This window comes from Nocardia sp. NPDC055050 (assembly GCF_053608345.1).
This window is the reverse complement of the sequence record NZ_JBSGVG010000018.1, coordinates 55,265-141,532: the sequence shown is the minus strand read 5'-3', so window position 1 is coordinate 141,532 and position 86,268 is coordinate 55,265. Positions and strand designations below refer to the sequence as shown.

82 protein-coding genes and 1 riboswitch (1 of these 83 running past the window's edge) are annotated in these 86,268 nt (G+C 68.1%); of the genes, 33 read left to right on the top strand and 49 right to left on the bottom strand.

Annotated features, from left to right (window positions below; genetic code table 11):
- Positions 1-433 precede the first annotated feature (433 nt).
- The 7 genes from tyrS to ACWGCN_RS20330 all read right to left on the bottom strand — a co-directional run bounded on the left by tyrS (position 434) and on the right by ACWGCN_RS20330 (position 7,432).
- The gene (tyrS, locus tag ACWGCN_RS20360; RefSeq protein WP_378994288.1) at positions 434-1,720 is read right to left on the bottom strand and encodes a tyrosine--tRNA ligase; all 1,287 of its coding nucleotides are present in this window, start codon (positions 1,718-1,720) and stop codon (positions 434-436) included.
- 28 nt (positions 1,721-1,748) lie between these two features.
- Positions 1,749-2,597, bottom strand: coding sequence for an alpha/beta hydrolase (locus tag ACWGCN_RS20355; RefSeq protein ID WP_379316250.1), 849 nt, complete (start codon positions 2,595-2,597; stop codon positions 1,749-1,751).
- A gap of 185 nt (positions 2,598-2,782) precedes the next feature.
- On the bottom strand, positions 2,783-3,208 hold the full coding sequence (locus tag ACWGCN_RS20350; protein WP_378994284.1) for a DoxX family protein: 426 nt from the start codon (positions 3,206-3,208) through the stop codon (positions 2,783-2,785).
- A gap of 108 nt (positions 3,209-3,316) precedes the next feature.
- Entirely contained in the window at positions 3,317-3,925 is a 609-nt protein-coding gene (locus ACWGCN_RS20345) for a DNA-3-methyladenine glycosylase (protein ID WP_378994282.1), read from the bottom strand.
- 84 nt (positions 3,926-4,009) lie between these two features.
- Positions 4,010-5,155, bottom strand: coding sequence for a low temperature requirement protein A (locus tag ACWGCN_RS20340; protein WP_452458692.1), 1,146 nt, complete (start codon positions 5,153-5,155; stop codon positions 4,010-4,012).
- A 130-nt stretch (positions 5,156-5,285) separates the two neighbouring features.
- Positions 5,286-6,176 (bottom strand): RNA polymerase sigma-70 factor, encoded by an 891-nt coding sequence (locus ACWGCN_RS20335; protein WP_452458691.1) that lies wholly within the window; start codon positions 6,174-6,176, stop codon positions 5,286-5,288.
- A 77-nt stretch (positions 6,177-6,253) separates the two neighbouring features.
- Complete coding sequence (locus ACWGCN_RS20330; RefSeq protein WP_452458690.1) at positions 6,254-7,432, bottom strand: NAD(P)/FAD-dependent oxidoreductase; 1,179 nt, start codon at positions 7,430-7,432, stop codon at positions 6,254-6,256.
- Between the two features lie 187 nt (positions 7,433-7,619).
- Here ACWGCN_RS20330 and ACWGCN_RS20325 point away from each other — a divergent pair, with 187 nt between their 5' ends.
- The 4 genes from ACWGCN_RS20325 (at position 7,620) to ACWGCN_RS20310 (ending at position 11,363) form a co-directional block, all read left to right on the top strand.
- Positions 7,620-9,134: a multicopper oxidase family protein gene (locus ACWGCN_RS20325; RefSeq protein ID WP_452458689.1), complete on the top strand. Its 1,515-nt coding sequence runs from the start codon at positions 7,620-7,622 to the stop codon at positions 9,132-9,134.
- A gap of 72 nt (positions 9,135-9,206) precedes the next feature.
- Positions 9,207-9,941 (top strand): ABC transporter ATP-binding protein, encoded by a 735-nt coding sequence (locus tag ACWGCN_RS20320; RefSeq protein ID WP_378994271.1) that lies wholly within the window; start codon positions 9,207-9,209, stop codon positions 9,939-9,941.
- On the top strand, positions 9,938-10,699 hold the full coding sequence (locus tag ACWGCN_RS20315) for an ABC transporter permease (protein WP_378994269.1): 762 nt from the start codon (positions 9,938-9,940) through the stop codon (positions 10,697-10,699). The genes ACWGCN_RS20320 and ACWGCN_RS20315 overlap by 4 nt, the downstream gene beginning before the upstream one ends.
- Positions 10,700-10,727: 28 nt before the next feature.
- Positions 10,728-11,363, top strand: coding sequence for a TetR/AcrR family transcriptional regulator (locus ACWGCN_RS20310; protein WP_378994267.1), 636 nt, complete (start codon positions 10,728-10,730; stop codon positions 11,361-11,363).
- A gap of 1 nt (position 11,364) precedes the next feature.
- Here the strand turns inward: ACWGCN_RS20310 and ACWGCN_RS20305 are convergent, their stop codons facing one another.
- The 4 genes from ACWGCN_RS20305 to ACWGCN_RS20290 form a co-directional block, all read right to left on the bottom strand.
- Positions 11,365-12,171 carry a class I SAM-dependent methyltransferase gene (locus tag ACWGCN_RS20305; RefSeq protein ID WP_452458688.1) on the bottom strand — a complete coding sequence of 269 codons (807 nt, stop codon included), beginning with the start codon at positions 12,169-12,171 and terminating at the stop codon, positions 11,365-11,367.
- A 98-nt stretch (positions 12,172-12,269) separates the two neighbouring features.
- Positions 12,270-12,494, bottom strand: coding sequence for a Trm112 family protein (locus ACWGCN_RS20300; RefSeq protein WP_378636876.1), 225 nt, complete (start codon positions 12,492-12,494; stop codon positions 12,270-12,272).
- Positions 12,495-12,503: 9 nt separating this feature from the next.
- A complete protein-coding gene (locus ACWGCN_RS20295; protein WP_378994263.1) occupies positions 12,504-12,941 on the bottom strand; it encodes a GtrA family protein in 438 nt (145 codons plus the stop codon).
- Entirely contained in the window at positions 12,938-15,178 is a 2,241-nt protein-coding gene (locus tag ACWGCN_RS20290) for a hypothetical protein (protein ID WP_452458694.1), read from the bottom strand. Before ACWGCN_RS20290 ends, ACWGCN_RS20295 begins: the two co-directional genes overlap by 4 nt.
- Positions 15,179-15,399: 221 nt before the next feature.
- Between ACWGCN_RS20290 and ACWGCN_RS20285 the strand changes: the two genes are divergently transcribed.
- Together ACWGCN_RS20285 and rffA are read left to right on the top strand one after the other, a co-directional pair.
- Positions 15,400-16,440 (top strand): glycosyltransferase, encoded by a 1,041-nt coding sequence (locus tag ACWGCN_RS20285; RefSeq protein ID WP_378994259.1) that lies wholly within the window; start codon positions 15,400-15,402, stop codon positions 16,438-16,440.
- Positions 16,437-17,573 (top strand): dTDP-4-amino-4,6-dideoxygalactose transaminase, encoded by a 1,137-nt coding sequence (rffA, locus tag ACWGCN_RS20280; protein WP_378994257.1) that lies wholly within the window; start codon positions 16,437-16,439, stop codon positions 17,571-17,573. Before ACWGCN_RS20285 ends, rffA begins: the two co-directional genes overlap by 4 nt.
- A 56-nt stretch (positions 17,574-17,629) precedes the next feature.
- Here the strand turns inward: rffA and ACWGCN_RS20275 are convergent, their stop codons facing one another.
- Positions 17,630-20,587 carry an AMP-binding protein gene (locus ACWGCN_RS20275; protein ID WP_452458687.1) on the bottom strand — a complete coding sequence of 986 codons (2,958 nt, stop codon included), beginning with the start codon at positions 20,585-20,587 and terminating at the stop codon, positions 17,630-17,632.
- A 569-nt stretch (positions 20,588-21,156) separates the two neighbouring features.
- On the opposite strand from ACWGCN_RS20275, the gene ACWGCN_RS20270 reads away from it, so the two are divergent.
- From ACWGCN_RS20270 to ACWGCN_RS20250, 5 genes are all read left to right on the top strand, one after another.
- A complete protein-coding gene (locus ACWGCN_RS20270; RefSeq protein WP_452458686.1) occupies positions 21,157-22,563 on the top strand; it encodes a family 2B encapsulin nanocompartment shell protein in 1,407 nt (468 codons plus the stop codon).
- A gap of 12 nt (positions 22,564-22,575) precedes the next feature.
- Complete coding sequence (locus ACWGCN_RS20265) at positions 22,576-23,853, top strand: family 2 encapsulin nanocompartment cargo protein terpene cyclase (protein WP_452458685.1); 1,278 nt, start codon at positions 22,576-22,578, stop codon at positions 23,851-23,853.
- Complete coding sequence (locus tag ACWGCN_RS20260; RefSeq protein ID WP_387448183.1) at positions 23,850-24,722, top strand: geranyl diphosphate 2-C-methyltransferase; 873 nt, start codon at positions 23,850-23,852, stop codon at positions 24,720-24,722. The genes ACWGCN_RS20265 and ACWGCN_RS20260 overlap by 4 nt, the downstream gene beginning before the upstream one ends.
- Positions 24,719-25,279: an isopentenyl-diphosphate Delta-isomerase gene (gene idi / locus ACWGCN_RS20255; RefSeq protein ID WP_452458684.1), complete on the top strand. Its 561-nt coding sequence runs from the start codon at positions 24,719-24,721 to the stop codon at positions 25,277-25,279. The genes ACWGCN_RS20260 and idi overlap by 4 nt, the downstream gene beginning before the upstream one ends.
- A 170-nt stretch (positions 25,280-25,449) precedes the next feature.
- A complete protein-coding gene (locus tag ACWGCN_RS20250) occupies positions 25,450-25,821 on the top strand; it encodes a hypothetical protein (protein ID WP_452458683.1) in 372 nt (123 codons plus the stop codon).
- Positions 25,822-25,828: 7 nt separating this feature from the next.
- Here ACWGCN_RS20250 and ACWGCN_RS20245 read toward each other — a convergent pair whose 3' ends face one another.
- From ACWGCN_RS20245 to ACWGCN_RS20235, 3 genes are all read right to left on the bottom strand, one after another.
- Positions 25,829-26,557 carry an aspartate/glutamate racemase family protein gene (locus ACWGCN_RS20245; RefSeq protein ID WP_378994243.1) on the bottom strand — a complete coding sequence of 243 codons (729 nt, stop codon included), beginning with the start codon at positions 26,555-26,557 and terminating at the stop codon, positions 25,829-25,831.
- A complete protein-coding gene (locus ACWGCN_RS20240; protein WP_378994241.1) occupies positions 26,557-28,044 on the bottom strand; it encodes an NCS1 family nucleobase:cation symporter-1 in 1,488 nt (495 codons plus the stop codon). Before ACWGCN_RS20240 ends, ACWGCN_RS20245 begins: the two co-directional genes overlap by 1 nt.
- Before the next feature lie 84 nt (positions 28,045-28,128).
- Positions 28,129-28,851 (bottom strand): GntR family transcriptional regulator, encoded by a 723-nt coding sequence (locus tag ACWGCN_RS20235; RefSeq protein WP_378636910.1) that lies wholly within the window; start codon positions 28,849-28,851, stop codon positions 28,129-28,131.
- Positions 28,852-28,957: 106 nt separating this feature from the next.
- Here ACWGCN_RS20235 and ACWGCN_RS20230 point away from each other — a divergent pair, with 106 nt between their 5' ends.
- Entirely contained in the window at positions 28,958-30,136 is a 1,179-nt protein-coding gene (locus ACWGCN_RS20230) for a serine hydrolase domain-containing protein (protein WP_378994238.1), read from the top strand.
- A gap of 80 nt (positions 30,137-30,216) precedes the next feature.
- On the top strand, positions 30,217-31,440 hold the full coding sequence (ilvA, locus tag ACWGCN_RS20225) for a threonine ammonia-lyase (protein WP_452458693.1): 1,224 nt from the start codon (positions 30,217-30,219) through the stop codon (positions 31,438-31,440).
- Positions 31,441-31,491: 51 nt separating this feature from the next.
- Here the strand turns inward: ilvA and ACWGCN_RS20220 are convergent, their stop codons facing one another.
- From ACWGCN_RS20220 to ACWGCN_RS20210, 3 genes are all read right to left on the bottom strand, one after another.
- Positions 31,492-31,806, bottom strand: coding sequence for a DMT family transporter (locus tag ACWGCN_RS20220; protein ID WP_358114922.1), 315 nt, complete (start codon positions 31,804-31,806; stop codon positions 31,492-31,494).
- A gap of 10 nt (positions 31,807-31,816) precedes the next feature.
- Positions 31,817-31,881: riboswitch (guanidine-III (ykkC-III) riboswitch) on the bottom strand.
- Between the two features lie 65 nt (positions 31,882-31,946).
- Entirely contained in the window at positions 31,947-33,365 is a 1,419-nt protein-coding gene (argH, locus tag ACWGCN_RS20215) for an argininosuccinate lyase (RefSeq protein ID WP_378636916.1), read from the bottom strand.
- Positions 33,366-33,597: 232 nt separating this feature from the next.
- Positions 33,598-34,800 (bottom strand): argininosuccinate synthase, encoded by a 1,203-nt coding sequence (locus ACWGCN_RS20210; RefSeq protein WP_378994234.1) that lies wholly within the window; start codon positions 34,798-34,800, stop codon positions 33,598-33,600.
- A 270-nt stretch (positions 34,801-35,070) separates the two neighbouring features.
- Here ACWGCN_RS20210 and ACWGCN_RS20205 point away from each other — a divergent pair, with 270 nt between their 5' ends.
- From ACWGCN_RS20205 to ACWGCN_RS20185, 5 genes are all read left to right on the top strand, one after another.
- Entirely contained in the window at positions 35,071-35,211 is a 141-nt protein-coding gene (locus ACWGCN_RS20205) for a hypothetical protein (RefSeq protein WP_266287497.1), read from the top strand.
- Positions 35,212-35,241: 30 nt separating this feature from the next.
- A complete protein-coding gene (locus tag ACWGCN_RS20200) occupies positions 35,242-35,373 on the top strand; it encodes a hypothetical protein (RefSeq protein ID WP_255284563.1) in 132 nt (43 codons plus the stop codon).
- A gap of 62 nt (positions 35,374-35,435) precedes the next feature.
- Entirely contained in the window at positions 35,436-35,591 is a 156-nt protein-coding gene (locus tag ACWGCN_RS20195) for a hypothetical protein (protein ID WP_378994231.1), read from the top strand.
- Positions 35,592-35,658: 67 nt separating this feature from the next.
- A complete protein-coding gene (locus ACWGCN_RS20190; RefSeq protein WP_378994229.1) occupies positions 35,659-36,480 on the top strand; it encodes an aldose epimerase family protein in 822 nt (273 codons plus the stop codon).
- 30 nt (positions 36,481-36,510) lie between these two features.
- On the top strand, positions 36,511-37,332 hold the full coding sequence (locus ACWGCN_RS20185; protein ID WP_452458682.1) for a DUF4184 family protein: 822 nt from the start codon (positions 36,511-36,513) through the stop codon (positions 37,330-37,332).
- On the opposite strand, the gene ACWGCN_RS20180 is transcribed toward ACWGCN_RS20185, so the two are convergent.
- Positions 37,216-38,631 (bottom strand): MFS transporter, encoded by a 1,416-nt coding sequence (locus ACWGCN_RS20180; RefSeq protein WP_452458681.1) that lies wholly within the window; start codon positions 38,629-38,631, stop codon positions 37,216-37,218. The two genes, ACWGCN_RS20185 and ACWGCN_RS20180, sit on opposite strands and share 117 nt — an antisense overlap.
- A 126-nt stretch (positions 38,632-38,757) precedes the next feature.
- On the opposite strand from ACWGCN_RS20180, the gene ACWGCN_RS20175 reads away from it, so the two are divergent.
- Positions 38,758-39,321 (top strand): TetR/AcrR family transcriptional regulator, encoded by a 564-nt coding sequence (locus ACWGCN_RS20175; protein ID WP_379314395.1) that lies wholly within the window; start codon positions 38,758-38,760, stop codon positions 39,319-39,321.
- A 6-nt stretch (positions 39,322-39,327) separates the two neighbouring features.
- Here the strand turns inward: ACWGCN_RS20175 and ACWGCN_RS20170 are convergent, their stop codons facing one another.
- The 8 genes from ACWGCN_RS20170 to ACWGCN_RS20135 form a co-directional block, all read right to left on the bottom strand.
- A complete protein-coding gene (locus tag ACWGCN_RS20170; protein ID WP_056824335.1) occupies positions 39,328-39,831 on the bottom strand; it encodes an arginine repressor in 504 nt (167 codons plus the stop codon).
- Positions 39,832-39,865: 34 nt separating this feature from the next.
- A complete protein-coding gene (gene argF, locus ACWGCN_RS20165; protein WP_452458680.1) occupies positions 39,866-40,798 on the bottom strand; it encodes an ornithine carbamoyltransferase in 933 nt (310 codons plus the stop codon).
- Positions 40,795-41,997 (bottom strand): acetylornithine transaminase, encoded by a 1,203-nt coding sequence (locus tag ACWGCN_RS20160; RefSeq protein WP_378994219.1) that lies wholly within the window; start codon positions 41,995-41,997, stop codon positions 40,795-40,797. The genes argF and ACWGCN_RS20160 overlap by 4 nt, the downstream gene beginning before the upstream one ends.
- Entirely contained in the window at positions 41,994-42,908 is a 915-nt protein-coding gene (argB, locus tag ACWGCN_RS20155) for an acetylglutamate kinase (protein ID WP_378994217.1), read from the bottom strand. Before argB ends, ACWGCN_RS20160 begins: the two co-directional genes overlap by 4 nt.
- The gene (argJ, locus tag ACWGCN_RS20150; RefSeq protein WP_449971011.1) at positions 42,905-44,131 is read right to left on the bottom strand and encodes a bifunctional glutamate N-acetyltransferase/amino-acid acetyltransferase ArgJ; all 1,227 of its coding nucleotides are present in this window, start codon (positions 44,129-44,131) and stop codon (positions 42,905-42,907) included. Before argJ ends, argB begins: the two co-directional genes overlap by 4 nt.
- Positions 44,128-45,186: an N-acetyl-gamma-glutamyl-phosphate reductase gene (gene argC, locus ACWGCN_RS20145; protein WP_452458679.1), complete on the bottom strand. Its 1,059-nt coding sequence runs from the start codon at positions 45,184-45,186 to the stop codon at positions 44,128-44,130. The genes argJ and argC overlap by 4 nt, the downstream gene beginning before the upstream one ends.
- Positions 45,187-45,213: 27 nt before the next feature.
- Positions 45,214-46,437: a cation:proton antiporter gene (locus ACWGCN_RS20140; RefSeq protein ID WP_452458678.1), complete on the bottom strand. Its 1,224-nt coding sequence runs from the start codon at positions 46,435-46,437 to the stop codon at positions 45,214-45,216.
- A gap of 85 nt (positions 46,438-46,522) precedes the next feature.
- Positions 46,523-47,014 carry a pyridoxamine 5'-phosphate oxidase family protein gene (locus ACWGCN_RS20135; protein WP_378994209.1) on the bottom strand — a complete coding sequence of 164 codons (492 nt, stop codon included), beginning with the start codon at positions 47,012-47,014 and terminating at the stop codon, positions 46,523-46,525.
- Between the two features lie 62 nt (positions 47,015-47,076).
- Here ACWGCN_RS20135 and ACWGCN_RS20130 point away from each other — a divergent pair, with 62 nt between their 5' ends.
- A complete protein-coding gene (locus tag ACWGCN_RS20130; protein WP_452458677.1) occupies positions 47,077-48,057 on the top strand; it encodes a helix-turn-helix transcriptional regulator in 981 nt (326 codons plus the stop codon).
- Between the two features lie 20 nt (positions 48,058-48,077).
- On the opposite strand, the gene ACWGCN_RS20125 is transcribed toward ACWGCN_RS20130, so the two are convergent.
- Positions 48,078-48,485, bottom strand: a complete 408-nt coding sequence (locus ACWGCN_RS20125) for a MerR family transcriptional regulator (protein WP_387448159.1) — start codon at positions 48,483-48,485, stop codon at positions 48,078-48,080.
- A 134-nt stretch (positions 48,486-48,619) separates the two neighbouring features.
- Here ACWGCN_RS20125 and ACWGCN_RS20120 point away from each other — a divergent pair, with 134 nt between their 5' ends.
- Positions 48,620-49,519, top strand: a complete 900-nt coding sequence (locus tag ACWGCN_RS20120; RefSeq protein WP_452458676.1) for an MBL fold metallo-hydrolase — start codon at positions 48,620-48,622, stop codon at positions 49,517-49,519.
- Between the two features lie 2 nt (positions 49,520-49,521).
- On the opposite strand, the gene ACWGCN_RS20115 is transcribed toward ACWGCN_RS20120, so the two are convergent.
- From ACWGCN_RS20115 to ACWGCN_RS20095, 5 genes are all read right to left on the bottom strand, one after another.
- Positions 49,522-50,619 (bottom strand): FAD-dependent monooxygenase, encoded by a 1,098-nt coding sequence (locus ACWGCN_RS20115; RefSeq protein ID WP_452458675.1) that lies wholly within the window; start codon positions 50,617-50,619, stop codon positions 49,522-49,524.
- A gap of 231 nt (positions 50,620-50,850) precedes the next feature.
- Positions 50,851-52,290, bottom strand: coding sequence for a GntP family permease (locus tag ACWGCN_RS20110; RefSeq protein WP_378994199.1), 1,440 nt, complete (start codon positions 52,288-52,290; stop codon positions 50,851-50,853).
- A 10-nt stretch (positions 52,291-52,300) separates the two neighbouring features.
- Positions 52,301-52,942 (bottom strand): bifunctional 4-hydroxy-2-oxoglutarate aldolase/2-dehydro-3-deoxy-phosphogluconate aldolase, encoded by a 642-nt coding sequence (locus tag ACWGCN_RS20105; RefSeq protein ID WP_452459530.1) that lies wholly within the window; start codon positions 52,940-52,942, stop codon positions 52,301-52,303.
- Complete coding sequence (locus ACWGCN_RS20100) at positions 52,939-54,552, bottom strand: N-acyl-D-amino-acid deacylase family protein (protein WP_452459529.1); 1,614 nt, start codon at positions 54,550-54,552, stop codon at positions 52,939-52,941. The genes ACWGCN_RS20105 and ACWGCN_RS20100 overlap by 4 nt, the downstream gene beginning before the upstream one ends.
- Before the next feature lie 9 nt (positions 54,553-54,561).
- On the bottom strand, positions 54,562-55,854 hold the full coding sequence (locus tag ACWGCN_RS20095) for an amino acid deaminase (RefSeq protein WP_452459531.1): 1,293 nt from the start codon (positions 55,852-55,854) through the stop codon (positions 54,562-54,564).
- Positions 55,855-56,011: 157 nt separating this feature from the next.
- Between ACWGCN_RS20095 and ACWGCN_RS20090 the strand changes: the two genes are divergently transcribed.
- The 4 genes from ACWGCN_RS20090 to ACWGCN_RS20075 all read left to right on the top strand — a co-directional run bounded on the left by ACWGCN_RS20090 (position 56,012) and on the right by ACWGCN_RS20075 (position 58,498).
- The gene (locus ACWGCN_RS20090) at positions 56,012-57,046 is read left to right on the top strand and encodes a sugar kinase (protein WP_452459528.1); all 1,035 of its coding nucleotides are present in this window, start codon (positions 56,012-56,014) and stop codon (positions 57,044-57,046) included.
- Positions 57,043-57,813 carry an IclR family transcriptional regulator gene (locus tag ACWGCN_RS20085; RefSeq protein ID WP_452453663.1) on the top strand — a complete coding sequence of 257 codons (771 nt, stop codon included), beginning with the start codon at positions 57,043-57,045 and terminating at the stop codon, positions 57,811-57,813. Before ACWGCN_RS20090 ends, ACWGCN_RS20085 begins: the two co-directional genes overlap by 4 nt.
- Before the next feature lie 4 nt (positions 57,814-57,817).
- Entirely contained in the window at positions 57,818-58,225 is a 408-nt protein-coding gene (locus tag ACWGCN_RS20080) for a RidA family protein (RefSeq protein ID WP_378994188.1), read from the top strand.
- A 105-nt stretch (positions 58,226-58,330) separates the two neighbouring features.
- A complete protein-coding gene (locus tag ACWGCN_RS20075; protein WP_378994186.1) occupies positions 58,331-58,498 on the top strand; it encodes a hypothetical protein in 168 nt (55 codons plus the stop codon).
- 19 nt (positions 58,499-58,517) lie between these two features.
- Here ACWGCN_RS20075 and ppc read toward each other — a convergent pair whose 3' ends face one another.
- The 4 genes from ppc to ACWGCN_RS20055 all read right to left on the bottom strand — a co-directional run bounded on the left by ppc (position 58,518) and on the right by ACWGCN_RS20055 (position 63,509).
- Entirely contained in the window at positions 58,518-61,289 is a 2,772-nt protein-coding gene (gene ppc, locus ACWGCN_RS20070; protein ID WP_387448141.1) for a phosphoenolpyruvate carboxylase, read from the bottom strand.
- A gap of 66 nt (positions 61,290-61,355) precedes the next feature.
- The gene (locus ACWGCN_RS20065) at positions 61,356-61,778 is read right to left on the bottom strand and encodes a VOC family protein (RefSeq protein WP_378994182.1); all 423 of its coding nucleotides are present in this window, start codon (positions 61,776-61,778) and stop codon (positions 61,356-61,358) included.
- A gap of 64 nt (positions 61,779-61,842) precedes the next feature.
- A complete protein-coding gene (locus tag ACWGCN_RS20060; RefSeq protein WP_452459527.1) occupies positions 61,843-62,400 on the bottom strand; it encodes a sugar O-acetyltransferase in 558 nt (185 codons plus the stop codon).
- Positions 62,401-62,441: 41 nt separating this feature from the next.
- A complete protein-coding gene (locus ACWGCN_RS20055) occupies positions 62,442-63,509 on the bottom strand; it encodes an ABC transporter substrate-binding protein (protein ID WP_378994178.1) in 1,068 nt (355 codons plus the stop codon).
- 107 nt (positions 63,510-63,616) lie between these two features.
- On the opposite strand from ACWGCN_RS20055, the gene ACWGCN_RS20050 reads away from it, so the two are divergent.
- From ACWGCN_RS20050 to ACWGCN_RS20020, 7 genes are all read left to right on the top strand, one after another.
- Positions 63,617-64,624, top strand: coding sequence for a FecCD family ABC transporter permease (locus ACWGCN_RS20050; RefSeq protein WP_452529071.1), 1,008 nt, complete (start codon positions 63,617-63,619; stop codon positions 64,622-64,624).
- Positions 64,621-65,703, top strand: coding sequence for a FecCD family ABC transporter permease (locus ACWGCN_RS20045; protein WP_379314137.1), 1,083 nt, complete (start codon positions 64,621-64,623; stop codon positions 65,701-65,703). The genes ACWGCN_RS20050 and ACWGCN_RS20045 overlap by 4 nt, the downstream gene beginning before the upstream one ends.
- Complete coding sequence (locus tag ACWGCN_RS20040; RefSeq protein ID WP_452459525.1) at positions 65,703-66,512, top strand: ABC transporter ATP-binding protein; 810 nt, start codon at positions 65,703-65,705, stop codon at positions 66,510-66,512. The genes ACWGCN_RS20045 and ACWGCN_RS20040 overlap by 1 nt, the downstream gene beginning before the upstream one ends.
- Positions 66,513-66,528: 16 nt before the next feature.
- Positions 66,529-67,170: a TetR/AcrR family transcriptional regulator gene (locus ACWGCN_RS20035; protein WP_387448133.1), complete on the top strand. Its 642-nt coding sequence runs from the start codon at positions 66,529-66,531 to the stop codon at positions 67,168-67,170.
- Between the two features lie 79 nt (positions 67,171-67,249).
- The gene (locus ACWGCN_RS20030; RefSeq protein WP_378994167.1) at positions 67,250-68,632 is read left to right on the top strand and encodes a lipase family protein; all 1,383 of its coding nucleotides are present in this window, start codon (positions 67,250-67,252) and stop codon (positions 68,630-68,632) included.
- A 97-nt stretch (positions 68,633-68,729) separates the two neighbouring features.
- Positions 68,730-69,356, top strand: a complete 627-nt coding sequence (locus ACWGCN_RS20025; protein ID WP_452459524.1) for a hypothetical protein — start codon at positions 68,730-68,732, stop codon at positions 69,354-69,356.
- A gap of 62 nt (positions 69,357-69,418) precedes the next feature.
- The gene (locus ACWGCN_RS20020) at positions 69,419-70,888 is read left to right on the top strand and encodes a hypothetical protein (protein WP_452459523.1); all 1,470 of its coding nucleotides are present in this window, start codon (positions 69,419-69,421) and stop codon (positions 70,886-70,888) included.
- A 21-nt stretch (positions 70,889-70,909) separates the two neighbouring features.
- On the opposite strand, the gene ACWGCN_RS20015 is transcribed toward ACWGCN_RS20020, so the two are convergent.
- The 11 genes from ACWGCN_RS20015 to ACWGCN_RS19965 all read right to left on the bottom strand — a co-directional run bounded on the left by ACWGCN_RS20015 (position 70,910) and on the right by ACWGCN_RS19965 (position 84,141).
- Positions 70,910-71,476, bottom strand: coding sequence for a GTP-binding protein (locus ACWGCN_RS20015; RefSeq protein ID WP_378994296.1), 567 nt, complete (start codon positions 71,474-71,476; stop codon positions 70,910-70,912).
- 10 nt (positions 71,477-71,486) lie between these two features.
- On the bottom strand, positions 71,487-71,927 hold the full coding sequence (locus ACWGCN_RS20010; protein WP_378994161.1) for a DUF742 domain-containing protein: 441 nt from the start codon (positions 71,925-71,927) through the stop codon (positions 71,487-71,489).
- Entirely contained in the window at positions 71,924-72,352 is a 429-nt protein-coding gene (locus tag ACWGCN_RS20005; RefSeq protein WP_378637023.1) for a roadblock/LC7 domain-containing protein, read from the bottom strand. The genes ACWGCN_RS20010 and ACWGCN_RS20005 overlap by 4 nt, the downstream gene beginning before the upstream one ends.
- A 28-nt stretch (positions 72,353-72,380) precedes the next feature.
- The gene (locus ACWGCN_RS20000; protein ID WP_452459522.1) at positions 72,381-75,125 is read right to left on the bottom strand and encodes a nitrate- and nitrite sensing domain-containing protein; all 2,745 of its coding nucleotides are present in this window, start codon (positions 75,123-75,125) and stop codon (positions 72,381-72,383) included.
- Between the two features lie 380 nt (positions 75,126-75,505).
- The gene (locus ACWGCN_RS19995) at positions 75,506-76,531 is read right to left on the bottom strand and encodes a hypothetical protein (RefSeq protein WP_378994155.1); all 1,026 of its coding nucleotides are present in this window, start codon (positions 76,529-76,531) and stop codon (positions 75,506-75,508) included.
- Between the two features lie 46 nt (positions 76,532-76,577).
- Positions 76,578-77,078, bottom strand: coding sequence for a PspA/IM30 family protein (locus tag ACWGCN_RS19990; RefSeq protein WP_378994153.1), 501 nt, complete (start codon positions 77,076-77,078; stop codon positions 76,578-76,580).
- A 52-nt stretch (positions 77,079-77,130) separates the two neighbouring features.
- Complete coding sequence (locus tag ACWGCN_RS19985; RefSeq protein ID WP_452459521.1) at positions 77,131-77,889, bottom strand: alpha/beta hydrolase; 759 nt, start codon at positions 77,887-77,889, stop codon at positions 77,131-77,133.
- The gene (locus ACWGCN_RS19980; protein WP_452459520.1) at positions 77,886-79,328 is read right to left on the bottom strand and encodes a TerD family protein; all 1,443 of its coding nucleotides are present in this window, start codon (positions 79,326-79,328) and stop codon (positions 77,886-77,888) included. Before ACWGCN_RS19980 ends, ACWGCN_RS19985 begins: the two co-directional genes overlap by 4 nt.
- Before the next feature lie 290 nt (positions 79,329-79,618).
- Positions 79,619-82,120: a phenylalanine--tRNA ligase subunit beta gene (pheT, locus tag ACWGCN_RS19975; RefSeq protein WP_452460145.1), complete on the bottom strand. Its 2,502-nt coding sequence runs from the start codon at positions 82,118-82,120 to the stop codon at positions 79,619-79,621.
- A 19-nt stretch (positions 82,121-82,139) separates the two neighbouring features.
- A complete protein-coding gene (pheS, locus tag ACWGCN_RS19970; RefSeq protein ID WP_067457595.1) occupies positions 82,140-83,201 on the bottom strand; it encodes a phenylalanine--tRNA ligase subunit alpha in 1,062 nt (353 codons plus the stop codon).
- A 367-nt stretch (positions 83,202-83,568) separates the two neighbouring features.
- Positions 83,569-84,141, bottom strand: coding sequence for a Uma2 family endonuclease (locus ACWGCN_RS19965; RefSeq protein WP_452460144.1), 573 nt, complete (start codon positions 84,139-84,141; stop codon positions 83,569-83,571).
- 491 nt (positions 84,142-84,632) lie between these two features.
- Here ACWGCN_RS19965 and ACWGCN_RS19960 point away from each other — a divergent pair, with 491 nt between their 5' ends.
- On the top strand, positions 84,633-85,097 hold the full coding sequence (locus ACWGCN_RS19960) for a hypothetical protein (RefSeq protein WP_452460143.1): 465 nt from the start codon (positions 84,633-84,635) through the stop codon (positions 85,095-85,097).
- Here the strand turns inward: ACWGCN_RS19960 and ACWGCN_RS19955 are convergent.
- Positions 85,082-86,268: the 3' portion of a DHA2 family efflux MFS transporter permease subunit gene (locus ACWGCN_RS19955; RefSeq protein ID WP_452460142.1), read on the bottom strand. 247 nt of this gene lie beyond the right edge of the window; only the last 1,187 of its 1,434 coding nucleotides appear in the window; its start codon lies beyond the right edge, outside the window — the gene reads right to left on this strand; its stop codon occupies positions 85,082-85,084. The genes ACWGCN_RS19960 and ACWGCN_RS19955 overlap by 16 nt on opposite strands.

Genomic DNA, 86,268 nt, shown 5'->3' with positions numbered 1-86,268 from the left:
ACGACCGGGGGGTACATGAAAGATTGGAACCAATAATAATTATTGGCACTGACATTCATCGACACACTATTGAGTTCTCAAAGAACACACGCACAAACGGAATGGCCGGATCGTTCCGGATCTTCCGAAGGGCAACTGTTCCAGCCTAACCTCACGTCCAGACGAAGTCAATCGTAAGCCTGGTCACAAGATCTTCAGCTCTGTCAGGCGTTTCCCCGTACTACCGCGTTTTCCCTTGGCCCGCCAGCCTCTCGGGCTAGCGTCTCGGCTCCGGGTTGGTGTCCGTGTCGCTCTGACTTCCAATAAGTTACGCGCCGGATAACGCCGCGTCAAATCGCCTGGACAGCACCGGATCTCCGCAGGTCACGGCGGTGCGCTCAGCCCTTGCGCCGGCCTGAATCACACGCATGTGACTCAGGCCTCCGCAACGACGTCAGGCTATCCGATGCACGCCCGCCATGTTCTTCTTTCCGCGCCGCAGCACCAGCCACTCGCCGTGCAGGTAGTCGGCATCGGAGGGAGTCCATTCGAGGTCGCTCACCCGCTGGTTGTTCACCGACGCACCGCCTTCGTTGACCACCCGGCGGGCCGCGCCCTTGCTTTCGCACAGGCCGGACGCGACGAGCAGGTCGACGATCGTGTTCGGTTCACCCGGCACCACCTCGGCGACCTTGCCGTCGACCGCGGCTTCGCGCAACGCGGCGCCGAGCGTGGACAGCGGAAGTTCGCCGAGCTCACCGCGGCCGAACAGGGCATGGCTGGCCAATTCCGCCGCGCGGGTCTCGGCCTCGCCGTGCACCAGCGTGGTCATCTCCGCTGCCAGGCGCTTCTGCGCCTCGCGGGCGAACGGACGTTCCGCCGTCGCCTGCTCGAGTTCGTCGAGTTCTTCGCGGCTCAGGAAGGTGAACCAGCGCAGGTAGCGCACAACATCGGCGTCGGCGGTGTTCACGAAGTACTGGTACCAGGCGTAGGGGCTGGTCAGTTCGGGGTCCAGCCACAGGCTGCCGCCACCGGTGGACTTGCCGAACTTCTTGCCGTCGGCCGAGGTCACCAGCGGCACGGTGAGCGCGTGCACATGCGCGCCGTCGACGCGCCGGTTCAGTTCGACGCCGGCGATGATGTTGCCCCACTGGTCGGAGCCACCGACCTGCAGCGTGCAACCGTGCTCGCGCCGCAGCTGCAGGTAGTCGTTGGCCTGCAGCAGCATGTAGCTGAACTCGGTGTAGGAGATGCCGTCGCCTTCGAGCCGCCGTTTGACGGTGTCGCGAGCGAGCATCACGTTCACCGAGAAGTGCTTGCCGACATCGCGCAGGAAGTCGATGGTCGACAGCGGGCCGGTCCAGTCCATGTTGTTCACGATGACAGCACCGGTCGGCGACTCGTCGAGGTCGACGAACCGCTCGAGCTGGCCCCGGATGCGCTGTGCCCACTCGGCGACGGTGTCGGTCGAGTTCATGATGCGTTCGCCCACGTCACGTGGGTCGCCGATCATGCCGGTCGCGCCGCCGGCGAGCACGATCGGCCGATGCCCGGCCAGCTGGAAGCGCTTGAGCGCGAGCAGCGGGACGAGGTGGCCGGCGTGCAGGCTGGCGGCGGTCGGGTCGAAGCCGGCATAGAGCGTCAGGGGCGCGGTGGCCGCGGCAGCGCGCAGCTCGTCCAGGTCGGTGGACTGCGCGATCAGGCCGCGCCAGGTCAGTTCGTCGAAGATGTCGCCGGTCACGCTGACCCATCTTTCCGCATGCGGTTCGTCAGTCGCGTGCGCGGGTGAGCCAGGCGAGCAGATCGGCTTCGACCTCGTCGCGGTTGGTTTCGTTGAGGACTTCGTGGCGGGCGTCCGCGTAGACCCGGTAGGTGAGGTCGGCAAGGCCCGCGTCGCGGTAGCGCTGGACGAGCAGGTCGGACAGGCGGAGCTTGTTGTTGAGCGGGTCCTTGTCGCCGACCATCACGTAGATGGGCAGGTCGGCGCGCACGGTACTCGGATCGGACAGCCGCGTCTGGGCGTTGCCCGCGAGCAGGCCCATGTTGGCGTCGTCGATGGCGAAACCGCACCAGGGGTCGGCGTTGTAGGCGTCGACCTGGGCTTCGTCGCGACTGATCCAGTCGGCGTCGGTGCGGGTGGGCTGGAACTCCGCGTTGAAGAAGCCGATCAGGTCACCACCGGCGGCCGCGATCTCGCCGAACAGGCCGTCGACCGCGGTCGTGCCGCTCAGCACCACCTCGTCGACGAGGCCGGAATGGTCGAGCAGGTACTGCTGCACGGCGAAGGAGCCGAGGCTGTGGCCGATCAGGGTGACGGGCAGCCCGGGGTGACGTTCGCGCAGGATCTCGGTGAGCGCGACCTCGTCGGCGACGAGCAGGTTCCAGCCGTCGGGGCCCAGGTCACCCGGTACGGCACCCATGCTGAGCCCGTGCCCGCGGTGGTCGTCGGCATAGACGGCGAACCCGAGACCGGCCAGTCGTTCGGCGAGGTGGCTGTAGCGGTCGGAATGTTCGCCCATGCCGTGCGCGATCTGCACGACCCCGCGCGGCTCGGTCTCGGTGGGGAGCCAGCTCCGCACGTGGATCGTGGTGCCGTCACTACTGGGGAAAGTGAACACGGGCGCTCCTGCTCGTACGGTCTTCTCGACGTGGTTCTCGATCGTCGCACCTGCGAGGGATTCGCCCTATTGGGTTCGGCGACGAAATCGGGAGCACGAGATCAGCTCCGTTACCGAACTCTCGGCACGCCGACAATCGCCGGAACCCCACGGCTCCGGCGATTGTCAGCGTGTCGAGTGGTGGCTCATCGCACCAGCGCGGTGATGGTGGCGCGGCGTTCGTAGGCGATCCAGGCGAAGATCGCGGCCAACACCAGTGGGAAGATCCCCATCGCGGGCTTGTCGGCGATGAAGGCCTGCGTCGCCGCGGCGAGCACCGTGAGCACGGACAGACCGGCGGCGGCCAGGCCGGACAGGCGCGGCACCATCAGGCCGATTCCGCCCGCCACCTCGACGACTCCGATGAAGATCAGCAGCCCGATCGGGATGGTCAGGTTCTCGGGGGCGTTGTCCATCAACGTGTTCGGGATGACGAGCTTCGGGCCGCCGGAGGCGATGACGAAGAACAGGCCGAGCACGATCTGCAGGGTCCACAGGACGCGGTTGCGGATCTTGCCGGGGCGGTAGCCGGCGGCGTCGGAGAGGTTCGCGGAGGGGGTCGCAGTGGTCATGGTCTCGTCCTTCGAGTCGGTCGCGCCGGGTTGGTAGCGCGTTCAACAGATAGGACGGACCGTCGCCGGGAAACTCATCGCTGTCGGCGAAGTCTGTCGAAATCGTCGCTAGGGCATCGGGGCGCGAGGGCTGCGCCGATAGACCGAGACGGCGGGCGAGGCCGGTAGCCAGAACCTCCACGGGATCTCGGCGGCCACGCTGACACCCACTCGGGGACCGGTGGCGATATCGGACTGCGGCACCGGTGGTTCCAGTGCGAGGCGCAGCGCGGAGAACGGGTCGAACAGCTCGGTTCCGTAGTCGGACATGCTGATGCCGAGCGCGCTGCCGACATTGCCCGGCCCCCGCGCCAGATCGGCGTCCGTGCGGGCGGCGGGCCTGCGTTCGCGAGCGAGGTCGATGCCCTCGACTACTTCCGCCGCGCGCACGAGCACCGCACCTGCCTCACCGTCGTAACCACCGGTCACGTTGACACAGAGATGAATTCCGTACGAGCGGTAGACGTAGAGCCGCCCGGCCGGGCCGAACATCACCGCGTTGCGGGCCGTCGGCCCCGGCCAGGAGTGTGCGGCCGGATCGGGCCACGGTCCGTCGGGGTTGCTGCCGTAGGCCTCGACTTCCACGATGCGCAGCGCCACCGGTCCCGACCACAGGATCGCGCCGAGCAACCTGCGGGCGGCGGTAGGGGGATCGACGGCCAGTTCCTGGGCGGACACGACCGTCATTGTCGCTCAGTCGGGCACCCACGCGCGGCATTCCGTTGCCGCGCGTGGCCGAAGGTACGCCGATGCGATCGGTACTCAGGCGTAGGCGCTGTGCTGCCCGGCGCGCAGGATGCGCCGATCGTCGACGATCACCACCGCGTAGGCGACCGCTACCAGGGCGCCGAGTTGGCCCCAGGCGAGCCAATACACCCCGATCGGCGTGGTGGCGGCGACGGCGAGGGCGCCGAGCAGCCTGCCGCGGGCACCGGACAGACCGAGCGCGGTCCGGAACCAGGACTGTCCGGCGAAGTAGAGGGCGACGCCGCCGGACAACGCGCCCGCGGCGGCCCAGCTCACCGGTTCGCCGCCGTGCGCGATGCTGAGCGCGATCCCTGCCGACGTGAGGATGACACCGACCAGGAGCGGATAGAGCGCATAGTCGTAGGCGACGAGCGCAGGCCGCACCCGTTCGAGGTCGGGTCGCTCGCCCAGCGCGTGCTCGCCGCGTTCGTCGTCGAAACCGAAGTAGGCCCACCACAGCACATACGCCAGCGCCAGCCCCAACGCGACCATGGCCAGCAGCGCGACGGTGATCGGTTCGCCTGCCAGCCCGACGCCGAGGGCGACGATCGATTCGCCGAGCGCGACGATCACCACCAGCCCGTGCCGCTCGCAGAAGTGCGAGACGCGCACCCGGAACCCGGCGGTGTCGACGAGGTAGGGACTGAGGATCTGCACCGCGAAAGCCCCTGCCCAGAGCACGTATTGCAGTGGCGGGTGGGTGAAGCCGCCCGCCACGACCAGGGTGGCCGATACCGCGTTGAGTGGCCCGATCCGGCGGATCGCCAGAACGGCCGACGCCCCGCCCGCCGAGGCGAACATCGCGGTGTGGATCGCGGTCACCAGCAGGTAGCCGATGCCGAAGGCGACACCGGTGCCGTGGAAGGCGTCGGGCACGGCGAGCGCGAGCATGAAGAACGCCGACATCCCGACCAGCAACCAGGTCCGGCGCGAGGACGAGCTCGGCGCGACCTCGTTGGTCAGCCAGACGTACCCGCTGTACATCCACCAGATCACGCCGAACATGAGCGAGACCTGCAGAACTGCTTCCCATCCCGGATGGTGTACGAACACGTGGGTGAGCTGGGTGATCGTGAAAACGAAGACCAGGTCGAAGAACAGTTCCAGGGTCGAGGCCCTGACCTGGCCACCTTCGGCCCGGTCGTTGAGATTGCTTGACACGGCAGAATGGTAGGGCCAGTGACCGGTTCGCGCGAACCCAGCGCGGGACGCGGTTTCACCCCTGATGCAGGAGGGGTTCTCGGCCGGGACGAGCTCGTCCCGGCGCGACAAGCGGTCAGCGACGCGTTGCTCAGCCGAGCAGGTCGGTGCCGCGGTACAGCCCGGCCAGCTTGCCGGGGTTGACCTGGAAGCGCAGATTCTGGATGTGTCCGTCGACGAGGTCGAAAGTGAAGGCGGCGCCGGGGTTTCCGGCGAAGGAGGCCAGGGTGCCGAGCTCACCGTTGATGCCGGTCGCGGTGAGTTCGAAACCCGCGGACGACGGTTTGGCGAGGACGCCCAGGATCCAGCGGGCGACGTGGTCGGGTCCGTGCAGGGGGCGACGGGCGGCGGTGACCACGCCGCCGCCGTCGGACCAGCACGTGACATCGGGGGCGAGCAGGTCCATCAGGGCATTGAGGTCGCCGCCTGCGCAGGCGGCCATGAACTGTGCGGTGACCTGGGCGCGGGCGTCCTTGTCGGTATCGAATCGTGGACGTCGCGAGTGGACGTGGTTCTTCGCGCGGTGCGCGATCTGGCGCACGCTCGCCTCGGACCGTTCGAGGGCTTCGGCGATCTCGGCGTGCGAGTAGCCGAATACTTCGCGCAGCAGGAACACCGCGCGTTCGACGGGGGTGAGGGTTTCCAGCACGACGAGCATGGCGGTGGAGACGGTGTCTGCCAATTCGGTGTCCTCGGCGATATCGGGCGATGTCAGGACCGGCTCGGGAAGCCAGGGGCCGACATAGCTTTCGCGGGTCGCGCGGGCGGAGGTGAGACGGTTCAGCGAGAGATTGGTGACCGTGCGGACCAGGTAGGCCTTGGGATGGGTGACCGCGGCGCGGTCGGTGTCGTTCCACTTGAGCCAGGTGTCCTGCAGGACGTCCTCGGCGTCGGTGACGGTACCGAGCATGCGGTAAGCGGTCGCGAACAGCAGGCGGCGGTGTTCGAGAAACGGATCCTGATCGGCCATACGATCTACCATGTCGCACGCTCCGTCACGGTGGCCAGTCGGTGGGCGCCGAGCAGGCTCGGCGCCCGATCGGCGACGGTGCGGGCTGTTCACGCGACGGCGCGAGTCACCTTGCCGCCCTTGGACAATTGCACGTTCATGGTCATCTTCTTACTGGCCTTGAACGTCGGAACGGGGCTGCTGCTGACCAGCTCCTTGTAGATGCGCGCGGCCCAGCCGGTGAGGTAGAGGCGGCGCGGGGTGTCGTCGGCGTTGGTGAACTGGATGACCGCGTCGCGGCGGCCCAGGCTGACCGGCTGGTGGAAGTACCCGAAGCGGAACGGCCGCACTGTCTTGCCGCGCAGTTCGGCGGCGATCAGGTCGGCGGTGTAGGCAGCGGTCGGCAGGCCGCTCTGACAGGTACCGTGCACCCGCCCCCACTCCTGGCGGACGGCGGCCGCGTCACCGATAGCGTGAATCATGTTGTGCGACAACGACTTCAGTGTCGGGTCCACGACGATGAGGCCACGCGCGTCGGTCTCGATCCCCGCCTCGGCGGCCAGCGGTGAGACCCGCACGCCGGTGGTCCACAGCGTGAGGTCGGCGCCGATCACCGTGCCGTCGGCGAGCTCGACCGCGTCGGGCTGCACCTTGGCGACGCGCACGCCGATCTCGCGGACGATGCCGAGCCGGTCCATCGCCTTGTTCAGGTGGGCGCGGGCTTTGTCGCCCATCATCGCGCCCGGCTCGCCCGAGCTGATCAGGGTGACGCGCAGACCGGGGTGGCTTTCCGCGATCTCGGTCGCGGCTTCGATACCGGTGAGTCCGCCACCGCACACGGCGACGCGGGCACCCTGCGCCGCGAGGGTGGCGAGCTTGCCCGCGAATTCGTGGGCGAGGCGCGGGTCGTCGAGGGTGAAGGCGTGGTCGGCGACACCGGGCACCAGGGAGGTCTCGGCGGTGCTGCCGAGGGCGTAGATCAGCTCGTCGTAGGCGAGTTCGCCGATGCCGTCGACGTGGACGCGCCGCGCGGTGGGGTCGATCGCGGTGACCCAGCCCTGCACGAATTCGACGCCGGTGCCGTCGAGGATTTCCGGGATATCGTGGTGGGCGAGCTCCTGACCGGCGGCGATCTGGTGCATCCGCAGCCGCTCGGTGAAGCGGGCCGACGGATTGACCAGGGTGATCGCCACATCCAGTTTTCTGGTGCGCCGGGCCAGGCGGATCGCGGCCAGCATGCCGGTGTAGCCGGCCCCGAGGACAACGATGCGGTGCGTAGTGGTGGTCATTGCGGTACTCCTGTCGGTGGGATGTTCATGGGACAAGGCAGCTCGCCGGAACGTGACAACCCGGCATTGTGATCCAAGTCACATGGTTCTGACCTGCGGGAAACCCTGAAATCCGCGACCGGAAATCAGGGTCGCACCGGGGACGCACCCGGATGTGGCGCCGGGTTCGCGACCCTACCGTCGACGCATGGCTTCTCCCCCACGCCGGCTACGCCGCATCCTGCTCGGCGCGTGCGCCCTCGCCGTCACCCTGGCCACCGCGATCGGCGCCGGGGTGGCGTGGACCTGGAGCTCCGCCGACATCTCGACGGTCGGCACCACGGAATTCACTCAGCCACTGCGCATCCCGCCGCTGGCGGATTCGACTGTCGACTCCACCGGAACACGGGTGTTCGCCCTCGATATGCGCACCGGGACAACCACATTCGAGCCCGGCCGCGCCACCGAGACGTGGGGCTTCAACGGCAGCTACCTCGGCCCCACCGTGCGCGCGGCCCGCGGCGAACGCGTGCGAGTCCAGGTGCGCAACCAGCTCCCCGAGGCATCGACAGTGCACTGGCACGGCATGCACCTGCCTGCCGCCATGGACGGCGGGCCGCACCAGATGGTCGACTCCGGTGCGACATGGACACCGGAATGGACTGTGGATCAACCGGCTTCGACTCTCTGGTACCACCCGCACCCGCACGGCGCGACCGAGGACCATGTGCGCCGCGGCCTGGCGGGCCTGTTCCTGATCGATGACGCACCGAGTGCGGAACTGCCGCTGCCCAGCACCTACGGCGTGGACGACATCCCGGTGATCGTGCAGGACATGCGTCTGCGCGGTAGCCGCCTCGACAGCGCGCACGCGATCTTCCGGGACATCGGCTTCCTCGGCGACCGCACCATGGTCAACGGCACCCTGTCCCCCTATCGGGAAGTCGGGGACGAACTGGTGCGGCTGCGCCTGCTCAATGCCTCGACCGCGCGGATCTACACCTTCGCCTTCGACGACGCCCGCGCGTTCGCGATGATCGGTTCCGACGGCGGCCTGCTCGAACGCCCCACCACCCTCGATCACCTGCGACTCTCACCCGGCGAACGCGCGGAGATCGTGGTGCGGATGCGGCCCGGTGAGCGCACGGTGTTGCGCAGCGAGAAACTCGCGGCGGGTCTCGACTTCTGGTCGAACCGGTTCTCGGGCGGTGACGACACGTTCGATGTGCTCGAACTGCGCGCGGCGGCGACCTTGCGCCCCTCCGCTGGGTTACCGGAAACTCTTGTGCCGCTGTCGATTCCCGATGGGACCGACTCGGTCATGCAACGGCGCTTCGACCTGACCCTGGCCGGTATCAACGGCGAGCGCATGAACATGAGCCGCATCGACACCACGGTCACCCGGGGCACCACCGAGACCTGGGTCGTGCGCAACATCGACGGCATGCCGCACAACTTTCACGTCCACGATGTGCAGTTCCGGGTGCTCGAGTACGACGGTGGCCCGCCCCCGCCCGAGCTGACCGGCGCCAAGGACACCATCTTCCTGCCACCGAATACGGCGACGACGCTGGCCCTACGGTTCGACGGGCCCGCCGATCCGACGACGCCGTACATGTATCACTGCCATCTGCTGTGGCACGAGGATGTCGGGATGATGGGCCAGTTCACCGTTGTCGAACCAGGTCAGCAGGCCGTGACACCTCCAGGACACGCCCACTGACCTTGCCACCTCGAAACCATCGCGCTAAATTCATCACGTAGTGAATTCAACACTCGATGAATTGAGGCGACCATGTCGCGCACCGCACCGCCACCGATCGCCGTCCGGGTCGCGGACCTGACCGTCAAACGCGGAAAACGCCCCGTCCTGCACGGCCTCACCCTGGATATCCCCCGCGGCTCGATCACCGGCCTGCTCGGACCGTCCGGTTGCGGGAAGACCACCCTGCTGCGCAGCATCGTGGGAACGCAGCTGGTGGAATCGGGCACCGTCACGGTGCTCGGCGAACCGGCGGGCAGCGCCGGGCTACGGCGCCGGGTCGGTTACGTCACCCAGGCGCCGAGCATCTACGCCGACATCAGCGTCCGCGACAACGTGGCGTACTACGCCGCGCTCTACGGGCGCGACCGCGACGACACCGAATCCGCGCTCGTCGCAGTCGGTTTGGCCGATCACGCGGATCAGCTCGGCGACCAGCTCTCCGGTGGCCAGAAGACCAGGGCATCCCTGGCATGCGCGCTCGTGGGCAAGCCGGAACTCCTGGTACTCGACGAACCGACAGTCGGCCTCGATCCGGTGTTGCGCGTGGAACTGTGGAAGCAGTTCCGTGAATTGGCCGCGGCGGGAACGACTCTGCTCGTGTCGAGTCACGTGATGGACGAAGCCGAGCACTGCGACAAGCTGCTGCTGATGCGCGAGGGCAACCTGCTCGCCCAGCTCAGCCCCGACGAACTGCGCGAGCGCACCGACGAACAGAACCTCGAGGCCGCTTTCCTGACCCTGATCACGATGGGAGAGCACGCATGACCACCCTGCGCCCCTACACCGCCACGACCGCCCGGATCCTGCGACAACTGCGCAACGATCACCGCACCGTCGCCATGATCCTGGTGGTCCCCGCCCTGCTGATGACGCTGCTGTACTTCATCTACCAGGACGCACCGCGCCCGCCGCACGCCCCGCTGACGATGTTCGACCGGGTCGGCATCACGATGCTCGGGATCCTGCCGTTCATCGTGATGTTCCTGATCACCGCGATCGCGATGCAGCGCGAACGCACATCGGGAACCCTCGAACGACTGCTCACCACACCGCTGAGCAAGCTCGACCTGCTCGCCGGATACGGCAGCGCGTTCTCCCTCGCCGCCGCCGCACAGGCCGCGGTCGCCTGCGTGGTCGCGTTCTGGCTGCTCGGACTGACCGCCGCGGGCAGCCCGGGCTGGGTCATGCTGATCGCGATGGTCGACGCGGTGTGCGGCGTCGGGCTCGGCCTGCTGGCGAGTGCGTTCGCGCGCACCGAATTCCAGGCCGTGCAGTTCATGCCGGTGATCGTCGCGCCGCAGATCTTCCTGTGCGGGCTGCTGGTACCGCGCGACCGGCTGCCCGGCTGGCTCGAGGCGATCAGCAATGTGATGCCGTTGAGCTACGCAGTCGACGCGCTCCAGCAGGTGTCGGTTCACGCGGAGCCGACAGCTGCGATGTGGCGCGATATCGCCGTCGTCGCCGGGTTCGCGCTGGTGGCGCTCGGCCTCGCCGCGGCTACTCTGCGTCGACGCACCCCGTAGCGAACACGACCCGACGAGAGGATCCACGATGAGTGACGGCGAATCCGGTGCCGGCACAGCGAAATCCGGGCGCACCGGACGCAGGCCGGGCAACGCCGACACCAAGCTGGCGATCCTCGACGCGGCGCGGGTCCGGTTCGCCGGCGCCGGGTTCGACAAGACCTCGATCCGCGCGATCGCGGCCGATGCCGATGTCGACCCGGCGCTGGTGCACCACTACTTCGGCAACAAGCAGCAGCTGTTCGCCGCCGCCGTGGACTTCCCGGTCGACCCGGACACCACGCTCAGAGCCGTCGACGCCGCGCCGATCGCCGAGCTCGGCGCGACGATCGTGCGCGCGGTCGTCACCGTGTGGGACTCCCCCGCCGGACCCGGCATTGTGGCCATGGTCCGCAGCATCTTCGCGGGCGGCGATCAGAATCTCGCGCGCACGTTCCTGCTCCAGGTGGTACTGGAACGGGTCCGGGTGCGCATCGCCACCGCCGACGACGACGGTCGCGCCAGGGTCTCGCTGGCCGCATCCCAGATGATCGGGGTCTTGACCGCCCGCAAGATCATCGCGCTGGAACCGCTGGCCTCGATGCCGATCGATGCCGTGGTCGATGCCGTCGGCCCAGTCGTACAGCGCTACCTGACCGGTGAGATCGAGACCGGCAGTTGGTGATTCAGCGCGACCTCACCCGCACGATCGCCGGTGGCACATCGCGCAGCAACGGCAACGCGCCGAAGATCGGCAGGGTCGCGGCCAGCGGACCGTGCGAGGGACCGTAGGAGCTCACCGTCACCTCGCCGACCGCCGGACTCCACGACCGCAGCAGCGCCGCGATCTTGCTGCGCTCGATCCCCCACGGCATCGGCGGCGCCGTGTAGTCCGGCGTCGTGTGGAACCCGCGCACGGTCTTGCGGGAGAACCACGGCGGGATCGTGTCGAACATCAGCTCCACGCCGGGAAATCGTTCGAGAATCGCGGTGACCAGGCGGCGCACGTCGTTGGGCGCGAAGTACATCAACAGCCCCTGCGCCGTGACGAAGACACCACGCTCGGGGTCGACGTGGTCGAGCCAGGTCAGATCCAGCGCACTGATCGGCAGATACGCACACCTCGGCGTCGGCGGCAGGAATCGAGTGCGGATCTCGATCGCCTCGGGCACATCGACGCACAACCATCGCACCGCGCCGTCATCGCACCGCTGGAACTGGGTCTCGAGCCCGGCGGCCAGTTCCACCACGGTCCCGCCGGGATGCGCGGCCAGCCACGGCCGCAGTGCCTCATCGAAGCGGGCCGAACGTACAGCGTGGGTGCCGTCGGGCTCGCCGAAGGTCCGCGTGTAGTCGAAATCGATGGTGTCGTAGAGGCGTTCACAGTCCGGATCGGTCAGGACCGCGTCGGCGCGCTTCACCTCCGCACCACGGTTGTGCAGGGTCCACAGCATGGTCAGCGGAATGCCGCTCAATGCGACGTCATCAGCCATCGGACGCACTCTTTCCTGATCGGGTCAGCACCTCAGCACGAACTAAGGTAAGCCTAACTCCGATTCGGGAGCAGTGGGGAAGCTGCCGAATGGGCCGATCAGGATTCGGCGACGAAGAATTCGTGCTCGGCGTCGGAGACGTCGCGGGCCTCGTCGATCAGCAGCACCGGGATGCCGTTGTCGATCGGGTACGCGCGACGTAGACGCGGGTTGTAGAGCACGCTCACATCGGCTTCGGTGCGCACCAGCTGCAGGGGACCCTTGTCCTGGGGGCAGGCCAGCAGGCCGAGCAGGGTTGCGTCGATGGTGGATTCGTGCGCCATGTGCCTAACCTACCGCGCCCGGCGGAACGAGATGTAGCGGTGTCCGAAGAAGCTCACGACCGCCACCAGACCCATGACGATCACCGAGGCGGGGGCGGCGGGAAACCCGAGGCCGGTGACCGCCAGTTCCACCAGGATCACGTTGAGCACCAGACCACCGGCGTTGACCCCACAGAACGCGAGAAAGTCACGCAGGAGATGGCCGTGCACGCGGAACACCAGGGTGCGGTGCAGCACGAACGCGACGACCGTGCTCACCGCGTAGGCAGCGACAACAGCCAGACCGGGCCTGCCGTCGCCGAGCACCTGCAGCCAGAAAACGACGAGCGCCATGCCGAGCAGGGTGTTGAACCCGCCGACGATCGCGAACGCCAGCTCCTGACGTTTCACGATCCGCAGCAGCGGGCCCGGTGTCTCGAGCACGCCGCCCGCCGCCTCGGCGGTCATCGCACCGCGTTCGCGAGCGCGGTGTCGTCGTCGGCGATCGACTCCGCCGCCGGGGCGTCCAACTCCTCGTCGTCGGGCTTACGCCCACGCACGTACAGCCACTGGAACACCGCGAGTCCGAGCAGTCCGAGGCCGATCGCGGCGCCGCCGATCTTCCAGCCCGGCGGACGCCAGGTCAGCTCGAGATCACCGTTCTTCGTCCCGGCCGGAATGTCGACCGCGACGAAACTCTTCGCGACGACCTTGAACGGGATGTCCTTGCCGTCGAGGCTCACCCGGTAGCCCGGCCAGCCCAGACGCGCGAACACGACGCGGCCACCGGCCGCCGAGCTCACGGTGACCCGGCTCGTCGTATCGCTTTCCGAGGTCGAGACCGCGGTGGCGTTCTCGACCGCCGAGATCCGGCCGTTGCGGGTGGAGATCAGGCCGTCCGCACGTTCGAGGACCGAGATGTAGTTCTCGTGGCCGGGGTAGTCGACCCACTTCCACCCCTCGGGCGCGGGCTCTGTCCGCGCGGCCGGGTAGAGCGCGCGTTGCAGCACCACCCGGTCGATGTTCATCAGATCGACGACCGTTTTGCCTGTCGACGGCTCGACCGCGAACGCGCGGCGGTAGGCGTCGGGGCACACGCTGGTGTCCCAGCGCATGCAGAGCATGTCGCCGAACCAGAAGTGACCGTTCGGGGTGTAGCCGCTGACATAGGTGCGCTCGATGTCCTTGGCGTAGTTGCCGAACACCAGCGAGCCGTAGGCACCGTCGAGGGTGCGCTCCCCCGGTTGGATCAGTGCGCGATCGCCGAGCTGCAGCGTGGTCCCCGCGAACTCCGGGAACGCCGCGCGCGCCGCGGCCCGATCGCTGGGCAGATTCCAGCTCATCGGCGTCGGCTGTGCCCGTTCCACCTGGACATACGCGATCGGGGACACCGCGATGATCGCCAGCGCCACCGCCGCCGAGATCCCCTTGTTCACCGCCAGCCACACCAGCGCGGCCCCGAGCGCGGCGATGGCCAGCGCGGCGATCACATGCGCGATCCAGTTGTGTGGGTCGGCGGAGAACGACCGCACCCACAGCAGCCCGATCAGCACGGCCGCCGCGATACCCCGCGCACGCCAGTCCTTGAAGGTCGCGAACCGCCCGAGCAGCACGCACACCAGCAGCAGCAGACCCAGCGCCACCATCGGCAGCACGCGGGCGGGCCAGCGCAGCGGGCCTATCGTGCCGGGTCCGGCCGTCCACATCAGCGCAGCGATCGCGAACAGGCCGATGCCGCTGAGTTCGCGCCAGGCCGCGCGCGCCTTGCCCCAGTCGATGAACGCCAGGGCCGGAATCAGGAACCAGGCGATGTAGACCACCGGCAGCGGCTGGACGTAACCCCACCACGAGGTGAACGCGGGCAGGGTCGAGGGCAGGCTCGCGTTCAGCGATTCCGACCACGGCACCGTGAGGAACATGTCGTTGTTGATCTGAGCGGTGCCACGCCAGGTGACCTTCGCCGACAGCATGCTCGGCAGGTAGGTCGCCGCTCCGGCCAGCGCCGCCAAGCCGGCCACCGTCAGCAGTTTCAGCGACGGGCGCCAGGTCCGCTGGTAGATCAGCTCACCGACCGCGACCGCGCCGATCATCAGGCCGGCTTCCACCGCCGGGAAGATGTACTGCACCGAGATCGCCAGGTAGAGATACACGAACACGGGGGTCGGCCCGCCACGACCGCGCGAGTAGCGCACGCCCGACGCCCACGCGTGCACCATCCACGCGGTGCCGGTGAAGGCGGTCATCCAGCTGGCCTCGTCGAAGAACAGCAACCAGCCGGTGAACGAAATCGAGACCCCGGCCAACGCCGCCCACTGCACCCGGGAGCCGTAGGCCAGGCAGATCCGGTAGACGCCGAGTCCGAGGATGATCGCGAAGATCAGCTTCACCACGGTCGCGTACAGCACCAGGTTGTCCACCGAGGGCGCGATGAGATCGATCAGCAGCTGCGGCGGATTCAGCAGCCCGGCTTCCTCGATCGAGTAGTTCCCGGCCATCCAGTGCTCGGGCACCATCACCGGCAGATCACCGTTGCGCAGCCGGTTGCCGAGCATCACCCACAGCGGGACGTACTGGGATTCGGTGTCGTCGGTATAGAAGTGCCGAACGTTGGCCAGGAGAACCGCACCATAGCCCGCGATCACTCCGAGGGAGGTGATCAAGCCCCAGATATAGACGGAACGACGGGACGGGGTTCTACTTTCCACCACGAGGACCAGACCCTACAGGCACACGGCCCGACTGGCACCGTCGCACAGCGGGATCGCTTCCACCGACGTGTCACGCGCCGGTGTTAAAGTGCGCACACTGCTGGGTCAATACCTCCGAAACACCGAAAGTGTCCGCGATGCCGATTCCGTCCGCACCTTTGTCCAGGCCCGACACTGTCGTGCGATCGGGCGCGCCCGATCGCAACGGATCGAGCCCGGTGCATTCGGTATCGGTGGTCGTCCCGGTGTATCGGGGCGAGGACACGATCGCGGCACTGGTCGCCGAGCTGGACCGGCTGACGGGCCCGAGTACGACCGCGGCGGGCGCCCGGTTCGCGGTCGAGGAGATCATCCTCGTGCACGACAACGGCCCCGACCGCTCCGATGTCGTCCTGCAGGAACTGGAAGGGTCCTTCCCGCAGGTGCGCGCGGTGTGGTTGAGCCGCAACTTCGGTCAGGACGCGGCGACGATCGCCGGTATGGCGGCGGCACAGGGCGACTGGATCGTCACGATGGACGAAGACGGTCAGCACGACCCCGCGTTCATCGCGGACTTCCTCGACGCGGCGCTGGCCTCGCGCGCGGACCTGGTCTATTCGAAACCGTCCAATACCCGCCCGCACGGCTTCCTGCGCAATCTCACCTCACGCGGCGCCAAGATCGTGCTCGCGACGGTGTTCGCGTTCCCGGATTCGACGCGCTTCGAGAGCTTCCGGCTGATCCGCGGCGACATCGGCCGCCAGCTCGCCGAGGTCGCGGCCAACGGCGTGTACCTGGACGTGGCACTCACCTGGGTCGTCGGCAATACGGTCTCGGTGCCGGTGGTGCTGCGCGCCGAAGGCCGCGAGGAGTCCGGCTACAACTATCGCCGCCTGTTCTCCCTGTTCTGGAAGATGGTGCTGTGCAGCGGCACTCGCGGCCTGCGGCTGGTGAGTATGCTCGGGGTCACCCTCGCGCTGGCCGGGGTGATCATGGCCGCGGTGGTGATCGTGCAGGCGTTGACGCAGGACAACCACGATCCCGAGGGCTGGGCGTCGATCATCGTCGTGATGCTGCTGTGCTCGGGCGCGATGCTGTTCTCGCTCGGCCTGATCGCCGAGTATCTCGGTGTCGCACTGCACATCCTGGTCGGCAAGCCGCTCTACCTCACCGTGCAGACCCCGACACCGCGCCCGGATACGATGCATGCGCCGGCCGTGAACCATCGAGTCGACGCCGCGGTACCGGCAGCCGCGACGGAGAAGGGCCATCGCGCGTGAGCGACCGCATCATCTTCAGCAGGCCGTTCCGCGCTGCCGCTGAACGCCCCAATCTGATGACCGTGCTCGATTCCGATCACAGTCACGGCGACGGTCAGTTCACCAAGTCGGCGACGGCGAAGATCAAAGCCATCACCGGCGCCGATCACGCGCTGCTCACCACCTCCTGCACGCACGCGCTCGAATTGGGCGCGCTGCTGCTGGAGCTGGGTCCCGACGACGAGGTGATCGTCCCCAGTTTCGCGTTCACCTCCGCGGCCACCTCGATGGCCCTGCGTGGTTCCACCTGCGTGTTCGTCGACATCGACGAGTCCACCGGCAATATCGACCCCGCCGCCGCGGCGGCCGCGATCACCGACCGCACCAAGGCCATCGTGGTGATGCACTACGGCGGTGTCGCCGCCGACATGGAGCCGCTGCTCGCGCTGGCCGCCCAGCACGGCGTGGCGATCATCGAGGACAACGCACACGGTCTGGGCGGCACCTGGCGGGGCAGACAGCTCGGCACGATCGGCACCCTCGGCACACAGAGTTTCCACGACACGAAGAACGTGCACTGCGGTGAGGGCGGCGCGCTGCTGCTGTCGGACGAGATCCTGATGGGTCGCGCCGAGATCATGCGGGAGAAGGGCACCGACCGCGCTCGCTTCCTGCGCGGCCAGGTCGACAAGTACTCCTGGCAGGACATCGGTTCCAGCTACCTGCCCAGCGAGCTCAACGCCGCCGTGCTCGACGCCCAGTTGGCCGAGTTCGACACCATCCAGGCCAACCGCCACCGCGTGTGGGACACCTACGCGGCCGCGCTGCCCGACTGGGCGGCACGCAACGACGTGCGCCCGATGACGGTACCCGCCGACGCGGGCCACACCGCGCACCTGTTCTACCTGCGGATGCCCAGCGAGGACAGCCGCGACGGCATCATCGCCCACCTCGCCGAACGCGGCATCGTCGCGCCGTTCCACTACATTCCGCTGGATTCGAGCCCCGCGGGCCTCAAGTACGGCCGTACCCCGGTGCCGTGCACCCGCTCGGCGAACTTCTCGGCGACGATCGTGCGCCTGCCGCTGTGGCCGTTGCTGAGCGAGGCTCAGCTCGGTCGCGTCGTCGACGCGGTCACCGAATACCAGGTCTAGCCACAAATCGAACAAAGGCCGCCCGGTTTCTGCCGGGCGGCCTTCGCGTTGTGCGGTCAGCTTCCGCCGAACAGCGTCGCCGCCGCGGCGTTGCCGAGCACTTCGTACGCTTCGGTCTCCCGGTTGTAGATCCAGGTACCCGGTCCGGCCTTGGGCAGACCCGCGGCCTGGATCGCCGATGCCGAGGGGCGGAAGCTGGAACTGCGCGGGATCTCGTCGACGACGTAGACCAGGTCAGGGCGCTGGCCGGGCTCCAGCCCGCGCATCGCCTCGGTGACATCGCCCGGTTCGATCCGGAACCCGTCACGCACGCTCAGGGCGGCCGCCGCGATCACGCCTGCCGCGGTCTTCAGCCCGAACGCGACCTCCATGTCGACCGGGGTGATGTCGTTGAGCACGTCCACGATCGGCTGGGTGAACACCGGGCCGCGCACGGCACGGATCACGGTGTCGCGACGGTCGACCAACCAGTAGTCACCGTCGCTGTCACGCCGGAACAGGTTCTCCGTCGGCCACCAGGCGTCACCGGCGCGGAACACACCGCGCAGCCCACCGTCGGAGATGTCGCCCCCGTCGACGGCCTTGCCGAGCAGCAGCCCGGGTTCGTTGTCGGCGCAGCGGCGGGCGAACCCGTCGTCGCCGACGAGGATCTGCTCGCTGACCGGGTCGTAGGCGACCAATTCGACCCGCGCGGTGCCGGGAACCGGCCTGCCCTTCGATCCGATCTTGGCGCCGGTGACATTCGCCAGCACCACGTCGCCGTCGATCGAGGCGTAGAACTCGAGCACCCTGGCCGGGGCGAACTGTTCGATGGTGCGCCGCCACAGACCCGCGGGCATACCGGATCCGATGAACAGCCGGATCGGATGGTTGTGGCCTGCGGGAAAGACCTGGGAGTCGAGCAGGTCGCGCAGCATCGTCCAGGTGTAGGTGACGACGGTGACGCCGTAGCGGTGCACCTCTTCGGCGAACCGGCCCGGATCCATGTCCATCGGCCGAGCGAGCGCGATGCGGCTGCCACCGGCGATCGCCCCGCCGAGGCTCACCAGCAGCCCCGACGAATGGTGCAGTGGCGCAAGGCAGTACACCGTGTCACGACGGTCGAGGTCGGCCGCGCTCGCGGTGCCGAACGCCGACAGGGCCCAGCGGTGGTTGGTGATGTACTTCGCCTCCAGGCGCTCGCCGGAGCCGAGGACGAGCACGAACGCGAGTTCGCGCGCCAGGCCCGGGTTCGGCCGGTACCAGGCGGGCACCCGGACCTTCGCCGGGTCGATCTGCTCGAGGTCGATCACACGATCGCTGGTCGGCACCGCGAGTGCACGGCTGTCGCCACCGCCGAGTACCAGCACCCTGGCGGCCGTCGCGGCGGCGGTGCGCAGGTTCTCCGGATCGGCGATCAGCGTCTGCACGCCGGTCAGCTCGATGGCCCGGTCGAGTTCGGCGCCCGGCGCCAGCAGCACCGCGACGGCGCCGATGCGCGAGAGCGCCGCGACCGAGGCCAGGGCGCTCGGACGCGTCTCCATCATGATGCCGACGCGCATGGCGGGGCGGATGCCGACCGAGATCAGGCCGCGCACGACATTGTCGACGCGCTCCTCGACGGCGGCATTGGTGTGCACCCGGTCGTCGAAGAGGACCAGGTCCTTCTGCGGTGCGCGGCTCGCGTGCTCACTGAGCAGTTTGCCGAGCGAGATGCGGGTGTGCGGCTGGATCATCCCGAGCCTGGTCAGCCGGGGCAGTGCCCGTGCCGCCTCCCCCGCCATTTCGAGCGATCCGCGAATCGTGTTGCCCGCGATGCCTTCCAGTGCCTTGCCGACACCCGCGCCCGCCTCGGCCAGGCCGGCGGCGGTGTGCACCATCCGGGTGGCGGCGGTGCGCGGCGCGTTGCTCGCGACGTGTTCCTGCATGGGCACGATCTGCTCGGGCAGGGTGCCGTTGCCGTCCATCCAGGCGATCCAGTCGCGCACCATCGGCCAGGTGTGGTTGGTGGCCGTCGAACCGGCGACGAGCCCGAAATGGCCTGCCACCAAACTCGCTTCGTACACCTCGGCATTGGGGCCGGCCCGCACGATGCCACGCACCGCGGCGGGCTGACCGATGTCGTCCACCTCGCCGACGAAGGCCAGGATCGGGCACTTGAGCTCAGCGAGCGACACCGGGTGGTCGCGAATCACGAATCCGCCGAGCATCATTCGATTGTGGGCGACGAACTGCTTGAGCAGATCGGCCACCGCCGGACCCGAATACCCCACCCAGCCATCGCTGTTGAGGAAGCGGCGCTGACGTTCCTTGGGCAGCAGCGCTTCCCGATCGTGCAATTGCAGCAGGAAGTCGATGCGCGACTTGGCGGTCTTCACCGGGTCGAGCATCTGGAAGCCGATGCGTACCATCGATTCGGTGATCGGCAGCCGGTGCATCACGTGGTCGGCGAGGAAATCGGCGACTTCGGAAACCAGACCGTAGGGCAGACCGAACGGCATCCCGTTGACGATGTCGACAGGACTGCCGAAGGTGACGATGGAGGCCACGCCCTTGCCGTAGCGGTAGGCAGTGGTCTGGTAGGCGAACATGCCGCCCTGGGAGTACCCCATCACATGCAGCTGCGCGCCGGTGGCCTCACAGACGGTGTCGATGGCGGAGTTCACCGCGAGCACGTGGTCGGCCAGGTCGCGTTCCCAGCCGCCTTCCTCGGTCGCGGGTGAGCCGAAATCGATGACCCAGCAGTCGATTCCGCTCTCGTGCAGAATGCCGACCGCGCCGCCTGCCGCGTTGACGTCCCAGATGTCGGCGTTCACCATCAACGGTGGCACCAGCAGCGCCACCGGACGCCCCGGCGTCGTATCGTCGGGGAAGTAATGTCGCAGCCGGTACATGCGTCGGCGCTCGACGACCTCGAAGGGCGAGGACTCGACATCGTGTGACAACCCGCCGAAGCGGATCACCTCCAGCCCGTTCTGCGCGGTAGCCAGCAACCGCTGCACCGAACCGACCACACCTTTTGGACTGATATCCACCGTTCCCACCTGGCCCTACCTGCTCAAAGTGACACACCTCACACACCCCGATGTGCTCATATGAGCTTGCCACATCGGACCTCCATTATGGGTCGGCTGTGACAGGCCGCATGTTCCGGCGATTCGAATCACATGCCCCGCTCAACGGCCGATAACACTGAGGTCACAACTCTCGTACGGTTCGTCGTCACGCCGAGATCGCCCGGGAACCGGCAGCCCAGGGCAGAGGTGGCCGCCGCGATGCGGCCGAGCATCGGCACAGAGAACACATCGCGGGCGACTCCCGGACACCCAGCTGTCCGCAATCGCCTCCCGCACAACGGTTCTCCCGGTCATCATCATGTTTTCCCGAATATCCGGCGCGCGGCCACTGCAACCGCCTACCATCGTTATCGTCCGGAACGTACTGACACGCATCAGATTTCGTGTAACACCGTTTCACACGCCCGGTTATCCGCGCAGGACCATTCGCTTCGCACCATGACCCACACCCGAGCCTGTCGCGCATTGTCGCGCCACACAGGTCGATCGGCCGTGCCGATTTCCGTCCCGAGGTGAGGACATATCCCATGACCATCGAAATGCCGTTGCCCACAGACAATTCCGCGCGCAAGAGCCTGAGTACCACGGCCGCGCACAAACTGACACATACCACCAAATCCGAACCGCAGATGCAGGGCATCAGCTCGCGCTGGCTCTCACGCGCACTGCCATGGGTGCAGGTCGCGGGCGGTATCTACCGGGTCAACCGCAGGCTCACCCACACCGTCGGCAACGGCGAGGTGGAATTCGTCGTCGACGGATCCCGGGCCAGGGTGATTCCGCAGGAACTCCGTGAGCTTCCGCCACTGCGCACTATCGACGACGACGAACTCCTGCGCCCACTCGCGGACAAATTCGTGCAATACGACCTCGACCCGGGATCGGTCGTCGCCGAATTCGGCAATCCGATGGATCAGGTGATCCTCGTCGTGCACGGAAAACTCGCCCGGCTCGGCTCCGGTCAATACGGCGAGTCGACCAAACTCGGCCTGCTGTCCGGCGGCGACTATTACGGCGAGGAAATGCTCACCGATCCTTCGGCGATCTGGCCGGACACGGTCAAGACGGTGACCAGAACCACCATTCTCTGCCTGCCGAGACAACAATTCGAGCAATTTCTCGAACTGAACCCGGAGCTGGATCAGATCCGCACCGAAGCGGCCCAGCGGTCGAGCCGGCTGCAGAACTCCAAGGGTGAAGCCGATATCGAGATCTCCTCCGGCCACTCCGGCGAACCGCTGCTCGAGGGCACCTTCGTCGACTACGACGCCAGCCCCCGCGAATACGAACTCAGCCTGGCCCAGAGCGTGCTGCGCGTGCACACCCGCGTCGCCGACCTGTTCAACGATCCGATGAACCAGGTCGACCAGCAGTTGCGGCTCACCGTCGAGGCGCTCTACGAGCGACGCGAGTACGACCTGGTGAACAATGCCGAGTTCGGCCTGCTGCACAACTGCGACCTCAAACAGCGCATCACCACCGAATCCGGCGCGCCGACCCCTGACGACATGGACGAGCTGCTCAGCATGCGGCGCGGCACCAAATTCTTTCTCGCACATCCGAAAGCGATCGCCGCGTTCGGTCGCGAGTGTTCACGTCGCGGTCTGTACCCCGACCCCGTGGAGTACCAGGGGCACCGGGTGCCCGCTTGGCGCGGCGTGCCCCTGCTGCCGTGCGGCAAGATCCCCGTCAGCGACACCCAGACCACATCGATCATGGCGATGCGCATCGGTGAGAAGGATCAGGGCGTCGTGGGACTGCATCAGACCGGCATTCCCGATGAATACGAGCCGAGCCTCAACGTCCGGTTCAAGCAGATCGACGACCAGTCGATCATGTCGTACCTGGTGAGCTGCTATTACTCCGCGGCCGTCCTCGTTCCCGATGCGCTCGGCGTGCTGGACGACGTGCTCGTCGCGCGTCGCGCCGACTGATCGGCGCGGACCGTGTCCATCCTCACCAGGGTCGGCGCTCCCATCGCGGCAGGCGATCTGGCTGTCGCGGTGGCGGCCCTGCTGCACGGCGCCGCCGCCCCGGCCGACCTGTTCTCCGGCACCGCGACGCTCCCCCGACGCACCCCCGGTGCGCCCACCGGCTCCGTCACGCCACGTCGTCTTCGCGGACCGACCGGGATAGGCACGTCCGGCCTGCGATTGTTCCCGGCACAGGATCTTCCTGCCGCTCCCGCTGCGGAGACGACGAATTCCACTGGGCAACAGCCGATTCCCGCTCTCTACTGCCCACCTCCCGAGCGTGACGACCCGGCGCTGGCCGAGGCCGTCAACGCGGGCCTGCTCGCCTGGGCCACCGAGATCGGCCTCTACGAAGGCCGTCTCGACGAGCTCGCCAAGGCCGACTTCGGCCGGTTGATCATGCTCGCCCATCCCGATTGCGACGATCCCGACCGGCTGCTGGCCGTCGCTCGCTGCGCGGTGGCGGAATGGTCGGTCGACGACTACTACTGCGAGGAGGACGCCCCTGGCGACACCGCACCCGACGGAACACCGTCCAGCGCCGCCGCGGAACTCGGGCCACGGCTCGAATTGGCCGCCGCCGCAATGGATCCGGCCCATCTCCCCGCGCGGTACGCGCCGAGGCTCGAACAGGCCATGCAGGCCGACCCGATCCTGCGCGCGTTCCGCACCTCGTTCGCGCACCTGGCGGGGTACGCGAGCCCGGCGCAGCTGGCCCGGTTACGCACCGAGATCGCGGGGTGGTTCATCGCGCTCGGCGCCGAGGCGGGCTGGCGCACCGCGGACCGGATGCCACCGGTCTGGGAGTACCTGACCAATCGGCAGCCACACAGTTTCCTGCCGTGTATGGCACCGATCGACGCGGTCGGCGGCTACGAACTCACCGCCGCCGACTACGCCGACCCGGCGGTGCGGCGGGTGACCACCACCGCCGCGCTGGCCGCCCAGATGGTGAACGACCTGTATTCGATGGCGCGCGAGGACCTTTCGGGTGGCAGGGAATTCAACCTGCCGACGGTCCTGGCCGCCGAGGAGGGCTGCACCCGGGCCGACGCCGTGCTGCGCACCGCCCAGATCCACGACGAACTGATGCATCGCTTCGAACGGGAGGCGGCCCCCCTCGCCGCCTCGGGCTCACCCCAGCTGCGCCGCTTCCTGGCCGGGCTGTGGGCCTGGATGGGCGGCAACCGCGCCTGGCACGCGGGCAGCCGCCGCTACCACGACATCGCACCAGGAGAGGACGACAGATGACCATCGTCAACAGCCCCGACCGCTCGGTCCTTCGCACCACCTATCAGCGTTCGGTCGCCGCGTACTGGAACAACAATCCCAACGACGACCGGGTCAATACCGAACTGGGCAAGGTCGACGGCCTCTACCACCACCACTACGGCATCGGCGAACCCGATTGGTCGGTACTGGACGGCCCGGAGAAGACCCGGCAGGAACGGATCGTGCGCGAGCTACACCGCCTCGAGACCGCCCAGGCCGACTGTCTGCTCGACAACCTCGGCGCCATCACCCCCGACGACCGGCTGATCGACGGTGGCTCGGGCCGCGGCGGCACCAGTTTCATGGCCGCCGATCGCTTCGGCTGCCACGTCGACGGCGTGAGCATCTCCGAATACCAGGTCGGCTTCGCCAACGATCAGGCCGAGGCCCGCGGCGTGACCGAACGGGTCGGGTTCCACTTCCGCAATATGCTCGACACCGGCTTCGTCGACGAGTCCGCCAGGGCCATCTGGACCAACGAAACCACCATGTACGTGGACCTTTTCGATCTCTTCGACGAGTTCGCCCGGGTGCTCGAACCGGGTGGGCGCTACGTGTGCATCACCGGCTGCTCCAACGATGTCACCGGCGGCCGATCCGCCTCGGTCAGCTGGATCGACGCGCACTACGGCTGCATGATCCATCCGCGCAGCGAGTACTTCCGCGCACTGTCCGACAGCGGCCTGGTCCCCACCACGGTCGTCGACCTCACACCCGACACCATCCCGTACTGGGAGTTGCGCACCCATTCCGAGCTCGCCACCGGCGTCGAACAGCCGTTCCTCACCGCCTACCGCGAGGGCAGCTTCCAGTACCTGATGATCGTCGCCGATAAGGTGGCCAGGTGACCGATAAGCTCGCCGACCCGTCGACCGACCGCGAAACCATGCTCGTCGAGCTGGTCGACGAATCAGGCGCGGCGATCGGAGCGTGCTCGGTGGCCGATGCCCATCGCCCACCGGGCACGCTCCACCGCGCCTTCTCCGTGCTGCTGTTCGACTCGCACGGACACGTCCTGCTCCAGCAGCGCGCGGCGGTGAAGACCCGGTTCCCGCTCCAGTGGGCGAACACCTGCTGTGGGCATCCGCTGCCGGGCCAAAGCGTTGTCGAGGCTGCCGAGATCCGGTTACGCGAGGAGTTCGGGATGGCGGCCGACCTCACGAAGGTCGGCGTGTTCACCTACCTCGCCGGCGACGAGAAGACCGGCCGTGTCGAGCACGAGTACGACCACGTCCTGATCGGTGTGGTCGGCGATGTGCCGCCGCGGCCGGACCCGGCCGAGATCGCCCGCTGGGCGTGGATTCCCCCGCAGGAGGTGCGTGCGGATCTGGCGGATAACCCCGGCAAGTTCACGCCGTGGCTGTCCCAGGTGCTCGAGATCGCCGACCAGGCCCACGAGCGCTGACCTGGCTGTCCCTGTTTTCTTTCTCGTCTCGGGTGCTCCCGTGGCGATCAACCGGTTAGATGCGCATATCTATATTTGTAGATGGTTCTGAGTTCCTTGGGGAACTCACAGGCTCACCACAGTCCGTGACCAGGCCGCCCGGCGAAACTGGACATCGAACGGTCCGCACGATGGCGAGTGAGGTAGCGATGGTCGAGGTCGAGATCAACGACGACACGGTGACGGTCAATGTGCTCGGTGGGCATCGCCTGCTCGCCCTGCGCCAGCAGGTCGTGATCGACCGCGCCGCGATCACCGAGATCGCCACCGCCGAAGTGGACCTGCGGCCCCCGTGGGTCCGCGCGCCCGGTACCTTCATCCCCGGCGTGATCGCCGCGGGTGTCTACCGAGGCAAGGGCCGCAAAGAGTTCTGGGACACCACTTTCGGCGGCAGCGCCGTGCGGATCGACCTGGACGGGCCCGACTTCACCCGTCTGGTCGTCGACGTCGACGATCTCACCGCGGTGCTGAACGCGCTGAGCACCGAGACCGCCGACGTCTGAGCGGCATTCACGAACCGAAGGATTCCAGCAGTCCCGCGTAGGTCTTCGGCGGCGGCGTCGCGAACTCTCCCCTACCCGACTTGCGCAGGCCCATCGTCAGCAGCGACTGCACGGTCAATGTCGCCGCCGCGACGCCGTCGATCACCGGCACCCCGATCTCGTCGCGAATGTGCGCGCACAGCTCCGCCATTCCGGCGCACCCGAGCACCACAGCATCTGACCCGTCCTGCGCGACGGCGACCCGGCACGCTTCGGTGACGATCTTGCGCGCGTCCGGGTCGGTGTCGAGGGCGAGTACCGGGATCTCGCACGCGTGGATGCCCCGGCAGAACCGTTGCATCCCATAGTGTTCCGCGAGATCGGCCGCTCGCCCGATGGTGCGGCCGAGCGTCGTGACGACACTGAATCCGCGGCCGAGATGACTCGCGGTGTGCATGGCTGCCTCGGCGATCCCGATCACCGGCCCCGCCGCCAGTTCCCGTGCGGCGTCCAGGCCCGGATCACCGAAGCAGGCGATGACATACCCGTCCACACCGTCGGCCTCGCCCTGCCGGATCGCGGCGAGCAGGCCCGGCACGCTCATCGCCTCGTCGTAGTGGCTCTCGATCGAAGCGGGCCCGATCTCGGAGGTGACCGCGTCGAGCAGCGTGCCCCGGCCCGCGACGGCCAGCGCACACTGCTCGATCGTGTCGGTCATCGCCCGCGTGGTGTTCGGGTTGACGACCCGGATGCGCATCAGACACCGACCTCCTCGGCAGCGGCCGCCCGCGCGGCGCCCGTCAGCAGGTAGTAGACGGCGAAGCCGATGCCGCACCCGATGAACCAGCTGTATTGGGCGGCGGAGTGCATGCCGGGCAGGCTGTTGGCCAGCACCGGGAACACCGCCACCGCGGCGGCCACCGCGGTCGCGATGATCGCGGCCGGGTGATAGCCCTTCGCGTAGTAATACGTCCCCTGCTCCGACATCGTGAACAGGTCGTCGACGACCACCTTCTGCTTGCGCACCAAGTAGTAATCGCAGATCAGCACCCCGAACAGCGGTCCGATGAAGGCCCCGAGAACCTCGAGGGTGTAGTGGATGACGTCAGGATTGTTGTACAGATTCCAGGGGGTGATCAGCACGGAACCGACCGCCGCGATCATGCCGCCCGCCCGCCAGCTGATCCGCTGCGGACTCACATTCGAGAAATCGAAAGCCGGCGAGATGAAGTTCGCGACGATATTGATCCCGATGGTGGCGACGGTGAAGGTGAGTGCGCCGAGCACGATCGCGAAAGTGGAATCGATCTCGGCGACGGTGGCGACCGGATCGGTGATGAGCTCGCCGTACACCGGCAAGGTCAGGGAGGCGGTGACCACCACCAGTACCGAGAAGACCAGGAAATTCACCGGAAGCCCGAGGAAGTTCCCCTTCTTCACCGCGGCGAAGCTCTTGCCGTATCGGGAGAAGTCACCGAAATTGAGCATCGGCCCCGAGAAATACGACACGACGAGTGCGATCGCGCCCAGCATCACCGGCACCGACGCCCAGCCGGTGTATTTCACATCGCCGAGTTTCAGGTCGATGGCACTCCAGCCCGCCTTCGCGATGAGGTAGCCGCAGAGCAGGAACATGACGACGTAGACGGCGGGACCGCAGAAGTCGATGAACTTGCGGATCGATTCCATGCCGCGCCAGAACACGCACGCCTGCACCACCCACAGCAGCAGGAAGCTGCCCCAGCCCAGGGCCGACAGTCCGAGGAACCCGTAGTCGGCGGTGACGGCGTATGGGGCCAATCCCGGAAACAGTTTCACCAGAACGACATCCAGCGCCGCCGACGCGAGGAAAGTCTGAATGCCGTACCAGGCCACCGCGATCAGACCGCGGATGATCGCGGGGATATTCGCGCCGAGCACGCCGAACGCACTGCGGCAGATCACCGGATAGGGCACCCCGGTCATCTGACTGGGTTTCGCCACCAGATTACAGAAGAAGTACACGATGGTGATGCCGATGAGCAGTGCGGCGAGTACTTGCCAACTGGCCAGTCCGAGTGCGAAAAGGCTTCCCGCCGTGACATATCCGCCGACGCTGTGCACGTCTGACATCCAGAACGCGAAGATATTGTAAGTGCCCCAGCTCTGCTTGCGCAGCGGCGCCAGATCCTCGTTCGTCAGCCGCGGGTCGTAAGTGGGCGGTTCACCGGCGGGAACCGCCGAGGACGTAAGGGTGTCGGTCATGATCGTTCCCGTCCGAAAGGGTACATCTGCTGAACAGACGGTAAGTATCAGCAATTGCCCAGCGGTTTCCCGGGAATTTCGCGCCTATTGCACCGAAGATATATCTTCCGGCGCGAGCAGCCCGGTATCGGTCGGCAGGGTCGCGACCACGGTTTCCAGCCTGCGGTGGTGTTCCTCGGCGGCCACGAGCAGACGGTCGACATCGCGGGCGAGGAACGCGTCGAGCATGGCGATGTGGTCGATGTGCAGGCGCTCGCGGTCGAGTCGGTCGATGTGGACCATCGACTGCACCGGCTCGGTGACATTCCACGCGGCTTCGAGCATGTACAGCAGCCGGAACATCCGTGACGGCCGCGTCAGCGCTACGTGGAAGCTGCGGGACTGACGCTGGTACGACTCGGGATCGTCGTCGAGGATGGCGCGTTCGAGCAGGTCGTTCACCGCGAGCAGGTGCGCGCGTTCGGCCTCGTCGGCGTGCAGCGCGGCCGCGGCGAGTGATGCCGTCTCCAAAGTGTCACGCACGATGTACATTTCGCGCAGTTCACGGGCGGTGAGCTGGGCCACCTGGTAGCCGCGCTGCTGACGGTGGGTGACCAGGCCCTCCCCGATCAGCGTCTTGAGCGCCTCACGGACCGGGATGTGACTCACCCCGAACAGCTCGGCGACTTCGCGCAGCGGGATCACGGTGCACGGCGGTACGGCACCGTCGAGGATCACCCGGCGCAGTTCGCCCAGAATCACTTGCGGTCGGCCTGGCTCATCGACCACAAGCCTTGCGAGCAGCGCCGATCGTCGTCTCGGGGGCATGCAAGCATGCTATGGACCGCGTATTGCGTGCGCGGTGTTCGGTGTGACAGTTAGGAAACGATCACCGTACCGACCGGTCCCTAGTGTGTGATGGCATGCTCGAAGGATGGGAGTTTCGACAGCGCAGTCGGTGGATCGCCGTTTCGTACGCTTGGTCACCGTCTTCGACCATCTGTTCCGCAAGCCCTCGCACGGCGGTGGCGCACTGTGCGTGTATCTGCACGGCGAGCCCGTCGTCGATGTGTGGGCGGGCTACGCGAGCCCTGGTGTGCCGTGGACTGCGGACTCGGTGGCGCTGGGCTTCTCCACCGGAAAAGGCGTGGCTTCCACCGTGATTCATCAGCTGGCCGATCGGGGACAGCTCGACTACGACAGCCCGGTCGCCGAGTACTGGCCGGAGTTCGCCGCGGCGGGCAAGGCCGCCATCACCGTGCGCGATGTACTCACCCACCGCGCCGGCCTGCACCGGCTGCGTGGCCTGCTGCCCGGGCCGATCGAGAGTTTCCTCGATGACGCTGCCGTCACCGCCGCGCTGGCCGCCGCCACTCCCGATCCGCGGCATCGGGTCACCAGCGGCTATCACGGAATCAGCTACGGGCACTTGGCCGCCGAGATCGTCGCGCGGGTGACCGGCCGCGCATTCGTCGATGTGGTGCGCACCGAACTGGCCGAACCTCTCGATGCCGAAGAACTCTGGTTCCGGGTGCCGCACGATCAGCGCCACCGCATCGCCACCACCTTCCCGCGCCTGCGCGCCGCGGGCATGGACTGGGACACCGGCTCCGATCTGCTCACCCGTACCCGTTTCGCCGCCGCCGCGGAGACCACCCCGCGCGGGTTCGCCGACCTGATCGTCGATGAGCGCGTCCACGATTCGGTGATGCCCGGCGTGAACGGTGTCTTCTCCGCCCGCGCGCTCGCCCGCGTGTATGCCGCCCTGGCCAACGGCGGCGAACTCGACGGCACCCGCATCCTCTCCCCCGGCTCGATCCCCCGCTTCGCCGCGCGCCAGGTCTTCACCCCCGACTACGTCCTGGCGTTCCGCATCCCCTGGGCCATGGGCTTCCACGGCGTCCCGATGAAACCCTCCAAGGCCGACCCGATCTCCGCCTTCGGCCACTTCGGCCTCGGCGGCTCCGGCGCCTTCGCCGATCCCGAAACCGGCCTCTCCCTGGCCTTCGTCACCAATCGTCTCGGCGGCAAACTCACCCCGCTCGGCGACGCCCGCCTCACCCGCCTCGGCACCATCGCCCACAACATCGCGAAGTCCTCGCAACTGCGCTGAGCCACTCGCCGGGCGGTTGATCACTGCACAATATGGACGCAACGCCGGGATACCCGACTGGCGATGCCGAACCTGGCACCATGTGGCCGATGGAGACCGTGGGACTGGAGCGGATCGAGGAAGCCGCGCGATTGCTGGCGCCGGTGATTCGACGGACACCGATCGTGGGGTCGCGGGTGTTGTCGGAACGGGTGGGTACGCAGGTGCTGCTCAAATGCGAGAACCTGCAGCGGACCGGGTCGTTCAAACCGCGCGGCGCCTACAACCGGATCGCCCATCTCCCGGCGGCGGATCGCGCGCGGGGCGTGGTGGCAGCCAGCGCCGGCAACCATGCGCAGGGTGTGGCGTGGGCGGCGAGCGAGCTCGGGATCGCCTCGACGGTGTTCATGCCGGTCGGGGCCTCGCTGCCGAAGCTCGTCGCGACGCGCGCCTACGGTGCCGACGTGCATCTGGTGGGCGACACGATCGACGAATCCTTGGACGCCGCACAGGAATTCGCTGATCGGACCGGTGCGACCCTGATCCATCCTTTCGACCATCCCGACATCGTCGCCGGTCAGGCGACGGTCGCGCTGGAAATCCTCGAGCAGGTTCCCGAGGCGGGCACGGTCGTCGTGCCCACCGGTGGTGGCGGGTTGCTCGCGGGTGTCGCGGTGGCGTTGCACGCGCTGGCGCCGAATGTCCGGGTGATCGGCGTGCAGGCGGCCGAGGCGGCGGCGTGGCCGGATTCGCTGGCGGCGGGCAGGCCGGTCCGGGTGCCACGGATGTCGACGATGGCCGACGGTATCGCGGTCGGACTACCCGGCGCGGTGCCCTTCGCCCATGTCGCCGAGCTGGTGTCCGAGATCGTCACCGTCGACGAGGACGCCCTGTCCAGGGCCCTGTTGCTCTGCCTCGAACGGGCCAAACTCGTCGTCGAACCCGCGGGCGCGGCGGGCGTCGCCGCCTTGCTCACCTCCGCTCTCGAAGATCTGCCCGGCCCCGTGGTGACCATCGTGTCGGGCGGGAATATCGACCCGCTGTTACTCACGCGCGTGATCGGCCACGGTCTCAGCGCCGCGGGCCGCTACCTGGCCATGCACGTGACGATCGACGACCGGCCAGGCGCCCTGTCCGCGCTGCTCGCCGTGGTCGGGCGCGCCGGCGCGAGCGTGGTGGATGTCGTGCACTCGCGAACCGGGCCGTGGCTGGCCGTCGACGAGGTCGAGGTGTCGCTCACCGTGGAAACCCGCGGCTCCGCGCACCGCGACGACGTTCTGGACGCACTGCGTGACTCGGGTTTCCGCGTACACGCCGAGCTCTAGAAACCCGTGCGCGCACCGGGTTCCCGCGCCACGCGCCCGGGGATCACCGCGTCAGTGCGCCATTTTCAGCCCGACCACACCGGCGACGATCATCACCAGGAACACGGCCTTCACGACCGAGAAAGCTTCCGCGCCGGTGACCATGGCATAGACGACGGTCAGGACGGCGCCGATGCCCACCCAGACCGCGTACGCGGTGCCGACGGGGAGATCGCGCATGGCCAGCGCCAGCCCGGTCATGCTGGCTGCCAGGGCTACGCCGAAAACCACGGTCGGGACGAGCCGGGTGAACCCTTCGGTCCGGCCCAGCGCGGTGGCCCACACTGCTTCCAGCACACCGGAGATGACGAGCAGAATCCACGACATGACGAGCCTCCTGTGGCCGTCTTGTCGCGTTCCGGGTACGGCTACCCTCGTCCGGGAGCCCCGTTCGGGCTCACTGCCAAGTTGTCACACCGGCAATCTCTTGGCAAGCAGGTGGTGGGTGAAGTCACCACCTCCCCGCCTCAGCTCAACCAGGCGCGAGCGTCGTCCGCGGTCTTGCGGACCTCGTCGAGCTGTTCGGCCACACGCACACCGGCGGTGCCACCCCGCGCGTTACGCGAGGCGATCGAACCCTGCACCGTGAGCACCTCGCGCACACCGGCGGTGAGCGCGGGGTCGACGGCGGCGAACTCCTCGTCGGTCAGCTCGTCGAGACCGACACCGCGCGCCTCGGCGACGCGCACGCACGCACCGGCCGCCTCGTGGGCGACACGGAACGGAACACCTCGGCGCACCATCCATTCCGCGATATCGGTGGCGAGGGTGAACCCGGCGGGTGCGAGTTCGGCCATCCGGTCGGTGTGAAAGGTCAGGGTGGCGACCAGGCCCGCGATGGCGGGCAGGAGCAGTTCGAGCTGGGCGACCGAGTCGAAGACCGGCTCTTTGTCTTCCTGCAGGTCCCGGTTGTACGCCAGCGGTTGGGCTTTCAGCGTGGCGAGCAGGCCGGTCAGGTTGCCGATCAGGCGGCCCGCCTTGCCACGGGTGAGCTCGGAGACATCGGGGTTCTTCTTCTGCGGCATGATCGACGAACCGGTGGACCAGGCGTCGGCCAAGGTCACGTAGCCGAATTCCGGTGTGCTCCAGATGATGACCTCTTCAGCCATCCGGCTCAGATCGACGCCGATCATGGCCAGCACGAAGGCTGCCTCGGCGGCGAAGTCACGCGAGGAGGTGGCGTCGATCGAATTGGCGGCGGAGGCGGTGAAATCCAGTTCGGCGGCGATCTGCTCGGGATCGAGGCCCAGCGAGGAACCGGCCAGCGCGCCCGAACCGTACGGGGAGATGGCGGCGCGCTTGTCGAAGTCGCGCAGGCGTTCCAGATCGCGCAGCAGCGGATGCGCGTGGGCGAGCAGGTGATGCGAGAGCAGTACCGGCTGGGCAGCCTGGAGGTGGGTCTTGCCCGGCATCACGGCGTCGGGATGCGCGGCGGCCTGCGCGACCAGCGCGTCGACCACGTCGAGCACACCGGCGGCGACGCGACGCACACCGTCGCGCAGCCACATCCGGAACAGGGTCGCCACCTGGTCGTTGCGCGAACGACCGGCCCGCAGCCGACCACCGAGCTCGGTCCCGACCCGCTCGATCAGCCCACGCTCGAGCGCACCGTGCACATCCTCGTCGGAGTCGGCGGGGCCGTAGGCACCGGAGGCGACATCGGCCGCGAGCGCGTCGAGACCGGCCAGCATGGCGGGCAGATCCTCGTCGGCGAGCAGCCCGGCCTTGTGCAGCACGCGAGCATGCGCCTTGGACGCGCGGATGTCATACGGAGCCAGCACCCAGTCGAAGTGAGTCGACTTGCTCAGCGCCGCCATCGCCTCGGCCGGACCGGAAGCGAATCGCCCACCCCAGAGCGCACCTTCGTTGGTTCCACTATGGGTCATCGTGTGCCCTCTCCTGGGTATAGGCGGTCGCGCTCACAGTCGCACATCGGCTGCCAGCGCACGAAGGGCAACCGAATCGAGCCTACGGTTGCCGACTGATCTAGCGAGAACATGGGTAACTCATCGGGCACGCCCAGAACAGATGTACACCTCAGGCGAGCCCGGAACCGACGCCAACCGCCCCCCTACGACCGGCAGAAGTCGCGGGGAGGCGGGAAGGCGGCGGGCGTGCTTACTTCTGGTTCAGGTCGCGGCGGGCGGCGACCTTGGAGGACAGGCCGTGGATCTGCACGAAGCCCTTGGCCAGCGACTGGTCGAAGGTGTCGCCCTCGTCGTAGGTGGCCAGGTTGAAGTCGTAGAGCGACTGCTCGGAGCGACGGCCGTTGACCACCGCGGACCCGCCGTGCAGCACCATCCGGATCTCGCCGGTGACGGTCTGCTGGGTGTCGGAGATGAAGGCGTCGAGTGCGCGCTTGAGCGGGGAGAACCACAGGCCGTCGTAGGCCAGCTCGCCCCAGCGCTGCTCGACCTGCCGCTTGTAGCGGGCCAGCTCGCGCTCGACGGTGACGGCTTCGAGCGCCTGGTGCGCGGTGATCAGCGCGATGGCGCCCGGCGCCTCGTAGATCTCGCGGCTCTTGATGCCGACGAGGCGGTCCTCGACCATGTCGAGACGGCCCACGCCCTGACGGCCGGCGCGGGTGTTCATCTCCTCGATGGCCTGCAGCACCGAGACGGGACGGCCGTCGATGGCGACCGGCACACCCTTCTCGAAGGTGATGATGACCTCGTCGGGCGCCTCGAAGTTCACCGTCGGGTCGGCGGTGTAGTCGTAGACGTCCTTGGTGGGCGCGTTCCACAGGTCCTCGAGGAACCCGGTCTCGACCGCGCGGCCCCACACGTTCTGGTCGATGGAGAACGGCGACTTCTTGGTGACGTTGATCGGCAGGCTGTTCTGCTCGGCGAAGGCGATGGCCTTCTCCCGGGTCCAGGCGTAGTCGCGGACCGGGGCGATGACCTCGAGGTCGGGCGCGAGCGCGCCGATGCCGACCTCGAAGCGGACCTGGTCGTTGCCCTTGCCGGTGCAGCCGTGCGAGACGGTGGTGGCGTTGTGGAACTTCGCGGCCTCGACCAGGTGCTTGACGATCAGCGGGCGGCTGATCGCCGAGACGAGCGGGTACTGGCCCATGTACATGGCGTTGGCCTGGATGGTGGGCAGGCAGTACTCGTCGGCGAACTCGTCGCGCGCGTCGACCACGATGGCCTCCACGGCGCCGCAGTCGAGTGCGCGCTGTCGGATCGCGCTCATGTCCTCGCCGCCCTGGCCCAGGTCGATGGCCACAGCCACCACCTCGGAACCGGTCTCCTTCGCGATCCAGCTGATGGCGACGGAGGTGTCAAGCCCACCGGAGTAGGCGAGTACGACGCGATCGGACATGTCTGTTGTGCTCCTCGAAGTCTGGTACGTAAAAAGGGCTGCCCTGAGCAGTATGGATGCTCCGGCCGCCGGTCGGCTCACGCCGTTGCTACAAATGATTATGCATGATGATGCAATCTCATTCATAACCGGGGGTGCAGCCTCGGACCTACGCCGGCGAAATAGCCGATCACCTGCGACGACACCAGCGCAGCCCTTGGCGAGTACTCTCAGCTATGAGACGCTGGTCACAGCAGATAGCCATCAGGTCGGGACCGAAGGAGAGCCATCATGCAGTCGCTACGTGATTTCGCCGAGGCCAACTACGACCTGATCGGAACGGTTGTCATCGGACTCGGGAACCTCAGCCTGACGGTGGCCAAGGCTGTCATCGACCTCGGCACTCCCCTGCTCCAGGGATTCTTTGCCTGACTCACCGACCTCGAATCCAGGGAGCACATCATGGATGAAGTCCTGCAGTTCCTCTCCGACAATTACGAGGCAGGCGCCGCCCTCGGCCTCTATGTCGGCCGTGCCGTCTTCGAGATCACCGCCCCACTGACCCTGCTGATCCTGAACTTCCTCAACTCCTGACTCCTCACCTGTGGCACTCTGGGAGAGCATTATTCGGCTCGCCACACGTGAGGACGAACAAGATGCTCCACTACATCGCGCAGGAATTCTCGACCCTCGGCAACGGTGTTCTCGATGTCGGTAGAGCAGTCGTCGAGCTGGTCCAGAACATCATCGACATCGCCACGCCGAATAATCGCGGTGGCGGCGCGGGCGGCGGGCAGTACCCGTTCAACTGAAGACCACATCCCAGCTTTCGGCGTGAGTTACCGCTGAGGGCACAGTCACGCGGCTAGTGTGCGAATCATGACCGACGATGTGCGGCTCGATGTCGGCTCCGCGGGTCTCACGATCGCCCCCGGCGACGGCGGCGCGATCCACAGCCTGACCGTCGACGGCACCGAACTGCTCCGGCAGGATCCGGGCACCGGCTGTTTCGTCATGGCGCCGTGGGCAGGTCGGCTCGGCGACGGCGAACTGACCGTCGGCGACCACACGTATCAGATGCCGATCAACAACCCGCCGCACAGCATTCACGGCACCGCCCGCGACGGAGTGTGGGAGGTGGTCGCGGCTTCGCCGACCGAGGCGACGATCAGCCATCGCCTCGGTGATCCGTGGCCGTTCGCGGGCACGGTCACCCAGACGTTCACCCTCACCGACACCGGCCTCACCCTGGCGATGCGCATCGCCACCGACCACGACGCCTTCCCCGCCCAGGGCGGCTGGCATCCGTGGTTCCTGCGCGAAGTCCCGCCCGCGACCGGGCCGGTGCGGCTCGATTTCGACCCGGCATGGCAGTACGAACGCGGCGACGACTACCTGCCCACCGGCCGCGAGATCGCGCCGACGCCGCCACCGTGGGACGACTGCTTCGGCATGCCCGACGGCGTTCTCGCCCGCCTCACCTGGCCCGGATTCCTGGCATTCACCATCACCAGCCCCGTCCACGACGTAGTCGTCTGGACCCTGCCGGAGCAATCCCTGTCGGTGGAGGCCCAGTCCGGCCCACCCAACGGCCTGAACACCGCACCCCGGATGGTCACACCCGACTCTCCACTCGATGTCCACGTCGACTGGACATGGCAACGCCTGTCGCGGAACCGAACGACTCCGCAGCCCGAGTAGCCCAGCACCACAGCCGATTACGGTGATTGCGTGCCGATCACGTTCGCCCATCCCGTCGCGGTGCTGCCCTTCGCTCGATATCTCCCCCTTCCCGCACTCGTCGCGGGATCCATCGCCCCCGACGTCATCTACTACCTGCCCGGTCCCCTGTCCGGCACCACAACCCACTCGGTTGTCGGCGTTCTGTGCTGGGACCTGCTGATCGGCCTGGTGCTACTCGTCGCTTTCCGGCTTTCCGCCGGCCCGGCCTCGGCGCTTCTCGGCCTGGCGCCCGCCTCGTCCCCTGATCCCAGATCAGCGGGGCTCGCGGCGGTTTCGACGGTCACCGCCCTGGTACTCGGTGCCGCGACACACGTGGTCTGGGATTCTTTCACTCAGACAACAGGTTTCGTGGTCCAGCACTCGGCTCTGTTGCGGACGTCGGTCATCGAGCCGCACAAGACCTACAACGTCCTCGGCTATCTCTCCTCTCTCGCCGGAACGGTGGTCCTCACCTACCTCGTGGTGCGCCGCACCCGGCGCAAGGTTCGCCCACCCACGTGGACGCACCGGGCCGTCGTCGCCGTGCTGCTCGCCGCGCCGGTCATCGGTGCGGCACTCGCCGTCGACGACCCGGTCACCCGGGTCAGTACCTACGACCTGATCCGACACACGATCGTCGGTGCGGCTCGGGCGACGGTTGTCGCCTGGGCCGCCTACGCCGCGCTCTGGCACCTCGGCACAGGTCGCGTGCGCTCACCGCGGCGAGCGGACGCTGCGGAAGGTGAGCGCGACCAGGAAGGTCAGGGCGGCGATGACTGCGGCTGCCGCGAAGGCGGCGGTCATGCCGCCGACCAGGGCGTGGGTCGGTGAACCGCCCGCGTCGCGCGCGGCGGTGCCGAAGATCGTCACCAGGATCGCCAAGCCCAGCGCGCCGCCGGTCTGCTGCATGGCCTGCAGGGCGCCGCCCGCCGCACCCGCCTCGTCGGGCGAGACCGTGGACATGATGATCACGTTCAGCGGCGAGAACGCCAGCCCGATACCGCAGCCCATCGCGACCATCGCCACGAACAGCAGGGGGAAGTAGCCGGAGTCCTCCGAAAGCCTGGTCAGTAGCACGAGTCCGGTGACCATGGCGACGGCGCCGGTCAACGTCACCGGCTTGGGGCCGAAACGCGCCAGCAGCCGCGGGATCAGTCGGATCATCGCGAACATCAGCACCGCCGTCGGCAGGAACGCGAAACCTGTTGCCAACGAACTCATCCCCAGCACATCTTGCAGATACTGGGTGAGGAAGAAGAACATCGACATGCCTGCCATCGGCCCGAGGAACATGTTCAGATAGCCGGCGGCGCGGTTGCGATCGGCGAACAGGTGCAGGGGCAGAAGTGGTTGTGGCGCACGCAGTTCGATCGCTATGAAGGCGGCCAGCAAGGCCGCCCCGATCGCGAGCCAGATATCGGTGCCCGCCGCGCCCCAACCGTGCGAGGCGGCACTGATGAAACCGTAGACCAGGGCGGCCACGCCCGCGGTCGCCGTCACCGCGCCCGGCAGGTCGAGCCGAGCGGCGCGACGCGGCAAATCAGGCAGGTACCGCAGTGCGAGTACCGCGATGACCAGGCCGAACGGCACATTGATGAACAGCACCGAGCGCCAGCCGAACCATTCCGTGAGCAACCCGCCGACGATCAAGCCGATCGCGAAACCGGCGCTCGACATGCCGGAGAACAGAGCGAGCACTCGAATCCGCACCTTGGGCTCGGTGAACGTAGTAGTCAGCAGCGCAAGGGTATTGGGACCGGCCATTGCCCCGCCGATGCCCTGGAGCACGCGGGCCGCGAGCAACCATCCAGCCGAAGGCGCCAGCCCGCCGGCCAGCGAGGCGAGGGTGAACAGCAGCGCGCCCGCGATGAAAATCCGGCGCCTGCCGAACAGGTCGCCGGCTCGACCTCCGAGCAGCAGCAGGCCACCGAAGACCAGCGTGTAGGAGTTCATCACCCAGGACAGGCCGGTTGCACTGAACTCGAGATCGGCCCTGATGTGCGGCAGCGCCACATTCATCACGGTGATGTCGAGGATGATCATGAGCTGACAGGTCAGCAAAGTGACCAGGACGAGCCGTGGCCGAACCCGGTCCACCTGGGGTTTTTCCAAGAAAGTGGTGGTAGTCAAGAACGCTCCATCAGAAAGGAACTCAAACGGAGAGAGTCTCCGTTTATGACAGAGCTAGCATAGGGAGAAAGTCTCCGGTTCCGCAAGACTAAACGGAGACTTCATCCGTTTCCAGTGGAGGATCTTGTGGACGCACCGTCGCGGCCGATGCGCGCCGACGCACGCCGCAATTACGAGCGCATCGTCGACTGCGCCCGCGACGCGTTCGCCGAGCACGGCACCGACGCACCGCTGGACGACATCGCGCGACGCGCGGGGGTCGGTCCCGGAACGCTGTATCGCCACTTCCCGAATCGCACCACGCTGATGGAAGCGGTGTATCGCGCCAATATCGAGACACTCGCCGCGCGGGCAGACGAACTACGCCGAACGCACGCCCCCCTCGACGCGTTCGACGCCTGGTTCGGCGAGCTGGTCACCTACATTCTTGAAAAGCACGGCCTGGCAACCACTCTCAAAGCCGCCATCGACCGGACCTCGGACACTTTCGCCGCCTGCTCCGCCCTGCTGGCCGAGGCCGCGGGCAGCGTTCTGATCCCGGTGCAGGAGGCAGGCGAGATCCGCCCCGAGGTGAGCCCCCGCGACATCCTGCGCCTCGGCCACGGCATCGGCGCGGGCTGCCAGGCCGCCCCGGAGTCCGCCCCACTGCTCACCGACGTGGCGCTGGCCGGCCTTCGCGCCCAGCGCTAGTGGCGCTCAGGCCAGGTCTTCGATTTTCGCCGCCAGTTCGGCGCCGGTGAGCGGCTCGCGGGCGATGACGGCGATGGTGTCGTCGCCGGCGATCGTGCCGACGATGTAGGGCAGGGCGGCGCGGTCGAGGGCGCTGGCCAGGAAGTGGGCGGCGCCGGGCGGGGTGCGCAGGACGGCGAGGTTGCCGCTGGCGTCGGTGGAGACGAGCAGGTCACCGAGAAGTTTGGACAGGCGGCCGGTGCCGCCGGTGACCCCACGCACGGGGCTGCCGTCCTCAGGGACGATGTAGACGCCCGCGCCACCGTCGGCCGCGCGCAGTTTCACCGCGCCGAGTTCGTCGAGGTCACGCGACAGAGTGGCCTGGGTGGTCTCGATCCCCTCGGCCGACAGCAGCGCGGCGAGTTCGGTCTGACTGCGGACCGAATGCGAGGTCAGCAGTTCGATGATGCGTGACTGGCGGCCGGCGCGGGTGCGAGCGATCGCGGGCGAGCCCTTTTCGGGCGCGCTCATCGCCCAGCCTCCACGCCGGCCCCGGTTCGCGGTCTCACGCGGCGGCTTTCGCGAGCAGCCACACCAGCAGCGCCTTCTGCGCGTGCAGGCGATTCTCGGCTTCGTCCCAGACCACACTGTGCCCACCGTCGAGCACCTCGTCGGTGATCTCTTCGCCCCGGTGCGCCGGAAGACAGTGCAGCACAATCACTTCCGGAGTCGCGTGGGCGAGCAGCTCGGTGTTCAGCTGGAACGGGCGGAACGGGCCGACGCGGTCGAGACCGTCGTTCTCCTGGCCCATGGAGGTCCACGTGTCGGTGACCAGCACGTCGGCACCGGTGGCACCGACCACCGGGTCACCCGTGACCGACACGGTCGCACCGGTTTCCGCGGCCCGCTTGGCGGCGGCGTCGAGGATCCACGGCAGCGGTTCGAATCCGGCGGGCGCGGCCACGGTCACGTTCATGCCCGCCGTCACGCCACCGAGCAACAGCGAGTGCGCCATATTGTTGGCGCCGTCGCCGAAGTAGGTGAGGTTCAGCCCGGCGAGCGAGCCCTTGCGCTCGCCGATCGTCTGCAGATCGGCGAGCACCTGACAAGGGTGGAACTCGTTGGACAGCGCGTTCACCACGGGAACCGTCGCGGTGACGGCCATCTCGTCGAGACGGGACTGTTCGAAGGTCCGCCACACGATGGCATCGACGTAGCGCGAGAGCACGCTGCCGGTGTCGCCGAGGGTCTCCTCACGACCCAGCTGGGTATCGCGACCGTCGACGACCACCGCATGCCCGCCGAGCTGAGCGATGCCCAGCTCGAACGAGAAGCGGGTGCGGGTGGAGTTCTTCTCGAAGATCACCCCGACTCCGCGCGGGCCGTCTAGCGGCCGGTGCGCGAAGGGGTCCTTCTTCAATTCGGCGGCGATGGCGAGGATCTCGGCCTGTTCGGCCTGCGTCACATCGTCGTCGCGCAAGAAATGACGCAGGGTCACTTGGTCGCTCCCTTAGCATCGGCGGCGGCCTTGTCGAGGATCTCGGGCAGGTCGGCGACGAAATTGTCGGCCTGGGTTTCGGTGAGCACCAGGGGTGGCGCCAACCGGATCACGTCGGGCTTGGCGGGGTTCAGCAGGTAGCCGGCCTCGCGCGCCCGTTCGTCGACGTAGGCGGAGATGTCGTTCTTCAGCACGATGCCGATGAGCAGACCCGCACCGCGCACGTGGTCGATCTCCGGATGCTCGAGCAACGCGATGCCGTCGCTGAGCTTCTTGCCCACCCACTCCACGTGGGTCAGCAGGTTGTCGGAGTCGATCGTGCGCAGCACGGCCAAAGCCGCTGCGGCACAGACGGGATTGCCGCCGAAGGTGGTGCCGTGCAGACCCGGCGTGAGCAGTTCGGCGGCGCGGCCCTGGGCCAGCACCGCGCCGATCGGCAGGCCGCCGCCGAGCCCCTTGGCCAGGGTGATCGCGTCGGGCACGATGCCCGCCGCCTGGTGCGCGAAAAATGTTCCGGTGCGCCCGATTCCGGTCTGGACCTCATCGAGGATCAGCAGCGCCCCGGCCCTGGACGTGATCTCCCGCGCCTTGGCGAGATAGTCGAACGGCGGGACGACCACACCGCTCTCCCCCATCATCGGTTCGAGGAACACCGCGGCGGTGTCGGAATCGACCACGGCCTCGAGCGCGGCGGCGTCACCGTAGGGCACGTGCACGACGCCGGGCGGCATCGGCTCGAACGGTGTCCGCTTGGCAGGCTGACCGGTCAGGGCGAGCGCGCCCATGGTGCGTCCGTGGAACGCCTCCTCGGCGGCGACGATCTTGGACCGCCCGGTGAGCCGCGCGATCTTGAACGCGGCCTCGTTGGCCTCGGTGCCGGAGTTGCAGAAGAACGCCTTGCCCTCACCGTCGCCGAAGTGGGCCAGGAGCTTCTCGGCCAGCTCGATCACGGGCTCGCTGGCGTACAGGTTCGACACGTGGCCTAGCGTGCCCAGTTGCTGGGTGACCGCTTCCAGGATGGCGGGGTGGGCGTGGCCGAGGCTGTTGACCGCGATGCCACCGAGGAAGTCGATGTAGCGCTTGCCATCGGCGTCGTAGAGCACCGCACCGGCGCCGCGCACCAGCGCGACCTTCGGCGTGCCGTAGTTGTCCATCATCGCGGCCGACCACCGCTGCTGCAGCATCTCTGTTTCGCTCATGATTGCGTTCCATCCGGCGACCCGGCAGGGGTCACCATGGTTCCGATTCCTTCTCCGGTGAACAGCTCCAGTAGTACCGAATGCGGGACGCGCCCGTCGATCACGTGGGCACTGGGGACCCCGCCGAGCACGGCGCGCAGACACGCTTCCATCTTCGGCACCATGCCCGCATCCAGGCGCGGCAGCAACTTCGCCAACGCGTCGGCGTCGATCCGGCTGGTCAGCGAGGAGCGGTCCGGCCAGTCGGTGTAGAGGCCCTCGACATCGGTGAGCACGACGAGTTTCTCGGCGCCGATGCCCTCGGCCAGCGCGGCGGCGGCGGTGTCGGCGTTGATGTTGTGCACCACGCCGTCGGCGTCGGGGGCGATGGTGGAGACCACCGGGATGCGGCCCGCGTCGATCAGGTCGAGCACGGCGCCGGGGTTGACCTCGGTGACGTCGCCGACCAGGCCGATGTCGGTGGCGACGCCCGCCACGGCGACGGTGCGCCGGGTGGCGGTGAACAGGTGCGCGTCCTCACCGGAGATGCCGACCGCGTACGGGCCGTGCGCGTTGATGAGCCCGACGAGCTCACGGCCCACCTGACCGAACAGCACCATCCGGACCACGTCCATCACCTCGGGGGTGGTGACGCGGAAGCCGCCGCGGAATTCGCCTTCCATGCCGAGCCTTTTCAGCATGGCGTTGATCTGCGGGCCACCGCCGTGCACGACTACGGGATGCACGCCGACGGTGCGCAGGAAGGCCATGTCGGCGGCGAAGGCCGACTTGAGTTCGTCGTCGACCATGGCGTTGCCGCCGTACTTCACGACCACGATCTTGTCGCGGAACTTCTGCAGCCACGGCAGCGCATCGGCGAGCACGTGCGCCTTGTCCAGCGCCGAAAGAGTGTGCACCACACTGTTACTCATGAGCTGTACGCCGAGTTCTCTTCGACGTAGGCGTGCGAGAGGTCGGTGGTGCGCACCATCGCGGTGCCCTCCCCCACATTGAGCTCGATCAGCACGTCGACGTCCTCGCCGGACAGGTCGACCTCGCGGGCGCCGGGCGCGCCGACACTGTCGACGCAGACCGGATTGCCGTTGAACGACACCGCGATCCGGTTCGGGTCGAGGGTCACCGGTGCGATGCCGACGGCGGCGAGCACGCGACCCCAGTTCGGGTCGGAGCCGAACAGCGCGGTCTTGACCAGACTGTCGCGGGCGACCGCGCGGGCGACGGTGAGCGCCTCGTCCTCGGAGGCTGCGCCGGTGACGGTGACCTGGACCCGCTTGGTGACGCCCTCGGCGTCGGCCATCAGCTGCGCGGCCAGGTCGTCACACACGGTGAACACCGCGGCGTCGAGATCCTCCTGCGCGGGCGCGACGCCGCTGGCGCCGTTGGCCAGCAGCAGCACGGTGTCGTTGGTGGAGCAGGAACCGTCGACGTCGAGCCGGTCGAAGGTGTATTTCGTGGCCTTGCGCAGGGCGGAATCGAGCTGCTCGGGTGTGGCCACGGCGTCGGTCGTGAGCACGACGAGCATGGTGGCCAGCGACGGCGCGAGCATGCCCGCGCCCTTGGCCATGCCGCCCACATTCCACTTGTCCTCGCTGTGGAATGCAGACTCCTTCGGCACGGTGTCGGTGGTCATGATGGCGTGGGCGGCGTCGGAGCCGCCCGACATGCCGCCGCCCATCTCGTGCACGATCTCGGTGATCGCCGGGACGAGCTTGTCCATCGGCAGGCGGTCACCGATGAGACCGGTGGAGCAGACCGCGATCTCGCCCGCACCGGTCTCGGTGCCCCAATTGCTCAGTGCCGCGGCGAGTTCCTCGGCGGTCTTGTGGGTGTCCTGGAAACCGCCGTGGCCGGTGCAGGCGTTCGCGCCACCGGAGTTCAGGATCACCGCGCGCAGATGACCGGTCTTCAGCACCTGCTGCGACCACAGCACCGGCGCGGCCTTGACCTGGTTGCTGGTGAAGACACCGGCCGCCGCGTATTCGGGGCCCTCGTTGAGCACCAGCGCGAGGTCGGGCTTGCCGCTGGCCTTGATACCGGCCGCGATGCCCGCCGCGCGGAATCCCAGTGGCGCGGTGACGCCCTGGGTGTGGATCAGTTTGCCGTGGTCCGGGGTCTGCGGATCAGGGGTCGTCACGGTGCCACTCCTACGGTGGAAAGTCCTGCGGTCTCGTCGAATCCGACGGCCAGATTCATCGATTGCACCGCGGCGCCCGCGGTGCCCTTGGTCAAGTTGTCGATCGCGCCGATCACCACGAGCAGACCCGCGTCGACGTCGACGGTGACCTGCAGGGTGATGGCGTTGGATCCGAGCACCGAACCGGTTTGCGGCAGTACGCCTTCGGGCAGCAGGTGCACGAAAGGTTCTTCGGCATAAGCTTTTTCGTAGACGGCACGCGCCTGCGCGGCATCGACCTTCGTCGGTGCGGTGCAGGTGGCCAGGATGCCGCGCGGCATCGGGGCCAGCACCGGTGTGAACGACACCGAGACATCCACGCCGCCTGCGGCTTTCAGGTTCTGCGCGATCTCGGGGGTGTGCCGGTGCGCGCCCGCGATGCCGTAGGCCCGGACACTGCCCATCACTTCGGACCCGAGCAGGCCGACATCGAGTTTGCGACCGGCACCCGAAGTACCGCTCACCGCAACGACATTCACCGCGGGCTCGATGATCCCGGCGGCGATCGCCGGGGCCAGCGCCACACTCGACACGGTCGGGTAGCAGCCGGGCACGGCGATCCGCCGGGCACCGGTGAGCTTCGCCCGGCCGCCGGGCAGTTCGGGCAGGCCGTAGGGCCAGCTGCCCGCATGGGGGCTGCCGTAGTACTTCTCCCAGGCGGCCGCGTCGGTGAGCCGGTAGTCGGCGCCGCAGTCGATGATGACGGTCTCGTCGGGCAGGGCTGCCGCGATGGCGCCGGACTGACCGTGTGGGAGGCCGAGGAACACGATGTCGTGACCGGCCAGGACCTCGGGAGTGGTCTCCTCGAGAATCCGGTCCGCCAGGGGCAGCAGATGCGGCTGCAGCGCGCCCAGTGCGGTACCCGCGTTGGAACCGGCGGTCAGCGCCCCGATCGCGAGGCGCCCCGCTCGGTATTCGGGATGACCGAGCAGTAGACGCAACACTTCGCCACCGGCGTATCCACTCGCACCGGCAACCGCCACCCGCAACACGGGTCCTCCCGACGTATCGACCATGTGATGATTATGCACGACTATGCAAGCTCATTCATGAGCGGGTGTGACCGACTTCGCCTCCGACGACCCGATCAGGCGTGCGACCAGCGGAAACACCAGAACGGTCGTCGCGCCCGCCGCGACCAGGATCGAGGCGACCTCGGCGGTCAGCAAGCCCGTTTGGGTGGCCACCTGGGTCACCGCGACGATGATCGGCAGGCCCGTCGCGGCAAAGAGCGCCAATTCGACGCGTTCCCGTGCGGTTGGCAGGGTGTCCGCGCGCGGCACGAACCGCTCACTCAGCCAGACGGGCAACCCGCGGGCGATCGCGATGGTGACCACGAACCACAACCACAGTGCCGGATTCCGGCCGACCGCCGCCACATCGATGCCCATGCCCGACACCACGAAGAACACCGGGATCAGCAACCCGTACCCGATGGCCTCGAGCGAGGAGTCCACATCCGGATGCCCCGCCGCGATGAGCCGCCGCAGAATCATGCCCGCGGCGAACGCGCCGAGAACCACGTCCAGATCGAAGACCTCGGCGACCACCATCAGCACCAACAGCAGCAGCACCACCCCGCGCACGGGCAGCTGCGACGTGCCACCGCCCAGCTTGGCCAGCCCGGCGCCCAGATCCGGCATGCGATCGAACATCCGCACCGGCACGAATCCGACCACCACGGCCGCCACCACGAACATCACGACGACCACCACCGCGCTGCCCGCATCGCGACTGGTGAGCAGCACCGACATCGCCACGATGGGCCCCAGCTCGCCCACCGCGCCGTGCGTCATCACCGCCCGGCCCAGCCGCGAGTCGAGGATTCCCGCCTGCTTCAGAATCGGCAGCAGGGTGCCGAGCGCGGTGGAGGTCAACGCGATCGCGACCGCGATGCGGGTGCCGTTGGAGGTGTCCGTCGCCACCATGACGATCACGAACGCGAACAGCAGACACACGATCCACACCACCCACGCCGTCCGCCCGGAGCGGCCGCGCAGCAACCGCGGATCGAGCTCGTAGCCCGCCAGCAGGAACAGCATCCCCAGGCCCAACTCGCTGACCAGGTCGACCCCGCCCGCGCTGCTCGCCCACCCGAGCACGTGCGGTCCGACCACCGCTCCGGCCACCAGCAGGATCACCACATCCGGCAGATACCCGCGCACCAGCCGCGACAGCAGCGGTGCGACCACCGCGATGAGCGCGATCCAGAACAGCGAGACGATCGGCGAGGGATCGCCGACACCCTCGGAAGCGAGCAGATCCATGCAGGTCATCGTGGCACAGCGGCATGCCCGATCCCCGAAACCGCGCGCGGGCGATCGGTCACACCACCGCGCGCGCAGGGATGACTCAGTGCTTGCGGACGACGGTTTCGCCCGCGCCCGGTTTCCAGACGGTGATGTCGAGGTGGTCGTCGTTGGTTTCGACGGTGGAGGCGCCGGTGAGGTCGGCGACGTAGAAATGGTCGAATTTCTCGCCGCGGATGTCGAAACCGCTGTCGTCGAAGAGCTTTTGGGCGAAGCGGGCGTGGACGGTTTCGTCCTTCAGGTCGGTGACGGTGCCGAAGAGTTTCGCGTCGCCGTCGGAGACCATGGTGTCGACGGTGGCGGTGTGCAGGCAGAAGCGTGGGTCACGCGCGAGATCGTCGAATTTTCGGGTATCGGGCATGCCGGCCAGGACCAGCATGTCTTCGAAGACCATCGGCTCGATCGGGCTGATGCGTGGCGATCCGTCGGCGCGCAGGGTGCCGAGCATGCACAGTTTGCCGGTGGCCTGGTGTCTGCGCTGGAACAAGGCCGCGATGCTCGGTGCTTCTTCGGTGAACTGGCTCCACGTGGTCATATCTCGTACGGTACGACCCAACCTTGACATCTTGTGTCAGGTTTCGCGGCTAGTCTCCGAATATGCGAGCGAGCAGGTTGGTGCAGTTGCTGCTGCTGTTACAAGCGGGCGGCGGCGCGACCGCGAGCGAGTTGGCACGCGAGCTCGAGGTGTCGGTACGCACGGTGTATCGGGACGTGGAAGCACTCTCGGCGGCAGGAGTTCCGGTGTACAGCGAGCCGGGGCGCGGCGGCGGTGTCCGGCTGATCGACGGCTACCGCACCCGGCTCACCGGCCTCACCTCCGACGAAGCCGACGCCGTCCTGCTCGCCGGCCTCCCCGGCGCCGCCGCCGACCTCGGCCTGGGGACCGTGCTGGCCACCGCCCAGCTGAAAATGCTCGCCGCCCTGCCACCGGAACTCCGCGGCCGGGCGACCCGCATCGCCGAACGGGTCCACATCGACATGCCCGGCTGGTTCCAGCGCCCCGACGACACCCCCACCCTGGCCACGGTGGCCGACGCCCTCTGGCACGACCGCCGCCTCGCGATCACCTACCGCCGCCGCGATCGCACGGTGGAACGGACCCTCGACCCACTCGGCCTGGTCATGAAGGCAGGCACCTGGTATCTGATCGCCCGCGAACACACCGACATCCGCTCGTACCGGGCGAGCCGCATCGCCACCGCCGTCCACACCGGCGAATCATTCATCCGCCCAGCGCCTTTCGATCTGGCCGAGCACTGGCAGTCCGCCTCCGAGGAGTTCGCCCGATCCATGCTGCGCGTAAGCGCACACTGCCGGATCTCCATCGACCACCTGAGCCTGCTGCGCCTCATGAACGACCCCGCCGCCGTCCGCGAAGCCCTCGCCTCGACGGGCACCCCCGACGCGGACGGCTGGGCCGACATCACCATCCCCGCCGAGTCCTACGAAGTCCTGGCCCACGCCCTGCTCCCCCTCGGTGCACACATCGAAGTCCTCACCCCACCCGAGCTCCGCGCGAGCATGACCGCCATCGCCGCAGCCATGCTCGCCCGCTACCGGCGACCGACGGCGACCTAGGCACCCGAGCACCGCGAAACCTACGCCGACGTCGAGGTGCCCGGCCGGCTGAACTCGACGCAGTCAGGGCACTCGTCGACGATCGGGTGAGTACAGCGCAGCACGTGACCGAGGAAGTCGATGGTTCGGGTGAGGTCGTCGACGTGCGCTCGCAGTTCGGCTTGCTTGTCGGCGAAGAGCGCTACCCGCCGGGCCCTCGACCTCGTATCGAAAAGATCTTTGATCTGCGCCAGGGACAGCCCCGCTCGTTGACAGAGCTGGACGAGGCGGGCCTGAACGATCAGTGCGCCGTTGTAGATCCGTTGCCCGCCGGGCGCGCGGGGCGGAACCAGGACACCGGCGTCCTCCCAGTGGCGCAGGACATGAGCGGCGACGCCCAATTCGGCGGCGGCGTCACCGATGCGGCGCAGCCCGTCGGCATGCGGCATATTCACCCCTTTACTTCAGGTCGACCTGAAGTTTTAGCGTACTTCGCATGGGACACAACGACAATCGGACTCCATTGATCGACTCGATCGCGACACCGGACTTGTGGCGCTGTTGCCGATCCGTGGGATCGGCGGTGACGGGCGCTCTGCGGCCACGACAACCCGACCGCAGGTTCCTGGCCTCGTTGCCCGATCACGACCTACCACGCGGCACAACGACGGTCGAGCTGACAGTTCTGGCGCAGAACGCCAAGAGTGTGCCGACGGCAGCGATCGTCGAAGGCATGTTCGCCCCGCGACGGATCGATTCCGCGATGACGGCTTTCGTGGTCCGGCATCCGAAGGCGACCTTTCTCGTGGACCCGGGCATCTGCGTCGACGTCCACGACCGGGCGGTGGTGGAACTCCCCCGGATATTGCGGCTCGCGGTGACGCCTCCGAAGGACGTACTCGACATCCGCGAGTCACTGCATCGCAGTGGAATCGAGGCGAACGCCCTCGACTTCGCGCTGCCGACACATCTGCACTGGGACCATATCGCCGGCCTGCTCGATCTCCCCGGGCTGGCACTGCGCCTGCATCGACCGGAGCACGCGTGGGCGATGGAGGGTCCGGTGGCGCCGGTCGGCGGCGTGCGGCGAGCCGTTCGCGAACGACCTCTCGATGTCTACGATCTGGACGGTCCACCCGTTCTCACCTTCGCCCACAGCCACGATCTCTTCGGGGACGGCGCGGTGGTCCTCGTCGACCTGTCCGGCCACACCCCGGGCAGCATCGGTGTGCTCTTACGCACCGAACACGGTCCGGTCCTGCTCGCGGGGGACGCGATCTGGCACAACCTCCAGACCGAGGAGCTACGGCAGAAGTCCGGCTATCCCGGCATGCTGGCCGACAACAACCGCACCGAGACCTGGCGTACTGTCCACCGGCTGCACGCGATCCGCGGCGCGGTTCGCATCATTCCCAGTCACGACCATCGGGCGGCGTGCGCGTGGCACGAGGACTCGCGAGCACTGCGGTCGAGGCAGCTGTGACCTCACGACTTCCAGTCGAGAATCTCTGCCATGGAACGCAACTGGGTCGAGGTGGGGGTCAGGCGTAGGGCCGTGTTGCGGAGGGTGACCAGGGGGCGCGCGGACAGCTGGGCGATGGTGCCGATCCGGGCGGAGCGGGCGGTGATCATCTGGGTTCGGGGGCGGCGCTCTCGGTCGTAGCGGGCGAGGCCGTCCGGCTCGCCCGCCGAGCGGGCCAGGATCACCGCGTCTTCCAGGGCCTGGCAGCCGCCCTGGCCGAGGTTCGGCGTCATCGCGTGGGCGGCGTCGCCGAGGAGGGCGATGCGGCCGGCGGTGAAGGTCGGTAGCGCCGGTAGGTCATAGATGTCGTTGTGCAGCACCGTGTTCTGGTCCGCGGCGGCGAGGAGGGCCGGGATCGGGTGGTGCCAGTTGTCGAAGCGGTCGCGCACTTCGGCGAGGCTGCCGGGGGCGTTCTCGGGGGCGTCGTAGACGGCGAAGCAGTAGACGCGACCGTCCGCGAGCGGGGCCATGCCGAACCGTGCGCCGCGACCCCAGGTTTCACCGAATTCGGTGAGCGGCTCGTCGATGTCGACCACCGCGCGCCAGGCGGTGTAGCCGGCGTAGCGTGGCGCGACTTCGCCGCACACCGCACGCCGGACGACGCTGCGAATGCCGTCGGCACCCACGACCAGGTCGGCGGAGGAGGTGCCCGAGGAGTGCACGACCGCGCCGTCGGTCGTCGCCTCGCGCACCGAGATCCCGGTGCGCACAATCCCTTCCGGAAGCGCCGCGCGCAGAATGTCCAGCAGCCGGGCGCGGTGGATCACGACCGGCGCACCGAATCGCTCGCGCAGGGTCGCCACATCGGTGCGTGCGAGCCATCGCCCACGGTCGTCCCTGATTCCGGCCGACACCTCCGCCAGACCCTGCGCACGGACCGTGTCACCCACACCGAGGGCATCCAGCGCCCGTAAGGCATTGGACCACAGGGAAATCCCGGATCCCACGTCGGCGATTTCCGGCGCCCGTTCCAGTACCTGAACCGACCACCCCTTCCGAACGAGCGCGAGCGCCGCGGCCGTTCCGCCGATTCCGCCACCGACGACGATTGCTGTGGACATCGCACACTCCCTCGTTTCGAGTACGACACGAACGGCGTCCGCACGCAGGCGCGCTCGGCGCTGTTCGGCGAGTCGCAGACGACGCCCATTCTTGCCGAGTCGGTGCATCGTGGGCACCAGCGGCTGCGCGCCCGGCAGGTCCCGACTTCGTCCGGGCCGGTCGCGGATCCGTGCTCGGCCCAACACGAAGCCGGGCTGCCCCGTGGGGACAGCCCGGCTTCGCGGTAGGTGTCAGACGATCGAGAACAACAGGGCCGCGACCGCGAAACTGACCACCGACAGAATGGTTTCGAGAACCGTCCAGGTCTGCAGTGTCTGCTTCACCGTCATGTTGAAGTACTTCGCGATGATCCAGAAGCCGCCGTCGTTGACGTGGCTGAGGATGATCGAGCCCGCCGCGATCGCCATGGCGATCAGCGCGATCGACATCTGCGAGTAGCCCTGCTCGGCCACCAGCGGCGCGACGATGCCGCCGGTGGTGACGATGGCGACCGTGGCCGAACCCTGGGCGATGCGCAGTCCGCAGCTGATCAGGTAGGCGAGCACGATGATCGGCAGTCCCGCCGCCGACATCGTATCGGCCAGGGCCGTGCCGATGCCGGTGGCCGAGATGACCTTGCCGAAGAAGGCGCCTGCGCCGACCACCAGCAACACCATGCCGACCGGCTTGAGCGACTCGGCGGTGATGGTGCTCAGTTCCTGCACCGTCGAGCCGCGCCGGATCCCGAGGAGATAGAACGCGACGAGCACGGTGATGAGCAGCGCGACCGCCGGGGTGCCGAAGAAGGTGAGCACCTGCAGCAGCGTCGAATCCTTGTCCAGCAGCTGGTAGCCGAATGTGGCGCCCAGGATCAAGACCAGCGGGATCGCGATGATGCCGCCGATCAGCGCGACCGAGGGCGGCGATTTCGTGAGCACCGCGGTCCCACCCGAACCGTCGGCCTGCTCGGGCTCGGGCTCGGGCTCGGGCTCCAACGGAACGAACTCCTCGGGCACCGACACCTGCACGCGCTTACCGATATAGCTGCCCCACACGATGCCCGCGGCGATGAAACCCGGAATGCCACAGACGAAGCCCATGAGAATCAGCCAGCCCAGGCTCACCCCGAGCAGCCCACCGAGCGCGACGGGGCCGGGGTGCGGCGGCAGGAAGGCGTGTGTCATCGACAGACCGGCGAGCATCGGCATGGCGTAGAGGACCAGCGATCGCCCGCCGCGCTTGGCCGCGACATAGACCAGTGGCGCGAGCACGAAGATGCCGATGTCGAAGAACACCGGGATGCCGAAGATGAGCCCGAGCAGGCCCATCGCGACCGGAGCGCCCTTCTCGCCGAACATCTTCAGCAGTTTGTCGGTGAGAACATCGGCGCCACCGGATCTTTCGAGGATCGCGCCGAGCACGGTTCCCAGACCGATGATCACCGCGATGTGACCGAGGATGCCACCGAAGCCTGTTTCCAGCAGTGACTCACCGGCTTTCAGCGGTGTGCCGACGATCTGGGAGATCGGCAGCCCGGCGGCCAGCGCCAGCAGGAGTCCGGTCAGCAGCAGCGCGACGAACGGCTCCAGTTTGACCTTGATGATGGCGATGAGTAGGACAGCGATCGCGAGACCGCACAGCACCAGCAACCCGGGGGTGGTGGTGCGCAACCAGTCGATGGTGGCGCCCATGGAAAACCTCTCAATCCAGCGAATGAACGAAATGCGCGGCTTTGGAGCCGATGTGGGACCAGCGCGCGGCCTCGACGTCGGCCGGGGCGACCACTTCGGTGCCCGCGGTAACGGCGATCGCGCCCGCTCGGAGGAAATCGCGGGCGTTGTGGGAATTGACGCCGCCGGAGGGGATCAGGAACATGTGCGGGAACGGCCCGAGCAGATCCTTGAAGTACTGCGGGCCGAGCGCGCGAGCCGGGAAGATCTTCACCGCCGCCGCCCCCAGCTCCGCCGCGGCGAGCACCTCCGACGGCGTGAACGCGCCCATGATCACCGGAATCGTGTGTGCCGCTGCCACTTCGGCGACCTCGGGGCGCAGCGCGGGCGTCACCAGGAAGCGGGCGCCGACCTCGATGGCCGCTTCGGCCTGCGCACGGGTGGTGACGGTGCCGACCCCGATCACGGCGTCGGTGACCGCGCTCGCCTTGCTGATCGCGTCGAGCACACCGAGAGTGGTGAAGGTCAGTTCGACCGCGCGAAGACCGGCGCCGGCGAGCGCTTCGGCCAGCGCGACCGGGTCTGGGATATCGGGGGCGCGGACCACTGCGAGGGCGCGATCCGCGCGGATCACGTCCATGGCCTCCGACGACGAGCTCAGCAACGGGTTCATCGGGTTTCCTCCTTCGTGGGGTCCAGGCGCAGGGAGCGACCGGCACGCACGCCGGTCGCGGTGCCGTTCTCCAGCGCGAATTCACCGTTGACCAGTACGTGCTGGATGCCACGGGCCTGCTGCTGGGGATGCTCGAATGTCGCCGTGTCGTGGATCGTCGCCGGATCGAAGACGACCAGGTCGGCGGCATAACCGGGCCGGACGAGGCCGCGTTCGGCCAGGCGGAGCCGGGCGGCCGGGCGGCCGGTGAGGTGATGCACGCAGTCCTCGAGATCGAGCACACCCAGTTCCCGGACATAGCGCGACAGATAGCGCGGGAAGGTGCCCCAGGCGCGCGGGTGCGGTCGGGCGCCGACGAGCAGTCCGTCGCTGCCGCCCATGTGGCCGGGGTCGACCATGATGGCGCGCACGTTCTCCTCGTGGCCGACGTGCTGCAGGATCGTCGTGGCGAGCTGGTCGCGGCGCAGCAGGTCGAAGAACACCTCCGCCGGGGCGGTGCCGCGCTCGGTCGCGAGCTCGGTGATGGTGCGGCCCACCGTGTCCGCGAGCGCGTCGTCGCCGACGCCGCTGATCTGGATGGTCTCCCATTCGACGGTGACGCCGTGGCAGCCGTCGGAGCCGTTGACGTCGACATCTTCGGTGATCCTGGCGCGCTCGGCCGGATCGTCGAGCCGAGCGAGTGCGGCGTCGGGACCGCCCGACATCGCCCAGCTGGGCAGCAGTGCGGACAGGGTGGTCGAGCCGGGCAGATAGGGGTAGGTGTCGAGGGTGATGTCGCAGCCGTCGGCGCGAGCCGCGGCGAGCATCGCGAGGAATTCCGGTGCGCGGCCGCGGTTCACGCCGAAGTTCATGGTGGCGTGGGTCAGGTGCAGCGCGCAGCCGGTCGCTGTCGCCAGGCCGATCATCTCCGCGTAGGCCTCGAGCGCGCCCGCGCCGTAGGAGCGGGTATGCGGTGCGTAGAAGCCGCCGTAGGACGCGACCACCGAGCACAACGCGGCGAGTTCGCCGGTGTCGGCATACATTCCGGGTGTGTAGGTGAGACCGCTGGACATGCCGACCGCGCCCTGGTCGAACCCCTCGGCCAGCAGCGCGCACATCCGGTCGATCTCGGCGGCGGTGGCGACCCGCTGCTCGCTGCCGACCACGAGCATGCGCAGCGTGCCCTGGGGGACGAGGTAGGCGGCGTTGGGCGTGATGCCCTGATCGAGGCGGTCCAGGTATTGCGCGACGGTGCGCCAGCTGAAGTCGAAGTCCCCCGGGTTACCGTTCCAGCCCGCGATCTGCTTGCGTACCACCGCGAGTGCGGCATCGTCGATCGGCGCGTAGGACAGCCCGTCCTGGCCGATCACCTCGGTGGTGACGCCCTGGGTGATCTTCGGGAAGTGATCGGGATGGGTGAGCAGGTAGAGGTCCGAATGCGCGTGCATGTCGATGAATCCGGGCGCGAGAACCGAACCAGGCTGCACCGGAACGACTCTCGCGCCGGAGTCGACGGTGCCGGGTGGCGCGATGTCGGCGATGCGGCCGTCGCGGACCAGCACATCGCCCCTGGTGCGTGGGGCGCCGGTGCCGTCGACGATGTCGATGTCACGAAAGAGCAGGTGCGTCATGGTCATCCGTCAGAAGTAGGTGCGGATCAGATCGATCACGCGCGGATCGGGCGCGTCGACGCTGTCGATCACCGGGATCAGGCGCCACTTGTCGAATGCGGTGCACGGGTGTGAGAGACCCAGGCGCACGACGGAGCCAACCGGAAGGTCGGCCGCGTCGGCGCCGGGCAACCGCAGGAAGGTGTGCTGATCGTTGAGCGCGGTGACCACCGCGTTCGGTGGAAGAGTGCCGCCGACCACCAGTTGGGGCACCGGCAGACCCTCGTCGAAGGGGAAATCGCGTTTGCCGCCGTCGAGCAGGGCCAGCTCCGGTTCGGGCCGCGAGACCACCCTGGCCCAACCGTGCATGGCGGACCGGAGGCCGGGCTCCTTCGCGGGCGCGGCGAGCGGGGAGATTCCCGCGTAGAAGCCGTCGTCGTGGACAACGTAAGCGCCACTGCGCAGAACCACTGTGGTCGGCACACCGCGCACACCCTCGGGGTCGGCCAGTCCGGCGAGTTCCTCGACCACGAGCTCGGGGTAGGCGCTGCCGCCCGCGGTAACCACCGCCGGGCCCGAATAGGCGCCTGCCGCAACGAGTTCGGTGTGCAGCGCGGCCAGTTCGCGCAAATAGCCGCGCACCGCCGCGACACCCTCGACGCTGCGATCGTGAGCCAGCGCGCCCTCGTAGCCCGCGACTCCGGCCAGGCTCAACCGTTCGCTCGCACCGATGGCGGCGGCGACCGCGTGCGCCTGGGCCCGGGTGCGGGCACCGGTGCGGCCGTGCGGTCCCCCCAGCTCGACCAGCACGCGCACCCGCGAACCCCCGGCGGTCTCGCGCAGGATCTTGTCCATCAGTTCGACGGTGGCGACGCCGTCGGCCCAGCAGTACAACTCGAAGTCGGCGTCGCGTGCGGATTCCGCTGCGGCTCGAGCCAACCCGACCGGGTCGAGCAGGGTATTGGCGAGCATGATCCGGCCGACACCGAACGAGCGCGCGAGCTGCGCCTGCCACGCGGTGGCCACGGTGATCCCCCACGATCCGGCCACGAGCTGCTCGCGCCACAGCTGCGGCGCCATCGTCGTCTTGCCGTGCGGGGCGAGCGCGACGCCCGCCGTGGCGGTCCACTCGGCCATGAGGTCGCGGTTCGCGTCGAGCCTGCCGCGGTCGAGGGTGAGCAACGGCGTCTGCCACTGGTCGAGTCGCGGTGCGCCGGCGAGATATTCGCGCACGGCGCTGCCCCACGCCGCGGGCGGCGCGCTCTTGTCGTGGGGTCCGAGCAACTCGTCGGCGAGGGCGTCCACGACGTCGTTGTCGATGATCACAGCATCCCTTTCTGTCGACCGAGCCCGGGATGGCGGCTCGATCAGTCATATCGAACAAACGTTGCACAGTATGCAACGGTGGTTGCGCTGAATGTTTCTGCTCGTTATTGTGCATCTCGAAGGCAGTGACCGCAAGCACGAAAGGGCGAACAAGGTGACCCAGGCAACATCCACTCCGCCCAGGGCGGTCACTGTCGGCGAGGGGCTGGCCGTGCTGATCGCGGGCGCGGGCCCCCTGGAACTGTCCGCGCGGTTCGATCGGGGCGCGGGCGGCGCGGAGGCCAATGTGGCCGTGGTGCTCGCCCAGCTCGACGTGTCGGCGGCCTGGCTGTCGCGGGTCGGCGACGACGGATTCGGGCGATATCTGGTCGCCGAGCTCAGCGCGCAGGGCGTGGATGTCGCGGCGGTCGCGGTCGACCCGATGCGGCCCACCGGCCTGTACGTCAAGGAACGCGGTGCGGGCTCCGGCCTGGCCAACGATCTGGACGCCGATGCCAGCCGCATGCACTACTACCGCACGGGTTCGGCTGCCAGCGCACTGTCGCCCGCCGATCTCACGGACCGGGCGGGGTTGCTCGAGGGCGCCGATCTCGTGCACTTCACCGGCATCACCTCGGCGCTGTCGGAATCGGCGACCGAACTCACCCGCGCGCTGCTCGCCAGGCCGCGTCGCGCGCTGGTCAGCTTCGACCTGAATTACCGTCCGGCAGTGTGGGGTTCGCGCGTCGACGAGGCCACCGACGAACTCGCCGCGCATCTTCGCGGCGCCGATGTGGCGTTCCTCGGCGCCGACGAGGCCGAGGAGATCTTCGGCACCGGCGAACCGGCCGCCCTGCGCGCGTTGTTTCCCGAACCCGCCCAGCTGATCGTCAAGAACGACAAGCACACCGTCACGGGATTCGACGGCGATTCCTCGATCGAGGTGCCCGCGTTGACACTGGAGATCACCGAGCGCATCGGCGCCGGCGACGCCTTCGCCGGCGGTTATCTCGCCGCCCTGCTGCACGGCGCCGACCTGCGCACCCGGCTTCGATACGGCCATCTGTGCGCGGCGGCAGCGCTGACCGCGACCGGCGATTCGGCGAAACTGCCACCGCCCCAAGATATTCAGCGCCTCGCGCTGCTTCCTGACGATATCTGGGCCACGCTGCGCTATCCGGCGGCACTGGATGAAACGATCAGCGCATGAGTCAAAGCGTGTCGCGGGCCCTGTCCATTCTCATCGCCCTCGGCGAGAACTCGCAGTCCCTCGACGAGTTGGCTGTCCGGCTCGGCGTCCACAAGTCGACGGTGCTGCGCATACTGCAGACCATGCAGGCCGATCGGTTCGTCGTGCGCGACAACGCGCACCGATACTCGCTCGGCACCCGCATGTTCGAATTGGCCAGTCGCGCACTGGAGAACCGTGACGTGCGCACCGTAGCCCGCCGGCATCTGAGTGCGCTGGGCGCGGCCACCGGGCAGACCGTACACCTGGCGGCCTACGAATCGGGCGACGCCGTCTACATCGACAAGGTCGACGCCGAGCAGGCGGTGCGGATGTACTCGCGGATCGGCAGGCCCGCGCCCCTGCACTGCACCGCGGTCGGCAAGGTGCTCGTCGCCGCGCTGCCACGCAGCGAATGGGCGGCAGTGGCAGCCCGATTGGACTACCACCCCTTCACCACCCGTACCCTGCGCACCCCCGAGCAGTACCTGGCCGAACTGAAACTCGTTGCCGCGCAGGGCTTCGCCGAGGACCACGAAGAACACGAGAGCTTCGTCAACTGCGTCGGCGTCGGCGTCCGCGACGGCATCGGCGCCGTCGTCGCCGCCGTGTCGGTCTCCGTTCCCGACGTGCTGCTCGACCATGACCAAGTGCTGGCACTGTTGCCGCAGCTCAGGGCGACGGCCGACGCCATCTCCACCGAACTCGGCTGGGACCCCCGCCGAGACGTCACCGCGAGGAAAGGCTGAACCCATGTCCGACAAGACCGCCGTGCGCACCTCCGACGCCCCGGCACCCGCCCACACCTTCTCCCAGGGTGTGCGCAAGGGCCCGTTCGTCCAGGTGTCCGGCCAGGGACCCGTGGACCCCGAGACCAACGAGTACCTGCATCAGGGCGATGTCGCCGCCCAGACCACGCGCACCCTGATGAACGTCAAGGCGATCATCGACGCGTCCGGCGCCACCTTCGACGATGTGATGATGCTGCGTGTCTACCTCACCAAGCGCGAGGACTTCGCGATCATGAACGAGGCGTACGGCGAGTTCGTCACGAAACACACCAGCAACGGCGTGCTGCCCTCGCGCACCACCGTTTTCACCGGCCTGCCGCGCGCGGAGATGCTGGTCGAGATCGACGCGATCGCCGTCGTAACCGGCTGAGCCACCGCGAATCCCGCCATGTCGTGGACGCCGTCGGCGCATCGTGTTGAGATGGGGTCGCCCCCGCACGGGGGTGTTCACCCCGTTCTACCCGAGGATCAGCCTATGTTCGCCAAGATCGCCCGCCCGCTCGCCGTCGCCGCCCTTGCCCTGTCCGTGACCGGGATCGGCGCCGCAACCGCATCGGCCGCCCCCGCACAGCCGGTCGTCGGCTCGGTGTCGATCTGCACCGGCATCCCGGTCGGGCCCTTCACCATCAGCGTCTGCCTGTAGCCGCTACCCCGAGTTGCCGCTACCCCGAGTTGCGCAGCGCGGTGGCCAGGCCGTTCATGGTGAGCAGGATGCCCCGCTTCACCAGTTCGGAATCGTCACCGCCGCGCAGCCGGGCCAGCAGGTCGACCTGGAGCTGGTTCAGCGGCTCCAGGTAGGGGAAGCGGTTGTGGATCGACTCGGCCAGCGACGGGTTGTCGCTGAGGAGTTCGGCGTGGCCGGTGACCGCGAGGTACATGCGGACGGTGCGGGCGTGTTCGTCGGCGATCATGGCGAAGATCTTCGCGCGCAGTGTTTCGTCGGTGACGAGCTCGGCGTAGCGGGCGGCGATGTCGAGGTCGCTCTTGGCCATCACCTGGGCCAGGTTCGACAGCACGGTATTGAAGAACGGCCACCGCTGGTAGAGGTCGGTGAGACGCGCGAGGCGGGCCGGATCGTCGCCGACCCAGTCTTCGAGCGCGGTACCGGTCCCGTACCAGCCGGGCAGCATGACCCTGGCCTGGCTCCAGGCCATCACCCAGGGGATCGCGCGCAGGTCCGAGACCGAATTGGTGGGTTTACGGGAGGCGGGGCGGCTGCCGATATTGAGGTCGCCGACCTCGGCGACCGGGGTGGATTCGCGGAAGTACTCGACGAAGCCGGGGGTGTCGTGCACCAGGTTCGCGTAGGCGGCGCGAGCGCGGGCGGCGAGGTCGTCGAGGAGTTCGTAGGCCGGTTCGGCGTCGTCGCCGAGACCTTCCACGTCCAGTAGCGTCGACTCCAGGGTGCCCGCGATCAGCGACTCCAGATTGCGGTGTGCCGCACCGGATTCGGAGTACTTCGCGGCGATCACCTCACCCTGTTCGGTCAGTCGCAGCGAACCACGCACAGCGCCCGCGGGCTGCGCCAGGATGGCGTCGTAGCTGCGGCCACCGCCGCGACCGACGGTGCCGCCGCGACCGTGGAACAGCCGCAACCGGATACCCGACTTCCTGGCCACCTCCACCAGGTCCAGTTCCGCGCGGTAGAGCGCCCAGTTCGCGGCGAGATATCCGCCGTCCTTGTTGGAATCGGAGTAGCCGAGCATCACCTCCTGGCGCATGCCCGCCGCCTCGACCAGCTCGCGATAGACCGGAACCTCCAGCACCGCGGCCAGCGTCGACGCACCGGCGCTGAGGTCCTCGATGGTTTCGAACAGTGGAACGATGCCGACGGGACAGCTCGGCGCGGTGTCGGCGGTGCCCGGATCGAGAATGCCGGATTCCTTCAGCAGCAACGCCGCTTCGAGCATGTCACTGACCGAGGTGCACATGCTGATGATGTAGTTCGGGACGGCGGCGGCACCGAAGGTATCGATGACCTCCTTGGCGGCGCCCAGGACCCCGAGTTCCTTGGCGGCGAGTTCGCTCAGCTGCGCGTTCGGCCCGAGAAGTGGTCGGCGCGTGCGCAATTCCGCGGCGAGCAGCTCCACCCGCTGGGCTTCGGACAGGCTCGGATAGTCGGGATGCACGCCCGACCACGCCAGCAGTTCGGTGACCACCTGCTCGTGGACCTCGGAGTTCTGGCGCATGTCCAGGCCCTGCAGGTGGAAACCGAAGGTCTCGATGGCGTGGCGCAGCGCGGCGAGACGGTCGTCGGCGAGCAGTCCGTCGCCGCTGGCGCGCATGGACTCGTCGATCGCGTCGAGGTCGTCGAGGACCGATTGCGGTGTCGGATACGGCGCGGCGCCGGTGTCTAGGCCGTGTTCGGGCAGTTCACCGAGCGCGAGCTCGGCAGTGGCACTGAGCCGGGCCCGAATCGCGTGCAGCGCACGGCGATACGGCTCGTCGGCGAACAGGCCGGGGTCGGGGTAGCCCGCTGCCGCGAGTTCCGCGACCCGGGGTGTCACCTGCACCAGGCGGGCCGATTGCGACAGGGTCTTCTCGAGTTCGACCAGCTCGTCCAGATAGCGGCCGAAGGCGTAGGCGGCGGCCTGCTCGGCGGCGGTGTGCACGACTTCGGCTGTCACGAACGGGTTTCCGTCACGGTCGCCGCCGATCCACGAGCCGGGGCGCAGGATCGGGCGCGGCAGGAGGTCTTCGGCGGGCCAGCGCGTCCGCAGCGCCGCGCGCACCTGCGCGTTGATCGCGGGGATCACGTCGTAGAGGGTCAGGTCGTAGTAGCGCAGACCGACGGAGATCTCGTCCTGGATCCGCAAGCGCGCCAACCGGATCAGCGCCGTGCGCCACAGGGTGAGCACTTCGCGGCGGATCCGCTGTTCGGATTCGTCGAGGCCGGGCTCGCCGGGTTCGAGGCGCCGGCGCAGGCGCATCAGCTCGGTGATCTTGGACTGCACGTCGAAGACGGTGCGCCTGCGGGTTTCGGTCGGATGCGCCGTGATCACCGGGGAGACGAGCGCGTCGGTGAGCAGGTCGGCCACCACGGTGCCGTCCAGGCCGGCCGCGTCGAGTTTGTCGTAGGTGGCGGCCAGGGAGGAGTCCTGGGGCGGCTCGCCCGCCGCCACGTGCACGGCGCGGCGTCGATCACGCTGGATGTCCTCGGCCAGGTTGGCCAGCAGCACGAAGTAGCTGAACGCCCGGATCAGCGGGATCGCGACCTCGGTGGGGGTGCCGTCGAGCATGTCGGCGACGGCGCTGCGCTCGACCTCCTCGCGGCGCACCCGGAACGCCTCGATGCGGACGCGCTCGATCAGGTCGAACACCTCGGGACCTTCGTGGTCGCGGATGGTGTCGCCCAGGATGCCGCCGAGGAAGCGGATGTCCTCGCGCAGCGGCCGGGTAGCTTCGGGTTCCATCTCGATTCGCGATTCGCCCATGGTCGAACAGTATTGCCGCCGGGCCGCGGGCGCGACCCGACGCCGCACCCGCACCGCATGTCGCGCTCAGCCGTGGTGGCGAGCGGTGAAGCGGATCTGATTGCCCCACGGGTCACGGAACGCGCAGTCGCGGCCGTATTGCTGGTTCACGATCTCCTGGGCGACTTCGGCCCCGGCGTCGCGGATGCGGGTGAAGGTGGCGTCGATGTCGTCGGTGGCGAAGATGACGGTGGACTGGGCACCGCTGTCGATGCGCGCGAGCGCGGCCGCCCGGTAGGCGGGGTCGGGGGCCATCTCCGGGACCTCGAGCACGAATTCCAGGTTCTTCTGGTCGACCGGGCCGACCGTCAGCCAGCGCGTGTTGTCGCCGAACGGCATGTCGGTGCGGACCTGCAGGCCGATCAGGTCCCGATAGAAGGTGAGGGCCTGGTCCTGGTCGCCCACGAGCAGCATGACGTGGGTGAGGGAGAGATCTTCGCCGTGGCGCATCCGGTCTCCTCGGGTCGGGCGTCAGCGGTGCGCAGGCGCCTGCGTTCCAGCGTAGCCAGCGAACCTAGAGTTGCCGGATCACCCGCGCCGGATTGCCCGCCGCGAACACCCGGTCGGGCAGATCGCGGGTCACCACGGCACCCGCGCCGACCACCACGTCGTCACCGATGGTCACACCCGGGCACACGATCACCCCGCCACCGAACCAGGCATTGTTCCCGATCCGGATAGGCGCCGCCGATTCCCAGCGCTGCCTGCGCTTTTCGTGATCCTGCATCGGATGCAGCGCGGTGAGCAGCTGACAGCGCGGCCCGATCGAACAGTCGTCGCCGATGATGATCGGCGCGCAGTCGAGCAGGATCGCGTCGTAGTTGAGGAAGCTGTTCGCCCCGATCTCGATCAGGTATCCGTAGTCACACTGGAACCGCGGCATGATCCACGAACCCTCCCCCAGCTTGCCGAGGAGATCACCCAGCAACTCGGTGCGCTGCCCGGTCTCGTCGGGCCCGGTGCGATTGAACTCGTCGCACAACCGTTGTGCCCGTTGCCGTTCGGCCACCAGTTCCGGATCGTTGTCCTTGTACAGCTCCCCGGCCAGCATCCGCTGCTTCTGTTCGCCCACCCCGCCGAGTGTAGGGGTGGGCGAACACGGCGCGTTTCGATCTACTTGGCCGGGTCGACCTCGAAGGTCTCGGCGATGTCGTCGAGGACCGCGTGGGCGCCGGTGAGGCCGACCGAGGTCAGCCAGACCAGGTCGTCGACCGGGGTGACCTTGCCGCGCAGCTGGTTCCACAGCGGGTTGGCCTCGGCGGCCGCCTTGCGCTGTGCGGCGGCGTCCTCGCCGTTGCTGGTGAGGAAGACGTAGTCGGCGTCGGCGTCGAGGAGCCGCTCAGGGCTGAGGGTGATCGAGAAGTCGTTCTTGGGGTCGTCGGACTTGTCGAGCTGGTTCAGACCGGCGTCGGCGAAGATGTCGCCGACAAAGCTGACCCGCTGCATCAGCCGGTCTTCCTTGGGCAGGAAGCGCAGTAGCGACACGGTCGGCGCGTTGCCACCGTTCTTCGCCTTGATCGCCGCCCCGATCTTGGTGGCACGGTCCTGGTATGCCGCCAGCTTGGCCTGCGCCAGGTTCTCCTTGTCGACCGCCTTGGCGAGCAGCAGCAGGTTCTCCTTCCAGGTGGCGCCGGTGGTCTGGCTGAACACGACCGGCACGGTGCCCGAACCGAGCTTGATGCCCTTGAACTGCTCGTACTGCTTCTCGTGGCGCACCTTCGCCGACACGATCAGATCCGGCCGGGCGCCGGCCAGTTTCTCGATATCGGGGGTCTGCAGATTGCCGATGTTCACCGCTCGCCCGCCGCAGGTCTGAGCGGCCGCGCCGAGGAACGCGGGCAGCTTCTCGCCCATGGACTGGTAGGTCGTGTACGCGACGACTTCGGTGTTCAGCACCAGGGCGGCGTCGACGAACGTCTGATCCAGCGCCGCGACCCGAACCGGTCGGGTGGTGATGGTCGCCGGGTCGACGACCGTGCCGACATTCGTGCCCGCCTTGTCCTTGACCGCCCCGGCCTCGATGGTGCGCGGGTACGCGCCGCCGTCGAGGTTGCTCGCGGTATCGCAATCGCTGCTCGCGGCGCCGGTGGCCGACCGGTCCTGGCCACACGCGGACAGGCTCAGGACGGCGGCGGCGACTGCCGCGGCGGCGGCGAGCCGACGGCTCAGTGGGGTGTTCATCGAGGTCTCCCGAGTGGTTCAGAGTTCTTTAGGGTTGCTAACCTAGCGAAGCCTTACCTAATTACCAACTATGAAGAGGGACAGTGCCCGCATCGCCGCCCGGAGTCGTGTTCGCCAACACACGGTCTCGCCGGTTGCTACTCATCGCCGGACTCTTGGCCGCGGTGTTCGCGACCGTCCTGCTCAGTTTGGCCATCGGTTCCAAATTCATTGCTCCTCTTGATGTTCTGCACGCACTCGGCGGCACGACCGACACCGAGACCGGCGCCATCGTCAACGGTCTGCGCCTGCCACGCACGCTGCTGGGGGTCCTCGCCGGTCTCGCGCTCGGCATCGCGGGCGCGGTGATCCAGGGTCACACCAGAAACCCTCTCGCCGACCCCGCGCTGCTCGGCATCACCCAGGGCGCGGCGCTCGGCATCGTCCTGGCGGTGATGATCGGCGGCATCTCCAGCCTGTTCGGCTACGTATGGTTCGGCTTCGCCGGCGCGCTGATCGCCACCATCACCGTGTTCGTCATCGGCGCGACGGGCCGCGGCGGACCGACCCCGGTGACCCTCGCCCTGGCTGGCGCCGCCGTGAGCTACCTGTTGCAGGGCCTGATCTCGGCGGTGGTGCTGTTCGACACCGACGTCACCGACATCTACCGCTTCTGGAAGGCCGGTTCGCTGGTCGGATCCAACCTGGACCTCCTCGGTAAGGCCACCCCGTTCATCCTGGTCGGGATCGTCCTCGCGCTGGCCAACACCTCCGCGCTCAACGCGCTCAGCCTCGGCGAGGACACCGCCCGTTCGCTGGGCCATCGCGTTTCGCTGGCGCGCGCCGTCGGCATCGGCTCGATCGTGCTGCTCACCGGCGCGGTCGTGGCGATCGCGGGACCGCTCGGCTTCGTCGGGCTCGTCGTCCCGCACCTGGCCCGCGGTATCACCGGGCCCGACTACCGCTGGCTGGTCCCGGTCGCCGGGTTGCTCGGCGTGGTCATGGTGCTGGTCGCCGACATCGCGGGGCGGCTGGTGCTGGACAAGGGCGAACTTCCGGCGGGCATCATGCTGGCCTTCGTCGGCGTCCCGTTCTTCATCGTGTTGGTCCGCCGCCGAAAGCTGGTGAGCATATGAGTACCGTCCGGGCGGTCCGGCTGGGACCGGTGTCCTGGCAACTGCGACTGCGCACGACGGCGGTCCTGGTCGTCGGGCTCGCGATTCTCGGCGCCGCGAGTTGCGTCGCGCTGGCGCTGGGCACCTACACGATGCCCGACGGCGGTCCGGTCACGCCGTGGGACGTGCTCGCGGTGCTCGGCGGTGGCGGCGACGACGGCCTGGCCTATGTGGTGTGGGATCTGCGGCTGCCGCGGATTCTCACCGGGGCGCTGGTCGGCGCGGCACTGGCGCTGTCCGGCGCGATCACGCAGGGCATTGCCCGAAACCCGTTGTCCAGTCCCGATATTCTCGGCGTCACGGCAGGCTCGAGCGTGGCCGCGGTCGCGGTGATCGCGCTGTCGGGCAGCCGTGGCCAGATCAGCGGCGCCGCCGCCGAGATCGGGGTGCCGGTCGCGTCCATGCTCGGCGGCCTACTCGCCGCGCTCGGCGTTTTCCTCCTGGCCTGGCGCGGCGGTATCGAGGGCTATCGGCTCGTGCTCGTCGGTCTCGGCGCCGGTTCGCTGCTGTCCAGCGTGACCTTCTGGCTCCTCAGCGTCGGCGACGTGGATATCGCGACGCGGGCGGTGACCTGGCTGACCGGCAGCCTCAACGGCAGCAGCTGGATCCAGGTGACACCGGTGGCGATCGCCCTGGCTGTTCTGGTGCCGGTCGTCCTCGGGGGCACCCATCTGCTCGGCGCGCTGCATTTCGGCGACGACACCGCCCGCTCACTCGGCGTGCGGCTCAACGCCGCCCGGCTGACGCTCCTGGTGCTGGCCGTGTTGCTCGCCGGAGTCGCCACCGCCTCGGCGGGCGCCATCATCTTCATCGCGCTCGCAGTGCCGCAGGTAGCACTGCGTCTCACCGGTTCGGCACAACCACCGCTGCTCACCTCGGTGGTGCTCGGCGCGGCCTTCACGGTCGCCGCCGATCTGGTCGCGCGCACCCTGCTGCCCGCCGGCGAACTGCCCGTCGGGGTGATCACCGCTGTCCTCGGCGCGCCCTATCTGATCTATCTGTTGATGCGGCGCAATCGCGTCGGGAAAGCGGGCGTGTGATGACCGTTCGGCTGCAGGCCAGCGAGCTGACCCTCGGCTACGGGCCGACAACCGTCGTGGACGGTCTGGATCTGGACATCACCGGTGGCACCGTCACCGCGGTGATCGGGCCCAACGGGTGCGGCAAATCCACCCTGTTGCGCGCGATGGCCCGGCTGCTGCGGCCCGCCGGTGGTCATGTCCACCTGGACGGCAAACGGATCGACCGCATGTCGACCAAGGACGTGGCACGCGTGCTGGGCATCCTGCCCCAATCCCCGCTGGCTCCGGAGGGTCTCACCGTCACCGACCTGGTCGCCCGCGGCAGGCACCCGCACCAGCGCTGGTACCGCCAGTGGTCCGACGACGACGAAGCCGCCATCATCGAGGCGCTGACCTGGACCGACATGGTCGAGTTCGCCGATCGCTCCCTCGACGAGTTGTCCGGCGGCCAACGCCAGCGCGCGTGGATCTCGATGGCGCTGGCCCAGAACACCGACCTGCTCCTGCTCGACGAACCCACCACCTTCCTCGACCTCGCCCACCAGATCGAGGTTCTCGACCTGGTCCGGCGCCTGCACGCCGACGCGGGCCGGACGGTGGTGATGGTGCTGCACGACTTGAATCTCGCCGCGCGGTACGCGCATCGACTGGTCGCGATGCGCGCGGGCCGGGTGGTTGCCGCGGGTACGCCCGCCGAAGTGCTCACCGAGGACGTGGTGGCGCAGGTGTTCGGACTGCGCGCCAAGGTGATCGACGACCCGGTCACCGGCACTCCGCTGGTGGTCCCGATCGGCCCCGTCGACGCCGGCGCCTCGACCGAATCCTGAACAGTAGGGTCATGGGGTGACCTCTGGGCGGACTCGACACAACTACACCGGCACCTCGGTCGCCGAACGACAGGTCGAGCGCCGGGCGCTGTTCATCGACGCGGGACTGACTGTGTTCGCGGAGAAGTCGTACGCCAACAGTTCGCTGACCGATGTGTGCGCGGCCGCGGGGCTGTCGCGTCGGCAGTTCTACGAACAGTTCGCCGGGCGCGAGGAACTGCTCGTCGCGGTGTACGACTCCGTGCAGGACAAGGCCGGGGCGGCGGTGGCCGCCGCGCTGGCAGCGGCGGACTCCGACGAACTGCGCACGCTGATCGACGCGGCCGTGCGGGCGTACACGACGGCGATCACCGACGACATCCGATGCGCCAAAGTCGCTTTCGTCGACATCGTCGGGGTGAGTCCCGAGATCGAGGCGTATCGGGCGCAGGTCAGGGATCGGTGGGGCGAGGTGGTCACCGCGATCGCGGCCGGTCGCGACGGGGTGCGGATGCCGCCCGGCGGCTGGCGGGTGCCGATGGCGGCGTTCATCGGGGCGGTGAACGGCGCCGTGCACCAGTGGAGCCTGGACGACCCGAGACCACCCGTCGACGAACTGGTCGACGTGTTCTCCACCATCCTGAACAGCCTGATCTCAGCGACGCCCCCCGGCGTGTGATTGCGATCTGCGCCACACCCATGTCATAGTTGCCGCTATTGAGACGAAGGCGTCTCAATTCATGTGAGGACTGTGCGCGATGAGATCTCCCTTCGTTCAGCGATGGCTTGCCCTTGCCACCGGTGTGCTCGCGGCGGCAACGGTGATGACCGCCGGGCCGGTCGCGGCCGAGCCGCCGGCGGCGCCCCCGCCGGTGATTCCACTACCGCCCGAATGGGATCCGGGCTTCTACCTACCGCCCGCGGACGTGGTGGCGGCGACCGCGCCGGGTGCGATCATCGCGGTCCGGCAGGTGCGAGTCGCCGATTTCGGTCTGCTGCCGATCGATGTCGACGCATGGCAGGTGTCGTATCGCTCCAACAACAGCCGTGACGAGGCGATCCCCGCGGTCGCCACCCTGATCAAGCCGCGCGGGCAGGCGCCGAACCCGCGCAAGCTGCTGTCGGTGCAGCTGGCCGAGGACTCGACCGCGGGCTACTGCGCACCCTCCTATGCGCTGCAACATCTCTCGGCGGCCGCGGTAGCGGGCCAGATCGTGGTGCCCGCCGAGTTCCTGTTCGCGCAGGCAGCGCTGTCACAGGGCTGGGCCGTGGTCGTTCCGGACCATCAGGGCCCCGATTCGGCCTACGCGGCCGGACCACTGGCGGGCCGGATCACCCTCGACGGCATTCGCGCCGCGACCAACTTCGCCCCGCTCGAGGCGGGACCGACCGCACCGGTGGGCCTCTACGGCTACTCCGGCGGTTCCATCGCGACCGGTCACGCCGCCGAACTGCACAGCAGCTACGCGCCCGAACTGAACATCGTGGGCGCGGCAGAGGGCGGGGTCGGGGCCGATCTCGGCGCCGCCTTGAGCATGGCGAACAACCAGGCGACCTCGGGTCTGGTGTTCGCCGCCGTGCTGGGACTCACCCGCGAATATCCCGATTTCGCCGCCTACCTCGATCAGCGGCTCGATCCGCTCGGCAAGGCCCTGTTCGCGATCAAATCGCCGCTGTGCGTGCAGTATCAGTCGGCGCTGCTGCCGTTTCTGAATCTCACCGGCATGATCGGTTCCGACGGTAATCCCCTCGACGATCCGCCGGTCGCGGAAATGCTCGACGACACCCGCATGGGCAAGTCCGTCCCCGGCATGCCGCTGTTCGTCTGGCATTCCGCGTGGGACGAGATCCTGCCGCTGGCCGCGACCGACACCTTGGTCGACACCTACTGCAGCGATCCGAACACCTCGCTGACCTACACCCGCGACCACGCCAGCGAACACATCGTCGCGGAAGTGGTCGGCGGTCCGGCCGCGCTGATCTGGCTGCGCGACCGCCTCGACGGCGTCCCCGCCGCCCCCGGCTGCACCACCTCCGACGCGGGCACCATGGCCGCGACCCCCGGCGCCCTGGACTTCCTCGGCGACTCGCTCGCCGCGAAGTTCGCATCCCTGTTCGGCATGCCGCTCGGGAGCCGCTGACTCGACGAATCGGCGAACTCGGCGATACACATTGACGTTCGATGTTGATTTGTATCATACTCGCCGAGTTCGTCGATCATGAGCAGGAGGTGCCCCGTTGACCGACAACGCGCGGGCCGCGCTGGAGATTCTTCGCGATGCGAGCCAGTTCAAGTGGTATGTCATTCCGCTGTTACTGGTGGTCATCTACATCTACGCGGTCGAAGTCGAGCGGCGTAACTGGAATGTGCTGTTCGCCGGGCTCGCGCTGTGGGGCATGGACTGGTTCAACGAGATCTGGAACGCGCTGGTCTTCCACTTCACCGAGCGGGCGCCCGTCTGGGCGGCGAGCGGACCGACGGCCTACCAGATCCTGATCGGGCTGAACATCGAGATCTGCTTCATGTTCGCGATCATGGGCATCGCGGCCGCGAAGATGTTGCCGCCGAAGGAAACCCGGATCTTCGGGCTGCCGAACCGGCCGGTGCTGATCGCGGCCAACTCGATCGCGGCGGTGGGTGTCGAGATACTGCTCAACAAGGCCGGCGTGCTGACCTGGGATTGGTCATGGTGGCAGCCCGGCTTCCCGTTCCTGATCTGGATCATCGGGTACGTGCCGTTCTTCGCGGCCTGCTTCTTCGTGCACGATCTACCGAGCGTGCGAAGCAAGGCGCTGGTGGTCGGCACGATCTTCGGGATCGACGCGATCGCCCTGATCGGTTTCGGCGCGGCGGGGTGGCTGTGAGGCCCGGGCACGCCGTCCGGCGTACAGCGGTGATCGCGGCAGCCGGACTGGTATTCGCCGGAGTGACAACACAATCGGCGGCCATCGCCGATCCGGGGTGTCTGGCGGTGGGTACGGTCGGCACCCCGGAGGTGAGCGTCGACGCATCCGACGCCGGACTGGCGGCGTTCGCCCCGGCAACGGTCGCGCTGCCCGAGCAGGTGTATTTCCGCACCACCACCGAGTCGTTCAACCGCCGCTGGACCTTCGCCACCCGCGACGGTCAGGTGTACGTGAAACCGGCTGCCGCGCCGGGTGGTTGGCGCATGATCGCGCTGCCGGGCTGCCTGGCGGGCACGATCGCCGGTGTCTCGGCCGACGACGACGAAGTGATGATGATCGACCGCGACGGCCGGTTCGTCACGATGGATCACGCACTCAGCGCTCCCGCGGACTGGAACTGGAGCAGCCGCTACGGCGCCCCGCTGTGGACCGGGCCCGGCAACACGCTGCCGCCGGGCGCGCCGGCCTGGTCGTGGTCGGTGTTGTCGCCCACCGAGGATCACGTGTGGACAGACACCGCGGGCAACGAACACCCCGTCGGCGGGGCGAAGGTGTCGCACGTCTTCGCGCTGACCCACGGCGGTCAGCGGATCCAGTACGTCGACCCGTGGCTACCGGTGGACCACAGCTACGAGATGAGCACTCCGCTCGGTGGGCGGTTCCAGGCTGTCGCGTTGTCCACCAGCGCGTCGACCTCGCTGGTCGTCAACCGGTACGGCGACTTCTACACGCGCCTCTACGATTTCGACATCTCCGGCGCGGACAAGGTCTTCTTCCGCTACTCCTACGAGGACCAGCGCGGCCTACCCGAAGCGCCGGACATGCTGTCGGAGCGCATCGATCCTCGCTACGCCGCCATCCAGCTGCCCGCACCGGACTGGGTCGCGCAGCCGAAGGTGCCCGGTGAGATCACCGACCGCATCTCCGTCCACCGGACCGGGCCCGGCTCGGCGGCACGAGAGCTGCGCGTCGAAGGGCGCGACGGTGGCCGGACCGGGTTCTGGCGCAAGATGCTCACCGACGCGTCGTGGACCTTCGTCGTCACCGATCAGCCGCTTTCCGGTGCGGCACTGGAGAACTCGCCGGTGCACCGCGCTCACGAGACGCTCGGTCCTGTGTCCGAGTACGACTACCAGGGCGTTTCGGCCCAGGGGTGGACCGCACGCATCCAGTCCTTCGATCCGGCCGTCTCCCCCACACCGCTGCGGATCGAATTCGGTGACGGGAGCGGGCTGGACGTCGTGCTGCACACCGTCGATGGCTTGCGGCAGACACCGCAGCAGCCCGGGATCACCGCGCAGCCGCGGTTCTTCGACGGGACCATCGAAGTGCCGCGGGAACTTCTCGCCTCGGTAGACGCGCAGCCGAGCACCGTGCGCGACTTCCTGCGGAACACGCTGGGCGCCAAGCGATTCACCGACACCTCGGTCGATGTCACCGACACGCGGTTCCACCTGGCCCTGTCGGACCTCACACTGCATCGACGCTGACCGGTGCGACGGGAGGTGGGCTCAGCTCACCTCCCGTTGACGAGGTTGGACGCGGTGCAGCAGGACCTGCTCGAGCAGCGCGACCAGGACATCGCGCACGGAGTCGCGGTCGCGGGCATCGCAGTCCAGCACCGGGATCCAGTCGTCGAGGCCGAGCGCTTCACGGACTTCACCGAGATCGAAGCGGGTCGCGTCGGCGAAGCGGTTCACCACCACGACGAAGGGCGTGTGGTGTTCTTCGAAGTAGTCCAGGACGGGGTAGCAGTCTTCGACCCGGCCGGTGTCGACGACGATCACCGCGCCGAGGGCGCCGTCGACCAGGTCGTCCCAGAGGAACACGAATCGATCCTGGCCGGGAGTGCCGAAGAGGTAGAGGATCAGCGACCGGTCGAGGGTGATCCGGCCGAAGTCCAAAGCCACTGTGGTCGCGGTCTTTTCGGCGCGACGACCGGGGTCGTCGACACCGATGGAAACCTCGGTCATCGACGCTTCGGTGACCAGTGGCTCGATTTCGGAGATGGCGCCGATGAAGGTGGTCTTACCGACGCCGAAGCCGCCGCTGATCACGATCTTCACCGACGACGGCATGGCTGGTGCCTCAAAGTGCGCGGACAAGGTCGCGGATCCTCTCGATGGCGGCGGTCGACAGTTCCGGCGCGTCACGGACGGTCACATGCCCCGCCGCCGCCAGATCGCTGACGATCACCTTGGCGATGCCGACCGGAACCCGCAGGGCGGCACCGATTTCGGCGATGGAGTGCGGCGTCAGACACAGCTGCACCACGGTGCGTTCTTCGAACCGCAGCGGCGCCGACAGTGCGGACGGCGGTGCCTGGACGAGGGTTTCGATGCGCAGGCCGTCCAGCACCGGGACGGTGCGGCCCGCGGTGACCACGAATGGGCGAACGAAGCGGTCGTCGACATCGTCGTGGTCGGTGGGGGTCACCGGCACCGACGGGACGAGACCACGCCACCCCGCCGGCTGGTTCATCGGGATCATGCGCGGGTCCGGCAGCCGCGGGAGATCGAAATCTCTCATCTGCGCAACGACTCTCGCAATTCGCTGATCAGCAGCGGGTCCAGCAGTGATCCGGCGCGTTCGGCGAGGATCGCCATCTCGTAGCCGACCAGGCCGACATCACAGCCGCCGTCGGCGATCACGCCGAGGCAGCTGCCGTCGCCCAGCGCCGACACCAGCAGGAAGCCGCGCTTCATCTCGATCATGATCAGTTTGAGGCCGTCGAAATCGTAACTGCGCGAGGCACTCCGGGCGAGGCTGGACAGGCCCGACACCATCGCGGCGAGCCGGTCGGCGCCGGTGCGGTCGAGTCCGTCCGACATCGCGATCAGCAGCCCGTCGGAGGAGACGGCGACGGTGTCGCGCACGCCGTCGGTATTGCGGACGAAGTTGCCGAGCAACCAGTTGAAGGTGTGTGGATCGGCGGTCGGTAGGTGGGTGGTCACCGGGTCTCCTGGGGTCTTGTCCGATCGGTCAGCGGGTGGGATCGAGTGGCGTGGAAGAGGATTCGGTCTCGCCGCCGCGTTCGTGGCCGGTGCGGAACGAGGAGAGCATGCTGCGGGTCTGGTCCGGAGTCCGTTCGACAACCGGGGGCCGGGCCGGGCCTGCGGCCGGATCGCGGCGGGGCCGCTCGGGCGCACCGGTGATCTTGGCGCGCTTGCTGCGTTTGACCAGGCCGTTGCGGGTGCGTTCGACGGCGGGTGCGCCGATGGACTCCACGGCGGGCAGTTCACGCGATGGCGGTACCGGCGAGCTGGTGTGTCCTCGGGCCTGCCCCTCCGAGCGTTCCGGGGCTACCACGCCGTAGTGGTCCTCAGCCGACGCCCCGTTGGGGGCCGCACCGTTGCGCGGACGCGCGGAATCGGTGGAACTGCTGAGGAACTGCGCGTAGACGGAGCCGGTGGACGAATGGTTCGCCGCGGCCGGACCACTGCCGTTGGTGCTGTTGCCGGCTCCCGATTCCGGATTCCGGCTGTGCCGCGACCGCCCGTTGGTGCCGGTCGGCGACGCCGAGCCACCGCGGATGGCGTGCGACGTCTCGCCGAGGAAGCCGACCGGTCGATCATCGCTACGGTCCGCACCTGGCACGCCGGCCGGGGTCACGTGGTGTCCCGGTGTCGCCGAACCGATCGTGGCCCCAGCGCCCGCAGGTGCCACCACGTGACCCACGGCGACCGAGGTGTCCGTGCGCTCCAGGGTTGCGGGTTCGGCCAGATCCTGACTCGCGGGGCCGCGGGCGGCGTCCTCTCGCAGATCCGCTGCCTGCCCGGCCTTTCCGTCGGCGAGCAACGACGGCGGGAGGAGCAGGCGGGCGACGATGCCGCTGACCGGTGACGTGTTCAGTTCCACGTCGATGCCGAGGCGCCCCGCCAGCCGACCGACCACGTAGTGGCCCAGGTAGCGGGTGGAGGCCACGATGAAGTCCTGCTCGCCGCGCAGCCGGGCATTGGCTTCGGCGAGTTGCTCGGCGGGCATGCCGACGCCGTGATCGACGACGGCGAGCAGGTAGCCGCCCGCGACCTTGCGGCCGTACACCTCGACCTCGAGATCGGGCGGCGAGAAAGCCAGCCCGTTCTCGATGAGTTCGGCCAGGATGTGCGCCAGTTCGCTGACGACGGCGCCGGTCACCGCGATGTCGTCGATCCGGCGCAGCACCACCCGCCGGTAATCGTCGACCTCGGACAGCCCGGCCCGGATCACGTCGGTGAGCGCGATCGGCTCGGCCCACCGGCGCGGACTCGCCTCGCCGACCAGCACCAGCAGACTTTCGGCGTTGCGCCGCATACGGGTGGCCAGGTGGTCGAGTTCGAACAGGTTCGACAGTGCCTTCGGGTCGAGCTCCTCGCGTTCGAACTCGCTGATCAATCCCAGCTGACGGCGCACCAGGTTCTGATTGCGGCGGGCCAGATTCGCCATCGATTCGGTGGTGTTGCGCCGCACCAGCGCCTGCTCGGAGGCGAGGTCGAACGCGGTGGTCTGCACGCGATCCAACGCACCCGCGACAGCGGCGATCTCCACGCTCGCGCCGGGAGGCGTGCGCACGGAGGCGGGCGGATCGGGTTGAGCGTCGGCGGCACTGTGCCAGGCCGCGATCACCTCGGGTAGCCGGGTGGAGGCGACGTCGTCGGCTTCGGTCGCCAGCTGGGCCAAGGGGCGGACGATGGCCCTGATGCTGGCGAAGACGAGCGCGAACTCGGCGGCGATCGCCAACAGCGCGGCCAGCGCGAAGGCGGCCAGCATCAGCGCGGCGTCGCGGCGCAGTGTCTCGGCCCGCGCGCCGACGTCGTCCCCGATGACCTGCTGGACCCTGCGTTGCTCGTCGATGACCGCGGTCATCTGCGTCCACCACACGGCCGGGTCGACCGGCTGAACCAGCGGTCCCAGCGTCGAGGCGATCGCGACGTTCTCCGATTCGGTTGCCCGCGTGGCGTTCTCACTTGCCAGCACCGCGTCCAGACGTGCCTGCTGGGCGGGCGTCGCGTCGTGGCCGAAGGCGGTGAGCGCGGCATTGCGGGCAGCACGGATGTCGAGGAACTGCACGTACTCCCCCGGCGCGAATTCTCCGGCGGCGAAAACGCCGTTGAGGAAACCGCGTTCACGAGCCGCGAATTCCTTCGCGTCACCGAGCGCGTAGAGCGCTTGCAGGCCGTGCCGGACGGCCGGGTCACGCGCCTGGTCGAGACCGAGCGAGAGACGGTTCAGCGCGTCGATGCCGTCGGTGTAGAACTGGAACGCCGCCTGCCGGGTGACATTGCGATTGTCGACCTGGGAGCGGATCGCGGGCAGACCCGCCAGATGACCCAGCGCCGAGCGCACCTCCCCCGCACCGGGCGGGTTCCCCACGACGGCGTTCACCAGGGCATGCAGGGCGGCGTCGGTACCCGTGCGCTGGTCGGTGACGGGCTGGCGCAGGCGCTGATCACCGCCGAGCAGACCGTTGCTCAGACCGCGTTCGCGCTGCACCTGCTGCACGAGGTCCTGCGCGGCCAGCGCGACCGCCACCGCGTCCACGGTCTCCCCGCTGCGGCGGTAGGCGCTGACCTGTGTCGACATGGTCAGCCCGAGCAGCGCGAGCACCAGCACCAGCGACACCACCAGGATCCGGGCGAGCTGTCCGGAGATGGTGCGCGGCCGGATCAGCCCGGCGCCGGCCCGCTGCCCTCGAGCGCCGCCATCCGATCGGGTTCCGGTCGGGTTCGGCCGGGAACGTGCACGCACACCTACTCCTTGGCAATGCCACCGCAACGTCGGTCACGGTGGCTCACGGAAAGTCAGGTGCAAACTTGCACTCCGCGCAGTGCGCGGTCAATGCGGAACGGTGTAAAGCAGCAATTCGTGCACTGATCTAAACATGCCGGAAATCCAGCGGGCTTTGTGTAGCCGAATGCTCACAGCCGCACCGGCGGCGAGTTGGTCGGCCGGTTCACTGCCGGATACATACAGGTCACCAGAGAGCGTGACACACAGCACATTTGATGCGGCCGATCAGAAGCGGCAATTCGAATGCTCGACATCACTACCGGTTGCGGCGATGTCACGCAAATCGAGAAGCAAAGTCGTATCGATCAATTCGCGTTGCCGAACGGTATTCGAGAGAATTACTCTCCGCCGAGAATTCCCAGCACCTGATCGGAGTAGAAGAACGGCTCGAGCCGCTCCCGGATCAGCCCGGCCAACACACCGTTGCGCTTGGCCGCCTCGATGACAGCCGGCCCGTAGCGCAGGATCTCGGTACTGATGTCGTCGGCATCGAGACCGAGTTCGGGCAGCATCGCCGAGAGCGTGTGGTCGCTGTACCTGGCGTAGAACACCTCGACGCACTCGCGCACGAGCAGGCCGAAGTACTCCTTCTCCCTGGTCGTCACCGCGATCTCGTAGCAGATCTGGACCAGCTCGTTGAGGTCCTTCTGGGTGAGGTACTCGCGCAGGCCCGCGACGGGTTCGTCGGCGTGCAGGTCCCAGAATTCCATCGCCGCCGAGTGCACGGGCGCGTCGCGCAGCATGTCGCGGATGGCGTTGTTGGTGCGCTTGAGCGCGAACAGCGCGCCCTTGCCCGCGAGGTCACCGACGAAGGTGCTGTCGGCGGCGACCTTCTTGGCCCGGTTGGCAGCGGACTGACCCAGCGACATCAGCGAGGAGACGCCCGGAATCTTCTCGGCGCGCTCGCGATTGGCCTGCATGAAATCGCCGATCAGCTTGTCGACGAAGCGCGAGGCCACCGTGGCGACGAGCGGGCTCTCGGTGAGCCGGTCCAGGATCCGCTCCTGGGCCTGGTGCATGCCGAAGATCTTCTCCAGCAACGCTTCCACCGGTTCGCGGTCGACCACGTCGCCGAGGGTGTATTCGGTGTTCGAGGCGATGTGGTCGTAGATGGCGTCGGAGAAGATACCGACGGTATCGGCGATCACGGGGCTGCCGCCGATGCGGTCGAACACGGTGGCCACCGTCTGCTCGCCCTGTTCCAGGGAAACCACGTCACCGAACCTGATCGACTCGCCGACGGCCAGCACGGCGGCCACATCGCGGGCGATCACCTCGGCGAACCGTTCACCGGTCACCTCGGCGAGCAGGAATTCCACCTGCGCATCGAGTAGTCGGTCGGCGATCTGGCGCGCCTGCGTCATCTGTGTGTCCACCCATCACGTCGTTACCGGAAGGGAGGACGCGTGGCTACTTCTCGCCGGAATCGTTGCCCTGCACCGATTTCCGGATCTGATCCAGCCGCTCACGCGCGGCCTTCTCCCGCGCCTCCCATTGCTCGTCGACGCTGCGACCCGCGGGAGTCTGCCGGTCGAGCTCGTCCATTCCCTGCGCGGTGCCGAAACGCTGCTCGACCTTATCCCGAACCGAGTCGAATGTCGGCACTCCGGAAGTGGAATATCCGCCGGTGGCGGTGGGTGCGCCGGTCACCGGTAGCCCGGACGGTACCGGCGGTACCGGCATCGCGCCTCCGACCTGCCCGGATGCGACGGGCACCACATCCGCGTCGATGACGTTCGTGTCCAGAGTCACAGGCGATCCGGTTTCGGCATGACCGATTTCAGCCTGGGCCAGCGCGGCGGCGACCGCGCCGAGCCCGGGGCGTCCGGCGACCGCGGCGCGCAGCACCGACACCAGCTCGTCGTCGGGCAGCGCAGCCAGGCGGCCGAGGAGTTCGCTCGTTTCGCTCATACCGCCAGGCTACGCAGAATCAGCGACCCTCGACGACGACCGGGCTGCGGCGTTATCGAGCCGCCCAGTCGGCGATGATCTTCGGCCACTGGGCGCCGAGCGTGTCGATCACATCGTTGTGACCCGCGCCGGGCACCACGATCAGCTGTTTCGGTTCCCGCGCCGCCGCGTACAGGCGTTCGGCGTGGCGCAGCGGGAGGAGTTCGTCGCGGTCACCGTGCATCATCAGGACCGGGACGCGCAGGTTCGCGATGTGCCGCAGGCTCGGATACGCGTTCGGGATCAGCGGCGCGGGCAGGAACGGGTAGACCGAACGCGCGGCGGCGCGCATGCCGCTGAACGTCGACATGAGGATCATGCCCGCGGGCGGATATTCGCCCGCCAGTTCGAGCAGTACCCCGCCACCGAGAGATTTGCCCAGGTAGTAGACCCGATCGGGATCGACTTCGGGTTGCTCGAGCAGGGCTTGGCGGGCAGCTCTGGCATCGAGGTAGGTGCCCTGTTCGCTCGGAGTGCCCGTGCTGTGGCCGAAGCCGCGGTAGTCGAAGGCGAGCACGTCGAAGCCGGCGTCGACCAGCAGCGCGATGATCGAGACGCGGTCGCCGATGGTGCCCGCGTTGCCGTGCGCGTAGAGGATGTGACCGCGGGGGCGCTCGGCCCGCACGAACCAGCCGTGCACATCGACGCCATCGGCGGTGCGCATGGTCAGATCGCGATAGTCCAGGCCGAGCGCCGCCGGGGTCTGTGCGACGTGCTTGTCGAGGTGGTAGACCAGCGCGTTGAGCACGCGCGTCGCGGGATGCCGGATCATTTGCCGCGGCCCGCCTGGAAGCCGAAGTCCCAGTTGTACAGGCGCGCGATCTCCACGACACCGCCGCCCGGTTGCCCGGCGGGCGGGCGGACGAAGCTGCCCTCGCGGCGCACCACGAACTCGCCGTCGACGTTCTCGAGCGCGAACAGCACCGCGTCGCGGGAGTTGTCGGCGCAGCCGTCGAGCGTCATCTCGATGGGCGCGGAATTCACGGTGTGCAGGGTGACGGTGGCGTGCACATTGCGGAAATCGCTGGCACCGTCGTAGATCGAGGCGAACACGAGGATGCGGCGGATGAACTGGGTGTAGTCGAGATTGACCGACAGGTTCTCGCCGGTGATGCTGGCACCGGTGCGGTCATCCTGATCGAGGTGGATGAACGGCGGTTCGTAGAGGGCGCCGAAGCGGCGGTCGAGGGCTCGCACGGAACCGATCGCGCCGTTGACCAATTCGAAGAAGCAGCACAGGTCGAGGTCGATGTTCTTGCCGCGGAGTTTCCCGAAGAGGCGGCCGGTGGCGGCCATCGAGGTCCAATTGAGGTTCACGCGCATGACGCCGCCGGTGGCGCCGTGTTTCGTCAGGGAGACCGACGGGGCTTCTTTGGTGAGCGAGACCTTGGCGAGGTCGACCGGAGGTGGTGGGGGCGGGGCGAACTGGGGGTTGCGCTGGGGTGGGATGCCGGGCTGGTTCGGCGGCGGCGCGTACTGCTGCTGATTCGGCGGGAACACCGGGGTCGGCGGGCTCGGCGGCGGGGTGTGGGGCCGGTTCGGCTGAGGCGCGGGGATGAAGGGCTGTGTCGGCGGGGCGTACGACTGTTGCGGAGTCGGCTGCCCCGAGCCGAACGGCTGCGGGGGCGCGGGAGGCGCGGGAGGCGCGGGAGGCGCGGGAGGCGCGGGAGGCGCGGGAGGCGCGGGAGGCGCGGGAGCATCGTCGACGGAGATGCCGAAATCGGTAGCGAGCCCGGCCAATCCGCTGTCATAACCCTGGCCGACCGCGCGGAACTTCCACGCACCCTGGCGGCGGTACAGCTCGCCGAGCACGAACGCGGTTTCCGTGGTCGCTCCGCTGCTGTCGAACCGCGCAACCTCGGCGCCGGTCGCGGTGTCGATCACCCGGATGTAGAGCCCGTGGAACTGACCGAAGGTCCCCCCGTCGGCGGACGCGGCGAGCACGATCGTCTCGATCTGCGGCTCGACCTGCCCGAGATTCACCGAGAGCGCGTCGACAACGGTGTGCCCCTGCTGTTTTCCTTCGTGCCGCACCGCACCCGAGGGATGCACGGCCTGGTTGTAGAACACGAAGTCGTCATCGGAGCGCACCTTCGCCCCGGCGAGCAACAGCGCGGACGCGTCGGCATCGGGCACACCCGGCCCCGACTGCCAACCCAATTCGACGCGGACCGCGGAAGCAGGCACCGCGACATTGGCACCTTTCATCATCGACACACCCTCCAACCTAGCCCGCCCCCGGTCCGAGCCCAACCGCTCGCCCCCACTCCCCTCGCACCACCGCCGAATTCTGGCGTCGTGCCGCGAAGCTGGATCCTTGCGCCGACTACGCGTGCCGGTCGTGATCGGCGGCGCGCCACCGGTGAGCGACAGCGGCCGCACTCGCGTCGCAGCGCCGGGTTCGGGTTCGGGTTCGTCAGACGTGAAACAACCTGAGGGACAACCGCTCACGACGAAGGCCGCCCGGCGGAACCGGGCGGCCTTCGGATGTCGGGTGAGGATCAGCCGCGCAGTTCGGCGCCGACCGCGGTGGTGGCCGAGGCGACGGCGGCGTCGCGGGCGGCGCTGGCCTCGTCTTCGGTGAGGGTGCGGTCGGGGGCCCGGAAGCGCAGGGCGTAGGTGAGGGATTTGCGGCCCTCGCCTGCTTGGGCGCCTTCGTAGACGTCGAACAGAGCGATGCTCTCGAGCAGGTCGCCGCCGCCGGTGCGGAGCGCGGTTTCGACCTGCGCGGCCGGGACGGTCTTCTCGACGCTGATCGACACGTCCTGCAGGACTGCCGGGAACGCCGAGATCGTCGGCGCGGGCAGGGATTCACTCAGCGGCAGGGCGTCGAGGTCCACTTCCAGCGCGCAGGTGCGCGGCGGCAGACCGGCGCGCTCAAGGACGGCGGGGTGGAGTTCGCCCGCGTGGCCGACGACCACACCGTCGACGAGCAGCTCCGCGCAGCGACCGGGGTGCCACGGGAGGTAGGCCGCGGCCCGGCGTTCGATGACCACACCCGCCGCGTCGGCGATGTCGTCGACCAGCGCGAAGGCATCGGCGGCCTCGGCCGCACGGCCGGGGCCCCACGGCCCGCGCGGATCGTGCCTACCGCTGAGCACCGCGACGACGTGCACCGGCTGAGCGGGCAGCGACGCTTTGAGCTCGGCGATCTGCTCGTCGGTGGGACGACGGTCCACCGGCAACGCCTCGACCGAGTGGGTCTGCGCGCCGGGCTGCACCACCTGGGCGATGCCGTAGATCGTCAGGTCACGCGCACCGCGCGAGATGTTGCGGGCGGCCACTTCCAGCAGACCCGGCAGCAACGTGGTCGCCAGTTCGGGGCGGTCGCTGTCGAGGGGGTTCAGGACGCGGGTGGTGTTGCGGCGCGGGTCGTCGGCGTCGAGCCCCCACACCTCGAACACGCCACCGGGCAGGAAGGCCGGCGGCGGCACCTCGACGGCACCGGCGAAGGCCAGCGCCCGGCTCACCGCACGACGACGCTGCTGCTGCGCGGTCAGACCGCGACCGCCGGGCGCGGTCGGCAGCACGGACGGGATCTGCTCGAGGCCCTCCAGCCGCAGGACTTCTTCGACCAGGTCAGCGGGCTGCGAGAGATCGGGGCGCCAGCTCGGCGGGGTCACCAGCAGCTGGGTCTTGCCCGCGTCGTTGACCTCGATCTCGACGCCCGCGCCGATCTGGGCCAGCCTGCGCACGGAGGTGCCCGCCGGGTAGGTGACGCCGGCGACGCGGTCGGGTAGGTCGATGTCCATCGCGATCGGCGCGACCGGCTCCAGCGGCACCCGGATGTCGGTGAGCGCGGATTCGATGGTGCCGCCGGTGATGTCGGCGAGCAGGGTGGCGGCGCGGTCGAGCGCGACGATGTTGATCTCGGGATCGACGACGCGTTCGTAGCGCTTGCCCGCCTCCGAGGAGAGCTTGTGCCTGCGCGAGGTCCGGTACACCCGCAGCGGATTCCAGACGGCGGCTTCCAGCACCACGTCAGTGGTCTCCGCGCCGACCTCGGTGCTCGCACCACCCATGACACCGGCGAGGGAGATGACGCCGGAATCATCGACGATCACCACGTCCTCGGCGTCGAGGGTGCGCTCGGTGTCGTCGAGGGTGCGCAGGGTCTCGCCCTTGTGCGCCGAGCGAACCACCAGACCGCCGTGCAGCTTCGCGGCGTCGAAGGCGTGCAGCGGCTGGCCGAGTTCGAGCATCACGTAGTTGGTGACGTCGACAGCCGGGGAGATCGGCCGCATGCCCGACAGCATCAGTCTGCGCTGCAACCACAGCGGGCTCACCGCGTTCGGGTTGATCCCGGTGACGCGGCGCACGCCGAAGCGGGTGCAGTCGGCATCGTCGTCCAGGCGAACGGGCCAGGCCTCGGAGTCGGCCTCCGGCAGCGTGCGCACGGCGGGGTCGGCGTATTCGAGGTCGAACCCGCAGGCCAGCTCGCGGGCCAGGCCTCGCACCGAGAAGCAGTAGCCACGATCGGGGGTGATGTTGAGTTCTATGATCGTGTCGTCGGTCCCGAGCAGCACGTTCGCGTCGTCGCCGGGCTGCGCGGAACCGGGCTCGAGCACCAAGATGCCGTCGTGATCCTTGCCGATGCCGAGTTCGGCGACCGAGCAGATCATGCCGTTGGAGGTGTGCCCGTAGGTCTTGCGCGAGGAGATCGTGAACCCGCCGGGCAGCACGCCACCGGGCAGCACGACCACAACGAGGTCGCCGACCGCGAAATTGCGCGCGCCACAGACGATTTCCTGCAACTCAGGGTTGCCGACGTCGACCTTGCAGAAGCGGATCGGCTTCTTGAACTCGGTCAGTTCGGTGATCTCGGCGACGCGGCCGACGACCAGCGGCTTGTCGATACTGCCGCCGATCGGCTCGAGCTTGTCGACCTCTTCGACTTCCAAACCCACCCGGACGAAGCCCGCGTCGAGCTCTTCCGCCGACACCGACCACTCGGGGGTGGTGCGCTGCAGGATCTCGGTCAGCCAGGACTGTGCTACTCGCACTTGACGTTTCGCTCTCTCTCTAAGACCGGATACCGAAGGGCAGGGTGAACCGCACGTCACCCTCGACGATGTCGCGCATGTCGGCGATGGTGGTCTGGAACTGCAGGGTGCGCTCCATGCCCATGCCGAACGCGAACCCGGAATACACCTCGGGATCGATGCCGCTGGCGATCAGGACCTTCGGGTTGACCATGCCGCAGCCGCCCCACTCGATCCAGCCCGCGCCGCCCTTCTTGTTCGGGAACCACACGTCGACCTCGGCCGACGGCTCGGTGAAGGGGAAGTAGTTGGGGCGCATACGAGTACGGGTCTCGGGGCCGAACATGGCCTGCGCGAACGCGTCGAGGACACCGCGCAGGTGCGCCATGGTCAGGCCCTTGTCGATCGCCAAACCCTCCACCTGCGAGAACACCGGGGTGTGGGTGGCGTCGAGCTCGTCGGTGCGGAAGGTGCGACCGGGGCACGCGACATAGATCGGCACCTCGCGCTCGAGCATGGACCGCACCTGCACCGGTGAGGTGTGCGTGCGCAGCACCTGGCGCGAACCCTCCGGGGCGATGTGGAAGGTGTCCTGCATGGTGCGCGCCGGGTGGTCGGGCAGGAAGTTCAGCGCGTCGAAGTTGAAGTGCTCGGTCTCCACCTCGGGACCCTCGGCGACCTCCCAGCCCATGCCGACGAAGAAGTCGGCGATCTGCTCGGAGATGACGGTGATCGGGTGCCGGGCGCCCACGGGCCGACGACGGGCGGGCAGCGTGACGTCGATCTTCTCGGAGATGAGCACCGCCTGATCGCGCTCGGCCAAGAGTGCGGCACGGCGCGCCTCGAACGCGTCCGATACCCGCTTACGCGCGACGTTGACCCGCTTACCGGCCTCGGCCTTCTCCTCCTTGGGCACACTGCCCAGACCGCGCTGCGCGAGCGCGATCGGCGACTTACCGCCGATGAAGTCGGTCTTGGCGACCGCCAGCGCATCCAGATCGGCCGCCGCGGCAAACGCCTTCTCGGCCTCCGCCGCCGCTGCCGCGAGTGCCTCCTCGGTCAAAGAGGCGTTTTGCTCGACTCCACTGTTGTCGTCGGCCACGATCTTCTCGACTCTCCCCTGGGGATCGGTTCGCGGGCGCGTCATTGCCATCCCGCATCGGTGCTGCGTAAATCCTATGGGATGGGGTTGACGCGATTCATCCGGATTACTCGCGACGCGATCAGCGCAGGTCGGCAGGGTCGCGAGACAGACCGATCAGCGCACTGGAGGGCGCGGATCCACAGCGCAGGTCGCGCGAATTCTCGCACCCGGTTCCGGCGCGGGTTGTCGTCGACCACGAACCACATGGATGCCACTCGAACATCCTGTGCGGGAAGTTCAGTGGCTCGCGAGCAAACTCGCGCACAGCCTTCGTATGGGATCCTGCAATCGCGGCCTGACCGATCTGGTCAGGGGTCGTGCGCGGCTACTCGTCGTATCGGGGCAGGCAGGCAGTGTCGAGGGACAACCCCAGGGGATCGAGGAGGCTGATCGGGTCGCCGTACATGCCTTCGATCAGTTCGGCGTAGCCGCCTGCGGCGGGACCGGCGAACAATGCCCAGCGGCCGACGCGAGGGTCGATGACGAGCAGGGCGCGCACGCCCGCCGCGGCGTACCAGCCGTTCTTGCCGTTGATCTGCGCCGCCCGCTCCGACTTCGAGATCACCTCGACGGCGAGTTCGACATCGAAGGGGTCGGCGAGCCAGTCATCGTCGGTGTCCCAGGTATCAGGGAGGATGACCAGGTCGGGAGTGCAGTAATCGTCGTCATCATCGGGCATCGCGATCGAGGTGACCTCATATGCGGCCAGCCCATTCGGCATCGATGCCTCCAACTGCTGACGCAGTCGGCGGATGGAACCCGCGTGTTTTCCACGTGGGGTCGGTGACATCACGAGCGCCCCTCCCAGAATCTCGACACGCAGACCGGTCGCGCGTTCGATCTCCTCGGCGACCTCACGAAGGTTGCCTGGCCGAGGATGCATCGCGGGAAGGGTCATGCGGTCGCTCCATTCGTGCGGACTGCTGTGGTCAACGATACCGCGACCTGGTCGAGCCAGTGATCAACCGGCTCACCGCGGTGACCTGGCAACGAATTCCTCCACGGTCCCCACGGAGCGCTCCGTACCGCGCGATATCGGAGCTGCGCGCGGCGTCGGGTGTTGTGCCCGAATCGGCTGTTTCTCAGGGCAATCGGAAAGCAGTCCGAATTCGAGGGAACCGAATGGGATCGGGGCGCGTCCAAATGAGCAAACACACCAGCGTGTTCGACTCGAGAACAGGACGACTCGATGGCTGAACAGACCGGCGATCCGACGTCTGCGCGGGGGCGGCGTGCTCGACTCACCGCTGCGGGGAGCGGGCTTGCGTTGTGTGGCTTCGGGATTCGGCCCGTGGGGCGGCGTCCGTTCCCGCGTGCGGCGGGGTTGTGCGCGCACCGGCCCGAACAGCAGGCGGCGCCCGAGCAGGGCCAGCACCCGGACAGTGTCGGATGACAGGGCCGAGCGGCCGTCGGGTCACGTCGGCGAGCGCACTGTCCTACGTTCGATTCCAGGCTGCGCAGCCCAATCGACACGGTCGACATCCGGGCGTGTTCGGCCTGGTGAACGGGCTGTGGACCGCAGGGCACCTGAGTGCCGGGGAGGTGCGGTTCCGCCGGGGCGGCAACGATTGGTTCAGCGAGAATCTGACGAATCCGAGTGACGTCGACCCGGGAGTGTACGACCGCGCACGGCATCCAGGTGCCGCCTCGTGGTTCAAGGCGAGCGCGGTGTCGATGATCGAGCGGGTCAAGGGATACCTCGCGATCCTCGACGCGCACGGCGTCGAATGGGAGCGGTTGGACTCCGCCGCACCGGGCACCATCATCTATGACGATGCCGAGCAGGTGGTTGTCGTGCCGTTCGGCGACAACCACCTGCTCAGGGAACCGATCAGCGGCTATCGCGCGGGCTGAGTGTGCCGGGGCAGGAACGCTGCCACCACCGCTGCGCAGGCGACCAGGGCGGCACCCACCCACACCGCAGGGACGAGGCCGTCCACATAGGCCTGGGGGTCGGTGTAGGAGCCGTGGGAGGCGAAGACCGAGGCCAGGACGGCGATGCCCATGGCGACGCCAACTTCGCGAACGGTGCTGCTGATGCCCGACGCCATGCCCTGGTCGGCAGGGGAAGCGCTGGCCATGACGATGGTGGACGAGGGCGCGAAGGTGAGGCCCATGCCGATGCCGCCGAGGACGAACGGGGCGACGAAGGCGAGATAGGGGACGTCGGCGGTGGTGATCATCGCCATCCAGCCGAGGGAGACGGCCAGGCAGAGCTGGCCGATCGCGATGAGGGTGCGGGCGCCGACGCGGTCGACGATCAGGCCGGCCAGCGGTGCGACGACCATCGGGACCATCGTCCACGGCATCGTGCGGATGCCCGACTCCAGCGGTGAGTAGCCCTGGACCACCTGGAAGAACTGGGCGAGCAGGAAGATCGAGCCGAAGACGCCGGACGAGAACCCGAAGGACACGATGAAGCTCAGGCTCAGGCCGCGGGATCGGAACATGCGCAGCGGGAGCATCGGATCGGTGGCATAGGTCTCCCAGACGACGAACGCGACGAGCAGCACGGCGCCGCCGATCAGCGCGGTGAGAACCTGCGGTGCGGTCCAGCCGTCATCGGCACCGTGGATGACACCCCAGACCAGCGCCAGCACGCCACCAGCTGAGAGCAGCACGCCCAAGTAGTCGAGTTTCCGTGCGGCGCCCCGTGATTCGGACAGCATGCGGGCAGCGAAGGGCAGCGCCAGCAGACCGATCGGGACGTTGAGCCAGAAGATCCACTGCCAGTTCAGGCCGTCGACCACCGCACCGCCGACGACCGGCCCGACGGCGACGCCCAAGCCGGCGATGCCGCCCCAGATCCCGATCGCGGCGCTGCGCATCTTCTCGGGTACCGCGGCGGCCAGCAAGGTGAGCGACAGTGGCATGACGGCGGCACCACCGACGCCCTGCACCGCACGGGCGGCGATGAGCATCCACGGCTCGGTGGCCAGCGCGCACGCCGCGGAAGCGACGACGAAGATGCCGATTCCGGCCAGGAAGACCCGGCGACGGCCGATCCTGTCGCCCAGGGCCGACG

Bases quoted from the DNA above. Each gene is read 5' to 3' on its own strand.
- ACWGCN_RS20305 (WP_452458688.1), bottom strand. From the start codon at position 12,171: ATGGCTGATGACGTCGCATTGAGCGGCATTCCGCTGACCATGCTGTGG.
- ACWGCN_RS20315 (WP_378994269.1), top strand. From the start codon at position 9,938: ATGACCACCCTGCGCCCCTACACCGCCACGACCGCCCGGATCCTGCGA.
- ACWGCN_RS20015 (WP_378994296.1), bottom strand. From the start codon at position 71,476: ATGCCGTCGTCGGTGAAGATCGTGATCAGCGGCGGCTTCGGCGTCGGT.
- ACWGCN_RS20235 (WP_378636910.1), bottom strand. From the start codon at position 28,851: ATGCCCCCGAGACGACGATCGGCGCTGCTCGCAAGGCTTGTGGTCGAT.
- ACWGCN_RS20010 (WP_378994161.1), bottom strand. From the start codon at position 71,927: ATGAGAGATTTCGATCTCCCGCGGCTGCCGGACCCGCGCATGATCCCG.
- ACWGCN_RS20040 (WP_452459525.1), top strand. From the start codon at position 65,703: ATGACCGTTCGGCTGCAGGCCAGCGAGCTGACCCTCGGCTACGGGCCG.
- argB (WP_378994217.1), bottom strand. From the start codon at position 42,908: ATGAGTAACAGTGTGGTGCACACTCTTTCGGCGCTGGACAAGGCGCAC.
- ACWGCN_RS20140 (WP_452458678.1), bottom strand. From the start codon at position 46,437: ATGGATCTGCTCGCTTCCGAGGGTGTCGGCGATCCCTCGCCGATCGTC.
- ACWGCN_RS20245 (WP_378994243.1), bottom strand. From the start codon at position 26,557: ATGCGCATCCGGGTCGTCAACCCGAACACCACGCGGGCGATGACCGAC.
- ACWGCN_RS20030 (WP_378994167.1), top strand. From the start codon at position 67,250: ATGAGATCTCCCTTCGTTCAGCGATGGCTTGCCCTTGCCACCGGTGTG.
- ilvA (WP_452458693.1), top strand. From the start codon at position 30,217: ATGTGGCCGATGGAGACCGTGGGACTGGAGCGGATCGAGGAAGCCGCG.
- ACWGCN_RS20160 (WP_378994219.1), bottom strand. From the start codon at position 41,997: ATGAGCGAAACAGAGATGCTGCAGCAGCGGTGGTCGGCCGCGATGATG.
- ACWGCN_RS20300 (WP_378636876.1), bottom strand. From the start codon at position 12,494: ATGGCGCACGAATCCACCATCGACGCAACCCTGCTCGGCCTGCTGGCC.
- ACWGCN_RS20270 (WP_452458686.1), top strand. From the start codon at position 21,157: ATGACCATCGAAATGCCGTTGCCCACAGACAATTCCGCGCGCAAGAGC.
- ACWGCN_RS20210 (WP_378994234.1), bottom strand. From the start codon at position 34,800: ATGTCCGATCGCGTCGTACTCGCCTACTCCGGTGGGCTTGACACCTCC.
- ACWGCN_RS20045 (WP_379314137.1), top strand. From the start codon at position 64,621: ATGAGTACCGTCCGGGCGGTCCGGCTGGGACCGGTGTCCTGGCAACTG.
- ACWGCN_RS20130 (WP_452458677.1), top strand. From the start codon at position 47,077: ATGCGAGCGAGCAGGTTGGTGCAGTTGCTGCTGCTGTTACAAGCGGGC.
- ACWGCN_RS20105 (WP_452459530.1), bottom strand. From the start codon at position 52,942: ATGAACCCGTTGCTGAGCTCGTCGTCGGAGGCCATGGACGTGATCCGC.
- ppc (WP_387448141.1), bottom strand. From the start codon at position 61,289: ATGGGCGAATCGCGAATCGAGATGGAACCCGAAGCTACCCGGCCGCTG.
- ACWGCN_RS19985 (WP_452459521.1), bottom strand. From the start codon at position 77,889: ATGATCCGGCATCCCGCGACGCGCGTGCTCAACGCGCTGGTCTACCAC.
- ACWGCN_RS20115 (WP_452458675.1), bottom strand. From the start codon at position 50,619: ATGTCCACAGCAATCGTCGTCGGTGGCGGAATCGGCGGAACGGCCGCG.
- ACWGCN_RS20335 (WP_452458691.1), bottom strand. From the start codon at position 6,176: ATGGTAGATCGTATGGCCGATCAGGATCCGTTTCTCGAACACCGCCGC.
- ACWGCN_RS20205 (WP_266287497.1), top strand. From the start codon at position 35,071: ATGCAGTCGCTACGTGATTTCGCCGAGGCCAACTACGACCTGATCGGA.
- ACWGCN_RS20100 (WP_452459529.1), bottom strand. From the start codon at position 54,552: ATGACGCACCTGCTCTTTCGTGACATCGACATCGTCGACGGCACCGGC.
- ACWGCN_RS19965 (WP_452460144.1), bottom strand. From the start codon at position 84,141: ATGACCCTTCCCGCGATGCATCCTCGGCCAGGCAACCTTCGTGAGGTC.
- ACWGCN_RS20350 (WP_378994284.1), bottom strand. From the start codon at position 3,208: ATGACCACTGCGACCCCCTCCGCGAACCTCTCCGACGCCGCCGGCTAC.
- ACWGCN_RS20260 (WP_387448183.1), top strand. From the start codon at position 23,850: ATGACCATCGTCAACAGCCCCGACCGCTCGGTCCTTCGCACCACCTAT.
- ACWGCN_RS20325 (WP_452458689.1), top strand. From the start codon at position 7,620: ATGGCTTCTCCCCCACGCCGGCTACGCCGCATCCTGCTCGGCGCGTGC.
- ACWGCN_RS20055 (WP_378994178.1), bottom strand. From the start codon at position 63,509: ATGAACACCCCACTGAGCCGTCGGCTCGCCGCCGCCGCGGCAGTCGCC.
- ACWGCN_RS20230 (WP_378994238.1), top strand. From the start codon at position 28,958: ATGGGAGTTTCGACAGCGCAGTCGGTGGATCGCCGTTTCGTACGCTTG.
- ACWGCN_RS20085 (WP_452453663.1), top strand. From the start codon at position 57,043: ATGAGTCAAAGCGTGTCGCGGGCCCTGTCCATTCTCATCGCCCTCGGC.
- ACWGCN_RS19990 (WP_378994153.1), bottom strand. From the start codon at position 77,078: ATGAGCGAAACGAGCGAACTCCTCGGCCGCCTGGCTGCGCTGCCCGAC.
- ACWGCN_RS20310 (WP_378994267.1), top strand. From the start codon at position 10,728: ATGAGTGACGGCGAATCCGGTGCCGGCACAGCGAAATCCGGGCGCACC.
- ACWGCN_RS19995 (WP_378994155.1), bottom strand. From the start codon at position 76,531: ATGACGCAGGCGCGCCAGATCGCCGACCGACTACTCGATGCGCAGGTG.
- ACWGCN_RS20250 (WP_452458683.1), top strand. From the start codon at position 25,450: ATGGCGAGTGAGGTAGCGATGGTCGAGGTCGAGATCAACGACGACACG.
- ACWGCN_RS20075 (WP_378994186.1), top strand. From the start codon at position 58,331: ATGTTCGCCAAGATCGCCCGCCCGCTCGCCGTCGCCGCCCTTGCCCTG.
- ACWGCN_RS19980 (WP_452459520.1), bottom strand. From the start codon at position 79,328: ATGATGAAAGGTGCCAATGTCGCGGTGCCTGCTTCCGCGGTCCGCGTC.
- ACWGCN_RS20125 (WP_387448159.1), bottom strand. From the start codon at position 48,485: ATGCCGCATGCCGACGGGCTGCGCCGCATCGGTGACGCCGCCGCCGAA.
- ACWGCN_RS20240 (WP_378994241.1), bottom strand. From the start codon at position 28,044: ATGACCGACACCCTTACGTCCTCGGCGGTTCCCGCCGGTGAACCGCCC.
- argC (WP_452458679.1), bottom strand. From the start codon at position 45,186: ATGGTCGATACGTCGGGAGGACCCGTGTTGCGGGTGGCGGTTGCCGGT.
- argH (WP_378636916.1), bottom strand. From the start codon at position 33,365: ATGACCCATAGTGGAACCAACGAAGGTGCGCTCTGGGGTGGGCGATTC.
- ACWGCN_RS20135 (WP_378994209.1), bottom strand. From the start codon at position 47,014: ATGACCACGTGGAGCCAGTTCACCGAAGAAGCACCGAGCATCGCGGCC.
- ACWGCN_RS20080 (WP_378994188.1), top strand. From the start codon at position 57,818: ATGTCCGACAAGACCGCCGTGCGCACCTCCGACGCCCCGGCACCCGCC.
- ACWGCN_RS20330 (WP_452458690.1), bottom strand. From the start codon at position 7,432: ATGACCACCACTACGCACCGCATCGTTGTCCTCGGGGCCGGCTACACC.
- ACWGCN_RS20200 (WP_255284563.1), top strand. From the start codon at position 35,242: ATGGATGAAGTCCTGCAGTTCCTCTCCGACAATTACGAGGCAGGCGCC.
- ACWGCN_RS20320 (WP_378994271.1), top strand. From the start codon at position 9,207: ATGTCGCGCACCGCACCGCCACCGATCGCCGTCCGGGTCGCGGACCTG.
- ACWGCN_RS20110 (WP_378994199.1), bottom strand. From the start codon at position 52,290: ATGGGCGCCACCATCGACTGGTTGCGCACCACCACCCCCGGGTTGCTG.
- ACWGCN_RS20220 (WP_358114922.1), bottom strand. From the start codon at position 31,806: ATGTCGTGGATTCTGCTCGTCATCTCCGGTGTGCTGGAAGCAGTGTGG.
- ACWGCN_RS20190 (WP_378994229.1), top strand. From the start codon at position 35,659: ATGACCGACGATGTGCGGCTCGATGTCGGCTCCGCGGGTCTCACGATC.
- ACWGCN_RS20195 (WP_378994231.1), top strand. From the start codon at position 35,436: ATGCTCCACTACATCGCGCAGGAATTCTCGACCCTCGGCAACGGTGTT.
- ACWGCN_RS20065 (WP_378994182.1), bottom strand. From the start codon at position 61,778: ATGCGCCACGGCGAAGATCTCTCCCTCACCCACGTCATGCTGCTCGTG.
- ACWGCN_RS20170 (WP_056824335.1), bottom strand. From the start codon at position 39,831: ATGAGCGCGCCCGAAAAGGGCTCGCCCGCGATCGCTCGCACCCGCGCC.
- ACWGCN_RS20295 (WP_378994263.1), bottom strand. From the start codon at position 12,941: ATGACCGCCGAGGCGGCGGGCGGCGTGCTCGAGACACCGGGCCCGCTG.
- ACWGCN_RS19960 (WP_452460143.1), top strand. From the start codon at position 84,633: ATGACAGGGCCGAGCGGCCGTCGGGTCACGTCGGCGAGCGCACTGTCC.